90 protein-coding genes (2 of these 90 cut by a window edge) are annotated in these 115,343 nt (G+C 70.3%); 37 read left to right on the plus strand and 53 right to left on the minus strand.

Features of this window, described 5'->3' with window-relative positions; translation table 11 throughout:
• Positions 1–582, minus strand: partial view of a cobalt ABC transporter substrate-binding protein gene (locus tag INQ48_40820; protein QRF61709.1) — the 5' portion only. 159 nt of this gene lie to the left of the window's left edge; only the first 582 of its 741 coding nucleotides appear in the window; it begins with the start codon at positions 580–582; its stop codon lies off the left edge, out of view.
• Positions 583–605: 23 nt separating this feature from the next.
• Positions 606–2,789: a TonB-dependent siderophore receptor gene (locus INQ48_40825; protein ID QRF61710.1), complete on the minus strand. Its 2,184-nt coding sequence runs from the start codon at positions 2,787–2,789 to the stop codon at positions 606–608.
• 279 nt (positions 2,790–3,068) lie between these two features.
• On the opposite strand from INQ48_40825, the gene INQ48_40830 reads away from it, so the two are divergent.
• The 3 genes from INQ48_40830 (at position 3,069) to INQ48_40840 (ending at position 4,924) form a co-directional block, all read left to right on the plus strand.
• The gene (locus INQ48_40830; GenBank protein ID QRF61711.1) at positions 3,069–4,064 is read left to right on the plus strand and encodes a DUF4434 domain-containing protein; all 996 of its coding nucleotides are present in this window, start codon (positions 3,069–3,071) and stop codon (positions 4,062–4,064) included.
• A gap of 106 nt (positions 4,065–4,170) precedes the next feature.
• A complete protein-coding gene (locus INQ48_40835; protein ID QRF61712.1) occupies positions 4,171–4,446 on the plus strand; it encodes a hypothetical protein in 276 nt (91 codons plus the stop codon).
• A 220-nt stretch (positions 4,447–4,666) separates the two neighbouring features.
• Entirely contained in the window at positions 4,667–4,924 is a 258-nt protein-coding gene (locus tag INQ48_40840) for a hypothetical protein (GenBank protein QRF61713.1), read from the plus strand.
• A 197-nt stretch (positions 4,925–5,121) separates the two neighbouring features.
• Here the strand turns inward: INQ48_40840 and INQ48_40845 are convergent, their stop codons facing one another.
• The 5 genes from INQ48_40845 to INQ48_40865 all read right to left on the minus strand — a co-directional run bounded on the left by INQ48_40845 (position 5,122) and on the right by INQ48_40865 (position 14,297).
• Positions 5,122–7,899: a hypothetical protein gene (locus INQ48_40845; protein QRF61714.1), complete on the minus strand. Its 2,778-nt coding sequence runs from the start codon at positions 7,897–7,899 to the stop codon at positions 5,122–5,124.
• Positions 7,896–9,584 (minus strand): glycosyl transferase family protein, encoded by a 1,689-nt coding sequence (locus tag INQ48_40850; protein ID QRF61715.1) that lies wholly within the window; start codon positions 9,582–9,584, stop codon positions 7,896–7,898. The genes INQ48_40845 and INQ48_40850 overlap by 4 nt, the downstream gene beginning before the upstream one ends.
• 18 nt (positions 9,585–9,602) lie before the next feature.
• A complete protein-coding gene (locus INQ48_40855; protein QRF61716.1) occupies positions 9,603–11,822 on the minus strand; it encodes a cellulose biosynthesis cyclic di-GMP-binding regulatory protein BcsB in 2,220 nt (739 codons plus the stop codon).
• 59 nt (positions 11,823–11,881) lie between these two features.
• A complete protein-coding gene (gene wecB, locus INQ48_40860; protein ID QRF61717.1) occupies positions 11,882–13,015 on the minus strand; it encodes a UDP-N-acetylglucosamine 2-epimerase (non-hydrolyzing) in 1,134 nt (377 codons plus the stop codon).
• Positions 13,016–13,259: 244 nt separating this feature from the next.
• Complete coding sequence (locus INQ48_40865; protein QRF61718.1) at positions 13,260–14,297, minus strand: alpha/beta hydrolase; 1,038 nt, start codon at positions 14,295–14,297, stop codon at positions 13,260–13,262.
• 308 nt (positions 14,298–14,605) lie between these two features.
• On the opposite strand from INQ48_40865, the gene INQ48_40870 reads away from it, so the two are divergent.
• On the plus strand, positions 14,606–14,845 hold the full coding sequence (locus INQ48_40870) for a hypothetical protein (protein QRF61719.1): 240 nt from the start codon (positions 14,606–14,608) through the stop codon (positions 14,843–14,845).
• A 42-nt stretch (positions 14,846–14,887) separates the two neighbouring features.
• Here the strand turns inward: INQ48_40870 and INQ48_40875 are convergent, their stop codons facing one another.
• The gene (locus tag INQ48_40875; protein ID QRF61720.1) at positions 14,888–15,778 is read right to left on the minus strand and encodes a LysR family transcriptional regulator; all 891 of its coding nucleotides are present in this window, start codon (positions 15,776–15,778) and stop codon (positions 14,888–14,890) included.
• A gap of 93 nt (positions 15,779–15,871) precedes the next feature.
• Between INQ48_40875 and INQ48_40880 the strand changes: the two genes are divergently transcribed.
• Positions 15,872–16,660 (plus strand): SDR family oxidoreductase, encoded by a 789-nt coding sequence (locus INQ48_40880; GenBank protein ID QRF61721.1) that lies wholly within the window; start codon positions 15,872–15,874, stop codon positions 16,658–16,660.
• A gap of 105 nt (positions 16,661–16,765) precedes the next feature.
• Complete coding sequence (locus tag INQ48_40885) at positions 16,766–17,389, plus strand: nitroreductase family protein (GenBank protein QRF61722.1); 624 nt, start codon at positions 16,766–16,768, stop codon at positions 17,387–17,389.
• Positions 17,390–17,398: 9 nt separating this feature from the next.
• Here INQ48_40885 and INQ48_40890 read toward each other — a convergent pair whose 3' ends face one another.
• The 7 genes from INQ48_40890 to INQ48_40920 all read right to left on the minus strand — a co-directional run bounded on the left by INQ48_40890 (position 17,399) and on the right by INQ48_40920 (position 25,990).
• Positions 17,399–17,752 (minus strand): DUF3325 domain-containing protein, encoded by a 354-nt coding sequence (locus INQ48_40890; protein QRF61723.1) that lies wholly within the window; start codon positions 17,750–17,752, stop codon positions 17,399–17,401.
• The gene (locus INQ48_40895) at positions 17,749–19,380 is read right to left on the minus strand and encodes a PepSY domain-containing protein (protein ID QRF61724.1); all 1,632 of its coding nucleotides are present in this window, start codon (positions 19,378–19,380) and stop codon (positions 17,749–17,751) included. Before INQ48_40895 ends, INQ48_40890 begins: the two co-directional genes overlap by 4 nt.
• The gene (locus tag INQ48_40900; GenBank protein ID QRF61725.1) at positions 19,377–19,667 is read right to left on the minus strand and encodes a DUF3649 domain-containing protein; all 291 of its coding nucleotides are present in this window, start codon (positions 19,665–19,667) and stop codon (positions 19,377–19,379) included. Before INQ48_40900 ends, INQ48_40895 begins: the two co-directional genes overlap by 4 nt.
• A gap of 11 nt (positions 19,668–19,678) precedes the next feature.
• Positions 19,679–21,898, minus strand: a complete 2,220-nt coding sequence (locus tag INQ48_40905) for a TonB-dependent siderophore receptor (protein QRF61726.1) — start codon at positions 21,896–21,898, stop codon at positions 19,679–19,681.
• A gap of 101 nt (positions 21,899–21,999) precedes the next feature.
• Positions 22,000–24,435 carry a TonB-dependent siderophore receptor gene (locus INQ48_40910; protein ID QRF61727.1) on the minus strand — a complete coding sequence of 812 codons (2,436 nt, stop codon included), beginning with the start codon at positions 24,433–24,435 and terminating at the stop codon, positions 22,000–22,002.
• Positions 24,436–24,530: 95 nt separating this feature from the next.
• On the minus strand, positions 24,531–25,478 hold the full coding sequence (locus INQ48_40915) for a FecR family protein (GenBank protein QRF61728.1): 948 nt from the start codon (positions 25,476–25,478) through the stop codon (positions 24,531–24,533).
• Entirely contained in the window at positions 25,475–25,990 is a 516-nt protein-coding gene (locus INQ48_40920) for a sigma-70 family RNA polymerase sigma factor (GenBank protein ID QRF61729.1), read from the minus strand. Before INQ48_40920 ends, INQ48_40915 begins: the two co-directional genes overlap by 4 nt.
• Positions 25,991–26,161: 171 nt before the next feature.
• Here INQ48_40920 and INQ48_40925 point away from each other — a divergent pair, with 171 nt between their 5' ends.
• From INQ48_40925 to INQ48_40960, 8 genes are all read left to right on the plus strand, one after another.
• On the plus strand, positions 26,162–27,364 hold the full coding sequence (locus tag INQ48_40925) for an efflux RND transporter periplasmic adaptor subunit (GenBank protein ID QRF61730.1): 1,203 nt from the start codon (positions 26,162–26,164) through the stop codon (positions 27,362–27,364).
• Positions 27,361–29,313 carry a MacB family efflux pump subunit gene (macB, locus tag INQ48_40930; protein ID QRF61731.1) on the plus strand — a complete coding sequence of 651 codons (1,953 nt, stop codon included), beginning with the start codon at positions 27,361–27,363 and terminating at the stop codon, positions 29,311–29,313. The genes INQ48_40925 and macB overlap by 4 nt, the downstream gene beginning before the upstream one ends.
• 17 nt (positions 29,314–29,330) lie before the next feature.
• Complete coding sequence (locus INQ48_40935; protein ID QRF61732.1) at positions 29,331–30,671, plus strand: efflux transporter outer membrane subunit; 1,341 nt, start codon at positions 29,331–29,333, stop codon at positions 30,669–30,671.
• 33 nt (positions 30,672–30,704) lie between these two features.
• Positions 30,705–31,592 carry a LysR family transcriptional regulator gene (locus INQ48_40940; GenBank protein ID QRF61733.1) on the plus strand — a complete coding sequence of 296 codons (888 nt, stop codon included), beginning with the start codon at positions 30,705–30,707 and terminating at the stop codon, positions 31,590–31,592.
• Between the two features lie 94 nt (positions 31,593–31,686).
• A complete protein-coding gene (locus tag INQ48_40945; GenBank protein QRF61734.1) occupies positions 31,687–33,690 on the plus strand; it encodes a 3-isopropylmalate dehydratase in 2,004 nt (667 codons plus the stop codon).
• Positions 33,691–33,743: 53 nt separating this feature from the next.
• Entirely contained in the window at positions 33,744–34,712 is a 969-nt protein-coding gene (locus INQ48_40950; protein QRF63188.1) for a tripartite tricarboxylate transporter substrate binding protein, read from the plus strand.
• 3 nt (positions 34,713–34,715) lie between these two features.
• Positions 34,716–35,201: a ribonuclease E activity regulator RraA gene (rraA, locus tag INQ48_40955; protein ID QRF61735.1), complete on the plus strand. Its 486-nt coding sequence runs from the start codon at positions 34,716–34,718 to the stop codon at positions 35,199–35,201.
• Between the two features lie 115 nt (positions 35,202–35,316).
• Positions 35,317–37,326, plus strand: a complete 2,010-nt coding sequence (locus tag INQ48_40960; GenBank protein ID QRF61736.1) for an EAL domain-containing protein — start codon at positions 35,317–35,319, stop codon at positions 37,324–37,326.
• Positions 37,327–37,351: 25 nt separating this feature from the next.
• Here INQ48_40960 and INQ48_40965 read toward each other — a convergent pair whose 3' ends face one another.
• The 8 genes from INQ48_40965 to INQ48_41000 all read right to left on the minus strand — a co-directional run bounded on the left by INQ48_40965 (position 37,352) and on the right by INQ48_41000 (position 46,295).
• A complete protein-coding gene (locus tag INQ48_40965; protein ID QRF61737.1) occupies positions 37,352–38,668 on the minus strand; it encodes an NtaA/DmoA family FMN-dependent monooxygenase in 1,317 nt (438 codons plus the stop codon).
• 4 nt (positions 38,669–38,672) lie between these two features.
• The gene (locus INQ48_40970) at positions 38,673–40,313 is read right to left on the minus strand and encodes an ABC transporter substrate-binding protein (GenBank protein QRF61738.1); all 1,641 of its coding nucleotides are present in this window, start codon (positions 40,311–40,313) and stop codon (positions 38,673–38,675) included.
• A 107-nt stretch (positions 40,314–40,420) separates the two neighbouring features.
• A complete protein-coding gene (locus tag INQ48_40975; protein ID QRF61739.1) occupies positions 40,421–41,788 on the minus strand; it encodes an MmgE/PrpD family protein in 1,368 nt (455 codons plus the stop codon).
• Entirely contained in the window at positions 41,785–42,720 is a 936-nt protein-coding gene (locus INQ48_40980; protein QRF61740.1) for a polysaccharide deacetylase family protein, read from the minus strand. The genes INQ48_40975 and INQ48_40980 overlap by 4 nt, the downstream gene beginning before the upstream one ends.
• Positions 42,721–42,753: 33 nt before the next feature.
• Complete coding sequence (locus INQ48_40985; GenBank protein ID QRF61741.1) at positions 42,754–43,542, minus strand: enoyl-CoA hydratase/isomerase family protein; 789 nt, start codon at positions 43,540–43,542, stop codon at positions 42,754–42,756.
• A complete protein-coding gene (locus INQ48_40990) occupies positions 43,539–44,735 on the minus strand; it encodes a CoA transferase (protein QRF61742.1) in 1,197 nt (398 codons plus the stop codon). The genes INQ48_40985 and INQ48_40990 overlap by 4 nt, the downstream gene beginning before the upstream one ends.
• A gap of 17 nt (positions 44,736–44,752) precedes the next feature.
• Entirely contained in the window at positions 44,753–46,105 is a 1,353-nt protein-coding gene (locus tag INQ48_40995; GenBank protein ID QRF61743.1) for an amidase, read from the minus strand.
• Positions 46,098–46,295 (minus strand): hypothetical protein, encoded by a 198-nt coding sequence (locus INQ48_41000; protein ID QRF61744.1) that lies wholly within the window; start codon positions 46,293–46,295, stop codon positions 46,098–46,100. The genes INQ48_40995 and INQ48_41000 overlap by 8 nt, the downstream gene beginning before the upstream one ends.
• A 137-nt stretch (positions 46,296–46,432) precedes the next feature.
• On the opposite strand from INQ48_41000, the gene INQ48_41005 reads away from it, so the two are divergent.
• Positions 46,433–47,092, plus strand: a complete 660-nt coding sequence (locus tag INQ48_41005) for a GntR family transcriptional regulator (protein QRF61745.1) — start codon at positions 46,433–46,435, stop codon at positions 47,090–47,092.
• Here INQ48_41005 and INQ48_41010 read toward each other — a convergent pair.
• Both INQ48_41010 and INQ48_41015 read right to left on the minus strand, forming a co-directional pair.
• On the minus strand, positions 47,058–47,978 hold the full coding sequence (locus tag INQ48_41010) for a LysR family transcriptional regulator (protein QRF61746.1): 921 nt from the start codon (positions 47,976–47,978) through the stop codon (positions 47,058–47,060). The two genes, INQ48_41005 and INQ48_41010, sit on opposite strands and share 35 nt — an antisense overlap.
• Positions 47,979–48,027: 49 nt before the next feature.
• Entirely contained in the window at positions 48,028–49,032 is a 1,005-nt protein-coding gene (locus INQ48_41015; GenBank protein QRF61747.1) for a cyclase family protein, read from the minus strand.
• Positions 49,033–49,368: 336 nt separating this feature from the next.
• On the opposite strand from INQ48_41015, the gene INQ48_41020 reads away from it, so the two are divergent.
• Both INQ48_41020 and INQ48_41025 read left to right on the plus strand, forming a co-directional pair.
• Complete coding sequence (locus tag INQ48_41020; protein QRF63189.1) at positions 49,369–50,619, plus strand: MFS transporter; 1,251 nt, start codon at positions 49,369–49,371, stop codon at positions 50,617–50,619.
• 153 nt (positions 50,620–50,772) lie between these two features.
• Positions 50,773–53,319 (plus strand): PAS domain S-box protein, encoded by a 2,547-nt coding sequence (locus tag INQ48_41025; protein QRF61748.1) that lies wholly within the window; start codon positions 50,773–50,775, stop codon positions 53,317–53,319.
• Positions 53,320–53,329: 10 nt separating this feature from the next.
• Here INQ48_41025 and INQ48_41030 read toward each other — a convergent pair whose 3' ends face one another.
• Positions 53,330–54,199 carry a LysR family transcriptional regulator gene (locus INQ48_41030; protein QRF61749.1) on the minus strand — a complete coding sequence of 290 codons (870 nt, stop codon included), beginning with the start codon at positions 54,197–54,199 and terminating at the stop codon, positions 53,330–53,332.
• 112 nt (positions 54,200–54,311) lie between these two features.
• Here INQ48_41030 and INQ48_41035 point away from each other — a divergent pair, with 112 nt between their 5' ends.
• A complete protein-coding gene (locus INQ48_41035) occupies positions 54,312–55,682 on the plus strand; it encodes an MFS transporter (GenBank protein ID QRF61750.1) in 1,371 nt (456 codons plus the stop codon).
• 19 nt (positions 55,683–55,701) lie between these two features.
• Here the strand turns inward: INQ48_41035 and INQ48_41040 are convergent, their stop codons facing one another.
• The 10 genes from INQ48_41040 to INQ48_41085 form a co-directional block, all read right to left on the minus strand.
• Positions 55,702–57,825, minus strand: coding sequence for an EAL domain-containing protein (locus INQ48_41040; protein ID QRF61751.1), 2,124 nt, complete (start codon positions 57,823–57,825; stop codon positions 55,702–55,704).
• A 79-nt stretch (positions 57,826–57,904) separates the two neighbouring features.
• Positions 57,905–58,645, minus strand: coding sequence for a hypothetical protein (locus INQ48_41045; protein QRF61752.1), 741 nt, complete (start codon positions 58,643–58,645; stop codon positions 57,905–57,907).
• Positions 58,646–58,672: 27 nt separating this feature from the next.
• Complete coding sequence (locus tag INQ48_41050) at positions 58,673–59,437, minus strand: hydrogenase expression protein HupH (protein ID QRF61753.1); 765 nt, start codon at positions 59,435–59,437, stop codon at positions 58,673–58,675.
• A 38-nt stretch (positions 59,438–59,475) separates the two neighbouring features.
• A complete protein-coding gene (locus INQ48_41055; GenBank protein QRF61754.1) occupies positions 59,476–60,141 on the minus strand; it encodes an amino acid ABC transporter permease in 666 nt (221 codons plus the stop codon).
• A 31-nt stretch (positions 60,142–60,172) separates the two neighbouring features.
• Positions 60,173–60,853: an amino acid ABC transporter permease gene (locus INQ48_41060; GenBank protein QRF61755.1), complete on the minus strand. Its 681-nt coding sequence runs from the start codon at positions 60,851–60,853 to the stop codon at positions 60,173–60,175.
• 28 nt (positions 60,854–60,881) lie between these two features.
• Positions 60,882–61,607, minus strand: a complete 726-nt coding sequence (locus INQ48_41065; GenBank protein QRF63190.1) for an amino acid ABC transporter ATP-binding protein — start codon at positions 61,605–61,607, stop codon at positions 60,882–60,884.
• Positions 61,608–61,653: 46 nt separating this feature from the next.
• On the minus strand, positions 61,654–62,502 hold the full coding sequence (locus INQ48_41070; protein QRF61756.1) for a transporter substrate-binding domain-containing protein: 849 nt from the start codon (positions 62,500–62,502) through the stop codon (positions 61,654–61,656).
• Positions 62,492–63,436, minus strand: a complete 945-nt coding sequence (locus INQ48_41075; GenBank protein ID QRF61757.1) for a polysaccharide deacetylase family protein — start codon at positions 63,434–63,436, stop codon at positions 62,492–62,494. Before INQ48_41075 ends, INQ48_41070 begins: the two co-directional genes overlap by 11 nt.
• On the minus strand, positions 63,433–64,383 hold the full coding sequence (locus INQ48_41080) for a polysaccharide deacetylase family protein (GenBank protein QRF61758.1): 951 nt from the start codon (positions 64,381–64,383) through the stop codon (positions 63,433–63,435). The genes INQ48_41075 and INQ48_41080 overlap by 4 nt, the downstream gene beginning before the upstream one ends.
• Before the next feature lie 4 nt (positions 64,384–64,387).
• Positions 64,388–65,050 carry a cysteine hydrolase gene (locus tag INQ48_41085; GenBank protein QRF61759.1) on the minus strand — a complete coding sequence of 221 codons (663 nt, stop codon included), beginning with the start codon at positions 65,048–65,050 and terminating at the stop codon, positions 64,388–64,390.
• Between the two features lie 120 nt (positions 65,051–65,170).
• On the opposite strand from INQ48_41085, the gene INQ48_41090 reads away from it, so the two are divergent.
• A complete protein-coding gene (locus tag INQ48_41090) occupies positions 65,171–65,941 on the plus strand; it encodes an IclR family transcriptional regulator (GenBank protein ID QRF61760.1) in 771 nt (256 codons plus the stop codon).
• A 13-nt stretch (positions 65,942–65,954) separates the two neighbouring features.
• On the opposite strand, the gene INQ48_41095 is transcribed toward INQ48_41090, so the two are convergent.
• Positions 65,955–66,872, minus strand: coding sequence for a LysR family transcriptional regulator (locus tag INQ48_41095; GenBank protein QRF61761.1), 918 nt, complete (start codon positions 66,870–66,872; stop codon positions 65,955–65,957).
• A 135-nt stretch (positions 66,873–67,007) separates the two neighbouring features.
• On the opposite strand from INQ48_41095, the gene INQ48_41100 reads away from it, so the two are divergent.
• Both INQ48_41100 and INQ48_41105 read left to right on the plus strand, forming a co-directional pair.
• Positions 67,008–68,066: an SMP-30/gluconolactonase/LRE family protein gene (locus INQ48_41100; GenBank protein QRF61762.1), complete on the plus strand. Its 1,059-nt coding sequence runs from the start codon at positions 67,008–67,010 to the stop codon at positions 68,064–68,066.
• Positions 68,067–68,103: 37 nt separating this feature from the next.
• The gene (locus INQ48_41105; GenBank protein ID QRF61763.1) at positions 68,104–68,862 is read left to right on the plus strand and encodes an SDR family oxidoreductase; all 759 of its coding nucleotides are present in this window, start codon (positions 68,104–68,106) and stop codon (positions 68,860–68,862) included.
• A gap of 27 nt (positions 68,863–68,889) precedes the next feature.
• On the opposite strand, the gene INQ48_41110 is transcribed toward INQ48_41105, so the two are convergent.
• From INQ48_41110 to INQ48_41120, 3 genes are all read right to left on the minus strand, one after another.
• Positions 68,890–69,303 (minus strand): transcriptional repressor, encoded by a 414-nt coding sequence (locus INQ48_41110; protein ID QRF61764.1) that lies wholly within the window; start codon positions 69,301–69,303, stop codon positions 68,890–68,892.
• Positions 69,304–69,432: 129 nt separating this feature from the next.
• Positions 69,433–69,624, minus strand: coding sequence for a hemin uptake protein HemP (locus INQ48_41115; protein QRF63191.1), 192 nt, complete (start codon positions 69,622–69,624; stop codon positions 69,433–69,435).
• A 199-nt stretch (positions 69,625–69,823) separates the two neighbouring features.
• On the minus strand, positions 69,824–70,645 hold the full coding sequence (locus INQ48_41120) for an isocitrate lyase/phosphoenolpyruvate mutase family protein (GenBank protein QRF61765.1): 822 nt from the start codon (positions 70,643–70,645) through the stop codon (positions 69,824–69,826).
• On the opposite strand from INQ48_41120, the gene INQ48_41125 reads away from it, so the two are divergent.
• Positions 70,644–70,940, plus strand: coding sequence for a hypothetical protein (locus INQ48_41125; GenBank protein ID QRF61766.1), 297 nt, complete (start codon positions 70,644–70,646; stop codon positions 70,938–70,940). The genes INQ48_41120 and INQ48_41125 overlap by 2 nt on opposite strands.
• Positions 70,941–71,017: 77 nt before the next feature.
• Entirely contained in the window at positions 71,018–84,700 is a 13,683-nt protein-coding gene (locus INQ48_41130; protein QRF61767.1) for an autotransporter-associated beta strand repeat-containing protein, read from the plus strand.
• 39 nt (positions 84,701–84,739) lie between these two features.
• Here INQ48_41130 and INQ48_41135 read toward each other — a convergent pair whose 3' ends face one another.
• Positions 84,740–85,693: a LysR family transcriptional regulator gene (locus INQ48_41135; protein ID QRF61768.1), complete on the minus strand. Its 954-nt coding sequence runs from the start codon at positions 85,691–85,693 to the stop codon at positions 84,740–84,742.
• Positions 85,694–85,833: 140 nt separating this feature from the next.
• On the opposite strand from INQ48_41135, the gene INQ48_41140 reads away from it, so the two are divergent.
• The 10 genes from INQ48_41140 (at position 85,834) to INQ48_41185 (ending at position 98,423) form a co-directional block, all read left to right on the plus strand.
• Positions 85,834–87,264 carry an aldehyde dehydrogenase family protein gene (locus tag INQ48_41140; GenBank protein QRF61769.1) on the plus strand — a complete coding sequence of 477 codons (1,431 nt, stop codon included), beginning with the start codon at positions 85,834–85,836 and terminating at the stop codon, positions 87,262–87,264.
• Positions 87,265–87,289: 25 nt separating this feature from the next.
• The gene (locus INQ48_41145) at positions 87,290–88,204 is read left to right on the plus strand and encodes an NAD-binding protein (protein QRF61770.1); all 915 of its coding nucleotides are present in this window, start codon (positions 87,290–87,292) and stop codon (positions 88,202–88,204) included.
• 107 nt (positions 88,205–88,311) lie between these two features.
• Complete coding sequence (locus INQ48_41150; protein ID QRF61771.1) at positions 88,312–89,517, plus strand: ABC transporter substrate-binding protein; 1,206 nt, start codon at positions 88,312–88,314, stop codon at positions 89,515–89,517.
• A gap of 82 nt (positions 89,518–89,599) precedes the next feature.
• Positions 89,600–90,379: an ABC transporter ATP-binding protein gene (locus tag INQ48_41155; GenBank protein QRF61772.1), complete on the plus strand. Its 780-nt coding sequence runs from the start codon at positions 89,600–89,602 to the stop codon at positions 90,377–90,379.
• Positions 90,379–91,086, plus strand: a complete 708-nt coding sequence (locus tag INQ48_41160; GenBank protein QRF61773.1) for an ABC transporter ATP-binding protein — start codon at positions 90,379–90,381, stop codon at positions 91,084–91,086. Before INQ48_41155 ends, INQ48_41160 begins: the two co-directional genes overlap by 1 nt.
• Positions 91,087–91,090: 4 nt before the next feature.
• On the plus strand, positions 91,091–91,978 hold the full coding sequence (locus INQ48_41165) for a branched-chain amino acid ABC transporter permease (GenBank protein QRF61774.1): 888 nt from the start codon (positions 91,091–91,093) through the stop codon (positions 91,976–91,978).
• Positions 91,979–91,988: 10 nt separating this feature from the next.
• Entirely contained in the window at positions 91,989–92,966 is a 978-nt protein-coding gene (locus INQ48_41170) for a branched-chain amino acid ABC transporter permease (GenBank protein ID QRF61775.1), read from the plus strand.
• Between the two features lie 158 nt (positions 92,967–93,124).
• Positions 93,125–93,967 carry a translesion DNA synthesis-associated protein ImuA gene (imuA, locus tag INQ48_41175; GenBank protein ID QRF61776.1) on the plus strand — a complete coding sequence of 281 codons (843 nt, stop codon included), beginning with the start codon at positions 93,125–93,127 and terminating at the stop codon, positions 93,965–93,967.
• Positions 93,909–95,294, plus strand: coding sequence for a DNA polymerase Y family protein (locus INQ48_41180; GenBank protein QRF61777.1), 1,386 nt, complete (start codon positions 93,909–93,911; stop codon positions 95,292–95,294). The genes imuA and INQ48_41180 overlap by 59 nt, the downstream gene beginning before the upstream one ends.
• A 9-nt stretch (positions 95,295–95,303) precedes the next feature.
• Positions 95,304–98,423 (plus strand): error-prone DNA polymerase, encoded by a 3,120-nt coding sequence (locus INQ48_41185; GenBank protein ID QRF61778.1) that lies wholly within the window; start codon positions 95,304–95,306, stop codon positions 98,421–98,423.
• 33 nt (positions 98,424–98,456) lie between these two features.
• Here the strand turns inward: INQ48_41185 and INQ48_41190 are convergent, their stop codons facing one another.
• Positions 98,457–99,380 carry a LysR family transcriptional regulator gene (locus INQ48_41190; GenBank protein QRF61779.1) on the minus strand — a complete coding sequence of 308 codons (924 nt, stop codon included), beginning with the start codon at positions 99,378–99,380 and terminating at the stop codon, positions 98,457–98,459.
• Between the two features lie 89 nt (positions 99,381–99,469).
• On the opposite strand from INQ48_41190, the gene INQ48_41195 reads away from it, so the two are divergent.
• The 3 genes from INQ48_41195 to INQ48_41205 are packed head-to-tail and all read left to right on the plus strand — an operon-like array spanning position 99,470 to position 102,314.
• Positions 99,470–100,780 carry an MHS family MFS transporter gene (locus INQ48_41195; GenBank protein QRF61780.1) on the plus strand — a complete coding sequence of 437 codons (1,311 nt, stop codon included), beginning with the start codon at positions 99,470–99,472 and terminating at the stop codon, positions 100,778–100,780.
• Positions 100,777–101,682 carry a polysaccharide deacetylase family protein gene (locus INQ48_41200; protein ID QRF61781.1) on the plus strand — a complete coding sequence of 302 codons (906 nt, stop codon included), beginning with the start codon at positions 100,777–100,779 and terminating at the stop codon, positions 101,680–101,682. Before INQ48_41195 ends, INQ48_41200 begins: the two co-directional genes overlap by 4 nt.
• Positions 101,679–102,314: a hypothetical protein gene (locus INQ48_41205; GenBank protein QRF61782.1), complete on the plus strand. Its 636-nt coding sequence runs from the start codon at positions 101,679–101,681 to the stop codon at positions 102,312–102,314. The genes INQ48_41200 and INQ48_41205 overlap by 4 nt, the downstream gene beginning before the upstream one ends.
• A 16-nt stretch (positions 102,315–102,330) precedes the next feature.
• On the opposite strand, the gene INQ48_41210 is transcribed toward INQ48_41205, so the two are convergent.
• From INQ48_41210 to INQ48_41250, 9 genes are read right to left on the minus strand one after another with little or no spacing between them, the layout of a single operon-like run.
• The gene (locus INQ48_41210; GenBank protein QRF61783.1) at positions 102,331–103,440 is read right to left on the minus strand and encodes a CoA transferase; all 1,110 of its coding nucleotides are present in this window, start codon (positions 103,438–103,440) and stop codon (positions 102,331–102,333) included.
• Positions 103,437–105,185: an FAD-dependent oxidoreductase gene (locus INQ48_41215; GenBank protein ID QRF61784.1), complete on the minus strand. Its 1,749-nt coding sequence runs from the start codon at positions 105,183–105,185 to the stop codon at positions 103,437–103,439. The genes INQ48_41210 and INQ48_41215 overlap by 4 nt, the downstream gene beginning before the upstream one ends.
• Positions 105,178–105,633: an OB-fold domain-containing protein gene (locus tag INQ48_41220; GenBank protein ID QRF61785.1), complete on the minus strand. Its 456-nt coding sequence runs from the start codon at positions 105,631–105,633 to the stop codon at positions 105,178–105,180. Before INQ48_41220 ends, INQ48_41215 begins: the two co-directional genes overlap by 8 nt.
• Positions 105,630–106,811: an acetyl-CoA acetyltransferase gene (locus tag INQ48_41225; GenBank protein QRF61786.1), complete on the minus strand. Its 1,182-nt coding sequence runs from the start codon at positions 106,809–106,811 to the stop codon at positions 105,630–105,632. Before INQ48_41225 ends, INQ48_41220 begins: the two co-directional genes overlap by 4 nt.
• Positions 106,808–108,100 (minus strand): CoA transferase, encoded by a 1,293-nt coding sequence (locus tag INQ48_41230; GenBank protein QRF61787.1) that lies wholly within the window; start codon positions 108,098–108,100, stop codon positions 106,808–106,810. Before INQ48_41230 ends, INQ48_41225 begins: the two co-directional genes overlap by 4 nt.
• Positions 108,101–108,111: 11 nt before the next feature.
• Positions 108,112–109,092 carry a tripartite tricarboxylate transporter substrate binding protein gene (locus INQ48_41235; GenBank protein QRF61788.1) on the minus strand — a complete coding sequence of 327 codons (981 nt, stop codon included), beginning with the start codon at positions 109,090–109,092 and terminating at the stop codon, positions 108,112–108,114.
• Positions 109,093–109,123: 31 nt separating this feature from the next.
• Entirely contained in the window at positions 109,124–109,873 is a 750-nt protein-coding gene (locus tag INQ48_41240) for a FadR family transcriptional regulator (GenBank protein ID QRF61789.1), read from the minus strand.
• Positions 109,874–109,889: 16 nt separating this feature from the next.
• On the minus strand, positions 109,890–110,861 hold the full coding sequence (locus INQ48_41245; protein ID QRF61790.1) for an oxidoreductase: 972 nt from the start codon (positions 110,859–110,861) through the stop codon (positions 109,890–109,892).
• Positions 110,858–112,177, minus strand: coding sequence for a Rieske 2Fe-2S domain-containing protein (locus INQ48_41250; GenBank protein QRF61791.1), 1,320 nt, complete (start codon positions 112,175–112,177; stop codon positions 110,858–110,860). Before INQ48_41250 ends, INQ48_41245 begins: the two co-directional genes overlap by 4 nt.
• Before the next feature lie 252 nt (positions 112,178–112,429).
• Here INQ48_41250 and INQ48_41255 point away from each other — a divergent pair, with 252 nt between their 5' ends.
• Positions 112,430–113,131 carry a nitroreductase gene (locus INQ48_41255; GenBank protein ID QRF61792.1) on the plus strand — a complete coding sequence of 234 codons (702 nt, stop codon included), beginning with the start codon at positions 112,430–112,432 and terminating at the stop codon, positions 113,129–113,131.
• 15 nt (positions 113,132–113,146) lie between these two features.
• On the opposite strand, the gene INQ48_41260 is transcribed toward INQ48_41255, so the two are convergent.
• Both INQ48_41260 and INQ48_41265 read right to left on the minus strand, forming a co-directional pair.
• Positions 113,147–114,754, minus strand: a complete 1,608-nt coding sequence (locus INQ48_41260; protein ID QRF61793.1) for an MFS transporter — start codon at positions 114,752–114,754, stop codon at positions 113,147–113,149.
• A gap of 72 nt (positions 114,755–114,826) precedes the next feature.
• Positions 114,827–115,343 carry the 3' portion of a tripartite tricarboxylate transporter substrate binding protein gene (locus tag INQ48_41265; protein ID QRF61794.1) on the minus strand. Its footprint extends 467 nt past the window's final position, so 517 of the gene's 984 nt are visible here — the last part of the coding sequence; its start codon lies off the right edge, out of view — the gene reads right to left on this strand; it ends in the stop codon at positions 114,827–114,829.

Genomic DNA, 115,343 nt, shown 5'->3' on the forward strand with positions numbered 1-115,343 from the left:
CACGTAGGTGCCCTGCCACGGCAGGTCGAACTTCACCAGGCCCTGTTCGTCGGTATGGCCTTCCTTGGCCCAGCCCGATTGCGTGACCAGCGCGACCTTGGTCTTGGCCTTGGGCTGGCCCTTGAAGAACAGCTTGAACTCGCCGGCATTGCCCGCGGGCACGAGGTCGAGCACCAGCTTCGGCTGCAGCGGCGCGAAGCCGGTGACCAGGCGCGCGGCCGGGTGGTAGCGGCCGACGGTCTGCTTGTCGCCCTGCTTGCGGTTGAACAGCGGATAGCCCGCGTCCTCGGCCACGATGCTCTCGCCGACCGCGGCGCCGAAGGGCAGCGCGAAGCCGCTGGCGGTCTTCTGCGCGTCGACGCTCTGCTCGCCCTTGGCCGACACCAGCGTGGCGGTGGGCTTGCCGAACTTGTCGAGCAGGCCCGGCGAGACCTCGCGCAGGTTCTCGCCGAATTCGCCGAAGCGCACGACGGCGGTCTTCTCGCCGGCCGGCTGCTCGATCCAGATCTGGTGCGCCTGCGCGGCACCCGCGAAGCCCAGCAGGGCGAAGGCGGCGGTGGCGATGGCGGTGATGCGGTTCATGCGTAGAGCTCCTTGGTTCAGGTTCAGAAATCGACGGTGGCCGACAGCATCAGCGTGCGCGGCGCGCCCACGGTGACGTAGGTGCTGGTCACCCAGTAGTTCTTGTCGAACACGTTCTCGAGGTTGGCGCGGAAGGTCACGGGCTTGCCGCCCATCTTCGTGGCATAGCGCGCGCCGATGTCGAGTCGCGTCCAGCCCGGCACGCGCAGGATGTTGGCGGCGTCGGCATACACGGAAGACGTGTGGATCACGCGGCCGTTCAGGCTCAGGCCCGCCACCCACGGCGTGTCCCAGTCCAGGCCCAGGTTGAAGGTGCGGTCGGGCACGCCGGCGGCGTCCTTGCCCTGGTTGGTGCCGCCCGCGGTGCGCGTGAGCTTGGCGTCGTTGAAGGCCGCGCTGGCCATCACGCGCAGGCCCTGCTGGAGCTCGCCGTAGGCCGTGAGCTCGAGGCCGCGGTTGCGCTGCTCGCCGCCGAAGCTGTAGACCAGCGTGGCCGGGTCGGTGAGGGCATTGGGCCGCGTGATCTGGTAGACGGCGGCCTGCGTCGTGAGGCGGCCCCAGTCGACCTTCACGCCGGCTTCGTACTGCTTCGACTTCTGCGGCGCGAAGGTCTCGCCGACGTTGGCCGTGCCCGGGCCCGCCGTGCCGCCGCGCGTGAGGCCGGCCGTGTAGTTCGCATACACCGAGACGTTCTGCACCGGCTTGAACACCAGGCCCACCAGCGGCGAGGTCGCGCTGGCCTTGTAGCGGCTGGTCGACGCGCCCGAGGTCTGCGAGAAGTTCTCCTGCTCGATGGTCTGGTCGCGCAGGCCCAGCGTCGCGAGGAAGCGGCCGTCGGCGAAGGACATCGTGTCGGCCAGCACCACGCTCGACTGCTTGAGATCGGCCGACTTCACCGCCGGCGTGCGCGGCGTGGTCACCGGCGGCAGTGGAGAGGGAAAGTACAGGCTCGACGGGTTCGTGGTGCGCGAGGTCGCGTAGAAGAAGCCCGACTCCTGGTCGAGCAGGTTCACGCCGAGCGCCACCGTGTGGCCCACGCTGCCGGTCTTGAACTTCGTGCGCACGCCGGCGTCGGCCGCGGTGGTCTTGCTGTAGAAGTCGTAGTAGGCGTTCGAGACGTTGAAGTTGCCCAGCGAATTGGGCCGGCCGCTGGGGAACACCTGACGGTAGTCGAGGTCGGTGTAGCCCACGCTGCCGTAGACCATCGTGCTGTCGCTGATGTCGTACTCGACGCGCGAGATGGCGGTCTTGACGTTGTCGTTGAGCTCGGTGCCCGGGTAGAAGTTCAGGCGCGCCGACGGCGGTTCGGGAATGCGCGTGATGCCGGCCGCGAAGCTGGTCTGCGGGCGGAATTCGCGCGTCTCGCCCTTGCTCGCGAAGGCGTCGAGCGACCAGCGCAGGCGCGTGCCGAGGTAGTCGAGGCCCAGCGAGCCGAGACCGAGCTTCTGCTTGCCGTTGTCGATGTTGCCTTCGCCGTTGCGGAACACGCCGTTGACGCGCACGCCCCACTGGTTCTCGTCGCCGAAGCGGCGGCCCACGTCGAGGTGCGTGCCGAGCTGGCCCTTGCTCATGTAGGTGGTGGTCAGGCGCGTGAGCGGCGCGTCGGCCGCGCGCTTGGTCACCACGTTGATGCTGCCGCCCACGCTGCCGCTGGGGCCGACGCCGTTGGCCAGCGCGCCCGGGCCCTTGAGCACCTCGACGCGCTCGATCATCTCGAGCGGCACGCGCGTGGTGGGCGTGAGGCCGAACAGGCCGTTGAGGCCGATGTCGGCGTTGGGCACGGTGAAGCCGCGGATCTGGAAGTCGTCGCCAAAGCCGCCGCGCGAGGTCAGCGGGCGCACCGAGGCGTCGTTCATCACCACGTCGGCCACGCTCAGCGCCTGCTGGTTCTGGATCAGCTCGGCCGTGTAGTTGGTGGTGCTGAACGGCACGTTCATCAGGTCGGTGATGCCCAGGATGCCGAGGCTGCCGCCGCGCGCGAACTGGCCGCCGGCATAGGTCTTCTGCAGGCCGCCGATGGCTTCGGCTTCACCGGAGACGACGACTTCGCCGAGCTGGCCCGTCGCGGGCGCGGTCGGGGCCTGGGCTGCGGCGCTCGCGGCGGCGAAAGCGAGGCAGGCGACCAGACAATGGCGCGCCAGGGGACGGAGGGAAGAGGGAGGAAGAGAGGAAGCGGTGCGGGACGGGGAAGCGGCGGACGAGGGCATCGGTCAGGAATCGGCGAGAAAAGGCAGGCACCGGCGAGCCGGTGCGGGGGGGCGGGGCGAGGTCGGAAACAGGACGGCACGACGCGGGTGGGCCAGCGTGCCCGGGCTCTGGCGAGCTTGTTAAGAATGAAAACGATTCTCATCATAGGTTGGGGCCGCTGCAAACCTTCCTATGCCTTTTGACCTTTGTGGACAAATGTGTCCTGAAGACCACAGCCGCCCGCGGCCCGCCGCCGCGGCGCGAAGCGTCGCGCGGCGACGCGCCGATACTGTGGGCCGATGCCTCCCATCCCCGCGCCCCCGCCGCTCCCGCTGCTTCGCCGACGCAGCTGCCTGATGCTGGCCGCGGCCGCCCTGATGAGCGCCTGCACCGCGCCGCCGCCGAGGTTCCAGGGCAGCTTCCTGCAGCCCTGGAAAAGCCATGAATCGCTCTCCCTCGACGAATGGCGGCGCCGGCTGCGCATCACGCGCGCACTCGGCTGCGACGAGATCGTGCTGCAGTGGAGCGCCCTGTACGGCGGCGCGTTCGACTGGGCGCCGCCCGACGGCCTGCTCGCCATGCTGTTCGAGGAGGCCGCGCGCGAAGGCATGGGCATCCGCATGGGCCTGCCCTACGACGAAGGCTGGTGGAAGGCCATGGGTTCGAAGGACCCGGCGGTGCTGCAGTCACTGCTGGCCACCGCGCGCGACCGCTGCCAGCGGTTCATGGAATCGGCCCCGTGGCCCAAGCGGCAGGGCTTTCGCGGCTGGTACCTGCCTTACGAGATCGACCAGTACAACTGGGCCACGGTCGAGCGGCGACAGCAACTGGTGGACTGGCTCGATGGGATCGCGACTGTCGCCCGCCGCACGGGCGGCCTGCCGCTCGCCGTGTCGACCTTCTTCAGCCGCTTGCCGACCGAGGGCTCGCTCGCGGAACTCTGGTCTCGGATCCTCGACCGCGTGCCGCTGCGGCCCATGTTGCAGGACGGTGTGGGCGTGGGCGGCATGGACAACCTCGCGGGGCTCGAGCCGCTGCGCGCGCTGTTGCGGCGGCGCGGCGTGGCCTTCGATCTGGTGGTCGAGCTGTTCGAGCAGTTGCCCGCCGCGCCGGGGGGCGAGGAGGGTTTCAAGGCGCGTGCCGCGACGCCCGAGCGCGTGCGACGGCAGATGGAGATCGCACGCGGCTATGGCGCTGAGCGCGTGATTGCGTTCGCGATCGATCCGTGGATGGTGGGGGATACGCCGGAGGCGAAGAGGTTGCTTCGAGACTTGATGGAGAAACCCCCTTTGTGAACCTTGCTGCAAAAGCGGAAGAAAGGCCAAGACTCCCCTTCGCCGCTGATTTCACGGATACATTTACATCGAAAAAATCCCCAATCAATCAGCAAACTGGGAAAGTATGGCAGAGCACCAAATTTCACCTGAAAAAGTCACAAAGCCAATTCAACTTCTTGCCGCTTGGTTGGTTGGATTAATTTTAGTTAATGCTTCATTTCTATTTTCAGCCCAGAAAATTACTAATCCCTCGTGGGCGGGTGCGGTGCTGGTAATTGCTGCTGTGACTAATGTGCCGGTTTTTATTGCGGCCCTATTTCTTCTGCAAACAAAATTTCGACCTCAAATGCAGGAGGATAGCTATTACTCTCAGTATTTAAAAAAACGAAAAAGAATATAGCGGGCGAAAAATTGAGGGTGAGAGCGCCGAGAGGCTAATTGAAAAAATTATTGCGCAAACGGCGGAGCGCATCACGAGTTCTCTTGGAGTTTCTGGTAGTGGAAAAGAGAAGCCGATCGAAACAATACTCCGCGAATCGCAAGAGGATGTTTTGGTGCAGCGGCTTGGTGGGTCAAGATCTCTATCCGAGATTTATCTGTCACCTCAGACATGGGCGTCGTTGGTTGAGCGCTGGGCAAATGTCAAAAGTTTCACAAAAGACATCGACCTCATCATTTCCGAGGGATTGGTGACTAAGTCAGGTGAAAGCTACAAGGAATGCCGACTGACGGAACTAGGTGAGCAGGTGGCCCGTATGGCTGAGGCGAAGGGGTTGCTTTGGAGGCAAACCCATGCGTTGAGTTGGGATAAACAGCACAGGGTTTCGAGATTTGTTGCGGATCAAAAACTTGAATCGGTTAATGCTTCAGGTAATTGATTGCAAATCATGTTGAATTCGCGTTGTGTTAACGGCCGTTACATGCTCTTTCCTTCGATAAGGCTGGCGAGAGCAGCACTTGAGTGCAGGCAGAGACGCTCAGCACCACTAGACACCTCTACTATCTAGGCGTCGTCGTGGATCGATATAGGTCGGGGGTACGAAGACAGACATGAGTGGGCTACAACTCAACTGCGCTAGTACGACAACGTCAGATTCAAGAACACCCCCTTCGCCCGCCCCGCCACCCCGCCCAGCGTGGTCCGGTACTGCAAGCTCGCATCCACATGCGAGCGTTGCGCGTTGTAGCGGTCCTCGTTGAACCAGTAGCGCAGGTTGATGCCCACGCCCGCGCCGGCCGACCAGCTCGATCCGCGGTCGGCCAGGGCCACGCTGTCGAAGCCCGCGATCGGCACGCCGCTGGCGCGGTTGCGGTTGGAGAACCAGTCCGCGGCGAGCGTGACGTGGGGGAAGAACACGAGGCGGTCGTTGTAGTCGGTGACGAAGCTGCGCCCGATGCGCACCTCGCCGGCAGCGAAGCCCTGGCCGCGCTTGAGGCGGCCGCTGCCGTCGGCGAGCACGTTGCCGGCGGTGTCGCGCACGGTGTAGGCGGCCGGCATGTCGAGCAGGGTGTAGCCGGCCTGCAGGTAGCCTTCCATGGTGAACCAGCTGCGCGTGTCCACCCGCAGGCCGGTGCCTTCGTAGAAGCCGTAGAGCAGGTAGGCCTGCCAGCCGCCCGAGCCGGTATCGGCGCGGTAGTCGAGGGCCGCGGAGCGGTTGTTGAGCTGGCAACGCAGGCTCGCGGGCGCGGGATCGATGGCGCCGGAACGCGTGGCGCTGCCCAGCATGAACTGCCGCTCGAGGCCGAAGGTGAGGCCGGTCGCGGTGTCGGGCGTGTAGCGCACGCCGAGGGCGGCGCTGGTCGAGGGCAGGCCGGCGATGCCGCGGGTGCGCTGCTCGGGCGTGACGCCGACGCCGCCGCAGGGGTTCGGCATGAGCTGCGCGGCGGTCACGTCGGTGCCGGCGTGCAGCGTGGTCGAGAAGCGGCCGTAGACGTCGAAGATGCTGCGGTTGGTGTTGAGGATGCCGCCCGGGCGCCAGAACACCTCGGTGGTGTTGAAGCTCGCGTTGCCGGGCACGGCCACCGGCTGGCCGGGCAGTCCGAAGGAGGCGGCATGCGCGCCGCGGTAGCCGACGGTGCTGTTCACGCCCCATTCGCGCGAATAGCTGGCGATGGTGCCGCGCAGGTCGTGGAGCTGCTGGCGGTCGAGCGAGAGCCAGCCCACGTCCTCGTCGTCGACGGCCTGGCGCAGCGTGGCGGCCGCGCCGGCGCGGTCGCCGGTGCCGGCGGCCGCCTGCGCCTCGTCGAGCAGGTTGCTGCGCGGGGCCTGACCAGTGTGGCGGGCCGCTACGAAATCCTGCAGTGCGAGCGCCGGGTCCTTGTTCGCGATGTGCAGGTAGCCGCGCTGGCGCAACAGGGTGGCGTCGGCGGGTTGCGCGGCGATCGCGGTGTCGAGCCGCTGCAGCGCCTGCTGGCGCTCCGCGGTCGTGCCCGCGGCGAGCGTGGTGGTCAGCAGCTTCTGGCGCGATGCGTCGTCGGGCCGTTCGGCCGCGGCCTGCCTGGCCAGCGCGATGGCCTCGGGATAGCGCTTCTGCGCATAGGCCGCGTAGGCGCGCGTGGCGGCATCGCCGGCCTTCGGCGTGTCCCAGGGCGCGAGCGCGCAGGCCGGGCCCTGGGGCGTGTCGTTGCAGAGTTTCACGGGCGCATAGGCGGTGACCGGCGGCGTGGCGGGCGAGCCCCAGCCGCTCGAGGCGTCCTCGGCCCGCTGGCGGCGCGAGCGCACCTGCGCGTCGTCGGGCGGCAGCGGCGCGAGCAGCGTGCGCGCGCGTTCGCCGTCGCGCGCGGCCAGCGCGAGGTCGGCGCCGATCAGGCGCGCGTCGCGGCGCTGTGCCTCGTCGACCTTCGCATCGGCGACCACGGCATCGACATCCTGTTGCGCCTCGCCGCCGCGCGACAGCTGCTGGCGCAGGTAGGCGCGCTGCAGCCGCAATGCCGCGCCGTCGTCCTGCGCGGCCATGGCCTCGGTGGTTGCCTGCTCGGCGCCTTCGATGTCGGGCACGGCCTGCAGCGCATCGATCAGCAACTGGCGATGGCTCGCGACATCGGGCGCGATGCGCACCGCCTCGCGGGCCTCGTCGACGGCCGCGCGCGGCTGTTGGCGCGACAGGGCGTCGTAGGCCTTCTGCGCATGCTGCAGCGCGATCGAGCGACTGGCCTGCCGCACGCGGGCGGCGATCTCGGCGGCGTTCGGCGCGCCCAACTCCAGCGCGGTGGCGGCCGCCTGCGCGAGCTCGTCGGAGCGCTGCTGCCGCGCGAGCGCGTCGAGCCACAACAGCGCCCAGGGGCCCTGGCTCGGATCGGCGCGCACCGCTTGTTCGGCCGACTTCGCCGCCTCGGCATCGCGGCCCTCGGCGTAGTCGCGGTAGGCCTGCGCCGCGAGCGGGAAGCCCGCGCGGTAGGCGTCGGTGCCGGGCGCGCCGCCGGCGGGCGTCGCGCGCAGGTTCGCCAGTGCCGTGCGCAGCGCCGTATTGCCATGGCCCTGGTCGATGGCGCGCTCGGCCGCGCGCGCGGCCTCGTCGTTGCGCCCCAGCTTCTGCAGCGCATACACGCGCAGCAGGTGCACGCGCTGCGCCGCGGGCTGCAGGCGCAAGGCGGCATCGGCGCGCGAGAGCGCGGTCTCGAAGTCGCCGCGGCCATAGGCCTTGAAGGCCTGGTCGGCCAGTTGCCATGCGCGACCGTGCGACGAGCGCTTGCGCGGCGCGGCGCGTGCCGGCATCGGCGGGGAAGCGGTTGAAGTCGAAGTCGATGGCGAAGGCGCGGCCGGCAGCGAATGCACGGCGGCGAATGCGGGCACCGCGGGCCAGGCCGCGGCCAGCGCGACCGCCAGCAACGTGCGGTTGTCGAGCCCCTTCATGCCGGCACTCCCTGCGGCGCGAGCGGCGCCAGCACCGAATCGCCGCGCTGGAACGAGATCGCCTCCTCGAGCGTGCCGGCGTCGAGCCAGCCCTGCTCGAGCAGGATGCTGCCGAGCTTGCGGCCCGTGCCGCGCTGGAGCATGAGCGCGTCGTCGAGCTGCGCCTCGTCGATCGCGCGCCACGACAGCAGCACCTCGCCCAGCCGCTGGCGCTGCTGCACCAGTTGGTCGGCCGAGGGGAAGTCGTGCATGGTCTTGTCCCACACCAGCCGCTTGCCGAACAGCTTGTGCGAGAGGAACAGCTTCCATGCGCGCGCCGCGGCCATGGCGTTGATGAAGTTGCCGATCACCATGCGCGGGATCGACAGCAGCCCGTGCTCCCAGCCATAGAGCGCCGACACGAAATGGAAGCGCTGAGCGAAGCGCAGCAGCAGCGCCACGGCGTTGAGCTCCATCACCGTCATGAGCCAGCCGCCCGACTGGAAGATCGACGGGTAGTAGACGGTCCACCAGCCCATGGCGTCAGCGAAGAAGAAGACCAGGAAATTGAGCATCAGCAGGTAGCCGAGGATGGCCACGAAGGCGGTGAACAGCCCCTTGCGGTCGCGGAACAGCAGGTACTTGGTGGCCAGCGAGCCGGCCCAGCCCATCTGTTCCCAGCCCTGCAGGCCGATGCCCAGGGTCCAGCGCGCCTTCTGGCGGTAGGCGGTGCGGAAGGTGTCGGGAAAGTACTCGCGCACGCCCAGCGGCATGCGCAGCGAGCCGACCTTCTCGCTGCCCGCGCCGAACCAGGAGGTGCGCCGCGTCACGTATTCGACGTCGAACTTGCCGAAGATCTGCTTCATGCCGAGCCGGCCCAGGCGCGCGCCGATGTCGTAGTCCTCGGTCAGGCTGGCGGTGTTGAAGGGCTGGTTGTCGAGCTCCGCGGCCAGCGTCTGCAGCGCGCGGTGCGAGAAGCAGGTGCCGACGCCGGCCGAGGGCACCATGCGCGACAGGCTCTCGCGCACCACGAGGTCCTTGCTGTGCCACTCGGCGAACTCGTCCATGTAGGTGCCGGCCACCAGCTCGAACCAGTGGCGCTCGAGCGAGGTCACGGGCAGCTGGATGAAATCCATCCGCGGCAGCAGGTAGTTGAAGTACTTGAGTTCGAGCGGGTGCAGCACGTCCTCGCTGTCGTGCAGCACGACGCCCGCGAAGGGTTCGCCCATGGTGCGCTCGTGCTGGAACAGCGCCTGCACCACCCAGTTGAGGCAGTCGGCCTTGCAGGTCGGGCCGTCGTGCGGCACCTCCACGCGCACCAGCTGGCGGTAGCGCCGGCGCATGCGTTCCACCTCGGCGATGGTGCGTGCGTCGTTGCGGTAGGTGCCGACGAAGATGGCGTAGTTCTTGTACTCGAGCGTCGACACCATGTTGGCGAGCATCGGCGCGATCACGTCGTACTCGAGCCAGGCCGGCACCATGATGGCCATCGGCTGTTCGCGCGCCGCGCGCAGCTGCACGGCGGTCAGGCGCCGGTAGCGGCGGCGCACGGTCAGCGAGCGGTAGATCTCGCGCACCCAGTACCAGGCATCGACGAACAGGTCGTCGATGCTCGACAGCAGGATCACCACGCCGACGAACGCGGTCACGATCTCCAGACCGCGGTAGTAGTCGGCCAGCAGGAAGGGTCCGTAGAGCTCGAACATGCGGCTTCGGTCGGATCCTTACTGCTGCGACTTGCGCGCGTGGCGGCGCCGTGCGCGCCAGGCCAGCAGGATCAGCAGCAGCAGCGCGAACACGGCCACGCCGATCACCGGCATGCCCCAGGCGGCGTACGAGCGCCATTCGAAGAACGCGCCTTCGCCGCCGCGCCGCGCGCTCTCGTCCGCGGGGTTGCCGCTGTCGAGCCAGCTCACGGGGCCTTCGGCGCCGAGCATCGCGATGTCGCCGCGGTTCAGCACGAAGGGCTTGGCCGGCACCACGGGGCGCGCGCCGATCGGCTGCCACTGCATGCCGTCCTGGCCGTGCGCGCGGCTGACCTCGATGGCACTGAGCTGCGACAGGTCGTCGAGCGCGAGCCACGGCGCCTTGCGGCCGTGGATGCGCAGGCTGGCGTCCTTCACCTCGACCTTCGAGGCGGCGCCGTCGACCGCCACCTGCAGCGCGAGGAAGGGCCGGGTCGGCGAGAAGGCGCCGGACTGGGTCACCACCAGCTCGGAGCGCACCGGCGTCACGCCGGCGGCCACGGCCATGCGCACCAGGCGCGCGAGGCTCGCGGGCGCGTCGGCCAGCCAGGCCTGCGGCACGGCGACCTGCGGGTTGCCCGACATCAGCGGCAGCAGGCCGACGAAGCTGCCGTCGGGCCGGGCGTCGCCCGCGCGCACGAAGCTGGTGGGCAGCACGTTGACCGGGAAGCCCTGCGGCATCTCCTGGCAGTCGTTCGAATAGGGCTGGCGCTGGAAGGACACGCGCACCACGTTGCTCAGGCCCAGCGCATAGCCCGGAATGCGCGCGTCGAGGCGCTCGGGTCGGCCGTCGGCCTCCAGGCGCTTGGCCGCGAGCAGCACGTCGTTCCAGAACACCGAGGCCACGGGACGCGTCGACGAGGCGCCGGGCGCGGCCGCCACGTCGATCACCAGCTCGGAAGGCATGCGGCCATTGGCCGCGACCACGCCCAGCGGCAGGGTGGCGGTCCACTCGCCGCGCGACACCACGTCGAAGCCGGCTTCGCTGCCGCCGAGGCTGTTGAGGCGGATCGCCGAGCGTTCGCTCGCATCGGGCGCGTCGGCCGTGCGCACGCCGGCCTGACGCGACACCAGCAGGTTGCGCCAGGTCTCGGCGAAGACGCCGGCCGCCTGCGCGCCCGCGTTCTCGGGCACCACGATCACCGGATGCGCGCCCAGCGTGGCGAGGCGCACCTGGCCGGCGCTGGCGGCATCCGCGGCGAGCGCGGTCTGCTGCTCGCGCCAGAGCGCGAAGGCGCGCAGCGCGTCGGCGTCGCCCGCGAACTGCACGGCCAGCGCCTCGAGCGCCTTGGCGATCTGCTGGCGCAGCGCCGTGTCGGCCACCAGCAGGTCGCCGCTGGCCGCGGTGGCGCCGAGCACCAGCAGCGCGCCGACCTCGGCCTCGTTCTTGAGTTCGTAGCGCGCATTGCCGCTGGCGAGACCGGCGAAGGCCGGCAGCGCGGCGAGCCCCGCGGGCACCTGCCAGCCCGAGGTGTCGACGATGTCGCCCGCCACCGGGAAGGCCTGGATCTGCACGCGGCGGTTGGCCTGCTCGAGCGCGACGCCGAGGCGCCAGGCGCTGTCGTAGCTGGTCTTCGAGAGATTGCGCGAAGCCACCAGCAGGACCGGGCGCGCGGGCAGCGTGGCCCAGGCGTCGGCGAGGCTGGTCAGCGCGCCGCTGTTGAAGCGGTAGTTGAAGCGCGTCTCGGGCGAGATCGCGAGCACGTTGCCGGTCGAGCGTTCCAGTTCGCAGACGCGGCGCGCCACGTTGTTCGACCACTGCACGCCGAGGCGCACGAAGTTCGCGCTGCGCGCGACGCCGGTGTCGACCTTGAGGCTCTGGCTCGCGTCGCCCTCGGCCGCCTCGATGCGGCGCGCCTGCACCGGCCGGCCATTGACCGTCAGCAGCATCGAGGTGCTGCCGCCCTCGGCCTTGTGATAGCGGCCGCTGAAGTCGATGCTGGCCTCGGCCAGCGCGAGGCCGCGCGGCACCGGCAGGTAGAACTCCTGGCGGCTGTCGAAGCCGTTGAGCAGCACGGTGTCGCCGATGCCCAGGTCCGACAGCGCGAAGCTGCGGTTGACCCAGGTCTCGCCCTGCAGGCGCTGCAGCGCGTCGCTCGCGGGGCTGGCGTGCGCGAGGAAGGAGGCGCCCAGGGCGCTCAGGGCGAGCACGGCCGTGGGGACGATGGGGGCGATCCGTCGTGAGAACAGAGAAGGCATGGGGAGACTCGGCAGGAAGACTTCGAAAAACTTGAAAAAAGAGGGGCGGCGGTCCGTGCTCAGGGCACGAACTCGGCGGTGTGCCGTTCGCACAGCACGTCCACGATGCGCTGGCTCGCGCGCGCGTCGCCGTAGGGATTGCCGCGGCGGCAGAACTCGGCGTGCACCGCGGGGTCGTCGAGCAGGCGGCGCGCCTCGCCGACGATGCGTTCGCTCGAGGTGCCCACCAACCGCACGGTGCCGGCAGCCACCGCCTCGGGGCGCTCGGTCACGTCGCGCATCACCAGCACCGGCTTGCCCAGCGAGGGCGCCTCTTCCTGCACCCCGCCCGAATCGGTCAGGATCAGGTAGGCGCGCTGCATGAACCAGACGAAGTCGAGGTAGGCCAGCGGCGCGATCAGGTGCACGTTGGGCAGGCCCGACAGCTGGGCCTTCACCACGTCGTGCACGTTGGGGTTCAGGTGCACCGGGTAGACGATCTGCACGTCGTCGCGCTGCGCCAGTTCGCGCAGCGCGGCGCAGATGTTGCGAAAGCCCTCGCCGAAGTTCTCGCGGCGGTGGCCGGTGACCAGCACCAGCCGGCGCCTGGCATCGACCCAGCCGTGGCGCTTCGCGAGCGTGGCGGCCAGCGGGCGGTCGGACTCGAGCCGCTCGACCGTGGCCGCGAGCGCGTCGATCACCGTGTTGCCCGTGACCCAGATGCGCCCCGGCGGCTTCTCTGCGAGCAGCGCGTCGCGCGACGAGGGCGTGGGCGCGAACATCCAGCTGCTGACCGAATCGACGAAGCGGCGGTTGAGCTCCTCGGGAAAGGGCGAGCGGATGTCGCCGCTGCGCAGGCCGGCTTCGACGTGGCCGACCGGAATGCGGCGATGGAAGGCGGCCATGGCGCAGGCCGCGGCGGTGGTGGTGTCGCCGTGAACCAGCACGCAGTCGGGCTGCTCGGCCTCGAGCACCGCGTCGGCGCCCGCGATCAGGCGGCCGTAGAGCCCGTTGAGCGACTGGTTGGGCCGCATCACGTCGAGGTCGTGGTCGGCCTCGAGGTCGAACAGGGACATCACCTGGGTCAGCATCTCGCGGTGCTGGCCGGTCACGCACACGGTGCTGCGCACGCGAGGCTCGCGGCGCAGGGCGGTGACGAGGGGGGCCATCTTGATGGCCTCGGGACGGGTCCCGAAGATCGACAGTACGTGCATTTCGAGGAATCAGTGGCTGGCGCCGACGCACAGCCTCCCCGCGTGTGGACGCAAGGCGGCGGCAAGCCGGACACGAACAAATGAATAAAGGGGTACTCGCGTACCCCCTCAGGGCGGGACCGGTCTGCGCCGTCTGACCCTCGAAGCCGACAGTGTAACTAAAAATTTAACAAATCATCAACAACTGAAAACGGAAGTGCCTACTTTTTGGCACTTCGGGCCGCCGCGTCGGCGGCCCGTCCGCTCAGCCCGCGCGCCGCGCCACGTCCACCACCGCGGCCGCGAAGGCCTGCGGCGCTTCCTGCGGCAGGTTGTGGCCGATGCCGCCGTCGACCTGCCGGTGCTCGTAGAAGCCCGAGAACTTCTTCGCGTAGCTGGCGGGCTCGGGGTGCGGCGCGCCGTTGGCATCGCCTTCGAGCGTGATGGTCGGCACGGTGATCACGGGCGCCTTGGCGAGCCGGTCCTCGAGCGGCTGGTACCTGGCCTCGCCCTCGGCCAGGCCGAGGCGCCAGCGGTAGTTGTGGACCACGATCGCGACATGGTCGGGGTTGTCGAAGGCGCGCGCGCTGCGTTCGAAGGTCGCGGCATCGAAGTTCCATTTGGGCGAAGCCAGCTGCCAGATCAGCTTCGAGAAGGCGTTGCGGTTCTTGTCGTAGCCCAGGCGACCGCGTTCGGTCGCGAAGTAGTACTGGTACCACCACTGGAACTCGGCCTCGGGCGGCAGCGGATTCTTGCCGGCCTCCTGGCTGCCGATCAGGTAGCCGCTGACCGACACCAGCGCCTTCACGCGCTCGGGCTGCAGCGCCGCCATGATGCAGGCCGTACGCGCGCCCCAGTCGCAGCCCGCGACCGTCGCGCTGCGGATCTGCAGCGCGTCCATCAGCGCGAAGATGTCGGCCGCCACCACCGACTGCTGGCCGTTGCGCGGCGTGTCGGCCGAGAGGAAGCGCGTGGCGCCGTAGCCGCGCAGGTAGGGCACGATTACGCGGAAGCCCGCGGCCGCGAGCAGCGGTGCGACGTCGACGAACATGTGGATGTCGTAGGGCCAGCCATGCAGCAGGAGCACCGGCGCGCCGTTGGCGGGTCCGGCCTCGAAGTAGGCCACGTTGAGCACGCCCGCATCGATGTGCTTGAGCGGCTCGAGGCGCCGCGGCGTGCCGCCGGCGGACGGCGCGTTCGACTGCGCGAACGCGGGAACGACTGCCGCGAACTGGGTCGCGGCGAGGCCGATGGCGGCCTTGGCGAGGAACGAGCGGCGCTCGAGCGGGGAGGAAAGCGTCATTGGGAACTCCTTGCGAATGGTGGTGGATGGCATCGGGCCGGTGTCGTTCGCGCTGCCTGGCGATCGATGGCGCGGATGTTCATTCGCGGGAGTGGCCGGGGGCCGGGGCTGCGTATCGCTGTGTATCGGGGGTGGGTTCGCAGACAGTAAATTTCGTTTTTCGCGAGGGATGTGCCGAGCGGATGTGCCTCACGCGTCCCGCCTGCCGACCCACCCACCCACGCGGGCGGCTCCTACGCGACGCGGCCGCGCCGTCCATAGACTCGTTCTCAGTCATTGAAGACCTGGACAACGAGAGGACCATCCGAATGAGCTTCGAGGAAAGAATCGACCTGTGGGAACACGCTTTCATCTGCCGTGCGGAACCCGACGGCAGCGGCCGCTACCTGGCGCGGCTCGACTATGCGGGCGGCCCCGCCTTCATCGCCGATGAACTGCCCGCGGACGACCTCGGGCATGGCAGCGCCGAGGAGGCGCTGCGGCAGGCCCAGCTGCAGGCCATGCGATGGGTGCACGACCGCACGGGCGACGCGCAAGGCCATTTCTGACATTGCCGAGCCTCACGCGCTGAGCGCCGAGCCTCGGCAGGCTCAGGCGGCCGGCGACTGCAGCGCGGCCGCGAGGAAATCCACCAGCGCCGCCACGCGCCGGCTCGGCGCACCGCCCGGAAAGACCGCGAACAGGTCGATCGGCCCCGCCGCGTAGTCGTCGAGCACCACCTCGAGCGCGCCGGCCGCCAGCTCGTGCCGGATGTCCTGCCGGTTCTTGAAGATCACGCCCACGCCGTTGACGGCCCATTCGCGCAGCACCGAGCCGTCACTGGCCTCGCGGTCGCCAGATACCTTCACGTTGAAGGACCGGCCGCCGTCGCGAAAGGTCCAGGCCGCGAGCGGTGCGCCGGGCCGCGCGAGCACCAGGCAGTTGTGCCGCGCCAGTTCGCCCGGATGCGCCGGCCGCCCGCGCGCGTTCCAGTAGGCCGGCGCGGCGCAGACCAGGCGCTCGCCGGGCACCAGCAGGCGGGCCTGCAGGTTCGAGTCGGGCAGCGGGCCGAAGCGGATCGCGAGGTCCATGTGGGTCTCGATCAGGTCGATGGTGCTGTCGCTGAGATGCAGCCCGATGCGCACCCGTGGATGGCGCTGCTGGAAGGCGTCGAGCAGCGGCCGCAGCTGCGAGCGGCCGAAGTCGTTGGTGGCGGTGACGCGCACCGGGCCCGACAGTTCGCCCTGCTGGCGCAGGCCGCCCAGGGCTGCATCCCATTCCGAGACGATGCGGCGCGCGTCCGCCACGAGCGACTCGCCCTCGTGCGTGAAGGCCAGCCGTCGCGTCGAGCGCTGCATGAGCCGCGCGCCCACCTCCTGCTCGAGCTGGTTGATGGCCAGGGTCACGGTCGAGGTGGCGACCGCGCGTTGGCGCGCGACCCCCGAGAAGCTGCCCCATTCGGCGACGTCGATCAGCAGGCGCAGGGCATCGATGCGGTCCATTGTTCGAGGATGTCGAAAGGTGATTTGGAGATGCTCCGGATTATCAATGGATCCACGAAGAAATACGATTGCACCCATCGACCAAGGAATCCCATGAACATCCACTTCAACCACCGCCGCGTGCTGGTCACCGGCTCCACCCACGGCATCGGCTTCGCCACCGCCCAGGGCTTCCTGGCGGCGGGCGCCGAAGTCGTGATCAATGGCCGCGGCGAGGCTGGCGTGGCGGCCGCGCTGGCGCGGCTGGGCGACGACGCCTCGCGCGCCCAGGGCTTCGCGGGCGATCTGTCGACGCCCGAGGCCTGCGCTGCGCTGCAGGCGCGCCACCCCGAGTTCGACATCGTGGTCAACAACCTCGGCGTGTTCGCACCGCAGGACTTCTTCGACACGCCCGACGCGGAATGGGAGCGCTTCTTCCAGACCAACGTGATGTCGGGCGTGCGCTGCGCGCGCGCCTATGCGCCGGGCATGGTGGCGCGCGGCTGGGGCCGCATCGTGTTCGTGTCGTCGGAGTCGGCGCTCAACATCCCGGCCGACATGATCCATTACGGGTTCTCGAAGACGGCGCAGCTGGCCGTCTCGCGCGGCCTCGCGAAGCGGCTGGCCGGCACCGGCGTGACGGTCAATGCCGTGCTTCCCGGACCCACGCTGTCCGAAGGCGTGGCCGACATGCTGCAGGCCGGCGTGGAGGCCTCGGGCCGCAACCTGGAGGCGGTCGCGGCGGACTTCGTCACGACGCACCGGGGCTCGTCGATCCTCCGTCGCGCCGCGCGCGTGGAAGAGGTCGCGAACATGATCCTCTACGCGAGTTCCGAGCAGGCCTCGGCCACCACCGGCGCCGCGCTGCGCGTCGACGGCGGCGTGGTCGACAGCATCGTCTAGCGCCGCCTCCTTTCCCGATTCCCTTCGTCCCGTTCCAGCCGCCCGCGCCGCCGCGCGCGGGCGGAGGACGGGGCTCGTCCGCAAGCTTCCTCCAAGGAGATTCCCATGTCCCATCCGTACCCGATCCTCCAGGCCATCGAAGAGCGCCGCACCACCAACCTGTTCGATCCCGCGCGCGGCATCGACGACGAGCGCATCGAGGAACTGGTGCGACTAGCCACGACCGCGCCGACCTCGTTCAACCTGCAGAACTGGCGCTTCATTGCCGTGCGCACGCCCGCACAGAAGGCGCGGCTGCGCGCCCTGGCCTGGGACCAGGCCAAGGTCAGCGAAGCGGCCGTGACCTTCATCGTCTGCGGCCAGCTCGCCGACCACCGCACGCTGCCCGATCGCCTCGCGGGCGCCGTCGCGGCCGGCTTCATGCCGGCGGAGATGGTCCCGGGCTGGGAGGGCGCCGCCAAGAGCCTCTACTTCGAGCAGCCGCAGCGCCAGCGCGACGAGGCGGTGCGCAGCGCGACCTTCGGCGCCGGCACGCTGATCCATGCGGCGCAGGCGATGGGGCTCGGTTCCGCGCCGATGATCGGCTTCGACGCGCCCGCGGTCGCCGAGGCCTTCGCGCTGGCGGCCGACGAGATCCCGGTGCTGCTGCTGGCCATCGGCTATGCGACGCCCGAGAACTGGCCGCGCAAGCCGCGCCGGCCGTTGGCGCAGGTGCTGCAGCTGGTCTGAGCGACGCCGTCAGCGCAGCAGCGCCAACGCCAGGCACGGCATCGCGAGCGATGCGGCGGCCACGCCGATGGCCGCCGCGTGCTTCGCGGCGTAGCTCGCCACCAGCACCGTGCACAGCGCCGCGGCCGTGAGCGCGCCGAACCACAGCACCCAACCGATGACCGCGCCCTGCGCCGCGAGGCAGGCCGCCAGCGAGAGCAGCAGCAGCGCGCTGCCGGCGCCCTGCAGCGGTCGCCGCCAGCGGCCCGGGCTGCGGCCGCGGCCGAAGGCGTCTTCATGGTGGCGGTCCATCGCGAGGCTCAGCGCGATGAAGCCGCCGAGCGCGGCGGCGAAGGCCGCGAGGATCGACAAGGCCTGCGTCATGCGCGCAGTCCCGCGGGCGCGTTGGCGGCGGACGGCGCCGGCTTCTTCACCGCCTTGCGCCGGCCCAGGTGCCAGGCCGCCGCGCCCAATCCGACACCGAGCGCGAGCGACACGAGGTCGAAGCCCGCCACGGCCCACAGTCCCGCGCGCAGCGAATGGCCGAGGTGGGTGGCGGTCGTGAAGGCATTGAGCAGCGGGATCGCGGCGAACAGCAGCGCGCCGATCGCGAGCTGCACCCGCCACATGCGCCGCGCCGGCCAGGCCAGGCCCGCGACGGTCGCCGCGCCCCAGGCGACGAAGAAGCAGAGGATCTCGTTCGCGCCGCGATCCTCCATGCCCACCGGCAGCAGCCGGTTGGCCCAGAAGTAGCTCGCGAAGGCGATCGGCAGCCCGGCGATCGCGCCCACGTTGAGGCCGTCGACCAGCCGCAGTCCGAAGCCGATGCGGCCCCCCTGCCTGAGCGTCTTCGCGTACTTCTGGCGTTCCTTCACGGCCCACAGCAGCAGGCCGGTCGCCACCATCAGACAGCCCGCGAGCCCCGAGACGAAGAACAGCGCGCGCAACAGCGGGTTCGCGAAGCGCCCGATGTGCAGGCCGTAGAGCACGCCGCGCGTCTGCGCGGCCGCCTTGGGCACATCGCCCGTGGTCGAGATCAGCGCGCCGGTCACGCCATCGAACAGCATCGAGGGCTGGTCGCTCGAGAGGCCGCGGCCTTCCTGGCGCGCGATGCTGACGGTGGCGTTGGCGTCGTTGGGATGGCCGATGGCGATGCGCCCGACGGGCGCGCCGTCCCAGTGCGCACTGGCCTGCGCCAGCAGCGGTGCGATCGGCACCAGCGGCGCGGGCTGCCCCGCGGCCTTGGCATCGCGCGGGCCGCCCGCGGGGAACACCTCGGAGAAGAAGGCCTCGGTGCCGCCCTTGTCCTGGTAGGCGAGCTGCGGGCCCCACGGCATGTAGAGGAACATCAGCGTGACCAGGCCCGTGTACGTGATCATCGCGTGGTAGGGCAGCGCCAGCACCGCGGTGGCGTTGTGCGCGTCGAGCCAGGAGCGCTGGCCCTTCTTCGGCCGGAAGGTGAAGAAGTCGGCAAAGATGCGCTTGTGCGTGATCACGCCGCTCACGATCGCCACCAGCATGAACATCGCGCAGAAGCCGACGATCCAGCGCGCCCAGAGCGCGGGCATGTAGTGCAGGTCGAAATGCAGGCGGTAGAAGAATTCGCCGCCGCGCGTGGCGCGCGCGGCGGTGATGGCCTCGCCGGTGGCCGGATCGAGGGTCGCGTTCTCGAAGCGCGCGCGGCGCGGCCGCTCGCCCGGGCGGGCGGCGGCGGCGGGCGGGCCGCGCCAGAACACGCGCACCGCGGGCTCGCGCACGGTGGGCAGGGTGATGGTCCAGCTCGGGCTGTTCGGGCCGCGCTGCTGCAAGAGCCCGATGGCGCGCTCCGCGGCCTGCGCCTGCGGCACCGGCTGGCGCGCAGCCTGGTGCAGCTCGGGCTTCATCCACAGCGTGATCTCGTCGCGGAAGTAGGCGGCCGTGCCGGCGGCGAACACCAGCAGCAGCACCCAGCCCACCAGCAGGCCCGACCAGGTGTGCAGCCAGGCCATCGATTGGCGGAAGCCCTCCTTCATGCCGGGCTCCCCGGGTAGCGCAGCCACACCAGCGCGCCGAGCAGCAGCGCGGCCGCGGCCAGCCCCAGCCAGGCGCGCGCGGCGCTGCGGGCGGCGAACACCCACACCACCGCGCCCGCGAACACGAGGAAGGAAGCGAGCGTGCCGCCGAGCGCGGCCTCGGCGCGGCTCGCGGGCCACCACAGCGCGATGGCGGCGGCCGACAGCGCGGCCACGGCATAGCCACCGCCGATGGCGGCGACGGCACGCGAGGCAACGGCCAGGCGATGGCGGATCGGGGTGTTCATCGGCCGCCCCCTCAGAACTTCGCGCGCAGCGAGACCGTCACGTTGCGCGGCTCGCCCCAGTACACGCCGTCGTAGAAGCCGATGTTGCGGTAGTACTTCTTGTCGAAGAGGTTGTTGACGTTGAGCGCCACCGTGAGGTTGCGGTTGAGCTCGTACGAGGCCATCACGTTGAACAGCGTGTAGCCGGGCTGCCGCATCTCGGCCTTGGAGGTGGTGCCGGGCCGGTTGTACCAGGACAGGTTGGTGGTCGCGCTCTGCACGCTCACGCTGCCGCCGAGCGTCAGCCCCTGCAGCGCGCCGCCCAGCCGGTAGGCGGTCGACAGCCGCAGCAGGTGGCGCGGCGGGATCGGCACCGAGCAGCTGCAGGCCGGCCGGTCCACGCTCATGTAGGTGTAGCCGGCCGTGAGGTTCCAGGCCGGCGTGAGCTGGCCCGAGACCTCGGCCTCGACGCCGCGCGCGATGGTGCCGGTGCCGTCGGTGACATAGGCCGAACTGCCGTCGGCCAGCGTGAAGCCCGCGGGCACCGAGGTGTCGAGCGTGGCGACGTTCTCCTTCTTGGTGCGGAAGACCGCGCCCGAGACGTTGAGCCGGCCCTCCAGCAGCTCGCCCTTGATGCCGGCCTCGATGTTGGTGCCGGTGGCCGGGTCGACGAAGTTGTTGTTCCTGTCCTTGTACGACTGCGGTGCGAACACGTCGGTGTAGCTCGCGTAGGCCGACCAGCGGTCGTCGATGTCGTAGACGATGCCCGCGTACGGCGTGACCTCGTTCTTGTGGCGCGAGATGCCGCTGAAGCCGTTGTAGACGCCGGCCGTGCTGTAGCTGTTGGTGCGCGTGGTGTAGTTGCTCACGCGCGCCCCGACGATCACCGTCAGCGGATCGGCCAGGCTGAAGCGGCCCGCGACATAGCCGCCGCCCAGGCGCGTGTGGCCCAGCGTGTAGGCGCCGGTGCGCACCGCGACCGGCTGCGGCAGGTCGCCGTTCCAGGTGTGATAGTTGGGCACCGTGGCCGAGTAGGGATAAGTGACGCGCGCGGCCGGCGTGTCGCTCTCGCGCCAGTCGCCGTTCCAGCCCGCGATCAGCTCGTGCTTGCGGCCCAGGAAGCTGACCGGGCCCGACACGTGGAGATCGAGGTTGTCGCGCGTCTCCTTGGCCCAGCCCACGCCCGACCACAGCGACAGCCCGCCGCCGGTGGCGGGATTGGGATAGCCGCTGCCCGCGTAGACCACGCTGCGGTCGACCTCGCTCTCGGTGCGCGCCAGGCCCAGTCTGGCGCGCCAGCCATTGTCGAAGCGGTGCTCGAGCGAGGCGAAGGCGGTGCTCTGCTTCTTGTCCCAGCCGCTCCACGGCGTGGTGATGCTGAAGTTGCGCGGCAGGTTGGCCAGCGTGCCGTTGGAGTTCCAGTAGGGCACCGCGCCCCAGGTCGCGCCGCGCGGCTTGTTGTCCTGCAGATCGAAGCCGGCCGTGAGCAGCGTCGAGGACGTGAGGTCGGCCTCGATCGAGACCATGCCGAGCTTCTTCTTCTCGCGGTAGTAGTCCATGAAGGACTTGCGGTCGGAGTCGGCGAACACGAAGCGGCCGCGCACGCTGCCGCTCGCGTTGAGCGGGCCCGCGATGTCGACATCGGCGCGGCGCAGGTCCCAGCGGCCCAGCGTGAGGCCGGCGCTGGCCTGGAACTCGCGCGTCGGGCGCTTGCGGATGAAGTTGATGGTGGCGGAAGGATCGCCGGTGCCGCCCATCAGGCCGTTGGCGCCGCGCACGATCTCGATGCGGTCGTACAGCGCGGTGTCGGTCAGCGGGCTGTTGCTGCCGCGGGACATGCCGTCGATCTGGAAGTTGTCGATCGAGAAGCCGCGCGCATAGAAGCCGGTGCGCTCGCTGTCGAGTTCGTTGACCGTGATGCCGGTCGACTGCGCGAGCACGTCGGCCACGGTGCGCAGGCCCTGGTCGTCCATCTGCTGGCGCGTGACCACGCTGACCGACTGCGGCGTCTCGCGCGGGCTCATGTCGAGCCGGGTCGCGGTGCCGGCCGCGCGCGCGGTGTAGGAGCCGCTGCCCTCGGTGCGGCTGTCGCGGTCGGCGGTCACGGTGATGGCGCCGAGTGCGCGGGTTTCGGCGGCCTTGGCAGGCGCGGCGGTCTCGGGCGCGGCCTGCTGCGCGGCGGCGGACAGGCTGCAGAGCAGGGCCGCGAGGGCCAGGGGCGAGGGACGGAAGCGGGGAGCGTGATGTGGCATGGGAATCCGGAAAGGGCGTCGCGCGACGCCGGTTGCCGTGGAAGGGAATGGCTGGCGCCGCCCGCCGGCGCCGAGGCCGGGGGGCGATCTGGCTCGAAGGATCAGTAGGTGCCGCGCAGCGTGACCGTGAGGTTGCGCGGTGCGCCGTAGAAGCTGGTGGTGGTGCTCGTGTGGTAGCGCTTGTCGAACACGTTGTTGAGCGCCACCGCCAGGCTGAGCTGGCGCGAGATCTGGTAGCGCGCCATCAGGTCGAGCGTGGCGTAGCTGCCCTGCGTGAAGGTGGCCGAGCCGCTCGGGCCCAGGTTCCGGCTGTAGCTCGCGCTCTGCCAGTTGAGCCCGCCGCCCACGGTGAGGCCGTTGCCGATGCCCGCGATGCGGTAGCTGGTGAACAGCTTGAGCAGGTTCTTCGGCACCTGCGTGTTCAGGCGCGCGCCGGCCGCGTCGCGCGACACGCTGTGCGAATAGCCGGCGCCGATCTGCCAGTCGGGCGCGAGCTCGCCCGCGGCCTCGAGTTCGTAGCCGCGCGTGGTCGTGCCCTGCGCCGCGCGGTAGGCGGCCGAGCCGTCGGGCGCGAACTGGTTGTCCAGCCGCACCGCGAGGTTGTCCTGCCTGACCTCGAACGCGGCCGCGCCGAGGTTCAGGCGCTCGTCGAGCAGCGCGCCCTTGATGCCGATCTCGTAGGCCTTGCCCTCGAGCGGATCGAGGTAGTCGCCGGCGAGCGCCTTGTTGGTCTGCGGCTTGAAGATGTCGGTGTAGCTCGCATAGGCCGACCACTGCCTGCTGAAGTCCCACACCACGCCGGCATAGGGCGTGACCACGTCCTTCTCGCTGCGCTCGCCGAAGGTGGCGCTGCCCTGGAAAGGCACGCGGCGCGTGCGCTCGGTCCAGCGGCTCACGCGCGTGCCGAGGATCACCGACAGCGTGTCGGTCGGGCGCAGGCGCGCGGTGGCATAGGCGCCGGTCTGGTTGGTCGCGGTCTGCGAGCTGCCGGTGCGCGGATTGAAGGGCTCCGCCGGCCAGTCGCCGTTCCAGAGGTAGAAGTTCGGGATCGAAGCGTCGTAGCCCGGGATGGTCCAGTTGGCGTAGGTGGGTGGGCTGTCCTTGGTGCGCGAGATGTTGTAGCCCACCACCAGCTCGTGCTTGCGCCCGAACAGCTCGAAGGGCCCGCTGGCGTAGATGTCGGCCGCGTTCTGCAGCGGTTGCGAATTCCAGCGCGTGGCCCACAGGCCCAGGCCGGCGCCGCTCGCGCGGTTGACGTAGCCGCGCAGCGCATAGCCGATCACGTCGTCGTAGCCGCGGCGCGACTGGTTGAAGCTCGCATGCAGGGCCCAGCCGTTGTCGAAGCGGTGGTCGAGCGCGGCGAAGAACTGGCGCTGGTCCTGGTACGAACGTGCCCAGCTCGCGGCCGCGCTCTGTGAGCGCGCGAAGTTGGCGAGCGAGCCATCGCTGAAGTACAGCGGCAGGCCGCTGCGCGCGGTGCCGTCGTTGTGGTGCTGCTGCAGCTCGACGCCGGCGGTCAGTCGCGTGGCCGGCGTGAGGTCGGCCTCGACGATGCCGTAGAAGAGCTTCTTGCGCTCCGAATAGCGGTCGATCCACGAGTCGCCGTCCTGCGCGGCGGCCACGATGCGCGCGCGCAGCGTGTTGGCCTCGTTGAGCGGGCCGCCGATGTCGACCTCGCCGCGGAAGGTGTTCCACGAGCCGGCGCTCAGCGCGGCGCTGGCGCGGAAGTCCTGCGTCGGCCGCTTGCGCACCAGGTTGATGGTGGCCGCCGGCGTGCCCACGCCGTTGAGCAGGCCGGTCGCGCCGCGGATCACCTCGACCCGGTCGTAGAAGGCGAGGTCGCCGGTCTGCGTGAGCCAGCTGCCGGTCTGCGGGATGCCGTCGACCTGGTAGTTCTCGACCACGAAGCCGCGCGCGTAGACGCTGTTGGCATCGGTGCCCGCGTTGCCGCTCTGGATGAAGCTCAGGCCCGGCGTCTGGCGCAGCACGTCGGCGACCTGCGTGATGCCCTGGTCCTGCATGCGCTCGCGCGTGATCACGGTGACCGACTGCGGCGTCTCGCGCAGCGTCATCGGCAGCCGCGTCGTGCTGGTGAGCGGGGCATCGGTGGTGTAGGAGCCGCTGCCCTCGGTCACGGTGTCGCGCGAGGCGTTGACCTGGATCGCGCCCAAGGTCGCGCCCGCGGGCACGGCCGCCTCGGGCGGTGCCGATGAAGGTGCCGCGGCGCGCAGCGCATAGCCGCCGTTCGGGTCGCGCACCGCCTGCAGCCCGCTGCCCGCGAGCAGCCGCTGCAGCGCCTCGTGGGGCGTGTAGCGGCCCTGCAGCGCGGGCGCCTGCTTGCCGCGCACGGCCGCGGCGTCGACGCCGACGATCAGCCCCGTGCGTACCGCGAGGGCCGTGAGCGCGCCGCCCAGCGGCTGCGCCGGCTGCTGCCAGTCGATGGGTGCGTCGACGGCCTGGGCATGGATCGGGGCCGTGGCGGCGCAGAACAGCAGCGCCACGGCGGTCAGCCGCGGCGCGTTCCAGCGGTGGTTCATGTCAACCTCTTGTCATTGGTGTGTGGCTCTTTCCACCTATGACAAGCGAGCGCCGGAATCGGGTAGGGGCGGCGCGTTTTTTTTGGGGCGATCCCTCACCGCGCGGGGCCGGCCGCGCTCACGCGCACCAGCCAGGGCGACACGCGCAGCACCCGCAGCGGCAGGCTGGCGCCGAGCAGCTCGAGCGCCGCGTCGCTCTGCGCGGTCGGCAGCACGCCGGTGAAGCGCAGGTCCTGCAGGGCGGGGTCGTCGGCGAGCAGCAGGCCGGGGCGATAGCGCGCGAGCTCGCGCAGCACCTCGGGCAGCGGTGCATCGTCGAACACCAGCCGGCCCTGTTGCCAGGCCAGCGCATTGGCCGTGCTCGCGGCGGGTGGGCGCGTGATGCCCTGGCCGTCGAAGCGCAGCTGCTCGCCGGCGCCGAGCTCGACGGCCTCGCCGTCGGCGGCCCGCGGGCTGATGCGCACGCGCGATTCGGTGACGGTGACCAGCGTGTCCTCGTCGTCGCGCCGCACGGCATAGCGCGTGCCCAAGGCGCGCACGCTGCCGTCGCGGTCGAGCACCTCGAACGGGGCGGCGGCCTTCGCCACCTCGACGTAGACCTCGCCGCGCAGCAGGCGCAACTGGCGCACCTCGCCGGAGAGATCGATGTCGACGGCGCTGTCGCCGTTCATGACCAGCCGGCTGCCGTCGGCGAGCGTGAGCCGGCGCAGCTCGCCGATGCCCGTGCGCTGGTCGGCCGCCCATTCGCGCCAGGGCAGCGCCCAGGCGCCGAGCAGCAGCACCGGCACCAGCGCCAGCAGGCCGAGCGCGCGGCGCGCATGCGGCGTGCGCCGCCGCGTCGTCGGCACCGCGCCGGCGACCGGCGTCTGCGGCGTGACCGCGCCCCACAGCTCGCGCATCTCGGCGAGCAGTCGGGCGTGGCTCGGATGTTCGGCGCACCAGGCCTCGCAGGCGGCGCGCGTGGCGTCGTCGACCTCCTCGTCGGACAGCCGGACGACCCAGTCGGCGGCCTGCGCGCGGCTGCGTTGCTCCGCCGCGTTCATGCCGCGACGGCGGCGGCCATGCGGCTGTGGCAGTGCAGCAGCACCTTCGCGAGGTACTGCTTCACGCGGGTTTCCGACACGCCGAGCTGGGTCGCGATCTCGCGATAGGACTGGCCGTCGACGCGCGCCAGGATGAAGGCGGTGCGGCTCTTCTCGTCGAGCTCGTCGGCCAGCAGCGCGAGCACCTGGCCCAGCAGCTCGCGGCGCGAGGCCGCGTCCTCGGCGCTCGGCGCGAGATCGTCCTCGGCCAGCAGCGCCACGGTGCGCAGCACCTCGTTCTCGACCGTCAGGCGCCGGAAGCGGTTGATCATCAGCCGGCTCGCGACCACCTGCAGATAGGCGCGCGGCTGGCGCAGCACCGGCGCGGCCGGCTGCTCGAGGATGTTCACGAAGGTGTCGTGGCTCAGGTCCGCGGCGGTGAAGCCGCAGCGCAGGCGGCCGAGCAGCCAGCCGCGCAGCCAGCCATGGTGCGCTGCGTAGAGCTCGCGGATTTCAGGGTGAGAGGAAGACACGGCGCGCGATCCCGGACAGCTGATGGTGCGATTGGATAGTGAGAACGATTCTCATTGTAGTGCCAACTTTTTCACTATCCGCCTTCCGCCCGTGCTGCCGGACTACCCGTTTCCGCACTTCGCGCGTCATGCCGGTATGAGAGCAATTTCGCAACCGGGGCGCTGACCGCGATGGCGCACGAAGAAGACATCCCGAAGCCGCGCCGCCTGCGCTGGCTGCTGGCCGGCGCGGCCGTCGCGCTGCTGGCCGGCCTCGCGCTGGCCTGGCAGGGCCGCGAGACCGGCGGCTACGAAACCGCCGTCATCGCGCGCGGCGACATCGAGGCCAGCGTGAGCGCGATCGGCACCCTGCAGCCGCGCAGCTACGTCGACGTGGGCGCGCAGGTGTCGGGCCAGATCCGGCGCCTGCACGTGCGGCCCGGCGACGACGTGAAGCAGGGCCAGCCGTTGGTGGAGATCGATCCCACCGTGCAGCAGGCCACCGTGGACGCCAACCGCGCCGAGCTGGCCGGGCTCGAGGCGCAGCTCGCCGAGCAGCAGGCGCTGCACCGCCAGGCGCTGCGCCAGCATGCGCGCCAAGAGCAGATGGCGCGCGCCAGCGCGACGCGCGAGGAGGACGTGGAGGCGGCCGAGACCGCGCTGGCCACCGCCGCGGCGCGCATCGCGCGCCTGAAGGCGCAGATCGAGCAGGCGCGTTCCACCCTCAAGGGCAACCAGGCCCAGCTCGGCTACACCCGCATCGACGCGCCGATGACCGGCACCGTGGTGTCGGTCGAGGCGCGCGTGGGCCAGACCCTCAACGCCACCTACCAGACGCCCAACGTGCTGCGCGTGGCCGACCTGTCGGCCATGACGGTGTGGACCGAGGTCTCCGAGGCCGACGTGCGGCGCGTGAAGACCGGCATGCCGGTGCACTTCACCACGCTGGGCGGGCAGGGCGGGGCCGAGGGCCGCCGCCGCTGGAGCGGCAGCGTGCGCCAGGTGCTGCCCGCACCGCCGGTGCCCGAGGGCAAGAGCGCCGGCACCGCGCTCGCGCCGTCGACCAGCAAGGTGATCCTCTACACCGTGCTGTTCGACGTCGACAACGCCGACGGCGAACTGATGCCGCAGATGACGGCGCAGGTCACTTTCGTCACGGCCGCGGCCAGGAACGTGCTGACCGCGCCGCTGCCGGCGCTGCGCCCGGTGGCCGGCAAGCCCGGCCGCTACACCGCGCGCGTGCTCGCTGCCGACGGCCGGCCGCAGGAGCGCCAGGTGCGCATCGGCGTGCGCGACCGCCTGCGCGCCGAGGTGCTCGAGGGCCTGGCCGAGGGCGACCGGCTGATCACCGCCGACCCCGCGCCCGCCTCGGGCCCGCGGCGCTTCCAGCTGTGAGCGAGGCGCCGCCCCTGATCGAGCTGCGCGGCCTGCGCAAGCGCTACGGCGGCCGCGGCGGCGCGCCCGCGGTGGAGGTGCTGCGCGGCGTGTCGCTGCGCATCGAGGCCGGCGAGTTCGTCGCCATCGTCGGCGCCTCGGGCTCGGGCAAGTCGACGCTGATGCACCTGCTCGGCTGCCTCGACCGCCCGAGCGGCGGCAGCTACCGCTTCGCCGGGCGCGACGTCACGCATTTCGATGCCGACGCGCTGGCCTGGCTGCGGCGCGAGGCCTTCGGCTTCGTGTTCCAGAGCTACCACCTGATCGGCACCGAGTCGGCGCGCGAGAACGTCGAGGTGCCGGCCCTCTATGCCGGCATGCCCGAGGCCGAGCGCCGCGCGCGCGCCGCTGCGCTGCTGGCGCGCCTGGGCCTCGAGGACCGGCTCGGGCACCGGCCGCACGAACTCTCGGGCGGCCAGCAGCAGCGCGTGTCGATCGCGCGTGCGCTCATGAACGGCGGGCGCATCATCCTGGCCGACGAGCCCACGGGCGCCCTCGATTCGCGCAGCGGCGCCGAGGTGATGGCGCTGCTCGACGAACTCGCGCGCGCCGGCCACACCGTGATCGTCATCACGCACGACCACGAGGTGGCGGCCGCCGCGCGGCGCACGATCGAGATCAGGGACGGCCTGATCGTCGACGACTCCGGCCCGGCCGCGCCGCCCTCCGGCGCGGCGGTGCTGCCCGAACTGCGGCCGCAGGCCAGGGGGGCGCGCGCGCCGTTCGTGGCCGAGCTGCGCGATGCCTGCCGCGCCGCCTGGCGCGTGATGTGGATCCATCGCTTCCGCACCAGCCTCACCCTGCTGGGCATCGTGATCGGCGTGGCCTCGGTGATCGTGATGCTCGCGGTGGGGCTCGGCGCGCGGCAGCAGGTGGTGGCGCAGGCCAGTGCCTTCGGCGCCAATCTGCTCTACATGAGTTCGGTGGGCGCCAGCTCGCGCATCCCGGGGCGCAGCGTCACGCTGGCCGACCTGGCGGCGGTGGCCGAGCTGCCGCAGATCGAGGTGGTGCTGCCCAACGTCACCGGCAACAAGGTGGTGCGCTTCGGCGAGAAGGACCTGCAGACCTATGTGCGCGGCACCGGCGCCGCCATGCCCGCGGTGCAGACCTGGCCGGTGCGCAGCGGCGGCTTCTTCAGCGCCGAGGACGAGGACGACATGGCCGCCGTCGCGGTGCTGGGCCGCAAGCTCGCGCGCGAGCTGATGCCCGAGATCGCCGATCCCGTGGGGCAGCACATCCTGATCGAGAACATGCCGTTCCAGGTCATCGGCGTGATGGCCGAGAAGGGCGCGCTGGCCGGCGACCAGAGCTACGACGACCTGCTGCTGATGCCGTTCTCCACCGCGAGCGTGAAGGTGTTCGGCCAGCGCGAACCCACCTACACGGCGATGACGGTGCGCGAGGGCGCCGGCGTCGAGGCCGCCGAGCGCGCGGTCGACGCGGTCATGTTCGAGCGCCACGGCATCCGCGACTACCGCATCGGCAACGCGGCCGCCGCCATCGCCGCCAAGGCCCGCACCGAGGACACGATGACCCTGCTGCTGGGCCTGATCGCCGCGGTGTCGCTGCTGGTCGGCGGCATCGGCGTGATGAACGTGATGCTGATGACCGTGCGCGAGCGCACGCGCGAGATCGGCATCCGCATGGCGACCGGCGCGCGACAGCGCGACATCCTGCGCCAGTTCCTGACCGAGGCCGTGCTGGTGTCGGTGGTGGGCGGCTGCGCCGGCGTCGCGATCGGCCTGGCCCTGGGCGGCGCGCTGATCTGGTGGAACGTGCCCGTGATCTTCTCGCTGCGCGCGATCGTCGGTGCCTTCGCCTGCGCCACCGCCACCGGTCTGGTGTTCGGCTTCATGCCGGCGCGCCAGGCCGCGCGGCTCGATCCCGTGGCGGCCCTTTCGAGCGAATGAACAGGCACACGATGACGATGAGATTTCTGCTCTGGCTGGCGCTCGCGGCGCTGTCTGTGGGCTGTGCCCATGCGCCGCCGCCGGTCGTGCCGGAGGCTGCGCCGCAGTCCGCGGACGCGGCACAGGCCGACTGGTGGGCCGGCTTCGGCGATGCCGGTCTGCAGGCCGCGGTCGTGGCCGTGCAGGCGCGCAACCACGACCTGGCGGCCGCCTCGGCGCGTGCGCGCCAGGCCGAGGCCCAGTCCCGCATCGACGGTGCACTGCTGTGGCCCGCGGTCACGGCCTCGCTGGGCGCGCGCCGCGACGACCGGCTCGGCGGCAACGCCATGGTCGCGGGCGCCAGTCACGCGATCGGCCTCGCGGCCAGCTACGAGGTCGACCTCTGGGGCCGTCAGCGCGCGACGCAGCGCGGCGCGCTCGAGGACCTGCGCGCCAGCCGCTTCGACCTCGCCGCGCTGCGCATCGGTGCCAGCGCCGGCGTCGCCTCGGCCTGGCTGCGGGCCGCGGGGCTGCAGGAGCGCGTGGCGATCGCGGGGCTCAACCAGCGCGATGCCGAGCGGCTGCTCGCGCTGATCGAGGCGCGCCACCTCGCCGGCGCGGCCACGCCGCTCGAGCTCGAGCAGCAGCGCGGCATCGTCGCGGCGCAGCGGCGCACCGCCGATGCCCTGCGCCAGGCCGAGGCCGACAGCCGGGTCGAACTCGCGGCCTGGCTCGGCGAGCGCGAACCGGCCGCGCCGCTTGCGCCCGGCAGCCTCGAGCGCCTGCGGCCACCGCGCGTCGACGTAGGCCTGCGCAGCGAGCTGCTGCTGCGCCGCCCCGACATCGCGCGCGCCGAGGCCCGGCTGGCCGCGGCCGATGCGCGCGTGGAGGCTGCGCGCGCGGCGATGTTTCCGAGCCTCGTGCTGACGGCCGCGCTCGGCAGCGCCGACGGCCGCCTGCGCGGCCTCTTCGACAACCCGGTCTACGGCATCGGTGCCGCGCTGGCCGCGCCGATCTTCGACGCGGGCCGGCTCGCGGCCGGGCGCGATCTCGCGCAGGCGCGCCGCGAGGAGCTGCTCGCGAACTACCGCGCCGCCATCGTCAACGCCTTCGCCGACACGCAGACCGCGCTGCACGCGGTCGAGGGCCTCGAGGCGCAGATCGCCTCGCAGGCCGGCGAACTCGCCGCGGCCGTGCGCTCGCGCGTGCTCGCCGAGACGCGCTACCGCGCCGGGGCCGAGAGCCTGATCACCCTGCTCGATGCGCAGCGCACGCTCCATGCGGCGCAGGACCACGCGGCGCAGCTGCGCATGGCGCGGCTGCAGGCGAGCGTGGGGCTGTACCGGGCCCTGGGCGGCGGCTGGCGCGCGGGGGACTGAGAGAATGCGGCCAAGCCTCCACCCACCCGCTCCATGGCACGCCGCATCGATCCCTACAGCATCCGCCTCTTCGTCGCGGCCGCGCAGGCGGGCTCGATCGCGCGCGCGGCCGAGCGCGAGCACATCGCGGCCTCCGCGCTGGGCCGGCGCATCACCGACCTCGAGCACGCCTTCGGCACCGCGCTGCTGGTGCGCTCGCCGCGCGGCATCGCGCTCACCGACGCCGGCCGGCTGGTGCTCACGCGCGGCATCAAGATCGACGAGGACCTCGAGGCGCTGGCGCGCGAGGTCCAGAGCGAGGGCGGCGAGCTGCGCGGCACGGTGCGGCTGTACGCCAACATGTCGGCCGTGGTCGGCTTCCTGCCCGAGCGGCTGCGGCGCTTCATGCAGGCCCATCCGCAGGCGCGCGTGGCGCTGCACGAGCAGGACACGCGCGACGTGGTGCGCGCCTGCCTCGACGATCTCGCCGACGTCGGCGTCGGCGTGGAGCAGGCGGTGCCGGCCGGGCTCGAGGCCTGGCATTTCGCGCACGATCCGCTGCAGGTGGTGGTGCCCGCGGGGCATGCGCTCGCGGCGCTCGACAGCGTCTCCTTCGCCGCCGTGCTGCGCGAGCCGCTGATCGGCGTGCATCAGGGCGGCGCGCTCGACCGCTCGCTGCACGAGCGCGCCGAGGCCGGCGGCGGCCGCTTCTCGCCCACGATGTCGGTCAGCAGCTTCGACGCCGTGTGCCGCATGGTCGAGGCCGGGCTCGGCATCGCGATCATCCCGCGCAGCGCGGCCTCGGCCTTCGCGGGCACCGCGCGCTTCGAGCGCCGCCCGCTCGACGAGCGCTGGGCCGACCGCAAGCTGCAGCTCTACAGCCTGCGCCGCTCGCCGCAGCCGCGCCTGGTGCTCGCGCTGATCGACAGCCTGCGCGGCTGAGCCGGCCGCGGGTTTCACCCGATCACGTGTTTCGCGTGACCCCCTCTGCCGCCTTGGCGCTTCCCGCGCGCAGGCGGCGGCCGCAGCATGCGGCATGCTCCACGACAGACGAGAAGACCCGCCCGGCGACGCGGCGCTTCGCTTCGATCCCCGCATCCTGTTCCTCGGCACCGCGCCCGGCGCCATCGAGGCCGTGCTGCGCGGCGAACGCGGCAGCCTGGCCGCGGCCGGCGCGCTGCGCGACGATGTCTCGACCGACGAGATCACGCCGATCGCGATCCTCACGCACTACGACGAGCAGCTCGGCCGCTTTCCCTACACCGGCCTCGAGGTCGACGGCCGCAAGCCGATCGCGCCCGGCGCCATGGCCGCCTCGGGCATCGAGGTCGTGGTGGCGGGCGGGCGCTACGGCAAGGGCTCGTCGCGCGAGCACAGCCCCGCGGCTGAGAAGCTGGCCGGCGTGCGGCTGGTGATCGCGCGCAGCTTCGAACGCATCTATCGCCAGAACGCCGACAACATCGGCCTGTTCACCTCCACCGATTTCGGCCTGGTCGAGCGCATCGAGGCCGGCGAAGCGATCGCCCTCGACGAGCTGCTCGCGGGCCGCGACGCGCTGGCCTGCGCCATCCTGCGCAGCGGCGGGCTGCTGCGCTTCGGCGCCTCGCATCTGCGGCAGCCCGAGGCCGCGCCGGCATCGGACACGGAACGCCCGCGCACGCTGTTCGAGAAGATCGTCGAGCGGCATGCGCTCTCGACGCCCGTCACCGGCGGCCGGCCCGCGCCGGGCGACGGCGCCTTCGTGCGCGCCGACCTGCGCTTCATCCACGAGTACTACACCGGCATGGCCGCGCACATGCTGCATGCCGCCTTCGGCCCGCGCCTGGAGCTGCACCGGCCCGACAGCATCGTCGTGTTCGAGGACCACACCTCCTACGTCGAGGAAAGCCCGACCCATGTGCGCAGCGGCCTGGTGCCCAACGTGCATCGCATGGTGGAGGCGCAGCGCCGCTTCGCCGCGCAATACGCGCTGCGCAGCCATCGCACGCTGACCGAGCACGAGGCCGCGCGCGACGACGGCTCGAACGTGGCCGGCATCTCGCATGCGATGGTGGCCGAGCGCCATGCGCTGCCGGGCCAGCTGATCGTCGGTACCGATTCGCACACGCCGCACAGCGGCGCGCTCGGCTGCGTGGCCTTCGGCATCGGCACCACCGACATGGCCAATGCCTTCGTCACCGGCGCCGTGCGGCTCACGATGCCGCGCTCGCTGCGCGTGGAACTCGCCGGCCGGCTCGCCGAGGGCGTGACGGCCAAGGACCTGGTGCTGCACCTGCTGGCACTGCCCTTCATCCGCGCGGGCGGCGGCGTGGGCATGGCGTTCGAGTTCACCGGCGCCGCGGTGCGGGCTCTGTCCATCGACGAGCGCGCGACGCTCACCAACATGACGGCCGAGCTCGGCGGCTTCACCGGCATCGTCGCGCCCGACGAGGAAACGCAGCGCTTCCTGCGCGAGCGGCGCGGCGTCGAATTCGAACTCGAGCCGTGGATGCACAGCGACGAGGGCGCGGTGTACGACCGGACCCTGCATGTCGATTGCGCGGCGGTCGGCGCCATGCTCGCCGCGCCCGGCGATCCCGGCAACGGCTTGCCGCTCGCGGCGCTGGCGGCGCCGGTGCGCGTGGACATCGCCTACGGCGGCTCCTGCACCGCCGGCAAGCGCGAGGACTTCGCGCACTACCACGCGGTGCTGCACTGGGCCGCGTCGCGCGGGCTGCGTGTCGCGCCCGGCGTCGAGCTGTTCCTGCAGTTCGGCACCACCGCCGTGCGCGACCACTGCATCGCCGCCGGCTACCTCGAGGTCTTCGAGCGCGTCGGCGCACGCATCCTGCAACCCTCGTGCGGCGCCTGCGGCAACTGCGGCCCCGGCGGATCCACGCATGCCGCGCAGGTGACGGTCAGCGCCATCAACCGCAACTTTCCGGGCCGCGGCGGTCCCGGCAGCGTCTGGCTCGCGAGCCCGCCCACGGTGGCCGCGAGCGCGATCGCGGGCGAACTGCTGTCCTTCGCGCAACTGCGCGCGCGGCATGGCGAGGCCTGAGCGCGCCCCCAAGAATCAAACCCACGGAGACGACCCCCATGACGAGCACCTCGATGAAACGCCGCGCGCTGGCCGCGATGGCGACCGCGTTCACCCTCGCGCCGATCGGCGCCTGGGCCCAGGCCCTGGGCGGCGACAAGCCGCTGCGCATGATCGTGCCGCTCGCCGCGGGCTCGACGGTCGACGCGGTCGCGCGCGCCGTCGCACCCGCGCTGGGCCGCGGCACCGGCCACCCGGTGGTGGTGGAGAACGTCGCCGGCGCGGGCGGCATCCCGGGCACGCAGCAGATCGTGCGTGCACCCAAGGACGGACTGACGCTCGGCATGATCTCGTCCAACCACGTCATCAATCCCGGCATCTACAAGTCCATCCCCTTCGACAGCCTGAAGGACATCACGCCGATCGCCGTGCTCGCCACCGTGCCGCTGGTGCTCGTGGTCAACCCGGGCCTGCCGGTGAAGTCGACGAAGGAGCTCCTGGCCCACGCCAAGGCGAAGCCCGGCACCCTGAACTACGGCTCGGCCGGCAACGGCAGCACCTTGCACCTCGCGGCCGAGCTGCTCGTGAGCGAGACCGGCATCGACATGAAGCACGTGCCCTACCGTGGCACCGGCCCGCTGATCACCGACCTGATCGGCGGCCAGGTGAACCTGGCCTTCGTGTCCGTCTCGCAGGTCGCGCCGCAGGTCAAGGCCGGCACGCTGCGCGCGCTCGCGGTCAGCACCCGCCAGCGCTCGGCCGCGCTGCCCGAGGTGCCCACGCTCGCCGAGGCCGGCGTGCCCGGCTACGAATTCGATGCCTGGATCGCGCTGGTCGGTCCCGCGGGCCTGCCCAGGCCGGCCGTGGACGCGGCGGCAACCGCGATCCGCGCGGCCATGAAGTCGCCCGAGGCGCAGACCGCCGTCACCGGGCAGGGGCTGGCGCTGCTCGACATCGGGCCCGACGCCGCGCCGGCCTTCTTCCAGTCGGAACTGGCGAAGCACCAGAAGCTCGTCAAGCAGTCGGGCGCGACGCTGGATTGAGGCATGCACGGCAACGACACACACGAGGCCACCGCCGATGTCGCCGACCGGCTCGGTTCCGATGCCAGGGTCTGCGAACTCGACTTGCGCTCCTTCGGATCGAAGCGCCATGCCTCGGGCCTCATCGCCTGCCTGCGCGTCCACGAGGACGCCGGGCTGGTCCGGGACCTGCTCGCGACCGCTGGCAAGGGACGCATCCTGGTCGTCGATGGTGGCGGCACCTGCCGCATGGCGCTGCTCGGCGAACGGCTCGCGCGCATCGGCCTCGCCAACGGCTGGGCCGGTGTCGTGATCCATGGTGCCGTGCGCGATGCCGAATTGCTGGAAGCGCTGCCGCTGGCCGTGCTCGCGATCGGCACCACGCCGCGGCGCGCGAGCCTGGTCGGCGCGGGCGAGCGCGACGTGGTGCTGACCTTCGGCGGTATCGATTTCCGGCCCGGCGATCGGCTGTGGCTCGATGCGGACGGGGTGGTCGTGTCCGCGGCCTGAGGCCTTCTGTCGGCGCAGGCCGACCCCCGGAAGGGCAAATGGACGAATCGTGCCACCGCGCATTGGGTGCGCAATGGCTTGAGGGGGTGAGAACTCCCGCCACCCGTTGCCCACCATGGTCGATCTTCCATCAGGTCAGGACCACTCGAGCGGCCCGTCGCCCGACGAACTCTCGAGACGGGTGAGGGGCGACCAGCTCCTGTCGGTGCAGCGCAGCGTGCGCGCCGTCGTGCCTTCGGGCATGGCCGTGGGCTGCGTGACCGCCGGCGTCGCGCTCTACGCCTCGGTGCACTGGGTCGGGCCGGCTGCCTGGCTGATGTTGGTCGTGCTGTCGAACGCCTACCGCGCCGATGTCTGCCGCTCGCTGCGCGCGGTGGAACGGGCCGTGGCCGGCATGGACGAGCGCGAACTCGCGAGACGCTTTCGCAAGATCACCGTGTCGTCGTTCCTCTCGGGCTGCGTCTGGGCGCTGCTGCCCTTGTTCTGCGACAGCGAGAACCCGTCTGAGACGCTGTTCTTCATGACCATCGTCTGCGGCGTCTGCGCCGGCTCCGTGATCTTCAGCGCGGCCTATGCGCCGGTGCCGATCTTCTTCGTGACGCCCGCGCTGGCCGCGGTTACCGCCTGGCTGCTCCATGCCGGCGGCTTCCATCACGACGCGCTCGCGGCGATGGTCTTCGTCTACCTGTGCACGCTGGTCTATGCCTCGCGGCGCGGCGAGCGCGCGTTCCGCGCCAGCAGCCGGCTCAAGAACGAGGCGCTGTTCATGGCGGCCGAGCTGCAGCGCACCCATGCCGAGTCCACGCGCGCGACGCGCGAGCTGGATTTCCGCGCCAACCACGATTCGCTGACCGGCCTGCTCAACCGCGAGGGCTTCGCGAAGGCAGCCTCGCGCTTCGAGGCCGCGCAGGCCGATGCGACGCCGCATGCCGCGCTGATGCTGGACCTCGACGGCTTCAAGGCCATCAACGATGCCTTCGGCCACAAGACCGGCGACCGCGTGCTCAAGGACGTCGGCCAGTGGTTGCAGCAGCGGCTCGCGCGCCATGACGCCGTGGTCGGCCGCTGGGGCGGCGACGAGTTCGCGGTCTTCTATCGGCCGCGCGGCGCGGCCGACGCGCCCGAGCACGTCGCGCAGGGACTCATCGATTCGATCGCCCATGCCACCTCGCACTACGGCGGCCAGCTCGGCGTGAGCGTCGGCATCTGCACCAGCCTCGACCGCTCGGCCGAGGAGATGCTGGCCTTCTCCGACGAGGCGCTCTACGAGGCCAAGCGGCGCGGGCGCAACCGCTGCCACCGCTTTGACGAGGTGCTGCACGACCGCCTGCTGCGCCGGCGCGACATCGAGCGCGACATGGTCGAGGCCATGGCCACGCGCGCCATCTGCGCCTGGTATCAGCCCATCCTCGCCGACCGCGGGCGGCGCCTGCACAGCCTCGAGGCCGTGCTGCGCTGGCGGCATCCGAAGCACGGCTGGGTCGCGCCCGGCGAGGTCATCTTCGCGGCCGCGAGCACCGGGCTTGCCGAGCGCCTGCTGCGCCATATCCTCGAGGAGGTCTGCTATGGCCTGGTGCAACTCAGTGGCATCGGCGGCGCATTCGCCGAGCTGCCGGTGGCCATGAACGTGTCGCCGCGCGAGATGTCGCAGCTGCCGGTCGATGTCATCACCGCCGAGGTGCTCGCCGCGCACGGCCTGCCGCCGCAGCGCCTGCAGATCGAGATCACCGAGGAGGTCGCGCTCGACACCTCCACCGCGCGCGCCCGGCTGCGCGCGCTGGCCGAGTCCGGCGTCGCGGTGTCGATCGACGATTTCGGCGTCGGCTATTCCTCGCTGGCCTCGCTGCGTGGCGAGCACGTGCGCCAGGTGAAGATCGATCGCAGCTTCGTGTTCGGCCTCGATTCCTCGCCCGCCAGCTGCCTGATGGTGGAGGCGGTGGTGCGGCTGGGCCGCTCGATGGACATCGAGGTGGTGGCCGAGGGCGTCGAGAGCCAGGAGGAGTTCGAGACGCTCGCGCGGCTGGGGTGCCCGCTGCTGCAGGGCTTCTATTTCATGCGGCCGGCGCCGTTGGGGCAGGTGGTGGAGTGGGCGGAGCGGCGCAACGCGGTCGTGGCGCAGCCCTGAAGGACGATTGCGGTCCCCGACGCCGTCAGCGCCACCGATTCGGCGGCCGCGGCAAACCCAGGTGCTCGCGCAGGGTGCTCCCGTCGTAGGCGCTGCGGAACAGCCCGCGCCGCTGCAGCTCGGGCACCACGTGGTCGGCGAACTCCGCATAGCCTTGCGCGAGGAACGGCGCCATCAGCGTGATGCCGTCGCATGCTTCGGTGCGCAACCAGTGTTCGAGGTCGTCGGCGATCGTCTGCGTGCTGCCCACCAGCACGCGGTGCTTGTTGCCGACGGCCAGGCGCTGCGCGGTCTGCCGCAGCGTCAGGCCGTTGGCGACCGCGAACTGCGTGATCTCCTTCTGGTGCCCGACCGAGAACCTCGCGGGCGCCACGTCGGTGGGGAACGGGCTGTCCAGCGGATGGCCATGCAGGTCCAGCATCAAGTTCTCGACGGCCACGCCGATGGGAAACAGCGACGCGATCTGCTCGAACTTCTCGGTCGCCAGGGCATCGGTCTCGCCCCAGACGATGCTGCAGCCCGGCATGATCTTCAGGCTGTGGGGATTGCGGCCAGCCGCTGCCACGCGTCCCTTGAGGTCGGCGTAGAACGCGCGGCCCGATTCGATCGACAGGCAATTGCAGAAGACGAGGTCCGCGGTCTGCGCCGCGAAGTCGCGGCCAGCCTGCGATGCGCCGGCCTGCGCGATGACCGGGTGGCCCTGCACGGGACGCGCGATGCGCAGCGGTCCGCGCACGCCAGGGTAGTAGCGGCCGTCGTGCTCGAGCCGATGGATGCGCGCGAGGTCGGCATACAGGCCGCTCGCCTTGTCGCCGAGGATGGCGTCGTCCTCGAAGCCGTCCCACAGGCCCCTGACGACCTCGACGAACTCCGCCGCGCGCGCATAGCTGTCGTCCTCGGACTTGTCGGCCGGCAGTCCCAGCTGTCGCGAGGACGGGCCATAGGTGGTCACCAGGTTCCATCCGGCGCGCCCGCCGCTCAGGTGGTCGAGCGAGGCGACCTGGCGGGCGAGCAGGGCGGGCGGGTAGTCGCTCACGCTTGCGGTATAGATCAGGCCCACGCGCTGCGTGCGCGCGGCAATGGCGGTCAACAGCGTCAATGGCTCGAACAGGCTCACCGACGCCATGCGCTCGACCACTGCGTCGGGCGCTTCGGGAAAGGTCGCGCTGTCGGCGACGAACACGGTGTCGAACAGCGCCCGCTCGGCGATCTGCGCGCATTCCACGTACTGCGCCAGATTGAAGGCGAAATCCGAAGGCAGCGCGGGGTGGCGCCAGGATTGCGAGGTGAATCCCGGCATGATGAAAGCCGCGATCCGAAGCTGCCGGCTGGGCGCGTTCATCGTTTCACTTGCCGAGCCAGACGTTCTTCAGCGCCGCCTGCGATGCATCGGCATCGTCCGAGAGACCGCGCACTCGCTGGTTGCGCACGGTGAAGTTCTTCTCCTCGTACAGGGCCATGGCCGGAAGGTCGCGTTGCGCGATGCGCTGGAAATCCTTGAAGGCAGCTTGGCGCTGCGCCTGCGCCGGGGCATAGCGGATCTTCTCGATCACCGCGTCGATCTCGGGATTCGCATAGCCCGAGGCGTTCTGCCACGGCGTGCCCTTGCTGATGGCCTGGGACCAGAACTGGCGCAGGCCGCCGAGCTGCGGATCGATGTACGGCGCCCAGCGCGTCGTGTGGATGTCGAAGTCGTAGTCGGTATAGACGCGCTTCAGGTAGCTCGCGAGGTCCTGGTTGCGCACTTCGACCTGGATGCCGACACGCTTGAGGTTCTGCTTGATGTACTCGGCGTGCCGACCGAAGTTCTGGTTGAACGGCGCATAGTCGATGTGGATCGCGAAACGCACGCCGTCGGCCTTGCGCGGGTAGCCGGCCTGGTCGAGCAGCCGGTTGGCCAGGGCCGGGTCGAACGGATACTGCGGCACGTCCTGCGTCGTGTAGAAGGGCTTGAGCGTCGAGGGGATCGCGCTGGTGGATGGCGTGCCGAGGCCGTACCAGACGGTTTTCGTCAGCCCCGGCCGATCGATCGCATGGGCAATGGCATGGCGGACCTCGGGCTTGGACAGCGCCTCGTGGCGAAGGTTGAATTCCAATACCAGGTAGTTCGATTGCCAGGTGTAGCCCTGGTACTCCACGCGTAGAGCAGGCGATGCGCGCAGCCGCTCGAGGTCGGCCAGCGGCACGCTGTCCCAGGGCACATAGTCGACCTCCCCGGCCTCCAGCGCGGCCACGCGCGCGGCCGCATCGGGAATGATGCGGAACACGATGCCGTCGAGATAGGGCTTGCCGGCGTCCCAGTAGCTGTCGTTGCGCACCAGCTCGATGGATTGGCCCGGTCGCCATTCCTTGAACCGGAACGGGCCGGTGCCCACGGGCTTGAGGTTGAGCGGGTTGTTCAGGACATCGGTGCCTTCGTACAGGTGGCGCGGCAGCACGGGGGAGCCCTGCGCATTGAGGAAGTTGAGCACCACCAGCGACGGCCGCTTGAAGCGGAAGACGGCGGTATGGTCGTCGGGCGTCTGCACGTCCTCGAGGTCGGCGAAGATGTTGCGGCCGATCGGATGGACCTTCTTCCAGACCTCGAGGGCCGAGTAGCGGACATCGGCCGAGGTGAAGGGTTTGCCGTCGTGCCAGGTCACGCCCTGGCGCAGATCGAAGCGCAGCGTGAGCGCATCGGGCGAAACCTGCCAGCGCGTAGCCAGGCCGGGCTTGGCCTGGTGGTTCCTGTCGTAGCTCAGCAGCCCTTCCAGCACGTTGGTGGCGACGACGCCATTGACGTAGGAGTTGTTGTAGCCGGGGTTCAAGGTCACGGGCTCGGGCTGGACCACCGCGCGCAGTACGCCGCCGCGCAGCGGGGACGACGCCCCGTCCGCCAGCGCGTGACTGCTCGCGGTCTGCGCGAAGGAGGCCAGGGACACAGGAAGCAGCGACCCGAGGGCAAGAAGGGTCGCGGCGCGACGGCGCGAGGGCAGGAATCGCTTCATGACGGCAGGAGAGGGCGGTCGCAAACTTTAGTGGCACCCCCGCCGGTGCATAGCGCGTTATGCGCAGATGGATATGCGCTGCGCTGCTGAGTGAATCTTCCTGCCGCTCAACCCGCCACCGTCATCAGCGCCACGAGCTCGCGCACATCCTCCAGTTCGTCGAGCCGGCGCAGCGCCACGGCCAGCGCTTCGGCGCGCGACACCGGCATCGGCGGCACGGCCGAGGCGCAGCAGGCCATGAACTTGGCGTGCTGGTCCGCGGCCGGCAGCGGCCGGCCGGGGCTGCCGAGAAAGTGCGGCACTTCGAGGCGCAGCATGCGGCCATCCTTGAGCACCACCTCGACCGCCTGCGGCCCCAGGGCATTCGGGTTCGGATTGCCGTCGTCCACCACCTCGATCCGGCGCGCCAGTTCGAAGGTGGTGGCATCGTCCAGCGCGGCCGGGTCGAAGTCCTCGATGCCGACGCGGCCCTTGCGCAGGGCCGTCGCGACCACGAAGCCCATGCTGAGCTTGGCGCTGGCCGAGTCCATGCCGCGCCGGGCCGGCCGGCCCACGAGGCGCGCGATCAGCGCCGAGGCATGCACGCGCACGGCCTCCACGTCGTCCGCCGCGAAGCCGTGCGCGGCCATGAGGTCGACGACCGCATCGACGCCGGCATGGGTGGCGCGGCCGGTGGGATAGGGCTTGTGGCTCATGCGCTCGATCTGGAACACCTGGCCGACGTCGGCCGCCACCTCGCTCCAGCGAGCCTGGCCGAAGTCGTAGAGCGCGAAGTAGCCGAACGGCCCCTCGAGGATGTCGCGCGGACCCGGGAAACCCGCGCGTGCGAGTTCGAAGGCGGTGACGGCCGCGCGGGCATTGAGGCCGACCTGCAGGCCGACGGCCGGCGAGCCCTCGCTGTGCGCCTGCATGGTGCCCGAGAGGTGGCTGTAGGCGAGGCCGAGCGCGTCGTGCAGGGTCTCTGCGTCCATGCCGGCCAGCTTGCACAGCGTGGCCGTGGCGCCGAGGCCGCCGCACATGGCGGGGCGGAAGAAACGCATCGGCGCGCGCTGGGCCAGGGCGATGTAGATCGCCACGTCGAGCCCCAGCGCCACGGCCGCGATCAGGGCCTTGCCCGAAACGCCGCCCTCGCGCTGCGCGAAGCCGAGCGCGGCCGGCACGATGCAGGCGAAGGCATGGACCACGGCGATGTCGTGCACCGCGTCGAACTCCTGATTGAACACCTGGTAGGCGTTGAGCATCGCGGCCGACGGAAAGGGCAGCTTCTCGCCGCTGCCCCAGACCGTGACCGCGTCGCCGTCGCCCAGCGCGCGCGCCGCCTGCCGCAGCGCCGGCATGCGTGGATGCCGGGAGCCGGAGATGCCGACGCCGACGGTGTCGAGGATGAACATCCGCGCGGCGGCCACGGCCGCGGGCGGCAGGGTGTCGAAGTCGTGCGCGCGCACGTGGGCGATGAGGGTGTCGATGGCGTTCATTGGGGCATCGGGAAGAAGGGAGCGTCGCCGGGCGGGGCGACGAGCGCAGCCGGCGCGGGAACCTGCGCGGCGTACCAGTCGTGGATGGCGCTGCCGGTCACCACCCGCACCATCGGGTGCGCGAGCAGCAGCTCGAGCATGGCCTCGAAGTCGCCGAAGCGATGGGGAACGCCCATCAGGTGCGGGTGCAAGCCGATCGCCAGCACCCGGGGCTGGCCGTGGCGGGCCGCCTCGCGCGCGAACACGTCGAGCGTGCGCTCGAGCCGCAGCTTCATCTCTGGCGACGAATGCTTCTCGACCGCGTAGATCACCGAGTCGTTGACTTCCAGCATGTAGGGCTGGGCCATGAGCGGACGGTGCGCGGTGCGCATCCAGCAGGGCAGGTCGTCCAGGCACCAGTCGAGCACGTGGTCGACGCCGGCGGCGGCGAGGATGTCGGGCGTGTCGGCTGCCTCGCGCAGGCCCGGCGAGAGCCAGCCGCGCGGCCGGGTGCCGGTGAAGGCGGCGATGCGCTCGAGTGACCGGCGCACCGCCTCCGCCTGCGCGTGGGCGTCGAGTTGCGCGAGCGACTGCTGCTGCACCCCGTGGCCGATGAATTCCCAGCCGGCCTCCAGCATGGCCAGCGCGGCACCCGGGTGCGAATCGATCACCGAGGCGTTGAGGCTCGCCGAGGCCCGCAGCCCGCGGTCGCGCAGGGCCTCGATCATGCGCGGCAGGCCGCAGCGCAGCCCGTACTCGGCCCAGGCGAAGTTCGGCACGTCGGGCACGGTCTCCTTGCCGTGCGGCGGCGTCAGCAGCGTGCGCGGCATCGGGCGGTCGAAGGGCCAGTGCTCCACGTTCACGACGATGTGAACGAGGATGTGGCCGCCGTCGAGCGGCTGCAGCGGCGTGCGTTCGGAAGACAGCTGGAAGGGAATGCGTGGATTGCTCATGGCTGGGGCCTTTCCATGGTGGCGGTCATCGGTTCACCGCCCTTCGAAACGGGGCGCGCGCCGCTCGGTGAAGGCCGCCTGGCCCTCGGCATAGTCGCGGCTCGCGAAGCACTGCCGCACGAGCGCATCGATCGCTTCGCGTGCCGGCCCGGCGGGCGCGTCCAGCGCGGCGAGGATCGCGGCCTTCGCGGCACGCAGGGACAGCGGCGCATTCTGCGCGATCAGTGCCACGCGCGAAGCCACCTCGGCATCGAACGCGTCGGCCGCGATGCTGTCGTTGACCAGACCGAGGCGCATCGCCTCGGGGGCCTCGATGCTGCGCGCGGTGTAGAACAGGTCGAAGGTGGTGGGCGCGCCCAGCAGCGTCACCAGCCGCTGCATGCCTTCGTAGGCATAGCCCAGGCCGATGCGCGCGGCCGGCATCCGGAAGCGCGCCCGCGCCGAGGCGAAGCGCAGGTCGCAGGCGGCGGCGATGCCGATGCCGCCGCCCATGCAGATGCCCTGGATGCGGGCCACCGTCGGCTTGGGGCATCGGGCGAGTGCCCGTTGCGCCGTGGTCACGGCCTGGTCGTAGGCCGCGACGGCGTCGGCGCCGCTGCGCTGCTGGGCGAACTCGCCGATGTCGGCACCCGAGACGAAAGCGGCATCGCCTTCGCCGGTGACCACGATCACGCGCACGCGGTCGTCCTGCGCCAGCGATGTCACCGCGTCGCCCAGTTGCCGCCACATGGCCAGCGTCATCGCGTTGTGCTTGCTGGCGTGGCTGATCACGAGCGTGCCGATGCCCGCGGCCGTCTCGGTCCGGATGTGTCCGCCGCTCATACGGCCGCCTTCGCCTGCAGGCGCTCGATGTCGGAGGCCGTGTAGCCGATCTCGGCCAGCATCTCGGTCGTGTGCTCGCCCCAGGCCGGCGCCGCATGCGCGATGCGCGCCGGCGTGCGCGCCAGCGTGATCGGCTGCGACACCAGCCGGTAGCGCCTGCCGTTGCCGGCCTGCACCTCCTGCGCGATGCCGAGGTGATGCACCTGGGCATCCTCGAAGACTTGCGGGATCGAGTAGACCGGGCCCGCGGGCACGCCGGCCTGGTTCAGCAGCTCGACCCATTGCTGGACCGTGCGCTCCCTGAACAGCGCGGCCAGGGCGTCGTTGAGCGCGCCGCGGTGTTCGACGCGCAGCTTCTCGGTGGCGTACTCGGGTGCGTCCTTCAGGTGCGGGACCTGCAGGCACTCGCACAACCGCAGCCAGTTGCCTTCGCCCGAGGCGCCGAGGTTGAACACGCCGTCGCGCGCCTGGAACAGGCCCATCGGGCTGCTCGTCGGATGGTCGTTGCCGGCCTGGGCCGGTACGTCGCCGTCGTTCAGGTAGCGCGCGGCCTGGAAGTCCATCAGCGCGACCTGCGTGTGCAGCAGCGAGCCGTGCACCCACTGGCCCTGGCCCGAACGCTCGCGCTCGAGCAGCGCGATCAGGATGCCGGTGGCCGCATAGATGCCGGTGCCCGAGTCGGCCACCGCGAGGCCGGCGCGAACGGGGCCCTGGGCCGGGAAGCCCGTGACCGACATCAGCCCGCCCATGCCCTGGATGATCTGGTCGAAGCCCGGTCGCCAGGCATAAGGTCCGTCCTGGCCGAAGCCCGAGATGCTCGCGAGGATGATGCGCGGATTGACCGCGCGCAGCGCCTCGTAGTCGACACCCAGCCGCGCCTTGACGTCGGGGCGCCAGTTCTCCACCACCACGTCGGCCGTTTCCACCAGCCGCATGAAGGCCTCGAGGCCCTCGGGCTTCTTGAGGTTCAGCGTCATCGATCGCTTGTTGCGGTTGAGGTTCTGGAAGTCGCCGCCCCAGCGGTCGGCCGCGAACATCGCTTCGTTCGGATCGACGCCCGCGGGTGGCTCGATGCGGATCACGTCGGCACCGAAGTCCGCGAGGATGCGCACGCAGGTGGGGCCCGCGCGCACGCGGGACAGGTCGAGCACCCTGAAGCGCGCGAGGGCAGGGGAGGCGTTGATCTTGGGCATGGTTCTTTCCGTGGAAGTCAATGAAGAAGGGGGCTCGCCGTGGCGGCGAACTGGTGGCCGAAGGCCAGCAGCCCGGCCTCGTTGCCGGGCGCTGCGAGGGCCTGGATGCAGACCGGCCGGCCGCGCGCGTCGGTGCCGACCGGGAACGACAGCGCGGGCAGCCCGAGGTAGTTCGCGAAGGCGTGGTAGCGGTGCAGCGCCACCAGTTCGCGCGGGTCGAAGCCGTCGGCGGTGGTGGTCACGGCCCGCGCATCGGGCACGCCGCGCGGCAGCGAGGGCAGCAGCAGCACGTCGGCCTGCGCCAGGTGCGCGGCGACGAAGGCATCGCGCCAGGCCGCACGTGCCTCGCGGGCGTGCCGGTACCAGGCGGCCGGCACGGCCCAGCCCGGCAGCACGATGGCCTGCGTGATCGGCGCCAGGGAGTCGAGCGCGTGCCGCGCGCTGTGCGCATGCGTGAGCGCGGCCTCCACGTGCAGCACGACCTGGGCGAGGCACGAGAGCGGCTCGAGCCCCCGCAGCGCGATGCGGCGCCACGCCACGGCGCGCGAGGTGGCGCGCGACTCGAACCGGTCCAGCCGCTGCGCGACGTCGTCCCGCAGATCGGGCTGGTCCAGCGCGGAGGCGACGCGCCACGGCCGGTGGCGCGACAGTGCCTGCTCGATGCCTTCCGGGCTGGCGAGGCATTGCGCGAGCGGGGCCTCGTCGGGCTGCAGTGCAGCGAACACGTGCGCGGCGTCCGAGACCGAACGCGCGATCACCCCGACGGTGTCGAGCGAGGGCGCCAGCGGCGACACGCCGCGCGCATCGATCGCGCCGGGGCCGGGCTTGAACCCGACCACGCCGCAGGTCGAGGCGGGAATGCGCACCGACCCCGCGGTGTCCGTGCCCAGCGAGGCGCGGCACAGGCCGGCCGCCACCGCAACGGCCGAGCCGCTCGACGAGCCGCCGACGGCCGCGGCCGGGTCGAGCGGGTTCAGCGGCGCGACGAAGTGCGGGTTCTCCGCGGTGGCACCGCAGGCGAACTCGGCCATGGCCAGCGCGCCGAGGTAGCTCGCGCCCTGTGCGGCCAGACGCTGCAACGCGGCCGAGGCGGCGGCAGGGGGCGCGCCGGCCTGGCTGCCCGAGGGCCGGCCCTGTCCCGCGGCGCGCAGGCCGGTGTGGAACACGTCCTTGTGCGCCATCGCAATGCCGGACAGCGGCGCTCGCGCGACCGGCTGGCTGGCGTGCGCATGTTCGACCACGCAGTGGTGCAGGGCCGCACCGCGACCGAAGGCCTCGCGCTGCAGGTCCAGCGCCTCGTCGACGGTGCGGCGGCCCGTGGCGATCGCGCGGCGCAGTTCGGCGATGGAGGGGATCGCGGCCTCACTCATGCACGGGCTCCGCGCGAAGCTCGTCGAGCGACGCCGCCATGCCACCCGCGGCGAGTCCGCTCGCCATCGGCGCGAGTCGCGACAGCGTGCGCGCCGCCCGCAGCGCGAGTCCGGGGTCGGCATGGATGCCGTGCAACTGCAGGCTCAGCGCGACCCATGTGGTCCATGGCTCGAGGGCGGGGTCGGTCAAGGCGGTCTCCTGGCAGGTGGCCCATGCTCGGGGCGGGTAAACTGGAAAGATGGATACGGTCTATAAATATATTTATAGCTCACAAATGTGTTTTGTTCAATCGTTGTTTCCAACGTCGTTGGAAGGGAGCCCGTCTCATGAAGACTGCTGAACGCATACGGCTCGCGGTGGAGGAGTCCATCCGCGATGGCACGCTGCTGCCCGGCGATGCGGTGGACGAGCAGGAACTGATGAAGGCCTACGAGGTCTCGCGCACGCCAGTGCGCGAGGCACTGCTGCAGCTGCAGGCCCAGGGCCTGGTGGAAAGCCTGCCGCGCGGCGGCATGGTGGTCGCGAAGATGGACATGACCCAGCTGCTGGCGATGTGGGAACTGCTGGCCGAGCTCGAGGGCCTGTGCGTGCGGCTGGCCTGCGAGCGCATGACGGCGGAGGAACGCCTCGAGCTCGCGCGCTCGCACGAACGCGCGGCCGCCACCGTGAAGAAGGAGGACGTGAAGGCCTGGCAGGAGCACAACCGGCGCTTCCACGAGGCGCTCTACCAGGGTGCGCGCAATCCCTATCTGCGCCAGGAGATCCTGCGCATGCGCTCGCAGACCGGTGCCTACCGGCGCCACGCCTTCGCCGCGTTCGGCCGGCTCAGGTCCTCATGGGAGCAGCACGCGAAGCTGCTCGAGGCGATTCAGCAGCGCGATGCCAGGGCGGCCGCCGAGCTGATGGTCGCGCACATGAGCCCGGGCCAGGGATCGACCAACTTCGCATCGTTCATGGCGGCGCTGCCGAAGGAGCTGCTGAATTGAGCGGCGGCAGCCGCTGCTTGAGGAAGGCGACGAACGCGTGCACCTTGCGCATCAGGTGCTCGCGCGTCGGATAGACCGCGAACAGGCGGCGCGGCGGCGCAACCCAGTCCTCGAGCGCGGCCTGCAGGCGGCCATCGGCGAGTGCCTCCTGCACCATCACGGTAGGCACCAGGCCCAGCCCGACGCCGCGCTGCATCGCATCGATCAGCAGCAGGCTGTTGTCGGCGCGAAAGCTGCCCTTCACGCGCACGCGCATGGGGCCGCCGGGCCCGTCGAATGCCCATTCGCCGACGTCGTCGCCCAGCAGGTACTGCAGGCAGTCGTGCGTCGACAGCTCGGCGGGCGTCGCGGGCCGGCCATGGCGTTCCCAGTAGGCCGGTGCCGCGCACACGACGCGCGACAGGTCCATCAGCGGCACCGCGACCAGGCTCGAGTCCTCGAGGCGCGCCTGGCCGCGCAGCGCCACGTCGACGCCCTCGCGCACCAGATCGACCGGCCGGTCGTTCAGCCGCATCTCGAGCTCGATGCCCGGGTGCTGCGCCTGGAACGCATGCAGATGCACATGCAGGTGCGAGAGCGTGAGCGAGACCGGCGCCGCCACGACCAGCCGGCCCGTCAGCCCGCGGCTCGCCGAGCGCACGTCGCTCAGCGTGCGCTCGGTGTCCTCGAGCATGCGCTGGCAGAAGCCATAGAAGCGCTCGCCCGCTTCCGTGAGCTGCATGCTGCGCGTGGTGCGCGCGAGCAGGCGGCAGTCGGTCCAGGTCTCCAGCGACTGGATGGCCTTGGTCACGACCGAGTTCGAGAGGTTGAGCGAGCGTGCGCCGGCGGCGAGGCTGCCCTGCTCGACGACCCGGCAAAAGTACTGCATGGCGGCATAGCGGTCCATGGCGCCGAGCGTAGCAGCCGCCGGGCGCGGCGCGCGATCCGTGCCGGCCTCAGCGCCGCAGCGGCATGGCGATCGGGCGGATCGGCGCGGCGTCGCCCCCGCGCAGCTTGAGCGAGGCACCGATGAATGCGAACTCGTAGACGCGGTCCCTGGCGAGTGCCTCCAGGTTGACCAGCTCGATGATCGGCGTGCCCTGCTGCGCGAGCAGATAGGTGTGGACCGGCACGTAGTTATCGTCGGCGTCGGGCGGGAAGGTCTCGAAGCTCAGGTTGTCGGCGCCCACGACCATGGCGCCGCCCGATTCCACGAGGAAGCGCGCGGCATCCACGCTCATGCCCGGCGGCGAATCCATGTAGGCGTCGGCCTTCTCGTAAAGCTTCATGCGGCCGGTGCGGATCAGCACCACGTCGCCGGTCTCCAGCTTCACGCGCTGCCGCTCGAGCGTCTGCTGCAGGTCGGCCCGCGTGACGCGATAGCCCGGCGCGAGCATCTCCACGCCCTTGGCGCTGGCCACGTCGATCAGCACGCCGCGCGCGACGATCGGCGGGATGGTCTCCGCGCCGGTCTTCTTCCAGCCGCGGTCGCCGAGGTGCTCGCGTGCGTCGAAGCCGTTCCAGATCTTGCCGTCGAGGCCGAAGTGGTTGAGCGCATCGATGTGCGTGCCCATGTGGGTGTACATGGAGATCGCGGCGCCGGTGTAGCTCACGTGCTTGTTCTGCGTGTGGCCGACCCCCATCGGATCGTCGACCACGGTGCCGTGCGGCGTGTGCGTCATCCAGATCTGGTAGCGCGGATCGCCCAGGCCGTGCCAGCTCGGCATGCCGACGAAGTACTCCACCGACAGGTCGTACACGCGCGAGCCCTCCGCGCGCGACAGGATGCCGGCCTGCGTCGCCGCGGTCATGAGGTTCAGCCGGCCGCGCTCGTCGTTCGGTCCCCACGGGCTCTTGCCCACCACGGGCCCCGCCAGGGCGAGGGTCGCGCCCAGCGCGCCCCACAGTGACGCCGCGGCGCCGATCTTGCGTATCCATCGAGACATTGAAAGTCGCTCCATTTCGTTCGGTTCGGTGTGCCGGTACGCATCTCTCGCGTGGCCGGAACCGGACCTTAGGGGCAAGCGCACGGCGCGGAAACCGCCTGTGCGGCAATGGTCCTTTCTCGATTCGAGAACGATGGAAGCGGTGAAATACGAGGTGGAGAGGGGTGGGGAGGGGTAACTACCAGTGCGCGATTGGATGTCTATAAATATATTTATAAACATCGTGCGTACAAAATGACGCACGCCCGATTTCTGTCATTGAAGGAAAAGGAAACTGTCGTGGACGCTACCTCTGTCTCATCCCTCGCGCGGCTGCCGGCCGGCGACCAGGCCCTCTCGGGCCATGACCGCATGCACCGCAAGATCGCGTGGCGGCTGGTGCCTTTCCTGGTCTTCCTGTTCCTGCTGGCGTGGATCGATCGCGTCAACGTGGGCTTCGCGAAACTCCAGATGCTGCAGGACCTGCAGTTCAGCGAAGCGGTCTACGGACTGGGCGCGGGCATCTTCTTCATCGGCTACTTCCTGTTCGAGGTGCCGAGCAACCTGCTGCTGCAGAGGATCGGCGCGCGCAAGACGCTCGCGCGCATCACGATCCTCTGGGGCCTGACCTCGATGGCGATGATCTACGTGGAGACGCCGACCTCCTTCTACGTGCTTCGCTTCCTGCTCGGCGCCTTCGAGGCTGGCTTCTTCCCGGGCGTGATGCTCTACCTCACGTACTGGGTGCCGGCGCATCGCCGCGGCAAGATCAACGGCTTCTTCATGACCTCGTTCGCCATCGCCGGCGTGATCGGCGGCCCGCTCGCGGGCTGGATCATGAGCGGCATGGACGGGGTCGCGCCGCTGCGCAGCTGGCAATGGCTCTTCCTGCTCGAGGGCATTCCCTCGGTTCTCGCGGGCTTCGCGGTGCTCGCCTGGCTGCCCGATCGGCCGCAGTCGGCACGCTGGCTGACCGAGGCCGAGAAGGCCGCGCTCGCTGCCGAGCTGCAGAAGGAGAACGTCGATGCCGCCAAGCAGTCGAGCTTCGCGCTGGCGCTGCGCAACCCGGCGCTGTGGCTGTGCACCGCGGCCTATTTCTGCATCGTGAGCGGCAACGCCACCATCGCGTTCTGGACACCCTCGATCGTCAAGGAGCTCGGCGTGAAGGGCACCTTGAACATCGGCCTGCTGTCGGCGGTTCCGTTCATCCTCGGCACGGTCGCGATGGTGCTCAACGGCATGCACTCGGACGCCTCGGGCGAGCGCCGGCGGCACTGCGCCTTCGCGACGCTGGTCGCGGGCATCGGCCTCGTGGCGACCGGCCTGCTCATCGATCGCCCGGTGCTCGCCATGGCCGCGCTGAGCTTCGCGACCATCGGCATCCTGGCGGCCTTTCCCGTCTTCTGGTCGATCCCGGCCTCCTTCCTGACGGGCACCGCCGCGGCGGGCGGCATTGCCTTCATCAACTCGGTCGGCAACCTGGCGGGTTTCGCGGCCCCCTTCACGATGGGCTGGTTCAAGACCTCCACGGGCAGCGTGGCCACCGGTCTCTACGCTGTCGCGGGACTCGAGATCGTCGCGACGCTGGTGCTGCTCTACGCGATGCGCAACCGGGCGCGCTAGGACCGCGGCACTGCGGAAACGGTGGTGCCGGCCGACCACCGGGTGCCCGCGCGCGAAAACGGCCTGCCCGCCGACGCGGCAAGGGCCGCGGCGCCCCTACGATACCGGCCTGGAAGGCGGATCGAGGGATACGCCCAGCACGCGGACGCACTCATGAAGAACGGCGAGACATACGGCGGACCTGGCACCGCACTGCAGCACGGAGGACATTTCCACCCGGACGGCACGTTCGCCGCCGGGCTCCTGCGCGACCACGACTGGACGCGCTCGACGCTCGGCCCGCCGCAGGGCTGGAGCGGCCCGCTGCGCCAGGCGGTGTCGCTGATGCTCGATTCGGCCCTGCCGATGTGGCTGGCCTGGGGCGAGGGGCTGGGCATGGTCTACAACGAGCTGTACGCCGGGGTGCTCGGCGGCAAACACCCGGCAGCTCTGGGCGCGCCGCTGGCCGAGGTCTGGGCCGAGATCTGGCCCGATGTGGGACCGCTGATCGACACGGCACTGGCGGGCAGCCCGGTCCGTCGCGAGGACCTGCCGCTGGTCGTCAACCGCGACGGGCAGGACGAACAGACCTGGTTCACCTTCTCCTATGCGCCGCTGCGCGACGAGCAGGGCGTCGTGCGCGGCCTGCTGTGCACCGTCTGGGAGACCACCGCCGAGGTGCTGGCCCGACGCCGGCTCGCCGACAAGGAGGACGAAGCCACGCGGCGCCAGGCGCAGCGCAGGGAGACCGAGGAGCGCTACCGGCTCGCGGTGCTGGCCACCAACGACGCGGTCTGGGACTGGCGTCTGTCCGACGGCCACGTGGTCTGGAACCAGGCGCTGACCACGCTGTTCGGCCACACGGAGGAAGAGACCAGTGCCGATTGGTGGCTCGACCACATCCATCCCGAGGACCGCGAGCGCGTCGAGACCGGCATCCATGCGGTGATCGACGGCGGCGGGACGGCCTGGACGCAGGAGTACCGCTTCCTGCGCAAGGACGGCAGCTATGCCGCGGTGTTCGACCGCGGCACGGTGCTGCGCGACGCGCAGGGCCAACCGTTGCGCATGATCGGCGCCATGCTCGATCTGACCGAGCGCAAGGCGGCCGAACTCGCGCTGCGCGAGAGCCACCGGCAGTTCCGCACGCTGTTCGAGACCATCGACGAGGGCTTCTGCGTCATCGAATTCCTCGACGGGCCGCACGGCCCGATGAGCGACTACATCCACGTCACGGCCAACCCGGCCTACCTGGCCAATGCGGGCATCGCCGACGTGGTGGGCCAGCGGGTGCGCGAGATGGTGCCCGACGAGGCCGACGGCTGGGTCGAGATCTACCGCCGCGTGCTGCTCACGGGCGAGCCGGTGCGCTTCGAGCGCGAGCTGGTGCGCACCGGCCGGTTCCTGGAGCTCGCGGCCTTCCGCGTCGAGCCGCCCGAACGCCGCCAGGTCGCGGTGCTGTTCCAGGACGTGACCCAGCGCCACCGCGCCGAGCGCGCGCTGCTCGAGCTCAATGACTCGCTCGAGCACCGCGTGGCCGAGGAGGTCGCGCAGCGGCTCAAGACCGAGGAGGCGCTGCGCCAGGCGCAGAAGATGGAGGCGGTGGGCCAGCTCACCGGCGGCATCGCGCACGACTTCAACAACATGCTCGCGGTGGTGATCGGCTCGCTCGACCTGCTGGGCCGCCAGCTCGCGGCCGACGACACGCGCGCCCGTCGCTATGTCGAGGCCGCGCGCGACGGTGCGAAGCGCGCCGCGCTGCTGACGCAACGCCTGCTCGCCTTCTCGCGCCAGCAGCCGCTGCGCCCCGAATCCCTGGACGCCAACCGGCTGGTGGCGGGCATGTCGGACCTGCTGCGCCGCTCGCTCAGCGGCGCGATCCAGCTCGAGACCGTGCTGGCCGGCGGCCTGTGGCGCACGCATGCCGACCCCAACCAGCTCGAGAACGTGATCCTGAACCTCGCGGTCAACGGGCGCGACGCCATGCCCGATGGCGGGCGGCTCACCATCGAGACCGCCAACACCCACCTCGACGAGCGCTATGCCGTCGAGCACCTCGGTCTCTCGGCCGGGCAGTACGTGATGATCGCCGTCAGCGACACCGGCGCGGGCATGGCCGCCGAAGTGGTCGCCAAGGCCTTCGATCCCTTCTTCACCACCAAGGAGGTGGGCCGCGGCACGGGGCTGGGGCTGAGCCAGGTCTACGGCTTCGTCAAGCAGTCGGGCGGCCACGTGAAGATCTATTCGGAGGTCGGCGAGGGCACGGCCGTGAAGGTCTACCTGCCGCGCCTGCTCGGTGCGCCCGCCGAGGACGAGAAGGCCGAGGCCGCCCCCGACACGCCGCTGGGCGGCACCGAGGAGCTGATCCTCGTGGTGGAGGACGAGCCCGCGGTGCGGCAGCTGACGGTCGCGGCGCTCACCGAGCTCGGCTACCGCGTGCTGCAGGCCGATGGCGCCGTGGCGGCGCTGAAGCTCATCGATGCCCATCCCGAGATCCAGCTGCTGTTCACCGACGTCGTGATGCCCGAGACCAACGGCCGCAAGCTGGCCGACGAGGCGCTGCGGCGGCGGCCCGAACTCAAGGTGCTGTTCACCACGGGCTACACGCGCAACGCGGTGGTGCACAACGGCGTGCTCGACGCGGGCGTGCACCTGATCGGCAAGCCCTTCACGATCGAGGAACTGGCGGTGCGGGTGCGCGAGGTGCTCGACGCGTCCTAGGACGCGTCGATCAGGGCAGCCGCAGCGCCTCGCTGTCGGCGAAGGCCCGGGCGAGATAGTCCATCACCGCGCGCACCGTGGCCGAGCGCTTGAGCTCGCGGTGCGTGACCAGCCAGATCGCATGCTCGAAGGGCTCGCCGCCGGGCTCGAGCTTCACCAATGCGGGCTCGGCGTCGCCGAGGAAGCAGGGCAGGCCCGCGACGCCGGCGCCGGCACGCGCGGCAACGAGCTGGCTGCTGATGTCGCCGAGTTCGCAGCTCACCGGGCGCTCGCCCGCGTTGCCGAGCAGCCAGCGCTGCTGGGGCATGTCGGCGAAGCGGTCGTCGTAGGCGATGAAGGTCCAGCGCGCGGGCTCCGCGAGGGCGGGGTAGTCGCGGCCCGCATAGAGCGCGAAGGGAATGCGGCCGACGCGGCGCGCGATGTTGTTCGGTTCGCTGGGCCGCACATGGCGCAGTGCGAGGTCCGCCTCGCCGCGGCTCAGCGAGACCTGCTGGGCCTCGGAGCGCACCGACAGCTGGATGTCCGGGTAGGCCGAATGGAAGTCCGCCATGCGCGCGGCGAGGAAGTGCGTGGCCAGCACCGGCGAGGCGCTCAGCGTCACCTTGCCGCGCAGCGACACCTGCCGCGCCTGGCTGCGCCGCGCGATGGCGAAAGAGGCGCTCTCCATCGCCTTGGCCTGCTCGAAGACCTCGAGGCCCGCGGCCGTCAGGCGACAGGCGCGCGGCAGCCGCTCCACCAGCGGCAATCCCAGTTCGGCCTCGAGCGCCGCCAGCCGGCGGCTCACCGTCGCATGGTCGACACCCAGCGAACGCGCGGCGCCCGACAGCGTGCCGGCGCGGCCGACGGCCAGGAAATGGCGCAGGTTCTCCCAGTCGAACATGGTGTTCTCTATCTGTGCGTTTTCTCGCAGTGAGTCCGCGATTTTAGGGAGTTCACGCACAGAGCGCCGCGGCGCACCATCGCCTCCTCTTCATGGATGCAAAGGGTGGAACATGCGAACCGGATCGTCGTCGCGCCGGGGCACGCTGGTGGCCGCGTCGCTGGGCTTCGTCGTGGTGCTGCTCGACGTGAGCGTGGTCAATGTCGCGCTCGACGCGCTGCTGCGCGAGTTCCGCACCGACGTGGCCGGGCTGCAATGGGTAGTCAATGCCTACACGCTGGTGTTCGCGGCCCTGCTGCTGAGCAGTGGCGCGCTCGGCGACCGCTTCGGGCCGCGCCGCATCTACCTCGGCGGCCTCGCGCTGTTCACCGTGGCCTCGGTCGCCTGCGGCGCGGCGCCCGGGCTCGGCACGCTGGTGGCGGCGCGCCTGCTGCAGGGCGTCGGCGCGGCGCTGCTGGTGCCCAACTCGCTGCTGATGCTGCAGCGGGCCTTCGCGGACCCGGCCGAGCGCAGCCGCGCGATCGGCTGGTGGGGCGCGATCGGCGGCATCGCGATGGCGGCCGGGCCGGTGCTCGGCGGCGTGCTGGTCGCGCACGGGGGCTGGCGCAGCATCTTCCTGATCAACCTGCCGATCGGCCTGCTGGCCGGGGCCCTGACCATGCGCCACGTGCCCGCCGACGGGCCGGGCCATGCGCGGCGCCTCGACGGGCCCGGGCAACTGGCGGCCGTGCTCGCGCTCGCCGCGCTGACGGCGACGCTGGTCGAGGCCGGGCGACTGGGCTGGACCAGCGCCTGGGTCGCGGGCGGGCTGCTGCTGGCGCTCGCGGCGGGCGGGGCCTTCGTCTGGATCGAGGCACGCAGCGCCGCGCCGATGCTGCCGCTGGGCCTGCTGCGCATCCGCGCCTTCGCGATCGCCTCCCTGTGCGGCGTGGTCGTCAACTTCGGCTACTACGGGCTGGTCTTCGTCTTCAGCCTGTTCTTCCAGGTCCAGCAGCACCTGTCGCCGCAGCGGACCGGCCTGGCCTTCCTGCCGATGACGCTGGTGCTGATGGGCGCCAGCGTGCTCGCGGGCCGGCTCGTCACGCGCATCGGCGCGCGGCGGCTGATGGTGATGGGGCTGGGCCTGGCGGCCTGCGGCTATGCGCTGCTGCTGCCGGTGCGCATCGAGGGCGCCTATGCCTGGCTGATCGTGCCGATGCTGCTGGCCGCGAGCGGCACGGCGCTGTGCGTGCCGACGATGACCAACCTCGCGCTGTCTTCGGTCGAGGCCTCGCGCGCGGGCATCGCCTCGGGCGTGCTGAATGCCGCGCGCCAGGTCGGCGGGCTGCTCGGGGTCGCGGTGTTCGGCCACCTGGTGCGCCACACCGCGCCGCAGGCCTTCCTGCGCGGCATGCAGCTGTCGGCGGGCATCGCCGCGGTGTTGCTGCTGCTGGGCTGCGCGCTGTGCTGGTGGCGGCTCGCGCCGTTGCCGCGCGGCCGATGACGGCGGCGGCGGGCCGCGCTCAGGCCGCGGCGCGCACCGCGAGCCAGTCGAACAGCTGCGGGGCCGGCAGCGCGCGCGAGTACAGGAAGCCCTGCAGCTCGTCGCAGCCCATCGTCAGCAGGATGTCGCGCTGGGCCTCGTTCTCGACGCCCTCGGCCACCACGCTCAGGCCCAGCGCGTGCGCGAGCCGGATCACGGCGTCGACCACGGCGCGCGAATCCTCCTTGGATTCAAGGTCCTGCACGAAGCTGCGGTCGATCTTGACCTGGCGCGCGGGCAGCCGGCGCAGCTGGCTCAGGCTCGAGTAGCCGGTGCCGAAATCGTCGATCGACAGGAACACGCCCACGGCCGCCAGGCCCTCGAAGGTGCGTTGCGTGGCGCGGATGTCCTCCATCGCCACCGACTCGGTGATCTCGCACAGCAGCAGCGAGGCCGGCACCGCATGCCGAGTCAGCGCGCGCTCGACGCGCTCGACGAAATCGACCTCGCGCAGCTGCATCACCGACAGGTTCACCGCCACCGGCATCGACAGCCCCTGCGTGCGCCACTGGGCGATCTGCCGGCAGGCCTCGTCGAGGATCCAGTCGCCCAGGCGCACGATCATGCCGAAGCGCTCGGCCAGCCCGATGAACTGCATCGGCCCGATCAGGCCGAGCTCGGGGTGGTTCCAGCGCACCAGCGCCTCCACGCCGCTGAGCGAGCCGTCGCGCCCGTCCATCTTCGGCTGGTAGTGCAGCTCGAACTGGTTCAGGTCGACGGCCCGGCGCAGGTCGCTCTGCAGCCGCAGCTGCGCCGCCACGTCGGAGCCCATGTGCGATTCGAACATCACGTAGTTCGCGCCGCCGGCGCGCTTGGCGATGTACATCGCGGCGTCGGCATTGGCCACGAGCTTGTCGGGCTCGCCCTGGCCGGGGTAGACCACGATGCCGATCGAGCAGGCGATCTGCAGCGGCTTGTCCTGCAGCGAGAAGGGCTCGGCCAGCTTGCGAAGCGCGCGGTTGGCGACCTGGGCAGCCTCGGCCGCATCGCTCACGCCCTCGAGCAGCAGCAGGAACTCGTCGCCGCCGATGCGCGCCACCGTGTCGCCGTCGCCCGCGACCTCCGTCAGCCGCCTGGCCGCGGCACGCAGGATCTCGTCGCCGGCCGCGTGGCCGAAGGAATCGTTGATCGGCTTGAAGCCGTCGAGGTCGACGAACAGGATCGCCACGCGTTCCTTCACCAGCGGCTGGTTGACGCGCGCCATGCGCGCGAGCGCGTGCTCGAGCCGGTCCTCGAACAGCACGCGGTTCGGCAGGCCGGTCAGCGCGTCGGTGAAGGCATGGCGCTGCAGCTCGCGGTTGGCATGGGTGAGCTCGGCGTTGGCGTCCTCGAGCGACAGCGCCAGGCGTTGCGTGACCATCTGCATGCGCGCCTCGAGGATGGAGCCGAGCAGCGTGCCCAGCAGCAGCACGCACGACGCCAGCACCACGATCACCGTGAGTCCCGCGCCATGCAGCTCGCCCGCGCTCAGGCAGACCGAATCGGGCGCGAAATTCGCCGCCGCCATGCCCGTGTAGTGCATGCCGCAGATCGCCACGCCCATCACCAGCGCGGCCAGCAGCTGCACGGCCGGGCGCCGGGCGGCGCTCACGCGGCCCAGGTTGCGCATGATCAGCAGCGCCACCGCCGAGGCGCCGATGCCGATCAGCGCGGACAGCGCCACGATCACCGGCTGCCACAGGATGCCGGGCGCCATCTGCAGCGCCGCCATGCCGATGTAGTGCATGGCGCAGATGCCGCCGCCCATGACCAGCGAGGCCAGGCCCAGCCGCCCGAGGCTGTAGTTGGGCCGGCTCGCGACCCACAGCGCCACGCCCGAGGCCGCGACCGCCGCGACCCACGACAGGAAGGTGTACCAGCCCGAGAAGCCGAGTTCGATCGGCAGCGTGAAGCCCAGCATGCCCACGAAGTGCATCGACCAGATCCCCGTGCCCAGCACCACCGAGCCGACGCTCCACCACAGCGGCTGGAAATCCCCGCGCGGCCCGCGCATGCGCCGCGACAGGTCGAGCGCGACGAAGGAAGCCAGGGTGGCGATCAGCAGGGAGGCCGCGACGATCAGCGGGTCGTGGTGGGACGGGAGAAAAAGGGACGGGGCGTTCACCTCCCGAGTATCTCGCGAGCTTGTAACAAGGGGTTGACGCGGGGGCGAGTGGCCGTGCCGTGGAACCGGGCACTCCCGGCTAGTCGCGCGCGGGGACGGAAGGCCGGGTCCAGGGTGTCGCCTGGGAGACGGCCTGCCTCGCCATCGCCTCGATCACCGCCAGCTTCGGCACCAGCGGCGCCGGCGAAGCCGTGCGGCTGTGCGTCAGCGACACGGCGACCAGCGCCTGCGCGAGGCGCACGGTCACCTCGACGGGATCGAGCAGGGCCAGCGGGAAGTCGGGCGCGATCTTGCGCGCCGCGGTGCTCAGCGCGCCGCTGTCGAAGCACAGCACCTCGGCGCCCTGATCGAGGCATTCCCACAGCGTGGCGCGCAGCGCATGCGGCGCATCCGGCTCGGCCGTGCGCAGCGCCGCGCAGTGGCGCTCGATGCCCCACTGGCGCTGCGCGGCGGCGGCGCGCACGGCACGTTCGCGCGTGCCGGCGATCAGCGCGAAGCGGCCACCGAGCGTGAGCGCATGCAGCGCCACGGTCTTGGCGGTGGCGAGCACGGGCAGCGCGAGCATCGAGCGCAGCGCGTTCGCGCCGCCGTCGTCGAGGGCATCGACGCACACGGCATCGAAGCCCTCTTCGGCGGCATGGCGGCCGGCCTCGAACACGGCGAGGTCCTCGAGCGCGGCGTCGACGAAGCCGCCGGCGGCACTCCAGGCGCCGCCGACGGCGCGGTAGGTTGCGTCGATGTCGGATTCGAAGGCTGGTCGCGGCGCGGCGATCGCGGGCTCGGAGAACGCGTGCGGTTGCAGGACGAGGATGCGGGTCATGGCGGGTTCGTCGAAGAAGAAGGGGTCTCAGGCCTCGGCGCGCGCGCCGGCCGCGAGCACCGCGGCGAGCCATTCGGGCCGCGGCACGGCCTGCGGCGGATAGGCGCGCGGGCTGTGGGGCGCGCGAAGCCGCACCGCGGCCTCGGCCAGTGCGTAGCTCAGCGGGCCGGGATTGACCACCGGCACCGGCAGCCGCTGCGCCAGGTGCGGATGCGCCTGGTGCATGGTCGTCGAGCCGAGGATGATCACGTCGGCCCCGTCCTCGCGCACGCATTGCAGCGCCACCTCCTCGAGCCGCGGGAACACTTCCTCCTCCTTGCCGGCCAGCAGGTTGCGGTTGTCGGGCCGCAGGTTGGCGGCGCGCACCGAGGCGCAATGCGCCTGCAGCCCCAGCTCGGCGATGGTCTTGCGGTACAGCGGCTGCCAGGCGTCCCACATGGTGAGGATCGAGAAGCGGCGCCCGAGCATCATCGCCGTGAGCATCGCGTGGCGGCCGGGGCCGATCACGGGAATGGTGAGCGCGGCGCGCAGCGCGGTCATGCCGGTGTCGCTCATGGTGTCGATGCACACGGCATCGAAGCCCTCGCGCTCGGCGCCCAGGCCCACCTCGAGGATCGACAGCTCGGCGATCACCGAGTCGTGCCCGCTCACGTAGTTGGAGGGCGCGACCTTGGTCGTGCGGTACTCGAGCGTGGTGCCGCTCGGCAACCGAACCGCGTGCGATTGCTCGCGGCGCTGCGCGAGGTTGTGGGCGTCGAGCGGGAAGGGGACGATGACCAGGATGCGTGTCACTTGGAGACCTCGTTGTCGCGGTGGATGGCGCTCGCCGCTCAGTGCGCGGACCGGTGCTCGAGCCGGCTCAGCATCCGCACCACGGGCCACAGGATGGCCAGGTAGATCAGCGCGGCCAGCACCATCGGCGTGGCGTTGTAGGTGGCGGCGCGCGCCATGTCGGCGTTGTAGAGCAGCTCGGGCATGGCCACCACGCTCGCGAGCGAGGTGAGCTTGACGACCTCGACGATGTTGGAGACCAGGTCGGGCAGCACGTTGCGCACGGCCTGCGGCACGACGATGTAGGCCAGGGTGGTGAAGCGGCCGAGGCCGGTGGAGGCGGCGGCCTCGCGCTGGCCCGGGCCCACGGACTCGAGGCCGGCGCGGAACACCTCGCAGAAGTAGCTGGTCATGCTCAAGACGAGCGCCACGCACACCGCCGCGAACGGCGAGAGCCGCACGCCGAAGAAGGGCAGGCCCGAGTAGGTGAAGATCAGGATCACCAGCGGCGGCAGCGAGCGGAACAGGTCGACGAAGACCACCACCAGCCAGCGCAGCCAGCGCTGCCGCGCGCCGCCGGCGATGGCCGCGAGCAGGCCCGAGGCGAGGCCCACGGGAATGGTGCACAGGCAGATCAGCAGCGTGACCCACAGCCCCTGCATCAGCAGCGGAAAGACCTCCGCCATGATCGAGAGGTCGAAGAACTGTTCGAGAAGCTGGTTCATGGCGGTCCTGGCGGCACGGTGGCGCGGGTGGTCAGCGGCGCTTCCAGCGGAAGCGGCGTTCGATCGCGCGGCCCAGCGCGACGAAGGGCACGAAGATCGCGAGGTAGGCGATGGCCGCCATGAACAGCGGCGTGCCGCTGCCGCTGAAGGACTGGGCGGTCGAGGCCTGGTTGAGGATCTCGGGCACGCCGATGACCGTGCCCAGCGCCGAGTTCTTGGTGATGGCGATGGTGCGGTTGGTCAGCGGCGGCACCGTGATGCGCAGCGCCTGCGGCAGCACCACGTAGACATAGGCCTGCGTGAAGCCCAGGCCGGTGGAGCGCGCGGCCTCCCACTGGCCCTTGGGCACCGACAGCAGCCCGGCCCAGAAGATCTCCTCGGCGAAGGCCGCCAGCACCAGGCTCAGCACCAGCCACAGCACGACGAAGGCCGACAGGCTCAGGCCCGCGTTCGGCAGGCCGAAGAAGGCCAGCAGGATCACGACCAGCGGCGGCAGCGCGCGGAAGACGTCGACGAAGCCGACGATCAGCAGGTTCAGCGCACGGATGCGGTAGACGCGCACCGATGCGAGCGCCAGGCCCAGCGCGATGCCGGTCACGATGACCGCCGCGGCCACCTGCAGCGTGACCACGGCGCCGGCCGCGATGTTCGGGCCGTAGGTGCGGAAGATCGCGGGGTTCGCGAAGACCTCGAGGAAGCGTTGCCATTCCATGGTGCCGGGTTCTCTCTTGTCGTTCTTCTCAATGCAGCGCGTCGGTCATGAAGTCGCGCGCGCGGCTGCCCGGCGGCGCCGCGAGGATCTGCGCGGGCGAGCCCTGCTCGACGACCACGCCGTGCTCCATGAAGACGATGCGGTCGGCGGCGTCGCGCGCGAAGCGCATCTCGTGGCTGACCACGACCATGGTGACGCCGGTCTTCTTGAGTTCCTGCATCACCTGCAGCACCTCGGACACCAGCTCGGGATCGAGCGCCGAGGTCGGCTCGTCGAACAGCATGATCTTCGGCTCGAGCGCCAGCGCGCGCGCGATCGCGGCGCGCTGCTGCTGCCCGCCCGAGAGCTCGCCCGGATAGGCTCGGGCCTTGTGCGCCAGGCCCACGCGCTCCAGCGCGGCCAGGCCCGCGCGGTCGGCTTCGGCGGCGGACAGGCCGCGCACCTTGCGCAGCGCGAGCGTCACGTTGGAGAGCACGCGCAGGTGCGGATAGAGGTTGAACTGCTGGAACACCATGCCCACGCGCTGGCGCAGCAGGTTCAGGTTCGTGCGCGGCGAGAGCAGGTCCTCGCCGTCGACGGTGATCGAGCCGCCATCGGGTTCCTCGAGCCGGTTGCAGCAGCGCAGCAGGGTCGACTTGCCCGAGCCCGAGGGGCCGATGATGAAGACCAGCTCGCCCGTGGCGATCGACAGGTCGATGGACTTGAGCACTTCGTTGCCGCCGAAATGCTTGCGCAGTCCGTGGATCTGCAGGATGGGCGCGTTCATGCGGGGCACTTCTGTCGGGTCATGGCCGCGGCCTTCATTTCTTGCAGTTCGCCGGATGCGGCGCGGCGTCGTGGCCGGGCAGGCCGGCCACGCCGTAGCCGGGTTCGACCGTGGTGGCGACCGAGCCGGCCGCGGGCGCGACGCCGAACCACTTCTCGTAGAGCCTGGCGACCTCGCCGCGCGCCTTGAGGCATTCGAGCGCGCCCTCGACCTCGTTGCGCAGCGCGACCGAGTCCTTGCGGAAGGCCATCGAGAACACCTCGCCGGTCGCATGCCGGTAGCCGGGCCGCAGCCGCGGGTTCTTCTTGACCGCCCAGGCGACCTCGGTGGTGTTGGTGAGCGCGGCCGCGCTGCGTCCCGAGATCACGGCGGCGATGGCGTCGTTGGTGGTGCCGTAGGACTCGACGATCCAGCCCGTGGTGGGCGCCTGCGCGCGCGCCCAGGCGTCGTAGGCCGCGCCCTTGTTGACCGAGATGGTCTTGCCGCGGTAGGACTCGAGCGTTTCGAGCGGCGCCGAGGCGGCCGTCACGAACTGGTAGTCGGTGTTGAGGAAGCCCTCGGTGAAGATCATGCTCTCGGCGCGCAGCGGCGTGGCCGTGACGGGCGCGCCGACGAAGTCGATGTTGCCGGCCTGCATCGCGGGGAACACGCCCGAGTACTGCATGGCCGCGACGTCGATCCTGCGTCCCAGCTGCGTGCCGATGGCCGCGAGCAGGTCGATGCTGAAGCCCTCGAGGCCGCCGCTGAGCCTGGTCATCGCGAAGGGCGCGGCCACGGGGTCGACCGCGGTGCGAAGCGGCGCCGGCTGCGCGAGCGCGGTGGAAGCGGTGAAGGCCACGAGGCCGAGCGCGAGCAGTGCCGCCTTGAGTGAGCTATGCAACATGCGGTCTTTCCTTGGAACAGTGGATGAATCGGTCGGCGATGTCGCCCGCGGTGGTGAGCAGCACGTCGCTGCGTTCGCGCAGCAGCTCGAGGGTCTGGCGCAGGTAGCGGATGCGGTGCGGCGCACCGAACAGCCAGGGATGGATGCCGATCGAGAACACGCGGCCCTCGGGCAGGGCCGCGGCGCCGTCGAGCATGTCGCGCACCAGGCCGGGAAAGCGCTCGGGCGCGATGCGCCGCAGGGCGATGGTCTGCACGTCGTCGAGCTCGGTGGGCGCGGGCAGCGCGACCAGCCCGCGCGGCAGCTCGCCGGTCGCCTGCCAGTAGGGCTGGTCGTCGTTCGGCCAGTCGAGCGTGTAGGCGAAGCCCGCTTCGCGCAGCAGTGCGCCGGTGCGCGGCGTCAGGCCGTGGTCCTGGCCGAGCCAGCCGCGCAGCGGCGCGGGGCAGGCCGAGGCGACGATGTCGCGGCAGGCGACGATGAACGCGCGCTCCTCGGCCTCGTCCATGCGCGCGCTGATCATGCGGTTGGCCGAGAAGCCGTGCACCGCCACCTCCCAGCCGCGCCGCACGATCTCGGCCACCAGCTCGGGATGGGTCTGGACCACGGCCGCGCCGAGCGCGACCGTGGGCGCGAAGCCGAATTCGTCGAGCAGCGAGAGGATGCGCCAGACGCCGACGCGGTTGCCGTAGGCGCGCGAGCTCCAGGTGCGGAACTCGGGCGCGAAGGTGCCGAACTCGCCCTTGAAGCGCGGGTCGCGCAGGCTGCCCTCGGGCGGCGCGAGCTCCCAGTGCTCGAGCTGCAGCACCAGGCAGGCCGCGAGCCGGCGCGTGCCGAACGAGAGCGCGGGGCGCGCGGGCAGCGGCTCGAAGTCGTAAAGCGCGTGGTCCATGCCGCGCGGTGCCGGCTGCGCGGAGGGCAGAGGCGAACCGCTCATGGCGCGGCTCCTGCTTGCGCGCGGATGGCGTCGCGAGTGGCATCGCGTGCCGCATCGGCCGCCAGCGTGGCCTCGTAGCCGTTGGCGTAGTACCAGTCGGCGATCTCCTCGCCGGTGGCGAACCACACCTTGTCGTGCGACGCGATGTGGCGCAGCGCCGCCTCGAGGTAGCGCAGGCGGTGCGGTCGGCCCATGATGTACGGGTGGAACGCGATGTTCATGACGCGCGGCTGCACCTCGCCCTCGGCATACAGCGTGTCGAACATGTCCTGCGCGATGCGCAGGAACTCGGGGCCCTCGGCGGCGCCGGCGTGCAGCACCGCGTCGTTGAGCTCGGTCTGGTAGGGCAGGCTGATGAGCCTGCCGCTGCGTACCGCGATCGGCGTCGGCTGGTCGTCGTGGTAGAGGTCGCAGTAGTACTTGAAGCCGGCCTCGGCCACGAGGTCGGGCGTGCGCAGCGTGTGCGAGATGGCCGGCGAGAACCAGCCCGCCATGCGCCGGCCCGTGAGGCGGCGGAAGCGCTCGACGCAGTTCGCGATCAGCGCGCGCTCGGCGTCCTCGTCGAGGTCCCAGAGGTACTGGGTGTTGTAGATGCCGTGGCACATCGTGTCCCAGCCGCGTGCCTCGCAGGCTTCCATGATCTGCGGATAGCGTTCGAAGTTGGCGAGGCTCAGCGACACCGTCGCGCGGATGCCGAGGCGATCGAACAGTTCGAAGATCGGCCAGACGCCGACGCGGTTGCCGTAGTCCTTGGCGCCGTAGCCGAGCACGTCGGGATGCGGCATGCGCGGCCAGGGGTCGCGCACGCGCACCGGGTCGGGCAGCCATTCGTAGTGCTCGAGGTTGGGACAGACCCAGACCGCGATGCGCGCGCCGCCGGGCAGCACGAGCCGGGGCCGTTGGAAGATGGAGCCGCCGCGCAGGCGGTCGGGGTCGCGCACCTGCATGGCGTCAGCGCGTCGCGGGCGCATCGGGCCAGGTCGCCAGCACTTCGGCGGCCGTGGCATGCGGATAGCGGGCGCGCATGAACTGCAGCGAGCCCTCGTGCAGCGCGGCGCTGGTGCTGCTCAGCAACTCGGGCACCGTCACCATGTAGTAGTCGTGGTAGGAGCCGCCGCGCAGCGTGGACTCCACGCAGCCCTCGGTCGAGTTGCCGACCAGCACCAGGGTCTGGATGCCGCGCGCGCGCAGCAGGCCGTCGAGCGGCGTGCGCACGAAGGCGTCGGGGCGGAACTTCTCCACCACCACGTCGCGCGGGCCGGGCACCAGCCCGTCGACCAGCTCGGCGCCCCAGCTGCCCTTGAGCGTGTACTCGGGCGTCTTGCCGTCGCGGCACTTGAAGCGCAGCCAGGCCGGCGAATCGCTCAGGCCGTGCGGCAGCGTGAGCTGGCGGATGAAGGCCACCATCACCTGCCGCGCCTGCACCTCGCGCACGAAGGCCGAGAGCGCGGGCACCGAGGCGGCGATGGCGCCGATGTCCTTGCCGTTGCGCGCGAAGTGGCCGTCGGGGTGGCAGAAGTCGTTCTGCATGTCGATCACCACGACGGCGGTGTGCCGCGGGTCGACCAGTTCGGCCAGCGTGTCGAGGACGGGAACGCCTTGGATGGTGCGCATGCTGTGGATCGCTTTCGGTTCTGAATTTCTATCTGGTAGAATTTATTTCTCTCTGATAGAAAATCATAGGCGAGCTCTTTCCACAAAGTCAAACTGGGGCAGACCCCGAGGAGCATGGACATGACGCCCAAGGGCAAGACAACGGCCGCGCGCAAGACGGCGGTCGCGGCCGATCCACAGGCCGATTCGCCGGCCGAGGCCGAGACCAGGGACAAGCCGCGCGTCGAGGCCGTCGAGCGCGCGCTGTCGGTGCTGGAGGCCTTCGCCGACGGCACGCCGCGCATGCCGCTGAGCGAGATCTCGGCGCGCACCGGCTTCTATCCGAGCACCGTGCTGCGGCTCTTCCATTCGCTCGAGCACTTCGGCTACCTGCACCGCGACGACGACGGCTTCTTCCGCCTCGGTCCCTCGCTGTGGCGGCTCGGCGTGCTCTACCAGAACACCTTCGACCTCGAGCGCCATGTGCGTCCCGTGCTCGACCGCCTCGTCGAGCGCCTGGGCGAGACCGCGGCCTTCTACATCCGAGAGGGCGACCGGCGCATCTGCCTGTACCGCCGCTTCGCCGCGAGTTCGATCGGCCATCACGTGGAGGAGGGCGCCGAGCTGCCGATGGACCGCGGCGCGAGCGCGCACGTGCTGATGGCCTTCACCGGCGCCGAGGGCGCGAAGTACGACGCGGTGCGGCGCGACGGGCTCTACGTGTCCTATGGCGAGCGCAATCCCGATGCGAACGCGATCGCGGTGCCGGTCCACGGACAGGGCGATGCCTTCGTCGGCGCGCTGAGCATCATCGGCCCGGTCAACCGGCTCGTGGGTGCCACCATCGACAAGAGCATTCCGGTGCTGCAGGAGGCCGCGCAGGCACTGGCGCGCAGCCTGCGCGGACGCTAGGAGCCTGCGCCGCTCAGCGGCTCAGCCGCTCGACCATGAAGTCGACGAACACACGCATCTTCGGCGGCAGCTGCCGGTCGGGCAGCCACACCGCCGAGATCGTGGGGCCGAAGGGCGGGCGCACGGTCCAGTCCGGCAGCAGCCGCACGATGCGGCCCTGGCGCAGGTCCTCGTCGACCACGAAATCGGGCAGCAGCGCCACGCCAAGCCCCTGGCGCACCGCGTCGCGCAGCGACTCGCTGCTGTTGACGAGCAGGTTGCCGCTCACGCGTACGGCGCGCACGTCGCGCGGGCCGTCGGCGCCATCGAAGCGCCAGAGCTGGTGGGTCTCGCCCTCGCCATAGCGCAGGCAGTTGAGGGTGGCCAGGTCCTCGGGGCTGGCGGGCGCGGCCACGCGCGATAGATAGCCGGGCGCCGCGCACAGCAGGTACGCGGTGCTGCCCAGCGGCCGCGCGACCGCGCCCGCGGGCAGCTCGCGCGTGGTGCGGATCGCGATGTCGAAGCCTTCTTCCGCCAGGTCCACCGAGCGGTCGAGCAGCACCAGTTGCACCCGCATCTCGGGATAGGCCTCGAGGAAGGCCGGCAGCGCGGGCGCGACGACCAGCCGCCCGAGCGTCATCGGCGCCGTGACGCGCAACAGGCCCATCGGCCGCTGCAGCAGCGAGGCGACCTCGCCGCCCGCGCTGCGGCACAGCGCGATCGCCTCGGCGGTGCGGTCGTACAGCGTCTGGCCGGCGGCGGTGGGGCTCAGGCTGCGCGTGGTGCGGCGCAGCAGCTGCACGTCGAGCAGCGTTTCCAGCCTTGCGATCTGCTTGCTCACGGCCGACTTGCTGGTGCCGAGCATGCGCGCGGCGCCGGTGAAGCTGCGGGCCTCGACGACGCAGGCGAACACGGCGATGCCGGCCATCTGTTCGGGAAGGTGGTCGCTCATGGCGGGAAACCTCGAAAGTAGCGAGAAGTCGGATTGTTTCCGAATGGAAACGGCAGGACTGAAATCCTCGCGATTGTCTCCAATTCGGCGCTGCCGAATACTGCGGCTCCCCCGACGACGCTTTCTTCTTCCGCCATGACGACCATCGCTTTCTTCCGTATCGCCGCCGTGCTGGCTTTCGGCGCGCTGTGCCTGCAGGCCGGCGCCGGCACCGCGCTGCCCCTGAAGCTCGAGGCGCGCGACCCCGCCGTCGCCGAGCTGCTCGCGGCCGACGCGCCGCTGGAACGCCTGGCGACCGGCTTCGGTTTCGCCGAGGGGCCGCTGTGGATCGGCGACGCGAAAGGCGGCCATCTGCTCGTGAGCGACATTCCCGCGAACGTGGTCTACAAGCTGGACCGCGACGGCAAGGCCAGCGTGTTCCTCGAGCGCAGCGGCTACCGCGGCGTCGACCTCTGGCGCGTCGGCATGCCGTTCAACAACCTGCGCGATGCCGGGGACGCGGGCTTCGAGCAGTTCAACCTCAGCGGCTCGAACGGGCTGGCGCGCGACCGGCAGGGCCGGCTGCTGATCGCGACCTGGGCCGGACGCTCCATCGACCGCATCGAGCGCAACGGTCGCCGCACGGTGCTGGCCGACCGCTTCGAGGGCCGGCGCTTCAGCGGCACCAACGATCTGGTGGTGCGCAAGGACGGCTCGATCTACTTCACCGACATGTTCGGCGGCCTGCTGAAGCTCGACAAGGATCCGACGCGCGAGCTCGAGCGCGCGGGCGTGTTCATGCTGCGCGACGGCAAGGTCACGCGGCTGGTCGACGACATCGCCGCGCCCAACGGCCTGGCCTTCTCGCCCGACCACCGGCTGCTGTATGTCGACGGCAGCGACGACCGCAAGGTGCGCCGTTACGAGGTGCGCGCCGACGGCACGCTAGGCGACGCACGCGTGCTGATCGACCTGAGCGCCGAGCCGGCGCCGGGCATCACCGACGGCATGAAGGTCGACACGCGCGGCAACCTCTGGCTCACGGGCCCGGGCGGCGTGTGGATCGTCGCGCCCGACGGCAGGCCGCTCGGCGTCATCGCTCTGCCCGAGGCGGCCACCAACCTCGCCTTCGGCGATGCCGACCGCCGCACGCTGTTCATCACCTCGCCGACCAGCGTCTACACGCTGCGCACGCGCGTCGCGGGGCTGCCCTGACCCATTCATTCATCAACGCAACAGGAGTGCATCGAACATGGATCTCAAACTCTCCGACAAGGTCGCGATCGTGACCGGCGCGAGCATCGGCGTGGGCCGCGCGATCGCGCGCTCGCTGGCCCAGGAGGGCGCCCGGCTGGCCATCGTCGCGCGCGGCAGGGAACGGCTCGAGGCGGTCGCCGACGCGCTCGCGGCCGAGGGCTTCGAACGGCCGCTGGTGCTGGCTTGCGACATCACGCAGCCCGACACGCCGTCCGTGGTGCGCGCCGCGGTGCTGGAAGCCTTCGGCAGCGCCGACATCCTCGTGAACAACGCGGGCGGCTCGCGGCCCTTCGAAGGACTCGGCACCGCGCGCCAATGGGAGGACGCGATGGCGCTGAACTTCCATGCGGCGCGCGAGCTGACCCATGCGCTGATCGACGACATGCGCGCGCGCGGCTTCGGCCGCATCGTGAACATCACGGGCGGGGACGAGCCGGTGGCGATCAACGGCGCGGTGCCGCCCAATGGCGCGACGCACATCTGGGCCAAGGCGCTGTCGCGCCACGTCGCGAAGGACGGCATCACGATCAATTCGATTCCGCCGGGACGCATCCACTCCGAGCAGGTCGACCACAAGCTGCTGCCGACCGAGGAGGCGCAGCGGCGCTGGGTGGAGGAGAACTGTCCCGCGGGCTATATCGGCGAGCCCGAGGACCTGTCGGTGCTGGTGGCGTTCCTGTGTTCGCCGCTGGCGCGCTACATCACGGGCCAGGTGATCCACGTCGATGGCGGGGCGCGGCGCTTCTCGCACTGAGGCGCGCGCGGGGCGCGGCCGCGCCGGCTAACGCCGCGCGCCGAAGGCCGTGACCACGTAGTCGGAGAGCTCGAAGCCCAGCTCCGACGCGATGACCTTGAGGCGGTTCTCGATCTCGGGGTCGAAGAATTCGAGCACGTCGCCGGTCTTGGTGCACACCAGGTGGCCGTGGTGGCGTTCGCGGTCGTTGAGTTCGTAGACGGCCTTGTTGTTGCCGAGCTGGCTCTTCTTGAGCAGGCCCGTCTGCTCGAACTGGGCCAGCACACGGTAGACGGTGGCCAGGCCGAGGTCGGTCTGCTCGGCCAGCAGCTGGCGGTAGACGTCTTCCGCCGCCATGTGCCGCTGCTTGCTGGTGCGGAACAGGTCCAGCACCTTCAGGCGCGGCAGGGTGGCCTTGAGCCCGGTCTGCTTCAGGTCGGGAGCGGCGGCGTGCTCGTCCATGCGCGTGCGTCCGGTCGATGTTCGTCGGCGTGGGAAAAAAATGCATGGCTGGCCGGTGAACCGATGGCTAGCAAAAAACGACCCTTGGAGACCGTTGAGTCTCGGAGTCGCCCCACGATGAAACTGAAACTACTTGGTCAGGATGAGCTTGCCCAGCTTGGTGGCCTGCAGCCTGTACACGAATCCGTTGTGCGAGATCTCGACCACCTTCTGGCCGCGCAGCAGCGCCGCGCTGTCGAGGCTGGCCGTCGAGAGCGCCGCGGCTTCGCGAGCGACTTCGTCGGCGAGCACCGGCGCGTGCACGAAGGCCTCGGCCGCCAGGGCGACGGGCTGCGGCGTCGCGGCGCGGCGTACGCGCAGGGTCGGACGGTGGCTCGTCAGTCCCGACGGGGACGGTTGGCTTCCTTGAGAGAGGAGAGCTTGCATGGTGGCGGTGGTCGCTTCGCAATGAAGCTGGTTGGTGACTTGGCTCGACTATAGCACTGAATGAGAGTGATTCGCATTAATGAAAGATGAATTTTCAGTCGATGGATGAAAAGAGCGCATTGAGATCGCCGACCGACGGCATGCGTTCGTCCATCGCATCGAAGCGACCCTGCGCGAAGGCCTCGCTCGCGAGCTGGCCCACCAGGCCCAGCGCCGCCTGCAGCGGACCGCAGCCGAGGCTGATGCGGCGCGCGCCGGCCTGGGCGAGGGTCTCGGCCGTGGGCGCGCCCGCATAGCCCGCGTACACGTTCACCGGCAGGGCGAGCGCGCGCGACAGGCGCGCGATCTCCTCGGGGCTCGACAGGCCGGGCACGAAGATGCCGTCCGCGCCCGCCGCCGCGCAGAGCGTGGCGCGGCGCAGCGTTTCCTCGAAGCGCGCCGCCGGGTCGTCCCAGGGGACGATGTGGGTGTCGGTGCGCGCATTGATGAAGAAGCGCCCATCGAGCGCGCGGATCGCCGCGATGCGCTCGCACAGCACCTCGGGCGGCGCCAGCTCGCGCGTGCCCGGCCGCGTGCCGTCTTCGATGTTGATGCCGGCCACGCCCAGGTCGATGAGCGCGGCCGCCACGTCGCGCACCGCCTGCGTGCTGTCGCCATAGCCGCGTTCGAGGTCCACGCTCATCGGCACGCGCGACACGCGGCGGATGCGCGCGCAGGCCGCGACCAGCTCATCGGCGGGCATTCGTTCGCCGTCCGCATAGCCGAGCGACCACGCGATGCCCGCGCTGGTGGTGGCGATGGCGCTCGCGCCCGCGCGCTCGATGACGCGGGCGCTGGCGGCGTCCCAGGCGTTGACGAGGATCAGGGGGGCGGGGCCCGAATGCAGGCGGTGGAAAAGGTCGCTTTGGGATGACATGGGCTATGGCGGTTGGGACGAAGGTGGCCAAAGCTTAGGAAAGGCGCGACGCAGCGGCTTGGAAAAAACTGCGGTCGCGACCCTTGAAAGTGCTGCCGGCAAGAGCGTGTCTCGTCCGAAGAAAGCCGCCATTTGCCGGGTCAATAACAACAGATGCCGCCCGAAGTTTCCCGATTTCATCTTTATTCGGATTTCAGGAACCAAGATCTCCAACGTGGCTGTTCTGACCAGGGAAGGCTGCACTGTTTTCTCTTTGCAACGGCCCGCGCTCAAGACTGACGAAAAGCTGAACTAACAGTTATGAACCATTGCGGTGCAATTCATAATTGTGTCAAAACGTTCTAACCGTCAACAAGGCATCGAGACATCCCCATGAACATCGCCTTCAGAAGCCTCTGGAATGCAGCCACTGGTAGCTGGGTCGCCGTACCGGAAACGACCCGGTCCTGCGGCAAGCGCAGCGTATCGACCACCGTTGCGGGCGCGGCGCTTGCCCTGTTCGCGACGAGCTTCTTCCCCGCCCAGGCGGCATGCACGACCGCTGGCAGCAACGTGACCTGCAGCGGGGCGGCCAACCCGCTCGCGCCGAACTTCGCCAATGGCTCCAATAACCTGAACGTCACGGTGAACCCGAGCGGCAGCGTGGGCGTGCTCCTGGGCGTGGGCGGCAATGCGATGACGCTCACGGGCTCCAACGACACGCTGACCAACAACGGCCGGATCGATCCGACCCTCCTGGGCACGGGCCTGGGCGTGTTGTCGTCGGGCGTGGTCATGGGCAACGCGACGGCCAGCACGCAGACGGTGACCAACAACGGCATCCTCGGCGGGACCCGGGGGCTGTCGTTGGGGCTGACCGGCATGGCGCTGGCGATTCAGAACGGGGCTGGAGGCACATCGAACATCACCAACACGGGCACCTTGTCCACGTCCCCCATCATCGGGGCTACCTTGAGCGCTCCCGACGCAGGCGTGATGGTGGGCTACGGCGGTGGACAGGTGAACGTGGACAATTCCGGCACCATCACCGGGCGCGTCGGATTGGGCTCCTCGGCCGGGGGCAATACCTTCACCAATTCGGGCATCGTGAATGGCAGCGTCTCCCTCGGCGCCAACAGCACCAACCAGTTCGTGGCGACGACCGACTCGTCGGTCAACGCGGCGGGGGGCGTGGCTCCGGCGGTCAATCTCGGCATCGGCGCCGTCACGGTCAATTTCGCCGCCGCGGGCATGGTCGACGGCGGCTCGGGCGGCAACAACACGCTGCGCCTGCGGCAGGGCACGTCGCTCACGGGCACCATCGCCAACGGCAGCTTTCTCAATTTCAACAAGCTCGATGTCGAAAGCGGCACCTGGACGTTGAACGGCGCCTCGGGCGTGAGCCAGGCGACGCTGGGATCGGGGGCGACCGCCGTGGTCGACAACGCGCTGTCGCTGGGCAAGGGCACGGTCACTTCGAACGGCGGGGCGCTGGAAACCGCGGTACCCGGTCTCTCGCTCGCCAACGACGTCGTTCTGGGCACCGGCGGGCTGATCTTCACGGGCGCGAACGGCGTGCAACTCTCGGGCGCGATCTCGGGTGGCGGGGACCTCACGCAAGCCAGCGGCGCCACGCTGGTGCTCAGCGGCAACAACGTCTACACGGGCGACTCGGTCGTGCTCAATGGCGTGCTGCAGGTCGCCAGCGACGCCAATCTCGGCTTGGGCAGGCTCGTGCTCGATGGCGGTACGCTCGCATCGACCGGCGATCTGACGAGCGCGCGCAGCGTGGTGGTCAGGGCCAACACGGGGAGCATCACGAGCACGGGCTCCGCCATCGCTCTGACCGGCGCCATCGACGGTGGCGGGGCGCTGAGCATTCAGGCGAACGGTGGCGCGATCTCGCTCACGAACAACGCCAACGACTTCCGCGGCTTCGTCAACCTCGCGGGTGGCGCCACGCAGATCAATGCCGCCAATTCCCTGACGCTGGGCAACATCGCGACCGGTGCGCTGACGGCCGTGAGCGGCGGCACGCTGTCGCTCGGGCAAGGCAGTGCCGCATCGATCGATTCCACCAGCGCAAGCGGTGCCGTCGTCCAGGGCGGGGCGATCAGCGTCGTCGGCGCGACCACCGTCTCCGCTTCGGGGGGCGCTGGCGCCATCACGCTCAACAACGCGGGCAACGACTTCGGCGGCGTGGTGCATCTGACCGGGGGGTCGACGGAGATTGCCGACGCGAACGCATTGACGCTGGGCAACCTCGCAACCGGCGACCTCACCGCAACCAGCAACGGGGCGCTCTCGCTCGGCCAGGGAAGCGCAGCCTCGATCAATGCCACGAGCAACAACGGCGCCATCGTTCAGTCCGGTCCGCTGGCGGTCGCCGGCACCACCACGCTGAATGCAGGCACGGGCACCATCACGCTGACGGAAGCGACGAACAGCTTCGGCGGCGCATTGGGCATCGCCGGCGGCAACACCGCGATCGCCGCGGCCTCCGACCTGACGCTGGGCGACGGCTCGGTCGGCGGCACGCTGGCTCTCACGAGCGGCGGCGCGATCACCCAGACCGGTTCGCTGTCGGTCGTCGGCACCAGCAGCTTCGGCGCCACGGGCGCCATCGCGCTGACCGATGCGAACAACGATTTCGGCGCCGCGGTCAGCCTCCAGGGCAGCAGCATCGCCATCCGCGACCGCAACGACCTCACCGTGTCTTCGCTGACCAACGGCACCAATGGCAGCGTCTCGGTGATCGCCGGCGGCCAGCTCGTGCTGCCGAGCCAGGCCATCGATGCCGGCACCGGCAACGTGGTCCTCGCCGCGGAAGGCGGGCAACTGGGCATCAGCAACGCCGTGCGCGGCGCCAACGTCACGCTGGGCGGTCGCGACGGCATTGCATTGGCCGCCGATGTCGAGACGGCCGGCACCTTGAGCCTGAACAGCAGCCAGGGCATCGCGCAGTCCAGCGGCACGATCACCGCGGGCACGCTGACCGGCAGTGCCGCGGGCGCGGTCACGCTGTCCAACGAGGCCAACCAGATCGGCACCCTCGGCGACTTCAGCGCGCAGGGCCTGACCGTGAAAAGCGGTCTCCAGCTGAACGTCACCGGCAAGGTGGACGGCGGTGCCGGCACCTACCTGATGGGAAGCAACCTCTCGATCTCCGGCACGGTGAGCGCGACCGACACGGTGTTGTTCTCGACCGGCGCGATCGGGCAGACGAGTTCTGGCGCGATCGTCGCCGACACCCTGAGCGGCACCGCCGTGGGCGTCGTCAACCTGACCGGCGCCAACATGGTCGCGACCCTCGGCGATTTCGACGCCGGCAGCGTTCCCGGTACCGGCGATTTCAGCTTCGCCAATGGACGGGCACTGAGCATCACCGGCAAGGTCGCCGCCGACAATCTCTCGTTCGACGTGAGCAACGGCGCGGTGGTGACGGGCTCGCTGACGACGAGGGTCCCGGGCGGCACGACCACGATTGCCTCGGGCACCCGGCTGCAGATCGGCGCCGGCGGCACGGCGGGCAGCATCTCGGGCGACGTGGTTGCCAACGGCGAGCTGGCCTTCGATCGTTCCGACACCGTGAGCTTCGGCGGCAGCATCGGCGGGTCCGGCAGCCTGACGCAGGCGGGCAGCGGCAGCCTCGATCTCACCGGTGCCAGCACCTATGCGGGCGGCACGACGGTGGCCGTGGGCACGTTGAGCGTGAACAACAAGAGCGGCAGCGCGACCGGCACGGGTGACGTGCAGGTGCAGGCCGGTGCGACGCTCGCGGGCACCGGCAGCATCGCGGGCGCCGTCACGGTCGACAAGGGCGGCGTGCTGTCGGCGGGCAACGGCGGCGCCGGCACGCTCACCCTGGGCAGCCTCAGCCTGAATGCGGGCTCGGTGCTGAACTACGAGCTCGGCCAGGCCGGCGTGGCCGGTGGCTCGCTCAACGACCTGATCGACGTCAACGGCAACCTGCAGCTCGACGGCACGCTCAACGTGAGCGAGACCGCCGGCGGCAAGTTCGGCGCGGGCCTGTACCGCCTCATCAACTACACGGGCACGCTGACCGACAACGGCCTGGACATCGGCACCGCACCGACGGACGCGAAGAACCTCCAGATACAGACCGCGGTGGCGAACCAGGTCAACCTGGTCAACAGCGAAGGCGTGACGCTCACGCTGTGGGACGGCAGCGACCCTGCGAACTTCAACGACGGCAAGGTCGCGGGCGGCAGCGGCACCTGGCGCGCGGGCGGCTCGACCGCGAGCTGGACCGGCATCGACGGCCAGCTCAATGGCGGCTGGCAGCAGGATGGCGTCGCCATCTTCAGCGGGCAGGCCGGTACCGTCACGGTGGACAACAAGGGCGCGGGCGGTGCGGTGCGCATCGGCGGCGCGCAGTTCGCGGTCGACGGCTACACCATCAACGGCGACCCGCTCACGATCAGCGCACCCCAGACGGTGGTGCGCGTGGGCGACGGCACGGCCGCCAGCGCGGGCATGACCGCGACCATCAACGCGGCCATCGGCGGCGCGGGCGGGCTGGTCAAGGACGACGGCGGCACGCTGGTACTGGGCGGCAACAACAGCTACGCGGGCGGCACCACGGTCAAGGGCGGCATCCTGCAGATCTCGGCCGACAACAACCTCGGCGCGGCGGGCACGGGCCTCTCGCTCGATGGCGGCACGCTGCGCATTGCCACGGGTTCCGGGTCGCTCTTCGTTCCGCGGACGGTGGCGTTGGGCACGGGCGGCGGCACCCTCGATGTCGGCAACAGCAACTTCGCGGTGGGCGGTCCCATCAGCGGCAAGGGGCAACTCACCGTCACGGGCAAGGGCGGCGGCTTCAGCCTGGTGGCGGCCAACAGCTACAGCGGCGGCACGGTGCTGCAGGACGCGGTGACCGTCTCCACGGTTGCCAGCGGCGTGTTCGGCAGCGGCGCCGTGCAGCAACAGGGCAACGGTTCCTTCGTGTTCCTGCTGGGCTCGGCCAGCGCCGGCAGCAACAGCTACAGCGTCGGGCGCGCGGCCACGGGCGACATCAACAACCGGCTCGCGTTCGGGCAGACCGCGACGGGCGGCAGCGCGAACATCACGGTCAACGGTTCGGGCTGGCAGTCGCCGGCCGGCAATGCACTGCAGTTCGGCGACAACGCGACCGCCGGCTCGGCCACGATCAACAACCTGGGAGGCTCGGTCTACTTCCTGCAAAGCGGCAGTGCCGGTGGCGCGACGATCGCCAATGGCAACAACAGCCTCTTGAGCTTCATTGGCTCGGCCACGGCCGCCAACGCGAAGATCAGCAACGCGAAGGGCAGCCTGGTCTACTTCGCCGACAGCAGTTCGGGCGCGGGTGCCACGATCGGCAACACCGCGGGCGGCGTGGTCGACGTGTCGGGCTCGACCGCCAAGACCGGTGTCGAACTCGGTTCGCTCTCGGGCGCGGGCGGTGTCGTTCTCGGCGCCACGCGGCTCACCGTGGGCGGGCTGAACACCAGCGATGCCATCTCGGGCGCCGTCAGCGACAAGGGCAGCGTGTTCACGCAACCGGGCTCGGGCACGGGCGGCTCGATCGTCAAGGTGGGCAGCGGCACGCTCGCGCTGAGCGGCGCCAACAGCTACACCGGCGGTACCACGGTGGCGGCCGGCACGCTCAGCGTGAACAACGCGATAGGCAGCGCGACCGGCACGGGCGCGGTGCAGGTGCAGTCGGGCGCGACGCTCGCGGGCAGCGGCAGCATCGCGGGCGCGGTCACGGTGGCCAATGGCGGCGCACTGTCGGCAGGCAACGCGGGCGTGGCCGGAGGTGCAGGCACGCTGACCGTGGGCAGTCTCGACCTGGGCGCGGGCTCGGTGCTGAACTACCAACTCGGCCAGGCCGGCGTGGCCGGCGGCTCGCTCAACGACCTCATCAACGTCAACGGCAACCTGCAGCTCGACGGCACGCTCAACGTGAGCGAGACCGCCGGCGGCAAGTTCGGAGCGGGCCTGTACCGCCTCATCAACTACACGGGGACGCTGACCGACAACGGCCTGGACATCGGCAGCGCGCCCACGGGCAAGCTCGCCGTGCAGACCTCGGTCGCGAACCAGGTCAACCTGCTCAACAGCGATGGCCTGGTGCTCAACCTCTGGGACGGCGGCAACAGCGCCAACTTCAACGACGGCAAGATCGCCGGCGGCTCGGGTACCTGGCGCGCGGGCGTGCCCGGCGACAACTGGACCGACGCCAACGGCCTGGCCAACGGCACCTGGGTGCAGGACGGCTTCGCGATCTTCAGCGGCCAGGCCGGCACCGTCACGGTCGACAACAAGGGCGGGTTCGGGCCGGTGCGCCTGGGCGGCGCGCAGTTCGCGGTCGACGGCTACACCATCAACGGCGACCCGCTCACCATCAGCGCCCCCCAGACGGTGGTGCGCGTGGGTGACGGCACCGGCGCCAGCGCGGGCATGACCGCGACCATCGCCGCTTCGATCGGCGGCGCGGGCGGGCTGGTCAAGGACGATGGCGGCACGCTGGTGCTCACCGGCAGCAACAGCTACACGGGCGGCACCACCATCAAGGGCGGCATCCTGCAGATCTCGGCCGACAACAACCTCGGTGCCTTCGGCACGGGGCTCGCGATCGACGGCGGCACCTTGCGCATCGCGGCCGGCTCTGCGCCGTCTTTCGCTTCGCGCGCGCTCGTGCTGGGCGCGGGCGGCGGCACCATCGATCTGGGCAACAGCCTCTTCGGCCTCGGCGGTCCTATCAGCGGCAACGGCCTGCTCACCGTCACGGGCAAGGGTGGCAACCTCGGCCTGGTGGCGGCCAACAGCTACAGCGGCGGCACCGTGGTGCAGGGCGGCGCGAGCATCGGCGTCGGCGCGAGCGGGGCCTTCGGCAGCGGCGCGGTGCAGCAGCAGGGCAGCGACACGTGGGTGTACTTCTACAACTCGGCCAGCGCCAGCGCCGCCGGCAACAGCTACACCATCGCGCGCGCCGGCACGGCCGACAGCAACAACCGCCTGAGCTTCAGCGCGAACTCGACCGCTGGCAACGCGACCATCACGGTCAATGGCACGGACTGGAAGTCGCCAGTGGCGAACTACCTGCTGTTCGGCGAGAACACGAGCGCCGGCACGGCCACCATCTTCAACCAGGGCGGCTCGGTCTACTTCCAGCAGGCCTCGACCGCGGCCAGCGCAACCATCGCCAATGGCGCCAACAGCGCCCTGAGCTTCCTGGGCACGTCCAGCGTCGGCAGCGCGAAGATCAGCAACGCGAAGGGCGGTCTCGTCTACTTCGCCGAAAGTGCCTCGGGCGCGGGTGGGTCGATCTCCAACGCCGCGGGCGGCGTGGTCGACGTGTCGGGCTCGATCGCCAAGACCGGTGTCGAACTGGGCTCGCTCTCGGGCGCCGGTGGCGTGGTGCTCGGCGCCACGCGGCTCACGCTCGGCGGCCTCGGCACCAGCGATGCCCTCTCCGGCACGGTCAGCGACAAGGGTGGTGCCTTCGGGGTACCCGGCCCGGGCGTAGGCGGCTCCATCGTCAAGGTGGGCGCGGGCACGCTCACGCTGAGCGGCGCGAACACCTACACCGGCGGTACCACTGTCGCGGCGGGCACGCTCGCCGTGAACAACGCCAGCGGCAGCGCGACCGGCACGGGCGCGGTACAGATCCAGGGCGGCTCGACGCTCGCGGGCAGCGGCAGCATCGCGGGCGCGGTGAGCATCGCCAAGGGCGGCGTGCTGTCGGCAGGCAACGGCGGTCCCGGCACGCTGACGGTGGGCGGCCTGAGCCTCGCCGACGGCGCGGTGCTCAACTACCAGCTCGGCCAGGCCAACACCGTGGGCGGTCCGCTCAACGACCTTGTCAACGTCAACGGCGACCTGCGCCTGGACGGCACGCTCAACGTCGCGCAGTCCACGGGCGGCAGCTTCGGCGCGGGCCTGTACCGGCTCATCAGCTACACCGGCGGCCTGATCGACGCCGGCCTGGACATCGGCACCGCGCCGGGCGCCAAGACCGACCTGCAGGTGCAGACCTCGGTGTCCAAGCAGGTCAACCTGGTCAACCGCGCGGGCCTGTCGCTGAACTTCTGGGATGGCGGCGACCCGAGCAAGTACAACGACGGCCAGATCGCCGGCGGCAGCGGCACCTGGCGCGTGGGCGTGCCGGGCGACGGCTGGACCGGCGCCGACGGCAAGATCAACGCCGCGTGGGTGCAGGACCAGTTCGCCGTCTTCAGCGGCAGCGCCAGCATCGTCAGCGTGGACGGCGGCAACGGCACCGTGCGCATCGCCGGCGCGCAATTCGCCACCGACGGCTACCGCGTGCAGGGTGACGCGCTCCAACTCGGCAACGCGGCCACCACCGTCCGCGTGGGTGACGGCACCGCGGCCAGCGCGGGCATGACGGCGACCATCGCGTCGTCGCTCACCGGCACGGGCGGCCTGGTCAAGGAAGACCTGGGCACGCTGGTGCTCGAGGGCGCCAACAGCTACAGCGGCGGCACCACCGTCAAGGGCGGCATCCTGCAGATCGCATCGGACGCCAACCTCGGCGCGGCCAGCGGTGGCCTCGCGCTCGAAGGCACCACCTTGCACGTGACCGGCGACACCGCGAGCACACGCGCCGTGAGCCTTGGCGCGGGCAGCAACACCTTCGACATCGACCTGAGCCGCACCGTCGCGCTCAATGGCGCGGTCAGCGGCGCGGGCGGCCTGCGCAAGACCGGCGCGGGCACCCTGCAGCTCGGTGCGGCCAACGGCTACGCGGGCGGCACCGAAGTGGCGGCGGGTTCGCTGCAGGCACTGGTCACGGGCGCGCTGGGCACGGGGCCGGTGTCGGTGGCGGGCAATGCCTCGCTGGCCTTCACCGACAAGGCCGACGCGGGCAAGCTCGCGATCACCTTGGCACAGCGCGGCAGTGCGCCGACCGACAACGGCGGCTTCCTGGCCTTCAGCGACAGCAGCTCGGCCGGCAGCGCGACCATCACGGCGAACAAGGACGCCACGGTCGAGTTCCGCGATACCTCGAGCGCGGGCAATGCGGTGATCGAGAACCGCGGCGGCATCACCACCCTGTGGTTCAACGCGAACGCAGGCAAGGCGCAGATCACCAACTTCGATGGCGGACAGATCAACCTGCTCGACGATGCGAGCGCCGGACAGGCGCGCTTCGTCAACGAGAGTGGCGGCCTGATCGACCTGTTCGACCGCGTCAGCGCGGACCAGGCCACGGTGGTGAACAACGCGGGCGCGCGGCTGCGCATCGGCAACCTGACGAATGCGGGCGTGGGCATCGGCTCGCTCGAAGGCGCGGGCAGCGTGCTGCTGGGCGCGAAGGCGCTGACCACGGGTGGGTTGAACACCAGCACGACGGTGTCGGGCACGATCAGTGGTGCGGGTGGTTCGCTCGTCAAGGTGGGCAGCGGCACGCTCGAATTGAGCGGAGCGAACACCTATACCGGCGGCACCACCATCGCCGCGGGGACGCTGGCGGTGAACAACGCGAGCGGTAGCGCAACAGGAACTGGCGGCGTGCAAGTTCAGTCCGGCGCAACGCTCGCAGGCAATGGCAGCGTCGCAGGCGCAGTCAGCATCGCCAAGGGCGGCATCCTGTCGGCGGGCAACGGCGGCGTCGGCACGCTGACGCTCGGCGGCCTGAACCTCGCCGAAGGCGCGGTGCTCAACTACGACCTGGGCCAGGCCAACACGGTCGGCGGCGCGCTCAACGACCGCGTGCAGGTCAACGGCAACCTGCAGCTCGACGGCACGCTCAATGTGGCGCAATCGAAGGGCGGCGTATTCGGCGCGGGCATCTATCGCCTCATCGACTACACCGGCAGCCTGACCGACAACGGTCTGGACATCGGCAGCGCGCCGATCGCGGCCAAGGACCTTCAGGTGCAGACCTCGGTGGCCAAGCAGGTCAATCTGGTGAACCGCACGGGCCTGTCGCTGAACTTCTGGGATGGTGGCGACAACACCAAATACAACGACGGCAAGATCGCGGGCGGCACGGGCACCTGGCGTGTGGGCGTGCCGGGTGACGGCTGGACTGGTGCCGACGGCAAGATCAACGCGGCCTGGGCGCAGGATCAGTTCGCGGTGTTCAGCGGCACGGGCGGCACGGTCACGGTCAGCAACGCAGGCGGCACGGTGCGCATCAACGGCGCGCAGTTCGCGGCCGATGGCTATGTGCTGCAGGGCGATGCGATCGAGCTGGGTGCGTCGGGCACGGTGGTGCGTGTGGGCGATGGATCGGGTACCGATACCACGCGCAGCGCGAGCGTGAATGTGGCGTTGACCGGCGCGGGCGGCCTGGTCAAGGACGACGTGGGTCGCCTGATCCTCGGCGGCACCAACACCTACACCGGCGGCACGACCGTGAAAGCCGGCGTTCTGCAAGGCAACACGGCGAGCCTGCAAGGCGGCATCGTCAACGATGCGGAAGTCGTGTTCGACCAGGCCAAGACCGGCAGCTATGCCGGCGCGATGAGCGGCACGGGCAAGCTGCGCAAGATCGGTGCGGGCACGCTGACGCTGAACAGCGTGAACAGCTACGCGGGCGGCACCTTCGTCGACGCGGGCACCTTGGCCACCGACGTGACCGGTGCACTCGGCAGCGGCGCGGCGAGCGTGGCTTCGGGCGGCACGCTGCAACTGGGTGGCGGCTTCGATGCCGGCACCACGGCCATCGGCAACCAAGGCACGGTGCGCTTCCAGGACAAGGCGAGCGCGGGCACGTCGACGATCACCAATGCCGCGGGCGGTGTGCTGGCCTTCGCGGACGACGCGACGGCCGACAAGGCCACGGTGCTCAACCAGGCCGGCGCGCAGGTGCGCATCGACCAGTCGACCACGGGCGTGAGCTTCGGCTCGCTGAGCGGCGCGGGCGAGTTCGTGCTCGGCGCCAAGGCGCTCACGCTGGGCGCGAGCGGCGACAGCACCACGCTGTCGGGCACGATCAGCGGCAATGGCGGATCGGTCGTCAAGGTGGGCGCTGGCACGCTGACGCTCACGGGCGCGAACACCTATACGGGCGGCACCACGGTGGGCGCGGGCACGCTGAGCGTGAACAACAAGAGCGGCAGTGCGACGGGCACGGGTGCCGTGCAGGTGCAAGCGGGCGCGACGCTCGCGGGCAGTGGCAGCATCGCGGGCGCGGTGACCATCGACAAGGGCGGCATCCTCGCTGCGGGCAACAGCCCCGGCACGCTGACGCTCGGTGCGCTCACGCTCGCGGGCGGCTCCACGCTCAACTACGAGTTGGGCCAGGCCGGCGTTCCTGGCGGCGCGCTCAACGACCTGATCAACGTGACGGGCAACCTGCAACTCGATGGCACCTTGAACGTCGCGCAGTCGGCGGGCGGCAGCTTCGGGCCTGGCTTGTATCGCTTGATGAGCTACGGCGGCAGCTTCACCGACAACGGTCTGGACATCGGTACGGTGCCGGGCTCGGCCAAGGCAGCCGATCTGCAGGTTCAGACCTCGGTGGCGAACCAGGTCAACCTGGTGAACCGCGCGGGCCTGTCGCTGAACTTCTGGGATGGCGGCGACAGCACGAAGTACAACGATGGCCAGATCGCCGGCGGATCGGGCACCTGGCGCGTGGGCAATCCGCAGCCCTCGATGGATGCCTGGGCCGACATGGACGGCAAGCTCAACGGCAACTGGGCGCAGAACCAGTTCGCGGTGTTCGGCGGCAAGGCTGGCACCGTGACGGTCGATGCGGCCGGCGGCGCGGTGCGCATCGCCGGTGCGCAGTTCGCCACCGATGGCTATGTGGTGCAGGGTGATGGCATCGTGGTGGATAACGCCAACTCGGTGATCCGCGTGGGTGATGGCACGGCCGCGGGTGCGACCATGACCGCGACCCTCAATGTGGCGCTCAGCGGCACGGGCGGCATCTCGAAGGAGGATGCCGGCCGGTTGATCCTCGGTGGCACGAACACCTACACGGGCGGCACGACGGTGAAGGGCGGCGTCCTGCAGGGCAGTGCGACGAGCCTGCAAGGCAATATCGTCAACAACGCCGAAGTCGCGTTCGATCAGGGCAAGACTGCCGGCACCTATGCGGGCGTGATGAGCGGCACGGGCAAGCTGCGCAAGATCGGCACGGGCATCTTGACCTTGAGCAGCGCCAACAGCTACAGCGGCGGCACGCTGGTCGATGCGGGCACGCTAACGACTGACACCACGGGTGCGTTTGGCTCGGGTCCCGCCAGCATCGCTTCGGGCGCCACGCTGCAGTTCGGCGGCAAGGCGGACGCAGGCAAGCTCGCGATCGCCAATGCAGGCACCTTGCGTCTGCAAGACACCGCGAGCGCGGCAGGCGCCACGGTGATCAACGCAGCGGGCGGACAGGTACGCATCGATCTGACGACCACGGGCACGAGCATTGGCTCGCTTGGCGGCGCGGGCGATGTAGTGCTCGGCGCGAAGGCGCTGACCACCGGCGCGCTCGGCATGGACAACACGATCTCGGGCGCCATCACCGGCACCACGGGCTCGCTCGTCAAGGTCGGCGCAGGCACGCTCACGCTGTCGGGCACGTCCAGCTATAGCGGAGAGACCCGCATCGCAGCAGGCACCCTGAAGGCCGGCGCGACCAACGCCTTCAGCGCCGCATCGAGCGCTGTGGTCGCCAGCGGCGCCACGCTCGACCTCGGCGGCTTCAGCCAGAAGATGGCCGGCCTGACCAACGCCGGCACTGTCTCCCTGCTCGGCACCGTCCCAGGCACGACCTTGACGCTGACCGGCCCCTACGTCGGCAACAACGGCGTGCTGCGCCTCGGCGCCAAGCTCGACAACCCCGGCATCGCAGACCGCCTGGTGCTCGATGGTGCATCGGCCAGTGCGAGTGGCAAGACCACAGTGCAGGTCACCAACCTAGGCGGCCTGGGCGCACGCACCAGCGGCGCGGGCATCGAGCTGATCAGCGCGAAGAACGGCGCCACCACCACCGCGCAAACCAGCAAGGACGCCTTCGTGCTCTCGGGCGGCCGCGTCGATGCCGGTGCCTACGAGTACCGCCTGTACGCAGGCGATGCGGGTGGTGAAGGCGAGAACTGGTACCTGCGCACCGAGGCAGAACCCGGAGCCTCGCTGCCGACCTACCGCGCCGAAGCCTCCCTCTTCGCAGCACTTCCGAACCAGCTGCGCCAAAGCAACCTCGGCATGCTCGCAAGCCTGAGCCAGCGCATCGGCGACGACGACGTACGCGGCAGCGGCGGTGCGAGCTCGAGCATCGACGGCGGCAACCGCCGCGCCTGGGGCCGTCTGATCTCCACCGACATGGACATCCGCCAGGGAGGCACCGTCTCGCCGCATGCCGAGGGCCGCGTGAGCGGGCTGCAGGCCGGCACCGACCTGTGGGCCAATGCGAACTGGCGCGCGGGCATCTACGTGGGCCAGCTCGAGGGCGACACGCGTGTCAGCGGCTTCAGCAGCGGTCTCCTGAACGGCGCCGCGGGTCGCAATGACCTGCGCAGCCAGTACCTGGGCCTGTACGGCACGTTCACCAGCGACGACGGCTTCTATGCAGACACCGTGCTTCAAGCCGGCCGCCATCGCTACACGGTGCAGCCGCAACTGAGCGCCGGCGTCACGGGCAAGGGCAACAGCTTCCTGGCCTCGATCGAGGTCGGCAAGGCCTTCGCGCTGGGCACGGGCGGCTGGTCGGTGGAGCCGCAGCTGCAGCTGATCCATCAGCGCCTGCGCCTGGACGACGTGGCGATCCCCGGTGCGCTGGTGCAGCAGGACGCCGACAGCAGCTGGACCGCACGCGCGGGCGTTCGCATCAAGGGCAGCTTCGCGACGGGCGCGGGCACGCTGCAGCCGTATGCGCGCCTGAACGTCTATCGCAGCTCGAAGGGCAACGACATCGCCCGGTTCGTGAACCCGGCGGCGATCACGCCGGTGGGCGCGCCGATCGGCGGCACGAGCACGGAACTGGCCGCAGGCTTCACGCTGGCACTGAGCCAGCGCACGAGTCTGTATGGCGAACTCGGCAAGCAGTGGGCTTCGGGTGGCGTGGCGCGCGTGGGCAGCTCGGTCAATGCAGGGGTGGGCGTTCGCGTGAAGTGGTGAGGCTGAGGGCCGGGCAGGCGGCAGGCGCGATAACCGCGACTACGCCCGCCCGTTCTCGCCCGAGGCCCGGATCCACTTCGCCCCGGTCCACTCGCCGCTGTCGACCGCGGCCTCCATGCAGCGCTTGAGTTCGCCCACCACGCATTGCACCGCCGTGGAGCTGCGCCGCGTCGTCGGCAGCGCCAGGTAGATGCTGCGCGCGAACTCGGGCGCCGCGATCGGGGCGGCCGACAGCAGGCCGCGTTCGAGCTCGCTGCGGATGGCGACCGCCGGCAGCACCGAGAACCCCACGCCCTGAACGACGAGGTCGCGCTGGACCGACAGCGCATTGGTCTCGGCCGCGATCCGAAACGGCACGTCGGCGACCGCGCATGCATGCTCCACGAGCCCGCGCAGGATGTGCGGCTGGCTCGGCAGCACCAGCGGCGCCTGACCCAGCGCGCGCACCTTCACGGGCTTCTTCAGCGAGAGGCCGTGCGCCGCCGGCGCGGTGAGGCACAGCACCTCCTTGAGCAAGGGCTCCAGACTCACGCTCGGCCGTTGCGGGGCGTCGTACAGTAGCGCCATGTCGAGCTCGCCCGTCTCCAGCCAGCGCGCGAGATGGTCGGTGTAGCCCACCGACAGCGACACCTGCACGCCGGGGTAGCGGTCCTTGAGCGCCAGCACCAGCGGCGCGGCGAGCAGCTCGCAGCTGCTCGGCAGCAATCCCACGTTGACGATGCCCGCGATCGACGGGCCCGAGGGCTGGATCTCCGACCTCGCGTTGTCGAGCTCGCGCAGCGCGCGCCGCGAGTACTCCACGAGCGTGCGGCCCGCATCCGTCAGCACCATGCCGCCGCGGCTGCGCTCGAACAGCAGCGCGCCGAGGTCGTCCTCCAGCAGCTTGAGCTGCCGCGAGATCGCGGGCTGCACCACATGAAGAAGCTCGGCGGCGCGCGTCACGCTGCCGGTGTCCGCGATCGCCAGAAAGGCCCGAATCTGCCGCGTGTCCATCGCGTCTCCTGCCAGCAAAAAAAGTGATTTATCGATCAGAAATGGTAATTCGACGGCATGTGAAATGCAAATTTATGATCCCCCCACTTCACACCGGCACCCGCATCCGCGAGTGGCCCGGCAGCCCAGGAGACAGGACCATGGACATTCAGAAGAACCTCATCGGCGGCGAATGGATCGCCGGCCAGGAATCGATCGCCAGCATCAATCCGTCGGACACCCACGACGTGGTGGGCCATTTCGCGCTGGCCGACGCGGCACAGGTCCGCCAGGCCGTGGCGGCCGCGCGCGCCGCCCAGCCGGCCTGGGCGGCAACCACCACGCAGGTCCGCAGCGACCTGCTGCAACGCACGGCGCACGAGCTCTTCGCGCGCCGCGAGCAGATCGGCGAACTGGTGTCGCGCGAAGCCGGCAAGACGCGCGCCGAAGGCATCGGCGAAGTCACGCGCGCCAGCCAGATCTTCGGCTTCTTCGCCGGCGAGGCCGTGCGCTACGGCGGCGAGAACCTCCCTTCGGTGCGGCCGAGCATCGGCGTGCAGACCAGCCGCGAGCCGATCGGCGTGGTGGGCCTGATCACGCCGTGGAACTTCCCCATCGCCATCGCCGCATGGAAGATCGCGCCCGCGCTCGCCTTCGGCAACACGCTGCTGCTCAAGCCTTCCGAAGAGACGCCCGCGGTGGCGAGCGAACTCTTCCGCGTGCTCGAGCGCAACGGCCTGCCCGCTGGCGTCGCCAACCTGGTGAATGGCCATGGCGCGGTCGCGGGCGCGGCCATCGTCGATGGCGTCGACGCACTGAGCTTCACGGGCAGCGTCGCCACCGGCCGCAAGCTGGCGCAGTCCGCGGTCGCGAAGATGGTGCGCGTGCAGCTCGAGATGGGTGGCAAGAATCCGCTCGTCGTGCTCGACGACGCCGACCTGCCGCAGGCGGTCGAGTGCGCGCTGAACGGCGCCTTCTTCTCGGCCGGCCAGCGCTGCACCGCATCCAGCCGGCTGATCGTCACCGACGGCATCCACGACCGCTTCGTCGAGGCCCTGCGCGCACGCATGCGCGAGGTGCAGGTGGGCCACGCCCTGGCGGCGGGCACCGACATCGGCCCGGTGATCAACCAGCGCCAGCTCGACATGATCCAGCGCTACATCGCGGTCGGCAAGGACGAGGGCGCCCGGCTCATCGAAGGCGGCAACGTGCTCGAGCGTTCGACGCCCGGGTTCTTCATGGCGCCCACGCTGTTCGTCGACACCCGCAACGACATGCGCATCAATCGCGAGGAGGTGTTCGGCCCGTTCGCCACGGTGATCCGCGCCCGCGACTACGAGGAAGCGCTCGCGCTGGCCAACGACACCGAATACGGCCTGTCGGCAGGGATCTGCACCCAGTCCCACAAGCACGCGACCCACTTCCGCCTGAACGTGAAGAGCGGACTGGCCATGGTCAACCTGCCGACCGCGGGCCTCGACTACCACGTGCCCTTCGGCGGCACCAAGGGCTCGAGCTTCGGCCCGCGCGAGCAGGGAAGCTACGCGGCGGATTTCTACACGCTGACCAAGACCGCCTACATCGGGCATTGATACCAGGAACCACCGGAGACATCGCATGGAAAAAATCGGCTTCATCGGGCTCGGGCGCATGGGCAAGTCCATGGCCCTCAACCTTCGAAAACAGGGCTACCCGCTGGTGGTCCACGACCTGAACGCGGCGGCGGTCAACGAGCTGGTCGATGCCGGCGCGGCGAGCGCGCAGAGCATCGCGCAGATCGCGCGCGAGTGTTCGATCGTCGCGACGATGCTGCCGAGCTCGACCGAGGTGGAGCAGGTGGCCCTGGGCGCGGAAGGCATCTTCGCCAACGCACGCAAGGGCAACATCCTGCTCGACATGAGCACCATCGACCCGCTGGCCACCGACCGGCTGGCCGTGGCCGCGCGCGCGGCCGGGCAGTCCGTGGTCGACGCGCCCGTGGGCCGGCTGGCCGAACACGCGGACCGCGGCGAGTCGCTCTTCATGGTCGGCGCGACCGACGAGGACTTCGCCCGCGTGCGGCCGCTGCTCGATGTCATGGGCTCGACCGTCTACCACTGCGGCGACGTCGGCACGGGTGGCCGGACCAAGCTGGTCAACAACTACGTCGCGGTCACACTGTGCCAGGTCAACGCCGAGGCGCTCGCGCTGTCGCAGCGTTTCGGGCTCGATATCACCCGCACCCTGCAGGTGCTCTACGGCACCTCGGCGACCAACGGGCAGTTGCGCCTGAACTTCCCGAACAAGGTGCTCGTGGGCGACACCACGCCGGGCTTCACGATCGACCTCGCGCACAAGGACATGGCGCTGGTGATGGGCGCGGCCCACGCGGCGCGGGTGCCGATGCCGGTGGCCGCCGCGGTCTTCGAGTCCTTCAGCCTGGCGCGCGCGAGCGAGTACGGAAAGATCGATTTCTCGGGCATCGCCGATGCGGTCTGCGACCTCGCTCGGATCGAGCGCGCACGGGTGCCCGCGGGCTGGAAGGCCGCCTGACGACGGCCAGCGCTTTCGAACGAAACGAGTCCGGCAAGAGGCTCGATCTCTAGCTTCCCGATCAACATAAAGCGCAGCCGAAGCATCGGCTGCCAAGGAGACAAACAATGAGAATGCATGCCATCGCCCTGGCCGTCCTCGCGGGACTGCCCTGGATCCAGAACGCCAGCGCGCAAGCCGCGCCCGATCGCTTCAAGATCGGCTTCGTCACCGACATGTCGGGGCCGTACTCCGACTTCGACGGCGCCGGCGGCCTCGACGCGGTCCGCATGGCCGTCGCGGATTTCGGCGGCAAGGTGCTGGGCCGGCCGATCGAGGTGCTGTCCGCCGATCACCAGAACAAGGCCGACATCGCGGCCAACAAGGCGCGCCAGTGGTGGGACCAGGACAAGGTCGAGCTGGTGATCGCGGGGTCCAACTCCTCGGCGTCGCTGGCGATCAGCAACATTTCGAAGGAAAAGAAGAAGGTCTTCATCTCCGCCGGCGCGGGCGCCGACAGCCTGACGGAAGAAGCCTGCCAGCCCTACCTCGTGCGCTACACCTACAGCACCTCGGCCCAGGCGCGCGGCACGGCGACGGCCATGGTGGAGCAGGGCGGCAAGAGCTGGTACTTCGTGACCGCGGACTATGCCTTCGGCTACTCGCTCGAGAAGGCCAGCATCGACGTGGTCCAGGCCAGCGGCGGCACCGTCAAGGGCAGCGTGCGCCATCCGCTGAACGCGAGCGACTTCTCGTCCTACCTGACGCAGGCGCAGGCATCGGGCGCGCAGGTGGTCGGCCTCGCCAACGGCGGCAGCGACCTCATCACCTCGATCAAGACGGCCAAGGAGTTCGGCATCAGCAGCAAGATGCGCCTCGCCGGCCTCATGGTGTTCATCACCGACGTGCACAGCCTCGGCCTCGACACCACCAGCGGCATGTACCTGACCGATGGCTGGTACTGGGACCTCAACGACAAGTCGCGCGCCTTCGCGACCCGCTTCTACGAGAAGCACAAGAAGATGCCCACCACCTTCCAGGCCGGCGACTACTCGGCCACGCTGAGCTACCTGAAGGCGGTGGAAGCGGCGCAGAGCACCGACGCCGACAAGGTGATGGCCGCGCTCAAGTCGCTCAAGATCGACGACATGTTCGCGCAGGGCTACATCCGCGCGGACGGCGCGATGGTGCACGACATGTACCTGATGCAGGTCAAGAAGCGCGGCGAATCGAAGCAGCCGTGGGACTACTACAAGGTGGTCTCGAAGATCCCGGGCGAGCAGGCCTATGCGCCGACGAAGCCTGGCGCCTGCTACCTGATGCCCAAGAGCTGATCCGCGCCGAAGCCGTGCCGCCGCTGCGTTTCGCGCGGCGCGCGGCCGCATGGCTTTTTCCTTTGCTCCCACTCTCCTCTCCATGTCGTATCGCACGGACATCATTCTCGAAACACGCCAGCTCACCAAGGAATTCAAGGGCTTCACCGCGGTCAGCAAGGTCGACCTCTCGGTCGTGCGCGGTTCGATCCACGCGCTCATCGGACCCAATGGCGCGGGCAAGACGACCTGCTTCAACCTGCTCACGAAGTTCCTCGAACCCACCAGCGGCACGATCCTGTTCAACGGCCAGGACATCACGGGCGAGCGCCCCGCGCAGATCGCGCGGCGCGGCATCATCCGCTCGTTCCAGATCTCGGCCGTGTTCCCGCACCTCACGCTGCTGGAGAACGTGCGCCTCGGGCTGCAGCGCAGGCTCGGCACCTCGTACCACTTCTGGAAGAGCGAGAAGTCGCTCGAACCCTTGAATGCGCGGGCGCGCGAGTTGCTCGCGGAGGTCGGCCTTGAAGATCTCGCCGAAGAGCAGACCGTGAACCTGCCGTACGGCCGCAAGCGCGCGCTCGAGATCGCGACCACGCTCGCGATGGAGCCCGAGCTGATGCTGCTGGACGAGCCCACGCAGGGCATGGGCCATGAGGACGTGCACCGCGTGGCCGAGCTGATCAAGCGCGTGTCGGCGGGCCGCACCATCCTGATGGTCGAGCACAACATGAGCGTGGTCTCGACCATCGCCGACACCATCACCGTGCTGCAGCGTGGCGCCGTGCTGGCCGAAGGCCCGTACGCGGAAGTCTCGAAGAACCCGCAGGTCATGGAGGCCTACATGGGCACCACGGACGGCCAACTGCAGGGAGCTCACTGATGACCGCCGCATTGGAGATCAAGGGTCTGCAGGCCTGGTACGGCGAATCGCATGTGCTGCACGGCGTCGACATGGTGGTGCAGCCCGGCGAGGTCGTCACCTTGCTGGGCCGCAATGGCGCGGGCCGCACGACCACGCTGCGCGCGATCATGGGCCTGACGGGCGCGCGCAAGGGCAGCATCGAGGTCAACGGCAAGGAAACGATCGCGATGCCCACGCACCGCATCGCGCACCTGGGCATCGGCTATTGCCCCGAGGAGCGCGGCATCTTCGCGAGCCTGTCGTGCGAGGAGAACCTGATGCTGCCGCCGGAGCTGAAAGGCGCGGGGCAGGGCATGTCGGTCGACGAGATCTACGCGATGTTCCCGAACCTGGCGGAGCGCCGCCACAGCCAGGGCACGCGGCTGTCGGGCGGCGAGCAGCAGATGCTGGCGGTGGCGCGGATCCTGCGCACGGGCGCCAAGCTGCTGTTGCTCGACGAGATCTCCGAAGGCCTGGCGCCGGTGATCGTGCAGGCGCTCGCGCGAATGATCACGACCCTGCGTTCCAAGGGCTACACCATCGTGATGGTGGAGCAGAACTTCCGCTTCGCGGCGCCGCTGGCCGATCGCTTCTATGTGATGGAGCACGGCCGCATCGCCCTGGAATTCGGTGCGGCGGAACTCGAAGCCAGGATGCCGGTGCTCAACGAATTGCTGGGAGTCTGAGGCGATGACGACTGTCTTTGGTTTTCCCGTGCAGGCCCTGCTGAGCCAACTGCTGCTGGGCCTGGTCAACGGGTCGTTCTATGCGATCCTGAGCCTCGGGCTCGCCGTGATCTTCGGGCTGCTCAACGTCATCAACTTCGCGCATGGCGCGCTGTTCATGGTGGGCGCGGTGTTCAGCTGGATGGCGATGAGCTATCTCGGCATCGGCTACTGGGCGATGCTCGCCGTGGCGCCGCTGGTCGTCGGCCTGCTCGGCGTGCTGATCGAGCGGCTGTTCCTGCGCTGGATCTACAAGCTCGATCACCTCTACGGCCTGTTGCTCACGCTGGGCCTCACGCTGCTGATCGAAGGCGCGTTCCGCTCGGTCTACGGCGTCTCGGGCCTGAGCTACGACACGCCCACGGCACTGGCCAGCGCCAGCGACCTCGGCTTCATGGTGCTGCCCAACTACCGCGCCTGGGTCGTCGTGGCCTCGCTCGCCGTGTGCTTCGCCACCTGGTATGCGATCGAGAAGACGCGCCTGGGCGCCTACCTGCGAGCGGGCACCGAGAACCCGCGGCTGGTGGAGGCCTTCGGCGTCAACGTGCCGCTGATGATCACGCTGACCTATGCCTTCGGCTGCGGCCTCGCCGCCTTCGCCGGCGTGCTGGCCGCACCGGTGATGCAGGTCTCGCCGCTGATGGGCCAGAACCTCATCATCGTGGTGTTCGCCGTCGTCGTGATCGGCGGCATGGGCTCGATCATGGGCGCCATCCTCACCGGCCTGGGCCTGGGCGTGATCGAAGGCCTCACCAAGGTGTTCTATCCGGAGGCCTCGTCCTCGGTCGTGTTCGTGATCATGGTCATCGTGCTGCTGGTGCGTCCGGCCGGCCTGTTCGGCAAAGAAAAGTGAGTCCGCGGTCATGAAGAAACTCTCCCTCGTCCTCTATCCGCTGCTGCTCGCCGGGCTGCTGCTCGCGCCCTTCCTCGGCGCCTATCCGGTGTTCGTGATGAAGCTGCTGTGCTTCGCGCTGTTCGCGGCCGCCTTCAACCTGCTGCTGGGTTTCGCCGGCCTGCTGTCCTTCGGGCACGCGGCGTTCCTCGGCTGCTCGGCCTACGTCGCGGGCCAGGCCATGAAGGCCTGGGGCCTGACGCCCGAGCTCGGCCTGGTCGCGGGCACGCTCACCGGGGCCTTGCTCGGCTGGGTCTTCGGTTCGCTGGCGATCCGCCGCCAGGGCATCTACTTCGCGATGATCACGCTGGCGCTCGCGCAGATGATGTTCTTCGTCGCGCTGCAGGCGAGGTTCACCGGCGGCGAGGACGGCCTGCAGGGCGTGCCGCGCGGCAAGCTGTTCGGGCTCGTCGACCTCAGCGACGACCTCACGATGTACTACGTCGCGCTCGCCGTGTGCGTGCTGGCCTTCCTGCTGATCGTGCGCACCGTGCATTCGCCGTTCGGGCAGGTGCTCAAGGGCATCAAGGAGAACGAGCCGCGCGCGCTCTCGCTGGGCTACGACGTCAGCCGCTTCAAGCTGCTGGCCTTCGTGATCTCGGCGGCGCTGTCGGGCCTCGCGGGTTCGCTCAAGACCTTGGTGCTGGGCTTCGCCACCTTGTCCGACGTGCACTGGACCGCGTCGGGCCAGGTCGTGCTGATGACGCTGGTGGGCGGCCTGGGCACCCTGTCGGGCCCGCTGGTGGGATCGGCCGTGGTCGTGCTGCTGGAGAACAAGCTCGGCGAGTTCGGCAGCCTGCTCGCGCGCATCACGAGCATCGAGTGGTTCAACACGCTGGGCGAGTCGGTGACCATGGTCACGGGGCTGATCTTCGTGGTGTGCGTGCTGGCCTTCCGCAAGGGGATCATGGGCGAGGTGGTGGCGTTCATGGCGCGGCGCCGTCTGTAGCGCGCCCGGTTTCGTTCCGGTGGCGCGGGGCCCTGGGTCCAGCGCGATGCGTGACCTGGCCACTTCGTACCCCGGTGCGCGAAGGAATTTGTAAACCTTCTTGCTAAGAACCAGAAGGCTTTGAGATACTGTTTATCCATACAGTATCAGGAGCCGCGATGGCCATCTCCCTGTCATGGGCGGGTGGTGTCCACACGCCCCTGGCCTCTCAACCCGGCGCTTCACGGGTCGGTGCGCATCGACGGCCGATGGTCCTTCCACCTGACGTGGAATCCGCGGTCTGGCGTGGTGATTCGCTGGGCACGCCCGTGACTTCGACGGTCAGCAGCGGCTTCCTGGTCCTCGACGCCGAGCTTCCGGGTGGCGGCTGGCCCTGCCGATCGCTGACCGAAGTCCTGCAAGTGCAACCCACGGTCCTGGAGTGGCGTCTCCTGGCACCGGCCATGCGCGCGTTGGTCGAGCAGGACAGGCAGATCGTCGTCGTCGGGCCGCCGAAGGCGCCCCATCTGCCCGGCCTTCGTCAACTGGGAGTCGACGAGCGCCGGCTGGTCTGGGTCGACGTGCAGAAGCCGGTCGAACGCCTGTGGGCGACCGAGCAGCTGATCAAGTCCAATGCCGCGGGCATGCTCGTGAGCTGGCTGCCGCAGGCGCGCCAGGAGCAAATTCGACGGCTCCAGGTGTGTGCCCAGGGTTGCGACGGCCCTGTCATCCTCTGGCGTCCTGCCGCGGCGGCCGACGAAGCCTCGGCCGCGCCTTTGCGGCTGCGGGCGCGCTTCGGCGTCGATTGGGAACTGCGCATCCATCTGCTCAAGCGAAAGGGGCCGCCTCACGAGGGCGAACTCGCACTGCCGTCGGTTCCAGGCGGCCTGCAGGACATCCTCACGCCGCGCCTGAGTCACCCGAGCCGCCTGATCGCGGCCCGTCATTCCCGAGACCTTCCCCATGCTGTGGGCAGCCCTTCTTCCCGACAGCCTGCCGGACGCGCCCCAGCCTCGCACTGAGATGCTCGCGGGTCTGGCGACGTGGTGCCTGCAATTCACGCCACGCGTTGCCGTCCTCGAGGCGCTTTTGGAATGCCCGGCGGTGGTCATGGAGCTCGAACAGAGCCTGCGTCTGTTCGGTGGCAAGCGCCGGCTGGTCGAGCGGGTGCGAGAGGAGTGCATCGACCTGGGCGTGCGACAGCTGGCGTGGGCCCCCACGAGCCTGGCCGCGCTCGCCGTGGCCAGGGCAGGCCTGTCCAACGGATTCGCCAGGCCGCTCGCGCAACTCCTCGATGCGTTGCCCCTCGAGAACTTGACGCAGGTCGCGGCCCATGGGCCGACGCTGGCGCGGCTGGGGTGCCGGACCCTGGGGCAGGTGCGTGCGCTGCCGCGCGGCGGGCTGAGCCGGCGTTTCGATGCACAGCTGTTGTCGGCGCTCGACCAGGCCTATGGCTTGCGGCCCGAAACCCATGCATGGGCGCAGCTGCCCGAAAGCTTCCTGGCGAAGCTCGAGCTGATGGCACGCGTCGAGCATGCGCCGGCACTTCTCTTCGGTGCGCGTCGCCTCATGCTGCAGATGGCTGGCTGGCTCATGGCGCGCCGATCGGGCGTGACCGCCTTCACCCTGCGCTGGTGCCACGACGCGATGCGCGCCAGGAGCGCGGGCGATGGCGGCGAGCTCACGGTGCGCACGGCACAGGCCACGCGCGACACCGAGCACCTGATGCGCTTGCTGGCCGAGCATCTGGCGAAGGTGGAACTGCTGGCGCCCGTGGGCGACCTCGCGTTGGCCGCCACGGAGGTCCAGCCGCTGGAGGAAAGAAGCTTGTCGATGCTGCCCGAGGCAAGGCAATCGGGAGAGAGCCTGGCACTGGTGCTCGAGCGCATCGCGGCGCGGCTGGGGCCGGACCACGTGTTGCGTCCGGTCCTCCTCGAAGACCATCGCATGGAATGGATGTGCCGCTGGCGCCCGGCGCCCGAGCCGGCACCACGCGCCAGATGCCGGCCCCTCGAGGTGCCTCAGCCGACTTTCATCCTGCCGAAGCCGCTGCGCCTGGCCACCGAGAACAACCGGCCGATCTACCAGGGCGTGCTCCAGCTGCTTGCCGGCCCGCATCGCGTCGAGGGAGGATGGTGGGATCGGACTTCGACCGGGGCGCACGCCGATGAGGACGAGAAAGGCGATGGAAGGCCGCCGCACGAAGCGAAGGCGCCGCAGGAGAGCACGCGTCATGTCGCCCGTGACTACTGGGTGGCCGTGAGCGAGCACGCCGGTGTGCTGTGGATCTTTCAGATGCGCCTGGCCAGGGAAGAGACCGGCTGGTTCCTGCATGGCACGTTTGCATGAGGACGCGCCATGCAGCTGCCCGAATACGCCGAGCTCAAATGCGTGAGCAACTTCAGCTTTCTGCGCGGCGCCAGCCAGCCCGAAGAACTCGTCGAGCGCGCGAAGCAACTGGGCTACGCGGCGCTGGCCATCACCGACGAGTGCAGCCTGGCCGGCGTGGTGCGCGCGCACGTGGCGGCCAGGGAGCATGGGCTGCGGTTGCTGATCGGCAGCCAGTTCCTGGTGGAGCCGGAACCGCTCGATCCGAATGCCATCCCCTTCACGCTGACCGTGCTGGCCTGCCACCTGGAGGGCTACGGCAATCTCTCCCAATTCATCACCAAGCTGCGCCGCGCGTCCGAAAAAGGCGCCTATCGGCTGCCCATCGCCGAGATCCAGGGCTCGGAACTCGAAGACTGCGTGGTGCTGGCTTCGCCCCGGCGCATGGCAACGCCGGCGCAGCTGCAGTGGCTCGGAGGCTGGCTGCTGCGCCAGTTCCTGGGGCGCTGCTGGCTGGCGGTGGAAAAGCTGCGGCTGCTCGACGACGAGATGTGGCTGTACCGGCTGAGCCAGGTGGGCAAGGACATGGAGATTCCTCTCGTCGCGGCGGGCGATGTCCACTTCCATGTGCGATCGCGCAAGCCCTTGCAGGACGTGATGACGGCCACACGCCTGCGCAAGCCGCTGACGGAATGCGGACTCGATCTGCAGCCCAATGCGGAGCGACATCTGCGCACCCGGCTGCGGCTTGCGCAAACCTACGGCGCCGAGCTGCTCGCGCAGACGCTCGAGGTGGTCGAACGCTGCAGTTTCAGCCTTGACGAGTTGCGCTATCAGTATCCCGACGAGGTTGTGCCCGAAGGCGCAACGCCGGCAAGCCATCTGCGCCGGATCACCTACGAAGGAGCGGGGCGCCGCTGGCCCGACGGCATTCCAGCCAGGATCCAGACGCAGATCGAGCACGAGCTCGCGCTGATCGCCGACCTGCGCTACGAACACTACTTCCTCACGGTGGCCGACATCGTGGCCTTCGCGCGCTCCCGACACATCCTCTGCCAAGGGCGCGGCAGTGCCGCCAACAGCGTGGTCTGCTACTGCACGGGTGTCACGGAGGTCGACCCTGGTCGCATGAGCGTTCTCTTCGAGCGCTTCATCTCCAGGCAGCGCAACGAGCCACCGGACATCGATGTCGACTTCGAGCACGAGCGGCGAGAAGAGGTCTTGCAGTATCTGTACGCCAAGTACGGACGCGAGCGCGCCGCCATCACGGGCGTGGTGATCAGCTACAGGCCGAAGAGCGCGATCCGCGATGTGGGCAAGGCCCTGGGCATGTCGCTCGAGATCGTCGACGCGCTCGCCAAGGGACACCAGTGGTGGGACGGCGGCGAGGTTCGCCCGGAGCGTTTGCAGGAGATCGGCCTGTCGATGGAATCATTGCAGGTTCGACAGCTGATGCACCTGACCGCGCAGCTGATCGGATTCCCTCGGCACCTGAGCCAGCACACCGGCGGTTTCGTGCTCACCAAGGGACTGTTGTGTCGCATGGTGCCCATCGAGAACGCATCGATGCCCCATCGCACCGTGATCGAGTGGGACAAGGACGACCTCGACGCGCTCGGCCTGCTGAAGGTGGATTGCCTGGCCCTGGGCATGTTGACGGCGATCCGCAAGGCGCTCGATTTCATCGGCCAGCGCAAGGCGTGCGTGTTCGGCATGCAGGACATTCCCGCGGAGGACAGTGCCACCTACGACATGATCTGCAAGGCCGACACCGTCGGCGTCTTCCAGATCGAGAGTCGCGCGCAGATGAGCATGCTGCCGCGACTGAAGCCGCGTTGCTTCTACGACCTGGTCATCGAGGTCGCCATCGTGCGCCCGGGCCCCATCCAGGGCGGCATGGTGCATCCGTACCTCGATCGTCGCCAGGGCAGGGAACCCGTGGTCTACCCGAGCGAGGCACTGAAGGAAGCGTTGGGCCGCACCCTCGGCGTGCCGGTGTTCCAGGAGCAGGTGATGCAGATCTCGATCCTGGCGGCCGGCTTCACTCCCGGGGAGGCCGATGGCCTGCGCCGTTCCATGGCCGCCTGGCGGCGCAAGGGAGGGCTCGAGCACTATCACGCGAAGATCGTCAACGGCATGACGGCGCGCGGTTATGAAGAGAGCTTCGCCAAGGCCATCTTCGAGCAGATCAAGGGATTCAGCGAATACGGCTTTCCGGAGAGCCATGCGGCGTCCTTCGCGCTCCTGGTCTATGCGAGCTGCTGGATCAAGTGCCATCACCCGGCCGAGTTCCTCGCCGCCATGCTCAACTCGCAACCGCTGGGCTTCTATTCGCCGTCGCAACTCGTGCAGGATGCGAGGCGCCACCACGTCGAGGTGCGACCCGTCGACGTGATGTACAGCGACATCGACTGCACGCTGGAGGACCTGGCGCACCAACCCGCGGTGCGCCTCGGCTTGCGGATGATCGGTGGCTTGGCTGCCGCTTCGGCGCAGCGCATCGTTCAGGCCCGCGAGCTGCAGGTCTTCGACAGCGCGCAAGACCTTGCCCTTCGTGCTGAGCTGCAGGTGCACGAGATGAAGCTGCTGGCCGCCGCGGATGCATTGCTGAGCCTCTCGGGCCATCGACGCCAGCAAGTCTGGGAGGCGGCGGGGCTGCGAGCCGCGCCCGAGCTGCTGCGCAATGCCCCGGTCGATGAGGAGTTTCTCGAGCTCGAGCCGGCACCGGAAGGCGAGGAGATCGTGTTCGACCATGCGTCCACCGGCCTGAGCCTGCGCAGGCATCCGCTGGCCCTCCTGCGCGAGCGCCTGGCGCGTCGAGGGCTGGCCACGTCGCAGGACCTGGAAGCCGTGGAAAACGGCGAGCAAGTGAGCTACTGCGGGATCGTGACCTTGCGCCAGCAGCCGGAGACCGCGAAAGGGACGATCTTCGTGTCGCTCGAGGACGAGACCGGCGTGGTGCAGGTGATCGTCTGGAAAGGGCTGCGCGAACTGCAACGCCGGGAACTGCTCGGCGCGCGCCTCATGGCCGTGCACGGGACCTGGCAGCGCGAAGGAGCGGTCAAGAATCTCATCGCGGGCCGGATCGAGGATCTCACGCCGTTGCTGGGCAGGCTCGCTGCGTCGGCGACGAGTCGGGATTTTCGCTGAACAGGATCGGACGGCATGTCGTTGCAGGCGTCGTCATTCCACCGCCGCCTCGTCCGGCAAGCTCCCCTTCGATTTCACGAACGCCTGCATGTGCTTCAGGAAGGCGTTCGCCGCCGGTGTCAGTTCCGCGTCGCTGCGCGAATAGACGCCCATGTTCCGCTTGACCGTCGGGCGCACCAGCATGCGCGTCTGCACGCAGGTGCGGCGCGAGAGCTGGCGCACGTTGACCGGCAGCGCGGCCACGCCCATGCCCGCGGCCACCATGCTGATCAGCGTGGACGAGAAGGTCGCGACATGCGCGGGCACCGGCCGCAGGCCGACGGAATCGAAGGCCGCGTCGGCCAGTGCGCGCGACGGGCTCTGGTCGGACAGGCTGATCAGCGGATGCTTGGCCAGCTCGCGCCAGGTGACGGCGCCGCGCTCCGCGAGCGGATGGCCATCGGGCACCAGCGCCACCAGATGGTCCTGGTAGAGCGTGACCTCCGAGAGTCCCGGCTCGCCTTCGACCAGCGTGCCGACGCCGAGGTCGACCTCGCCGCGGCGCACCTGGTCGCGGATGGTCTCCTCGAAGCCGTCCTTGAGGATGCACTGGATACCCGGATGGCGCTGCTGGAACGACTGGATCACCCAGGGCAGCAGCGTGGCCGCGATCACGATGGAGGCGGCCACCGTGACCCGGCCGCGCTTGACCTCGGCCAACGCGCGCGATCCGGCGACCGCGGCCTCGAGGTCCTCGAGCGCCTTGCGCGCCAGCGGCAGGAACTCGGCGCCCGCCTCGGTCAGCTGGACCACGCGCGTGCTGCGGTAGAACAGCCGCAGGCCGATCTGCTCCTCGAGTTCCTTGACCAGCGTGGACAACGCGGACGGCGAGAGGTGCATGCGCTCAGCCGCGCGGGCGAAGGCGCCGACCTCGGCCACTGCGAGGAAGGCGCGGATCTGGCGCAGCGTAATGTTCATCTTTGGCGAATAATCGTTCGGATCATTCTGATTGTCCAAGCATTGAGCCGGTGCTGCAATGGCGCCGTCCATCGATCAGGAGCATCCCCATGACGACATCCGCCACGGCGAACACCGCCCCGCGCGCCGAAGAACGGCCCGCATCCTCGACCAGCCCGCGGCGCGTCGCCGCCGCGAGCCTGGTCGGCACCACGCTGGAGTTCTACGACCACTTCGTCTTCGGCACGGCGGCGGCGCTGGTGTTTCCGAAGCTGTTCTTCCCGCAGACCGATCCCTTCGTCGCGACCATCCTGTCGCTGCTGTCGTACGGCATCGCCTTCGTCGCGCGGCCGGTGGGGGCTGCGATCTTCGGCTCGCTGGGCGACAAGCTCGGCCGGCGCTTCGTGCTGGTCTCGACCCTGTTGGTCATGGGCCTGTCGACCTTCCTGATCGGGCTGCTGCCGACCTACGAGCATGTCGGGCTGCTCGCGCCGCTGCTGCTGGCGGTGCTGCGCTTCGCCCAAGGGCTCGCGCTGGGCGGCGAATGGGGCGGGGCGGCGCTGATGGTCAACGAGTTCGATGCCAGCGGCCGCCGCCGCGGCTTCTACGGCAGCCTGGTGCAGGTAGCGAGCCCGATCGGCGTGCTGATCGCCAATGCGATGTTCGGCTTCATGAACACGGTGACCACCGATGCGCAGTTCATGGACTGGGGCTGGCGCGTGCCCTTCCTCGCGAGCATCCTGCTCGTGGGCATCGGCTATTTCATCCGCCGCACGATCGAGGAATCCCCGGTCTTCAAGAGCCTCGAGAAGAGCGACCACAAGGCCGAGGCCCCACTCGCCGAGACACTGCGCAAGCACTGGCACCAGGTGCTGCTGGCGATCGGGGTGCGCGCCGGCGAGGGCGTCATCTGGTACGTGTTCTCGCTGCTGCTGCTGATCTACGTGCCGAACCGGCTCGGCCTGCCGCGGCAGGTGGCCTTGAATGCCGTGCTGTGGGGCGCGGCGGTCGGCGTGGTTGCGATCCCGCTGTTCGGTGCGCTGTCCGACCGCTTCGGCCGCAAGCCGATGCTGCTGCTCGGCGTGGCCGCGTCGATCGTCTGGTCGTTCGCGTACTTTCCGCTGCTGGAGACGCGCAATCCCTCGCTGGTGGTGCTCGCCGCGGTGATCGGCATGGTCTGCCAGGCTTCGCTGTGGGCGCCGCTCGCGGCCTTCATCCCCGACATGTTCGAGTCCAGGGTGCGGTGCACGGGCGCATCGCTGGGCTTCCAGCTCGCGGGCGTCTTCGGCGGCGCGCTCGCGCCCAGCATCTGCGTCTGGCTGCTCGACCGCTTCGACAGTCCGCTGTCGATCTCGATCTACTGCACCCTCGGCCTGCTGCTGATCGGCGTCTGCGTGGCGAAGGCGAAGGTGCAGCGATGAGCGAGGCGGTGCGCGACTTCATCGGCTACGGGCGCGCGCGTCCCGACTTCGAATGGCCGGGCGGGCGACGCGTTGCGCTCAGCGTGGTCGTCAACTACGAGGAGGGCGCGGAGAACTGCGTGCTCGAGGGCGACACTTTCTCGGAGGTGCTCAACAGCGACGTGTCGGGCGCGACGGCGCGCGCCGGGCGCCGCAACCTGGTGGTGGAGTCGCACTACGAATACGGCAGCCGGGCCGGCCACTGGCGCATCCTCGACCTGCTCGCCGAATGCCGGGTGCCGGCGACCTACTTCGCGGTGTCGGGCGCGCTCGAGAAGCATCCCGAGGCCGCGCGATCGATCGTCGAGGCCGGACACGAGGTGGTCTCGCACGGCGCGCGCTGGATCGACTACGACGAGGTGCCCGAGGCAACCGAGCGCGCGCACATGGTTCGTTCGCTCGACGTGCTCGAGCGCCTGTGCGGCGAACGCCCGGTCGGCTGGTACACCGGCCGCGTCAGCCCGCGCACGCGCATGCTGGCCGTCGAGCAGGGACTGCAGTACGACTCGGATGCCTACAACGACGACCTGCCGTACTGGACGCGCGTCGACGGCAAGCCGCATCTGGTGCTGCCCTACAGCTTCGACTGCAACGACATGCGCTTCGCCTCGGCGCCGGGCTTCGACACGCCCGACGACTTCACCGACCACCTGCGGCGCACGCTCGCCTGCCTGCGGCGCGAAGGCCGCCGGCAGGCGTCGATGATGTCGATCGGCCTGCACCTGCGCCTGGCCGGGCGGCCCGGGCGCACGGAGGCGCTGCGCGAGTTCCTGCTCGCAGCCTCCGAATTCCCCGATGTCTGGTTCTGCCGCCGGCGCGACATCGCGCAGTTCTGGCGGCATCGCTTTCCGGCCACGCCATGACGGCGAGGACGCTGTTTCTCAATCCGAACTCGAGCCGCGAGATCACGGCCACGCTGCGGCGCCACATCGCGCGTGGCGGCTGGCCGTCCGGGTGCTGGGCCGCCGCCGAGGTCGAGGCGGCGCCACGGATCATCGGCTCCGCCGCCGACAACGCGCGGGCCGAGGCGGCACTGGCGTGCGCGCTGCCGAGCCTGAGCGAGGGCTTCGACCGGGTGGTGGCGATGTCGTCGGTCGACACGGGCTACGAGATCGTGCGCGAGCGCTTCGGCGATGCGGCCCATGGTTTCACGCGCAGCGTGCTGGCGCTGCACCGGAGCCTCGGGCACCGGCTCGACATCGTGACCTTCGACCGCGGAATGACGGCGCTCTATGAGGCCGCCTTCGAGGCGACGGGTCATGCGTGCACGATCGACGGCTGGCAGGTGATTGATCTCGCGCCGGCCGTCATTGCCGCGCAGCCGGAGATCGCGCTGGATGCGCTGCGCGAGCGCTGCGAGGGCTTCGGTGGGCGGCAGCCGGTCTTCGTCGTTGGCGTGGTCGGTATCGGGCTCGCCGCAGGGCTGCGCGATGCCGGCATGCGGCAGGTGATCGATCCGGTGGCGGACCTGCTCGACTGGCTTGGCGAGGGCTGAAGCGCCGACGGCCCGTTCAGGCCCAGCGCGCGAGAACCCGCGCAGCCGGCGTCGCCTCGCGCGCCGCCGGCCCCTGCACCCGCGACGGCGTGCGCGAGAAACGCGGCGCCGGTGCCGGCTGCCGCACGCCTTCGACATCGACGAAGGCCTCGCGCGCGCCGTGGTGCGGATGCGCGGGCGCCTCGCTCAGCGCGAGCACGGGCGCGACGCAGGCATCGCTGCCGTCGAACAGTGCGGTCCACTCGTCGCGGTCGCGGGTGCGGAACAGCCGCTCGAACTCGGCGCGCAGCGCGGGCCAGCGCGCGCGGTCGTGCTGCGCGTCGCGCAGCGCGGGGTCGACGCCCAGGCGCTCGCACAGCTCGGCGAAGAACTGCGGCTCGATCGGCCCGATGCAGACATGGCGGCCGTCGGCGGTGGCGTAGCTGCCGTAGTAGGGCGCGCCGCCGTCGAGCGCATTGGTGCCGCGTTCCTCGCGGAAGGTGCCACGCATCGCACTGGTGGCGAACAGGCTCATCAGCGAGTTCACGCCGTCGACGATGGCCGCGTCGACCACCTGGCCCTGCCCCGAGCGCCGGCTTTCGAGCAGCGCGGCCAGGATGCCGACGACGAGGTAGAGGCTGCCACCACCGTAATCGCCCACCAGGTTCAGCGGCGGCACCGGCGCGCCACCGGCCGGGCCGATGGCATGCAGCGCGCCGGTCAGCGCGATGTAGTTGATGTCGTGGCCCGCGGCCTGCGCGAGCGGGCCGTGCTGGCCCCAGCCCGTCATGCGGCCGTAGACCAGCCGCGGATTGCGCCGCAGCGCCTCGTCGGGGCCCAGGCCCAGGCGCTCCATCACGCCGGGCCGGAAGCCCTCGACCAGCACGTCGGCGCGCGCGAGCAGGCCGAGTACCTCGTCACGCGAGCCGGGGTCCTTGAGGTCGGCCAACACCACGGTGCGGCCGCGGCCCGTGATGTCGCTGCGGTCGCCAAGGCGGCGCGCGGGGCGGTCGATGGTGATCACGTCGGCGCCCATGTCCGACAGCAGCATGCAGGCGAAGGGCGCGGGCCCGAGGCCGGCGAACTCGAGGACGCGCAGGCCGGCGAGCGGGCCGCTGGCCTCGCGGGGAGTGGAGGTGGGATTCATCGTGAAGAGGAAGGTGTGTGGGGGTTCTGTCGTGCCGCATGCCGCGCGATGCGCCAGCCGAACACGATCGCGGGTCCGAGCGTGATGCCCGGTCCCGGATAGGCGCCGCGCATGATCGAGGCCATGTCGTTGCCGCAGGCGTAGAGGCCCGCGATCGGCTGCCCGTCCGTGTCGAGCACGGCCCCGTCGGCATCGGTGGCCAGACCCGCGCTCGATGCGGCTTCGCCGGGCCAGACCGCCAGCGCGCAGAACGGCGGCTGCGCGATCGGGCCGAGGCAGGGGTTGGGCGCATGCGCCGCATCGCCGTTGAAGCGGCCGAGCTCGGTGCTGCCCTTGCCGAAGTCCGGGTCCTCGCCGGCTTCGGCATGGCGGTTGTGGCGCGAGACGGTGGCGGCCAGCGTGCGCGCATCGATGCCCAGCCGCGTGGCCAGTGCGTCGATGCTGTGGGCAAGCACGAGATAGCCCGAGGCCTCGTGCCGCCGCAGCGCGCTCGCGCGCGTGCCGGGCGGGATCGTGCCGAGGCCGTAGGCGCGCACGAAGGCCGCGTCGCAGACCAGCCAGGCCGGCGGCGTCGTTGCACCGGGGCGCATGCGCGCGAGCAGGGCTTCGACGAAGTGGTGGTACGAAGCGCTCTCGTCGACGAAGCGGTGCCCGTCGGCATCGACCGCGATCAGCCCGGGCTTGGCGCGGTCGAGGTACAGGTGCGGGAAGAGCCCGGGTTCGCCGCTGGCGCGCGGTGCCAGCGAGACGGGCTGCCAGAAGAAGTTGCCCCGATGGCGTTCGAGCCGCGCGCCCGCGCGCAGCGCGGCATCGAGGCCGTCGCCGCGGTTGCCTTCGAAGGACTGCGGCCGCAGCGTGCGCGGCGACACGCCGGCCGGCGCGAGCTGGGCCCGCAACGCCGCGTGATGGCCGACACCGCCGGTGGCGAGCACCACGCCGAGGCGGCTCGCGATGTGCCGCGTCGATCCCTCGTGTTCGAACATGCCACCCGTGACGCGGCGCGCCGAGATCTCGAGTTGCCGCAGCCGCATGCCGAAGCGCACCCGCACGCCGGCCTGGCGCAGGCTGAAGTACAGCCGCGCGACGAGCGCATTGCCCAGCACCAGGCGCGTGCCGCGCGCATGCGTGAGCCGGTCGCGCGCATGGCGCAGCACCAGCCGCGCGGCATGGCGGAAGTTCGCGACGCTGCGCCAGCGGTAGGCCAGGGCCTGCACGTCGGCCTTGTTGGCCATCATGCCGCCGAGCACCATGAACTCGGGCATCGGCGCGCGGATACGTTCGAAGTCGCGGCCCAGCCGCCGGCCGTCGAAGGGCAGCGGCGAGAGCGCGCGTCCCGCCACGGCCGCGCCGGGCAGCGCGAGATAGTCGGGATGGCGGCCGGCCGAGGCGAAGCGCAGTTCCGAACGGGCCTCGAGGAAGGCGATCGCCTCGGGGGCGCTCGCGAGGTAGGCTGCGCGCAGCCCGCGCGGATCGTCCGCGCCGAGGATCGCGTCGAGATAGCGCGCGGCCTCGGCGGCGGAGTCGGCAAAGCCCGCGGCAGCGCCCTGCGCATTGCCCGGCACCCACAGCGTGCCGGCCGAAGTGGCGGTGGTGCCGCCGACCTGCTCGCCGGCCTCGCACAGCACCACGTCGAGGCCCATGAGCGCGGCCGAGAGCGCGGCGCTCATGCCGCCCGCGCCGGCCCCGATCACGAGTAGGTCGCAGGTATAGCCTTCCGGGCCTTCGGTGCGCGCGGACTCAGGCATGCCGCCACTGCAGCAGCGCGTACGGCGGCTGCGCATCCGGATGGTGTTCGAACACGCCCTCGACCTCGGCGCCGATCTCCACCGCCTGCATCGGATCGCCGAGCAGGTTGCCGACCATGCGCACGTTGCCGGCCCCGGGCAGCTCGACCAGCACCACGAGGTAGGCGCCATGGTCCTTGAGTGCCGCATGCGCCGGATGCCACACGCGCTCCCAGCTGTAGATGCGGCCGCGCGGCGCGACTTCGACCCAGGCGGGATCGAAGGCATGGCAGCGGTGGCAGATCCACTCGGGGCCGAACTGCCAGGTGCCGCAGTGCGTGCAGCGCTGCACGCGCAGCACGCCCTCGCGCAGGCCTTGCCAGTAGGGTTCGGACAATCCGTCGGGCTCCGACACGGGGATCGGCAGGCCCGCGGGCAGGTAGCGTTTCTCGTCGTTCGTGTCGTTCACAGCACGTTCTCCGATGCCAGCAGCAGGTCGCTCGCGGGCGTGACCATGGGGCCGCCGATCACCAGCGCGATATCGCTGCGCGCCGCCTGGCTGGTCGAGCTGCCGCGCACCTGGCGCACCGCCTCGAGCACCAGCTCGAAGCCATGCATGTAGCACTCAGCGAGATTGCCGCCGCTGGTGTTGAGCGGCAGCCGGCCCGTGGGGGCGATGAGGTTCTCGAGCGTGAGGAAGTCGTTGGCCTCGCCGGGTTCGAAGAAGCCATGCTCGGCCAGCGCCATCGCCACGCCGCCGGTGAAGTTCTCGTAGCTCTGCACCACGCCCACGTCGGACGGCGCGATGCCGGCCATCGCGTAGAGGTCGGGCGCCACGGTGTCGAAGCCCGCGCTCGCATAGCGCGGCGCATTGTGCGGATGGGCGCCGGCGCGAAACCCCGAGCCCGAGGCCGCGCCGAGCAGGTAGGCGGGCTTGTGCGCGAAGTCCTTCGCGCGCTCGGCCGCCACCAGCACGATCGCGGCGGCGCCGTCGTTCTCCATGCAGCAGTCGTACAGGTGGAAGGGCTCGGCGATCCAGCGCGAGGCGTCGTACTTCGCGGCATCGAGCGGCTTGCCGTGCATCACGGCGCGCGGATTGGCCTGCGCATGGTGGTAGGAGGCAAGGGCGATGGCGCGCAGCGCCTCCTGCCGCACGCCGTGCTCGTGCATGAAGCGGCGCACGCGCATTGCGAAGCGCTGCGGTGGCGAGAGCACGCCGTGGGGCATGAGGTAGGCCTTCTCGCCGGAGATGGTGTCGATGCCGCCGACCTGGCCGAAGCGCCCGTGCTGGCCCTGCGCGAGCGCGCGGAACACGACCACGCAGTCGGCCAGCCCGGCCGCGATGGCGGCCGCGCCATTGGCCACCGCCGCCGCGCAGCCGCCGCCACCGCCGCCCCACTGCATGGTGGCCGAGCGCAGTCGGTGGATGCCCAGCGCGGCCGCCAGCCGCGAGGCCTCGCTGCGGTCGTCGCTGTACGAGGCGAAGCCGTCGATCTCGCGCGGATCGAGGCCCGCGTCGGCGCAGGCGGCGAGGATGGCCTTGAGCGCGAGCTTGAATTCCGCGTCGGGCGACTGGCCGTGGCGGTAGTAGGTCGTCTCGCCGATGCCGACCACGGCGACCCGGCCGCGCAGCGTGCGGTTGGTCATGCCGGCGTGCCGGCGGGTTCGTGCCGCTCGGCGGGCGGACCGAAGGCGCCGGCGCGCGCGAGCGCCGCGAAGTGCGCTTCGTCGTAGCCCAGCGCCTCGCGCAGCACCTCCTGCGTGTGCTGGCCGACGGTGGGCGCGGCCACCGGGTCGGCGATCGGCGTGCGCGAGTAGCGGATCGGCAGCGCCATGTTCGGCACCCAGCCCACCTGCGGATGCGGGATGCGCGTCACCAGCCGGCGCTCGCGCGCCTCGGGCGATCGGATGGCCTCGCCGACCGAGCGCACCTGGCCGCAGGGCACGCCGGCCGCGCGCATGCGCGACTGCCAGTGCGACCAGGGCTGCTTCGCGAAGGCCTCGCCGAGCAGTGCGAACAGCACCTCGCGCCGCTGCGAGCGCTCGCGGCCGCTGGCATAGGCCGGGTCCGCGGCCACGTCGGGCCGCTCGAGCACCTGCGTCATCAGGCGGTGGAAGATCTTGTTGTTGCCGCAGTTGATATAGAACGAGCCGTCCTGTGCCTCGAACACGCCCGAGGGGCAGGTGTCGGGGCTGGTGTTGCCGTGGCGCTGCGGCTCGGCGCCGCTGAACACGTGCTGCAGCGTCGCATAGCCGGTCATCAGCACCGCGTTGTCGAACAGCGCCACTTCCACCGCCTGCCCGCGGCCCGTGCGCTCGCGCGCCACCAGCGCGCCGAGGATCGCGTTGGCCGCCATCATCGCGGTGCTGATGTCCATCACCGGCGACAGCGCGCGCACGCCCTGGCGGTCGGCATAGCCGTTCATCGAGACGAAGCCGCTCTCGGCCTGCGCGATCGGGTCGAAGCCCAGGCGGTCGGCGAAGGCGCCCTCGCGGCCGTAGGCCGACACCGAGCAGTAGACGAGTTCGGGATTGGCCTTGCGGCAGCTCTCGTAGTCGAGTCCGAAGCGCTCCATCACGCCGGTGGAGAAGTTCTCGACCACGACGTCGGCGCTCGCGATCAGTGCGCGCGCCACCTCCAGGCCCTCGGGCGTCTTCAGGTCCAGCGCCACGCTGCGCTTGTTGCGGTTCGACCAGAGGAAGGGCGCGCCCTGCGCGAGTTCGGGATGCACCGGCGGGTACTGGCGGAAGTCGTCGCCGCGCCCGGGCGCCTCGATCTTGATCACGTCGGCGCCCATGTCGGCCAGGATCATGGTGGCGAAGGGGCCGGCGATGAAGTGGGTGAAGTCCACCACCTTGATGCCGGCCAGCGCCTGCGGCGCGCCCGCGGGGCGCGGCTGGTGCTCGGGGAAATCGGATTCCAGGTTTTCAAGCATGGAGGCGGTTCTCACATCTGGATGTTGGCCTTGCGCACGACCGGGCCCCACTGGCCCATCTCGTCGCGGATGAGCTTCTCGAGCTCCTGCGGCGTGCTGCTGCGTGCCTCGACGTTGCGCACCGAGAACATCTTGCGCACCTCGGGTCGGGCGACCGCGGTCACGATCGCGTCGTGCAGCTTCGTGACGATCTCGTCGGGCGTGTCCTTCGGCGCGAGCACGCCGAACCAGGCCGAGCTGCGGAAGCCCGGCACCTCGTCGGCGATGGCCTGCAGGCCCGGCACGGTCTCGGTGGCCTTGGGCGTGCCCACGGCCAGGTAGCGCACCCGGCCCGAGCTCACCAGCGTAGCGCCGTCCAGGCCGGTCACGAAGGCGGCCTGCAGCTGGCCGCCGGCGAAGGCGGTCATCATCGGCGCGCCGCCGTTGTAGGGGATGTGCTGCATGCGCAGGCCCGCGGCCTCGTTGAAGTACTCGGCCGTCAGGTGCGACAGCGAGCCGTTGCCGACCGAACCGACGTTGAGCGCGTTGCCGTTCTTCTTCGCGTAGGCGAGGAAGTCCTTCAGCGTCTTCGCCGGGCTGTCGGCGGGCACGGCCAGGATCATCGGCGTGATCGCGACGGTGGAGATCGGACGCAGGTCCTTGAGCTCGTCGTAGGGCACCTTGCGCATCAGCGAGACCACCGCGTTCGGACCGGTGTTGCCGAACACCAGCGTGTAGCCGTCGGGCGCGGCCTTGGCCACGTAGTCGGTGCCGATCGTGCCGCCCGCGCCGGGCTTGTTCTCGACGATCACGGTCTGGCCCAGCGTCTCGCTCATCGACTGCTGGATGGCGCGCGCGAGCTGGTCGGTGCTGCCGCCGGCCGCATAGGGCACGATCATGCGGATCGGCTTGTTCGGGTAGCCGCCCTGTGCCCAGGCGGGCAGGGCGCCGAGCGCGAGCGCGGCGCAGGCTGCGCCCAGCAGCGCGCGGCGGGGGAGGGAAGTGGTCGTCATCGGGGGTCTCCTTGGGTTCGTGGGTGTCGTGTCAATCCGTGGCGCCGAGCACGCTCGACCAGTAGCTGCGCGCGCGGTCCATGTGGCGCAGGATCAGCAGCTGCGCCTTGGCCGCGTCGCGCGCGCGGATGTGGCCGAGCAGGCGGCGGTGGTCGAGCAGCGAGGCACGGCCCTGCACCGTGTCGGCGAACATCGCCTCGCGGCGCCGGCCGGTGAAGCGGTAGAAGGCATGCAGCACGCGCACCAGCACCGAGTTGTGGGTGGCATCGACCAGCGCGACGTGGAACTCGGTGTCGGCCGCGGCGATGTTGCCGCCGTCGGCCAGCACCTGCTCGGTGCGCTGCAGCACGGCTTCCATGCGCGCGAGGTCGGCCTCGGTGCGGCGCTGGCAGGCCAGGCCCGCGGCCAGCACCTCGAGGTGGCCGCGCACCTCCATCGTCTCGGCCACTTCCACCGGCGTGGGTACGGCGCCCATGTCGGTGAGCATCACCAGCGCCTCGAAGCTGCCTTCGCGCTCGACGTGCCGCAGGTAGATGCCCGAGTGGGGCCGCGATTCGACGATGCGCAGCGTGACCAGCGTGGCCAGCGCCTCGCGCACCGCGTTGCGGCCGACGCCGAGGCGCTCGGCGAGGTCGCGCTCGGAGGGCAGCCGGTCGCCCGGTTGCAGCCGTCGGTCGCGCAGATAGGCGAGGATGCCGGCGATGGCGCCGTTGCCCGCGCCCGCCGCGTTGGAGGCACCGGCCTCCTGCGGTTCCGCCGTGGTGTCGAGCCGGGTCGTCATGGACTGCTCCCTTGTCTCAGAGGTCCAGGACCAGCGTCTTCGAGCGCGAGCCCGAGCAGCAGATCATGATCGCCTCGTTCGACTGCTTCTCCTGCGCATCCAGGTAGTCGTCGCGATGGTCGGGCTCGCCCGCGATCACGCGCGTGCGGCAGGTGCCGCACACGCCCGCGCTGCAGGCATAGGGCACGTCGATGGCGTTGTCGAGCAGCGTGTCGAGGATGGTCTTGCCCGGCGCCACCGCGAGGCGCTGGCCGCTGCGCTCGAGCACCACCTCGTAGCCGCCCTCGGTGGCGGCCGCGCTGCCGGCGGCGAAGCGCTCGAAGTGCACCGTGTGCGCGGGCCGGCCGGCGCAGGCCTCGACGAAGGCGTCGATCATGCGCGCCGGGCCACAGCAGTACAGGTGCGCGCCGGCAGGCGCGTTGCGCACGATGGCCGCGATGTCCAGCCGCTCGGCGCGCGAGGAGCCGAAGCGGAATTCGACCTCGCCGCAGCCGCGTCCGCCCTGCATGGCGCGCAGCGTGTCGGCGAAGGCGGTCTCCTCGGGCGAGCGGCCCGCGTAATGCAGCTGCCAGCGCCGGCCCAGTTCCTCGAGCCGGTGCAGCATCGACAGGATCGGCGTGATGCCGATGCCGCCGGCGATGAAGACCGAGTGCGCGGCCTCCTCGTCCAGCGCGAAGTCGTTGCCGGGCAGGCTGGCGCGGATGCGGTCGCCCACGCGCGGCTGCGCATGCATCCAGGCCGAGCCGCCGCGGCCCTGCGCGTCGCGCTGCACCGCCACCACGTAGCGCGCGGCGTCCGAGGGCGCGTTGAGCAGCGAATAGCTGCGGATCATCTCGCGCGGCAGGTGCAGGTCGATGTGCGCGCCGGCCGTGAACGGCGGCAGCGGCCGGCCGTCGGCCGACACGAATTCGTACGACGCGATGCCGCGTGCCTCCAGCCGGATCTGGCGCAGGCACAGGTCCAGCGGCGCGGGATTGCCCGGGCTCATGGCGTGTAGCCGAAGTCGGCGCCCAGGCGCGCGGTCATCAGCTCGCGACCCGATTCGCTCCAGGCCTCGCCGGCCGGCAGCGTGAGCGACACCGCGCGCACCATCGGCAGGTCGGGGTCCTCGATGCGCGGCGGGCGCTGCTGGCGCACCGACAGGTTGCGCACCGTCTCGAGCAGCAGGCGCCGCGTCATCGCGATGCCGGTGTCGCTCATGCCCAGGTGCTCCTTCGAGCGGTCGTAGATCGGCGCCACGCCCGACTGGCAGGCCGCGTCCTGCACCCACAGGCCGGGCAGGCCCGAGAACCAGGTCTTGGTCTGCGCGTCGTAGTTGAAGAGGAAGGCGCTCTGCAGGTTGAACTTCGTCCAGTACTTCGCGAAGGGCTCGGTGGCCGGGCGCGGCGCGTAGGCGTTGATGCTCGGGTGGCCGGTCTCGCGGCCGCCGTGGCCGTTGTCGAACAGCTTGCGCGTCTTCTCGTAGAACTTCTGCGCCGGCGTGTACGAGAACATGATGCACAGCGTGTGGTGGTCGTCCAGCGGCACCCAGGCGTGGCCGCTGAGCTCGGGGTAGTTCGACTGCGGCGGCACCAGCGTGTAGAAGGGCAGCAGGAACTGGTTCACGCGCCAGTAGTGGGTGTTCTCGTCGAGCACGCGCCTGGAGGCCACGCTCATGCCGAAGTCCTGGCGCTTGCATTCGAAGGTGGGACGCAGGTCCTTCTTCGCGGTCCAGTCGCTGATCGCGCCCTGCTGGTCGATGCGCCCGTGCAGGATCGGCGCGTGGGCCGAGTCGATCTCGCCTTCCACGGCCTGCAGCCAGTTGCATTCCTGCACCCGGAAGCTCACGTACACGTTCTCCTCGGGCACCAGGTTCCACTCGAGGTTCGGCAGCGGCGGCGGGTTCTCGCGGTCGGGCCCCATGTAGGTCCAGACGATGCCGTTGCGCTCGCGGCAGGGGTAGTTCTTGATCGTGACCGTGTCCTTGAGCCGGCTCTGCGCGGGCTCGGCCGGCGTGTCCTGCACGCGGCCGTCGACGCCGAACTTCCAGCCGTGATAGATGCAGCGCACGCCGCAGTCCTCGTTGCGGCCGAACACCAGCGGCGCGCCGCGGTGCGGGCAGGCATGGTCGATCAGGCCGACGCGGCCCTCGCTGTCGCGAAATGCGATCAGTTCCTCGCCGAGCAGGCGCACGCGCTGCGGCTGGCCGTCGGTCTCGAGGTCGCGGCTGGGCAGGAAGGGGATCCAGTAGAGGCGCATCAGCTCGCCCATGGGCGTGCCGGCGCCGACGCGCACGAGGGTTTCGTTGTCTTCTTGCGAGAGCATGGCTGCGGTTTTCCTTGTGGGGCAGGGCCATCCGGCGTGGTGGACCACCTTGGATGACCAGATTGGTAGGACCAATGCTAAATTCGAGCCCGCGCGATGCAAAGCTTTTGTCTCAATAACCTTGTGAATGGATCAACCATAGATGGTTGAAATGAGCGAGGTGGCCGCCGTCGCGCATGTCTTTCGCCGCGTCGCCAGCGCGAGCGCGCCGGCGCGGTTAGGCTCCCTCGTCTTCATCCCGTTGCCCGAGCCATGACCACTTCCCCGCCCATTCCCGCGCCGGATCTCGCCGCGGCCCTCGACACCGTGCTCGACGCGCGCTACAGCTGCCGCGGCTACCTCGCCGACCCGGTGCCGCGCGACGTCATCGACGCGATCCTGCGCGCCGCCCAGCGCACGGCCTCGTGGTGCAACTCGCAGCCCTGGCAGGTGGTCGTGACCGGCGCGGCCGCCACCGAGCGCCTGCGCGCGGCGATGGCCACGCCCGAGGCGCTGGTCGACCAGGGTTTCGAGATCGCGCCGCCCGCCGAATACCGCGGTGTCTACCGCGAGCGCCGCCGCGAATGCGGCTTCCAGCTCTACGACAGTGTGGGCATCGCCCACGGCGACCGCGAGGCCTCGGCGCGCCAGGGGCTTCTGAACTTCTCGTTCTTCGGCGCGCCGCACGTGGCGCTGATCCACACCGATGCCGCGCTCGGCGCCTATGGCGCGCTGGACTGCGGCGCCTACGTGTCGAACTTCATGCTGGCTGCGCGCAGCCGCGGCGTGGCGAGCATCGCGCAGGCCGCGCTCGCTTCGCGCGCGAAATTCTTGCACCGCTGGTTCGACATCCCGGAAGACCGCCAGGTGGTCTGCGGGATCTCCTTCGGCTACGAGGACCCGGCGCACCCGGCCAACGGTTTCCGCACCTCGCGCGCTGCCGTCGGCGACGCTGCGCGCTGGGTCGAGGACTGATCCGGTGGCCCTTGCTCAGGGGCTGCGTTCGGCCAGGTAGTGGCGCGTGAGCACCGGCTCGTGCGGTACCTGGAAGCTGCGCGCGAGCGCCTCCAGCTCGTGGCGCGCGACGGTGGCCCGCGCGCGCTGGCGCAGGTAGTCGGCCCACGAGGTGACGATGAAGCGCTCGACGTAGCGGCTCGGGTCGTCGAGGTCGCGGTAGACGCGCCAGAAGGTGGCGCCGTCGCGCTTGCGCGGCACCGCGAGCTGCTGCACCGCATCGAGGAAGCGCCGCGCATCGGCATCGCGGATGCGGTAGACCACCTCGACGGCGACCGGCCCGGCCTCGAATTCGGGCTCGTGCTGCACCGAGAACTCCTCGTGCAGCGGCGCCAGCGTGACCTCGTCGTCCGCGCCCATGCGCAGCGGATACGGCCGTGCCAGCGCAATGCTCGCGAGCATGCCCGCGGCCGACAGGCACAGTGCCGCGCTCAACCCGATCAGCGAGGACATCGCGCCCCAGAGCGCGGAGCCGAGCGCGAAGGCGCCGAGCGAGCACAGGGTGTGCATCGACGCGGCGCGCGCGCGCACCCAGGCCGGCGCGCTGGTCTGGGTCGCGGCGTTGAAGGTCGACATCATCGTCATCCAGGCCGCGCCGCCGAGCACGAAGCTGGCACAAACGAGTGGCCGCCAGGTCGAGAGCGCGCCCACCAGCATCGCGCCCGAGAACACGAGGCAGCAACCGGCGGCCAGCGCATCGAGCGAGAAGCGCGAGCGCATGCGCCCGACGAAGAAGCCGGCGGCGACGGCGCCCGTGCCCAGGCAGGCCATCAGCAGGCCGTAGCCCGCCGCGCCCAGTCCGAGGCGCTGCTGTGCGATCACCGGCAGCAGGGCCCACAGGGCCGAGCCGAGCCCGCTGAAGCCGGCCGTGCGCACCAACTGCGCGAAGATCGCTGGCGAATGGCGCGCATAGCGCAGCGCGCTGAGCATGCCGCCCCACAGCCGCTCGGCCGGCAGGCGCCCGGGCGAGGGCGGCCGCGGCGGCCAGCGCCGCGTGGCCCAGCTCATGCCGAAGGCGGTCAGCACCGCGACCGCGAACACGGCGGCGCCGCCGGTCAGCGCGAACAGCACGCCCGCGAGCCCGGGGCCGACGGCGCGCGCGCCGTTGAAGGTCATCGACACCAAGGTGATCGCCAGCGGCAGCTCGGTGCGCGCCACCGTGTCGCTGACGGCGGAGTTCCACGAGGGCGACTGCAGCGCCGTGCACACGCCCAGCAGGAAGGTGAAGAACAGCAGCCCGCCCGGGCCGATCCAGCCGGCCAGCGCGAGCAGCGTGAGCGTCAGCGCGGCGAGCCCGTAGACACCCTGGATGCGCAGCATCAGGCGCCGGCGGTCGATGGTGTCGGCCAGCACGCCGGCGGGCAGCGACAGCAGGAACATCGGCAGGAAGGAAGCGGTCTGGACCAGCGCCGAGAGGAAGGACGAGGCCGTGAGCTCGATCATCAGCCACGAGGCCGCCATGTTCTGCATCGCATTGCCGACGAAGAACAGGCTGCCGGCACCCCAGAGCCCGCGGAAGGCGGGCTGGGCGAGCGGACTCCAGAGCGAGGCTGCGTTCGGGGCGGTGGGATTGCTGGGATTCAAGCGCGGGGCGATCGGCGGCGGGCGAGGCAAATCATATAGATGCGTGCGCCGGCCCGCTCGCGGCGCGCCCGCTCAGACCTTGATGCGCCCGGTCGCGACCAGCTTCTGCGTCAGCGCCAGCTGCTCGGCCAGGAAGCTCGAGAGCTTCTGCGGGCCCCAACCGGCGGGCTCGAAGCCCAGCTCGAGCAGCTTGGGCGCCACGTCGGGCAGCTTCACGATGCGCGCCATCTCGGCATCGAGCTTGTCGATGATGGCCTTGGGCGTGGAGGCCGGCGCGAACAGCGCGCCGAAGCCCGGCATGTTCACTTCGGGGAAGCCGGCCTCGGCGAAGGTGGGCACGTCGGGATAGAGCGGAAAGCGCGTCGGGCTCGCGACCGCGAGCGCGCGGATCTTGCCGGGGTAGCGCGACACGCCGCCCAGCGACACCACGGCGGTGTCGATCTGGCCGCCGATCAGGTCCTGCAGCGCCGGCGCCTCGCCCTTGTAGGGCACGTGCACGGTGTCGATGCCCGCGGCCATGTTCAGCAGCTCGCCCACGAAGTTGCCGCCCGAGCCGGGGCCGTAGGAGCCGTACGAGATCTTGCCGGGC

The sequence above is a fragment of the Variovorax paradoxus genome (genome assembly GCA_016806145.1).
GTDB lineage: Bacteria > Pseudomonadota > Gammaproteobacteria > Burkholderiales > Burkholderiaceae_C > Variovorax.

What these genes read in the sequence shown, in the direction of transcription:
- INQ48_41230 (QRF61787.1), bottom strand. Translation starts at nt 108,100, where the DNA reads ATGCTTGAAAACCTGGAATCCGATTTCCCCGAGCACCAGCCGCGCCCC.
- INQ48_40900 (QRF61725.1), bottom strand. Translation starts at nt 19,667, where the DNA reads ATGAACACCCCGATCCGCCATCGCCTGGCCGTTGCCTCGCGTGCCGTC.
- INQ48_41110 (QRF61764.1), bottom strand. Translation starts at nt 69,303, where the DNA reads ATGGACGAGCACGCCGCCGCTCCCGACCTGAAGCAGACCGGGCTCAAG.
- INQ48_41200 (QRF61781.1), top strand. Translation starts at nt 100,777, where the DNA reads ATGAGCGAGGCGGTGCGCGACTTCATCGGCTACGGGCGCGCGCGTCCC.
- INQ48_41250 (QRF61791.1), bottom strand. Translation starts at nt 112,177, where the DNA reads ATGCTCTCGCAAGAAGACAACGAAACCCTCGTGCGCGTCGGCGCCGGC.
- INQ48_40940 (QRF61733.1), top strand. Translation starts at nt 30,705, where the DNA reads ATGGCACGCCGCATCGATCCCTACAGCATCCGCCTCTTCGTCGCGGCC.
- INQ48_41215 (QRF61784.1), bottom strand. Translation starts at nt 105,185, where the DNA reads ATGCCTGAGTCCGCGCGCACCGAAGGCCCGGAAGGCTATACCTGCGAC.
- INQ48_40915 (QRF61728.1), bottom strand. Translation starts at nt 25,478, where the DNA reads ATGAACGCGGCGGAGCAACGCAGCCGCGCGCAGGCCGCCGACTGGGTC.
- INQ48_40835 (QRF61712.1), top strand. Translation starts at nt 4,171, where the DNA reads ATGGCAGAGCACCAAATTTCACCTGAAAAAGTCACAAAGCCAATTCAA.
- INQ48_41210 (QRF61783.1), bottom strand. Translation starts at nt 103,440, where the DNA reads ATGAATCCCACCTCCACTCCCCGCGAGGCCAGCGGCCCGCTCGCCGGC.
- INQ48_41195 (QRF61780.1), top strand. Translation starts at nt 99,470, where the DNA reads ATGACGACATCCGCCACGGCGAACACCGCCCCGCGCGCCGAAGAACGG.
- wecB (QRF61717.1), bottom strand. Translation starts at nt 13,015, where the DNA reads ATGCACGTACTGTCGATCTTCGGGACCCGTCCCGAGGCCATCAAGATG.
- INQ48_41225 (QRF61786.1), bottom strand. Translation starts at nt 106,811, where the DNA reads ATGACCAACCGCACGCTGCGCGGCCGGGTCGCCGTGGTCGGCATCGGC.
- INQ48_41035 (QRF61750.1), top strand. Translation starts at nt 54,312, where the DNA reads ATGCGAACCGGATCGTCGTCGCGCCGGGGCACGCTGGTGGCCGCGTCG.
- INQ48_41135 (QRF61768.1), bottom strand. Translation starts at nt 85,693, where the DNA reads ATGGACACGCGGCAGATTCGGGCCTTTCTGGCGATCGCGGACACCGGC.
- INQ48_41120 (QRF61765.1), bottom strand. Translation starts at nt 70,645, where the DNA reads ATGTCATCCCAAAGCGACCTTTTCCACCGCCTGCATTCGGGCCCCGCC.
- INQ48_41070 (QRF61756.1), bottom strand. Translation starts at nt 62,502, where the DNA reads ATGTTGCATAGCTCACTCAAGGCGGCACTGCTCGCGCTCGGCCTCGTG.
- INQ48_40995 (QRF61743.1), bottom strand. Translation starts at nt 46,105, where the DNA reads ATGAGTGAGGCCGCGATCCCCTCCATCGCCGAACTGCGCCGCGCGATC.
- INQ48_41095 (QRF61761.1), bottom strand. Translation starts at nt 66,872, where the DNA reads ATGAGCGACCACCTTCCCGAACAGATGGCCGGCATCGCCGTGTTCGCC.
- INQ48_41085 (QRF61759.1), bottom strand. Translation starts at nt 65,050, where the DNA reads ATGCGCACCATCCAAGGCGTTCCCGTCCTCGACACGCTGGCCGAACTG.
- INQ48_41105 (QRF61763.1), top strand. Translation starts at nt 68,104, where the DNA reads ATGGATCTCAAACTCTCCGACAAGGTCGCGATCGTGACCGGCGCGAGC.
- INQ48_41030 (QRF61749.1), bottom strand. Translation starts at nt 54,199, where the DNA reads ATGTTCGACTGGGAGAACCTGCGCCATTTCCTGGCCGTCGGCCGCGCC.
- INQ48_40905 (QRF61726.1), bottom strand. Translation starts at nt 21,898, where the DNA reads ATGCCACATCACGCTCCCCGCTTCCGTCCCTCGCCCCTGGCCCTCGCG.
- INQ48_40850 (QRF61715.1), bottom strand. Translation starts at nt 9,584, where the DNA reads ATGTTCGAGCTCTACGGACCCTTCCTGCTGGCCGACTACTACCGCGGT.
- INQ48_41020 (QRF63189.1), top strand. Translation starts at nt 49,369, where the DNA reads ATGCACCGCAAGATCGCGTGGCGGCTGGTGCCTTTCCTGGTCTTCCTG.
- INQ48_41190 (QRF61779.1), bottom strand. Translation starts at nt 99,380, where the DNA reads ATGAACATTACGCTGCGCCAGATCCGCGCCTTCCTCGCAGTGGCCGAG.
- INQ48_41155 (QRF61772.1), top strand. Translation starts at nt 89,600, where the DNA reads ATGTCGTATCGCACGGACATCATTCTCGAAACACGCCAGCTCACCAAG.
- INQ48_41205 (QRF61782.1), top strand. Translation starts at nt 101,679, where the DNA reads ATGACGGCGAGGACGCTGTTTCTCAATCCGAACTCGAGCCGCGAGATC.
- INQ48_41240 (QRF61789.1), bottom strand. Translation starts at nt 109,873, where the DNA reads ATGACGACCCGGCTCGACACCACGGCGGAACCGCAGGAGGCCGGTGCC.
- INQ48_41125 (QRF61766.1), top strand. Translation starts at nt 70,644, where the DNA reads ATGGGCTATGGCGGTTGGGACGAAGGTGGCCAAAGCTTAGGAAAGGCG.
- imuA (QRF61776.1), top strand. Translation starts at nt 93,125, where the DNA reads ATGGCCATCTCCCTGTCATGGGCGGGTGGTGTCCACACGCCCCTGGCC.
- INQ48_40910 (QRF61727.1), bottom strand. Translation starts at nt 24,435, where the DNA reads ATGAACCACCGCTGGAACGCGCCGCGGCTGACCGCCGTGGCGCTGCTG.
- INQ48_40970 (QRF61738.1), bottom strand. Translation starts at nt 40,313, where the DNA reads ATGAAGCGATTCCTGCCCTCGCGCCGTCGCGCCGCGACCCTTCTTGCC.
- INQ48_40870 (QRF61719.1), top strand. Translation starts at nt 14,606, where the DNA reads ATGAGCTTCGAGGAAAGAATCGACCTGTGGGAACACGCTTTCATCTGC.
- INQ48_41080 (QRF61758.1), bottom strand. Translation starts at nt 64,383, where the DNA reads ATGCAGGTGCGCGACCCCGACCGCCTGCGCGGCGGCTCCATCTTCCAA.
- INQ48_41150 (QRF61771.1), top strand. Translation starts at nt 88,312, where the DNA reads ATGAGAATGCATGCCATCGCCCTGGCCGTCCTCGCGGGACTGCCCTGG.
- INQ48_41015 (QRF61747.1), bottom strand. Translation starts at nt 49,032, where the DNA reads ATGGAGCGACTTTCAATGTCTCGATGGATACGCAAGATCGGCGCCGCG.
- INQ48_41010 (QRF61746.1), bottom strand. Translation starts at nt 47,978, where the DNA reads ATGGACCGCTATGCCGCCATGCAGTACTTTTGCCGGGTCGTCGAGCAG.
- INQ48_40845 (QRF61714.1), bottom strand. Translation starts at nt 7,899, where the DNA reads ATGAAGGGGCTCGACAACCGCACGTTGCTGGCGGTCGCGCTGGCCGCG.
- INQ48_40895 (QRF61724.1), bottom strand. Translation starts at nt 19,380, where the DNA reads ATGAAGGAGGGCTTCCGCCAATCGATGGCCTGGCTGCACACCTGGTCG.
- INQ48_40975 (QRF61739.1), bottom strand. Translation starts at nt 41,788, where the DNA reads ATGAACGCCATCGACACCCTCATCGCCCACGTGCGCGCGCACGACTTC.
- INQ48_41140 (QRF61769.1), top strand. Translation starts at nt 85,834, where the DNA reads ATGGACATTCAGAAGAACCTCATCGGCGGCGAATGGATCGCCGGCCAG.
- INQ48_41255 (QRF61792.1), top strand. Translation starts at nt 112,430, where the DNA reads ATGACCACTTCCCCGCCCATTCCCGCGCCGGATCTCGCCGCGGCCCTC.
- INQ48_41075 (QRF61757.1), bottom strand. Translation starts at nt 63,436, where the DNA reads ATGAGCGGTTCGCCTCTGCCCTCCGCGCAGCCGGCACCGCGCGGCATG.
- INQ48_41180 (QRF61777.1), top strand. Translation starts at nt 93,909, where the DNA reads ATGCTGTGGGCAGCCCTTCTTCCCGACAGCCTGCCGGACGCGCCCCAG.
- INQ48_40950 (QRF63188.1), top strand. Translation starts at nt 33,744, where the DNA reads ATGAAACGCCGCGCGCTGGCCGCGATGGCGACCGCGTTCACCCTCGCG.
- INQ48_40890 (QRF61723.1), bottom strand. Translation starts at nt 17,752, where the DNA reads ATGACGCAGGCCTTGTCGATCCTCGCGGCCTTCGCCGCCGCGCTCGGC.
- INQ48_40985 (QRF61741.1), bottom strand. Translation starts at nt 43,542, where the DNA reads ATGAGCGGCGGACACATCCGGACCGAGACGGCCGCGGGCATCGGCACG.
- INQ48_41165 (QRF61774.1), top strand. Translation starts at nt 91,091, where the DNA reads ATGACGACTGTCTTTGGTTTTCCCGTGCAGGCCCTGCTGAGCCAACTG.
- INQ48_41160 (QRF61773.1), top strand. Translation starts at nt 90,379, where the DNA reads ATGACCGCCGCATTGGAGATCAAGGGTCTGCAGGCCTGGTACGGCGAA.
- INQ48_41100 (QRF61762.1), top strand. Translation starts at nt 67,008, where the DNA reads ATGACGACCATCGCTTTCTTCCGTATCGCCGCCGTGCTGGCTTTCGGC.
- INQ48_40980 (QRF61740.1), bottom strand. Translation starts at nt 42,720, where the DNA reads ATGAGCAATCCACGCATTCCCTTCCAGCTGTCTTCCGAACGCACGCCG.
- INQ48_41235 (QRF61788.1), bottom strand. Translation starts at nt 109,092, where the DNA reads ATGACGACCACTTCCCTCCCCCGCCGCGCGCTGCTGGGCGCAGCCTGC.
- INQ48_41025 (QRF61748.1), top strand. Translation starts at nt 50,773, where the DNA reads ATGAAGAACGGCGAGACATACGGCGGACCTGGCACCGCACTGCAGCAC.
- INQ48_40825 (QRF61710.1), bottom strand. Translation starts at nt 2,789, where the DNA reads ATGCCCTCGTCCGCCGCTTCCCCGTCCCGCACCGCTTCCTCTCTTCCT.
- INQ48_40945 (QRF61734.1), top strand. Translation starts at nt 31,687, where the DNA reads ATGCTCCACGACAGACGAGAAGACCCGCCCGGCGACGCGGCGCTTCGC.
- INQ48_41090 (QRF61760.1), top strand. Translation starts at nt 65,171, where the DNA reads ATGACGCCCAAGGGCAAGACAACGGCCGCGCGCAAGACGGCGGTCGCG.
- INQ48_40925 (QRF61730.1), top strand. Translation starts at nt 26,162, where the DNA reads ATGGCGCACGAAGAAGACATCCCGAAGCCGCGCCGCCTGCGCTGGCTG.
- INQ48_40830 (QRF61711.1), top strand. Translation starts at nt 3,069, where the DNA reads ATGCCTCCCATCCCCGCGCCCCCGCCGCTCCCGCTGCTTCGCCGACGC.
- INQ48_41005 (QRF61745.1), top strand. Translation starts at nt 46,433, where the DNA reads ATGAAGACTGCTGAACGCATACGGCTCGCGGTGGAGGAGTCCATCCGC.
- INQ48_41130 (QRF61767.1), top strand. Translation starts at nt 71,018, where the DNA reads ATGAACATCGCCTTCAGAAGCCTCTGGAATGCAGCCACTGGTAGCTGG.
- INQ48_40935 (QRF61732.1), top strand. Translation starts at nt 29,331, where the DNA reads ATGAGATTTCTGCTCTGGCTGGCGCTCGCGGCGCTGTCTGTGGGCTGT.
- INQ48_40965 (QRF61737.1), bottom strand. Translation starts at nt 38,668, where the DNA reads ATGAACGCGCCCAGCCGGCAGCTTCGGATCGCGGCTTTCATCATGCCG.
- INQ48_41185 (QRF61778.1), top strand. Translation starts at nt 95,304, where the DNA reads ATGCAGCTGCCCGAATACGCCGAGCTCAAATGCGTGAGCAACTTCAGC.
- INQ48_40880 (QRF61721.1), top strand. Translation starts at nt 15,872, where the DNA reads ATGAACATCCACTTCAACCACCGCCGCGTGCTGGTCACCGGCTCCACC.
- rraA (QRF61735.1), top strand. Translation starts at nt 34,716, where the DNA reads ATGCACGGCAACGACACACACGAGGCCACCGCCGATGTCGCCGACCGG.
- INQ48_41055 (QRF61754.1), bottom strand. Translation starts at nt 60,141, where the DNA reads ATGAACCAGCTTCTCGAACAGTTCTTCGACCTCTCGATCATGGCGGAG.
- INQ48_41170 (QRF61775.1), top strand. Translation starts at nt 91,989, where the DNA reads ATGAAGAAACTCTCCCTCGTCCTCTATCCGCTGCTGCTCGCCGGGCTG.
- INQ48_40885 (QRF61722.1), top strand. Translation starts at nt 16,766, where the DNA reads ATGTCCCATCCGTACCCGATCCTCCAGGCCATCGAAGAGCGCCGCACC.
- INQ48_40875 (QRF61720.1), bottom strand. Translation starts at nt 15,778, where the DNA reads ATGGACCGCATCGATGCCCTGCGCCTGCTGATCGACGTCGCCGAATGG.
- INQ48_40865 (QRF61718.1), bottom strand. Translation starts at nt 14,297, where the DNA reads ATGACGCTTTCCTCCCCGCTCGAGCGCCGCTCGTTCCTCGCCAAGGCC.
- INQ48_40990 (QRF61742.1), bottom strand. Translation starts at nt 44,735, where the DNA reads ATGCCCAAGATCAACGCCTCCCCTGCCCTCGCGCGCTTCAGGGTGCTC.
- INQ48_41060 (QRF61755.1), bottom strand. Translation starts at nt 60,853, where the DNA reads ATGGAATGGCAACGCTTCCTCGAGGTCTTCGCGAACCCCGCGATCTTC.
- INQ48_40960 (QRF61736.1), top strand. Translation starts at nt 35,317, where the DNA reads ATGGTCGATCTTCCATCAGGTCAGGACCACTCGAGCGGCCCGTCGCCC.
- INQ48_41145 (QRF61770.1), top strand. Translation starts at nt 87,290, where the DNA reads ATGGAAAAAATCGGCTTCATCGGGCTCGGGCGCATGGGCAAGTCCATG.
- INQ48_41045 (QRF61752.1), bottom strand. Translation starts at nt 58,645, where the DNA reads ATGACCCGCATCCTCGTCCTGCAACCGCACGCGTTCTCCGAGCCCGCG.
- INQ48_41245 (QRF61790.1), bottom strand. Translation starts at nt 110,861, where the DNA reads ATGAGCCCGGGCAATCCCGCGCCGCTGGACCTGTGCCTGCGCCAGATC.
- INQ48_40855 (QRF61716.1), bottom strand. Translation starts at nt 11,822, where the DNA reads ATGCCTTCTCTGTTCTCACGACGGATCGCCCCCATCGTCCCCACGGCC.